Below are 111,251 nucleotides of genomic sequence, written 5' to 3' on the forward strand. Positions count from 1 at the left end.
CAGACCGCGTACTCGCTCGCGATCGCCTTCGAGCTCCTGCCGGATGCGGAGGCGGTCGACCGCGCCGGCGAGCGGCTGAGCGCCCTCGTCGCCGGCGCGGGCAACCGGATCGCGACGGGCTTCGTCGGCACCCCGATCGTGAGCGACGCGCTGACCTCGTCGGGCCATCTCGATCGCGCGTACGACCTGCTCCTGGAGGACGAGTGCCCGTCGTGGCTGTACGCGGTGGAGCAGGGGGCGACGACGATCTGGGAACGCTGGGACAGCATGCTGCCGGACGGCACCGTGAACCCTGGGCAGATGACCTCGTTCAACCACTACGCGCTCGGCGCGGTCGCCGACTGGCTGCACCGGGTCGTCGCCGGCATCGCGCCGGCCGCGCCCGGGTATCGCTCGATCCTGTTCCGGCCGAGGCCGGGCGGTGGCCTGACTCACGCCTCGGCGGTGCACCTGACGCCCTACGGTCGAGCGTCGATCACCTGGACCATCGTCGCCGGCGCCTTGCAGGTCGAGGTCGAGGTGCCGACGGGGACCTCGGCGGTCGTCGACCTCCCGGGTGCCGAGCCGGCTTCGGTGACGAGCGGGACGCATCGCTTCGCGGTCGGCGTCGACGCGCAGCCGTCCACCACCGGCGCGACAGATCCATTCACCGGAATAGAACCAGCGCGCGCGACGCTGTAGCCAGGGTGAAGAAGATCGGGTTCCTGTCCTTCGGACACTGGCAAGACGTTCCGGGCTCCAGCGTGCGCACAGGGCGCGACGCGCTGCTGCAGAGCATCGACCTCGCGGTCGCCGCTGAGGAGGTCGGTGTCGATGGCGCCTACGTGCGCGTGCACCACTTCGCCCGGCAGCTCGCCTCACCGTTCCCGCTGCTCGCGGCGATGGCAGCGAAGACCTCGCGCATCGAGCTCGGCACGGGCGTGATCGACATGCGGTACGAGAACCCGCTGTACATGGCGGAGGAGGCTGCGGCCACCGACCTCATCAGCGACGGGCGACTGCAGCTCGGCGTGAGCCGGGGATCACCCGAGACGGCGCTCCGCGGTTCGGAGTCGTTCGGGTACGCGCCCGGCGAGGACGAGACGGACGCCGACGTCGCCCGCGCGCATACCGAGGTGTTCCGTGCGGCGATCGCCGGTGCCGGGGTCGCCCGGGCGAACCCGCAGATGACCGGGACGAACGGCCTGCTGGCGATCCAGCCGCAGTCGCCGGGGCTCGGCGAGCGCATCTGGTGGGGTGCCGGTTCGCGGTCGACGGCCGTGTGGACGGCGGAGCAGGGCATGAACCTGATGTCGTCGACGCTCCTCACCGAGGACACGGGTGTGCCGTTCGACGAGTTGCAGGCCGAGCAGATCGCGATGTTTCGCGCGGCGTGGGCCGAGGCCGGTCACGAGTGGCAGCCGAGGGTGTCGGTGAGCCGCAGCATCCTGCCGCTCATCGACGATGAGACGCGACGCTACTTCGGGCTGCGTGCGCAGGCCGACTCGAAGGACCAGGTCGGTCACCTCGACGGCGGGCTCGCGCGTTTCGGTCGCAGCTTCATCGGCGAACCCGACGTCATCGCCGCGGAACTCGCGGCCGATGCGGCCGTCCAGGCGGCGGACACCGTCCTCGTCACCGTGCCGAACCAGCTGGGCGTGGAGTTCAACGCCCGCATCCTCGAGGCGATCGTGAAGGACATCAAGCCGGCGCTCGGGTAGTCCAAGGAGGTCGACGGCGAGCTGGAGTGGTACGCTTTTCTGTACCACTCCAGGAGGATCTTCATGTCAGCGATCACCGCGACCGACGCACGCAAGAACCTGTTCGGTCTCATCCAACAGGTGAACGACGACCACGTCCCGGTCGAGGTCGTCTCGAAGCGGGGGAACGCGGTCATCGTCTCGAAGGACGACTACGACGCCATGGTTGAGACGGCGTACCTGCTCCGCAACGCCAAGGGCGCCGAACGCCTCCTCGCCTCGCTCGAACGCGCTCGGAACGGGGAGTTCGAGACCCACAAACTGCTCGACGCGTGACCCGGCAGCTGGCCTTCGACCGCAGCGGCTGGGAGGACTACACCTTCTGGCAGAGCCAAGACCGCAAGACGCTCAAGCGGATCAACCTGCTCATCCAGGACGTCCTCCGGGATCCGTTCGTGGGCATCGGGAAGCCCGAGCCGTTGAAGCACATCCTGTCGGGAGCCTGGTCCCGGCGGATCGACGACGCGAACCGACTCGTGTACCTCGTGACCGACACCCACATCGTCATCCTGCAGGCGCGCGACCACTACTGAGCAGGTGATGACCGCCTAGTCCACGGGTAGTCCGGCGAGCGCCGCGGGCACCTGCCACGCGCCGGACGCATCGCGTTCGAGCGGGAGCTCCGCGATGACGGCCGGGCCTGTGGTGGGCAGTGGGGCGAGGACGCGCGGTGTCGGTTCCCAGGTGACCTCGGCTCCTGCAGCCTGCAGTTCCTCGGCATCCAGCACGATGAGCAGCAGTGGGAGCTGGAGCGAACCGTAGACACGGTCGAGCACCTCGGGCAGACCGTCGGCGGTCGTCGCGTGGACGAACCCGGCATCCACGAAGGGCACCGCCCTCGTCGACACCTCGTACTCGCCGAACGGCCTGCTGGCCTCCCAGTCGTCGACGATCGCCACGTGCAGGATCTTCGTCATCTCCACCCTTTCGCTTGAATGAGACGCTACCGTATCATTAGAACATGGACACGAGACGAGGGCGCCCGACGGCTGCCGAACGGGACCGCCGCCGCGAAGCGATCCTCGACGTGGCCATCGCACGCTTCACGGCTTACGGGTACGGCGGGACGACGATCGAGGCGATCGCCGCCGACGCCGGCGTGACGAAGCGCACGATCTACAGCTGGTTCGGCGATCTCGCCGGCGTGCTGTCGGCGGCCGTCGAGCGCCAACACGCCTACCTCCTCGCGGTCGACGCCCCTGGGTCCGACGCCGAGTCCCTCGAGGACGCGGCCACCCGGTTGGTCCTGGCGCTCCACTCGGACGTCTCGGTCGCGCTGCACCGCCTCGTGATCGCGGAGTCACCACGCTTCCCCGAGGTCGCCGCCCGGTTCTACGCCGCGGGCCCGGCTCGCTCGATCGCCTTCCTGGGCGCACAGCTCGGGCCTGCCAGCCCCGCCGGGCAGCCCGGCCCACGAGCCGAGCAGCTCTACACCCTGCTGCTCGGCGAGCCCCATCGGCGGCGACTGCTCGGGCTGACCCCGGCTCCGACACCGGAGGCAGCCAGGGCCCACGCGCGCGCCTGCCTGGCACTCGTCGACGGCGCCTAGCGCTGAACGACCCCGACGTCCTGCCCGTCGTCACCTACCGCGCCGGCGTCGTCTACTCCGCGAGCTACGCGGACTTCCTGCCCTCCGTGAAGGCCCTGCAGGAGTAGTCGTCCCGGCCGGGCCTCAGCGGTCGAGCGTCACCATGTCGCTCACGCCGGCCGTCGCATCGGCCGCAAGCGAGCCGTCGCGGGCGAAGTCGGCCCACATCTGACGCAGGAACCGGCCGCGACGGTCGACCTCCGACCAGCTCGACGTGCCGATGAGCGCCGCCCGACTCCAGGCCCGCTCGGTGCCGAGCAGGAGCGGCAGATCCGTCACGTGCGAAGCGCCGTAGGGACTGCCCGGCGGTGCCCAGCTGAGCTCGTACCGGGTCGCCCGACCGCCGGACGCCCGATGCCGTTCGACGAACACCTTCGAATCGCGGGTGTAGGTCAGGTGCGTCGTCGCTCCGACGAGCGCCCGTCGGATCGGGACGCCGACGAGCGGCATCGCGGTCAGGCGCGCGAACACCGGGATGAGTGGCACGTAGAGGCGGGTCTCCTCGGTCGTCGAACCGATGAGCACGTCGATGTGCGAGGCGGCCTCCCGCCAAGCCGCGTCGCGATCGGCCTCCGCCGGGAGCGGCGCGTGCCCGTACTGGGTGCCGAACGCCATGCCACCACGAAGGCCGAAGCGCCGCGCGGCGCGCTCCACCCGCTCCTCCAGGGCCATCAGCTCGACGACCGGCGTCTCGCGGTCGGGCGCCCCGGCCGCCCGCATCATGGCGCTCGCCATCTTCGCCCGCCCGCTGCTGATGCCGAGCGGCGCGCTCTGCAGGATCACCCGGCGGAACAGCCCGACGGTGCCGTCACTGATCATCAGGTGGGCGATGGCGTCGGCACCCGCCGACTGCCCGAACAGGGTGACCATGCCGGGATCGCCGCCGAACGCCGCGATGTGCTCGTGGATCCAGCGGAGCGCGAGCACGAGGTCGAGGAGACCGAGGTTGGCCGGCAACGTCTCGCCGTCGCCGAGGAAGCCGAGGATGCCCAGCCGATAGGTGACGGACACGACGACGACCCGCTGCTCGAGGACGAGCGCGCTCGGGTCGTACACGTCGAGGTCGCCGGCGCCCGTGACGTACGCACCGCCGTGGATCCAGACCATCACCGGCAGTGCCTCGCCGGGCTGCACGTCGGCGGGCATCGTGATCGAGAGCGCCTGACAGTCCTCGGAGTCGACCATCCCTTCGCCTGCACCCTCGAGGACGGCCTCGAGCACCCGCGACGGCCGCTGCGGTGATGCGGGCGCACGACGGAGGGCGCGGTACTGGACAGCGCCACCGTCGGCGTCGGTCGGCAGCCCCGTCGGAACCGGCACCTCGAAGCGACCCGCACGGGCGTAGGGGATGCCGAGCGCGCGCACCACGGGGCCGTCGACCCGCGCGAGGATCGTGCCGAGGGAGGTCTCGAAGCTGCGTGCATCCGCCGGCGGCGTCGGGGTTGCGGAGGCCTCCGCACCTGGCGCGTCGGAGGTCGGGCTCGCATGCAACTCGGTCATCTGCCCACGCTATCCCCGACCAGCCTGTGCACAACTCCTGCTCGACGGGCTCACACCGAAGACGCGGCAACCCGAGCCGGGCCGAGTTGCCGGCCGACGGCGGGTCGAGCAGGAGTTGTGGACGATGGGCCTGCCTACGGGATGCGGATGTAGACCGGGTCGCCCCAGATGGTCAGGCGGTGCTGGACGTACCGACCCCAGTCGGGCGAGTCGTACATGCCACCATTGCCGTCGTAGATCGCGATGTGCCCCTCGGGCCAGTAGAGCAGGTCGCCGGCCACGGCCTCGGACGCCGAGATCTGCACGCCGGACGCCGCCTGCGCACCCGCCCCACGCGGGAGGGAGACGCCGAAGGCCGCGAACACGTACTGGACGTAGCCGTCGCACGCGAAGCTGTCCGACGGGTCGTTGCCGTTGCCGTAGGGCACGACGCCGACGAACTGCGCCGCGTAGTTGAGGATCGCCTCGCCGGAGCGGGCGACGTTCGGTGCGGGGAAGGTACGACCCGACGATGCGGAGGCGGACGAGGACGCGGAGGCCGAGGCGCTCTCGGCGGCTGCGGCCTGCGCGGCTGCTGCAGCGGCGGCCGCTGCGGAGGCGTCGAGCTCCTCCTGGCTGGTCGCACCGTAGCCGTCGCGCGTGAACGGCGCGGCCGTGGCGGTCGAGGGCACCGAGTAGGACACGGACTGCATCGTCGCGGCGGACGGGATCGCGCCACCGGTCGCGGCGTCGACGTCGACTCCGGCCGCGGCGGCAGGCATCGAGACCGAGACGAACAAGCCGGTGGCGAGGGTCATGACGCCGAGCGTGGCGAACGGCTTCGCGCGCTTCGCGAACGAGCCCTTGCCGCGTTTGGCGGACGGGCGCTTCACGGGCACGAGGTCGATGTGGCGTCGCTCGTCCTCGGCGGACGCCGTCCACCGGTCGTCCTCGAGTCGGGCGGCCCGGCGCGCGGCGCGAGGGCTCAGGGCGACGTGACGGCCGCCCCCGCCGCGGGACGGCCGAGGCGTCGTCGACGCCGAGGCGGTCGGCGCGGCGCCGGAAGTCTGCGCGAGGGTGGTGGCCGGGGTGACCACGTGCAGTCGTTCGACGGCGCGCGCGGGCGTGGTGCTGGTCATGGGTGGGGTACCGTCCTGGGTCTCGTGCGCGTCGGGGGCGCGCTCGGTTCATGCTCGGTGGGTGTCGCTGGGCCGGGGAAGCCCCCTCCCTCGATGACCGCGGTCGACCGGTTGCCCGGTCCGAGGGAGACGAAACGGCCACCCTACGTGGGCTTCCCTGAGAGGAACCTCCGCTTGGGACGCCCTGTGGACGGGCGATGAACGACGGAGCGCGAGGCGTCACCGCCCTCGCAGCACCCGCCGGATCAGTCGGCCTGGACGCCGACCGTCGACTGCCGGACGACGAGCTCCGGCTGGAACACGACCTGCTCCGGCACGCCACCGACTCCGGCTGCGGCCTCACGGAGCAGCAGTTCGACGGCGGTGTGCCCCATGAGCGCACTCGGCTGGCGGATCGACGACAGCGGCACGACCGCAGCCGAGGCGAAGTCGATGTCGTCGTATCCGATGAGCGCGATGTCCTCCGGCACCCGCACGGAGCCGAGCATGCTGAACGCCTGCAGGACACCCATGGCGAGGAGGTCGTTCGCCGCGAACACCGCGTCCGGCCACGCGTCACGAGGACGTCCCGTGATCGCCTCGCCGGCGGCGCGCCCCTGCAACACCGTGAGCGACGTGGTCTCCAGCGTTTCGAGCTGCACGTCGACACCACCCGCCACGGCCGTCTCGACCGCCTGGGTCGCGCCGGCGAGTCTGTCGCGGACCTGCCGCAGCGTGGACGGGCCACCGACGACGGCGATGCGACGACGGCCGAGCGAGACGAGGTGCTCGACCGCGAGCCGGCCGCCGGCCACGTCGTCCACGGCGACCGAGGAGAAGCTGGCGTCGTCGGTCTGCCGGTCGACGAGCACCGTGGGTGTGCCGCGGTCGCGGAGTCGGGCGAGGCGGTCGAGGTCGTCGCCGAGCGGGGTGATGAGGACGCCGGCGACGCGCTGCTCCTCGAAGAGGTCGAGGTAGGCGCGCTCGCGGTCGAGGCTCTCGTCGCTGTTGCCGAGCAGGACCGACAGGCCTTCGGTGTCGGCGCGGTCCTCGGCACCGCGGGCGACGTCGGTGAAGAACGGGTTGCCGACGTCGAGCACGACGAGGCCGATGCTGCGGCTCCGGCCGGCGCGGAGCTGTCTGGCCGCGTCGTTCCGCACGAAGCCGAGCTCGTCGATGGCCGCGTGCACGCGTTCGACGGTGACGGGCGACACCTTTTCGGGGCGGTTCAGGACGTTGGAGACGGTTCCGACCGAGACGCCGGCCCTCGCCGCGACGTCCTTCACGCTCGCACTCACGGTTCCCCTTCGCCGGTCGGTCCCGCCAGGTGACGCCGGTCGGGCTGGCTCATTGTTGCACGCAGCGACTGCGCACGCCCGCCCAGCCCGCTGCCGACGCCCACCCCTGTCCCTTCCTCAGGGGTTCCTCGGCGCGGCGCGGCCACCGGAGGCCGACGCGCCGACCGACTCCTGAGAACGGGAAGTGCTCACACCGGATCGGTCGGCAGGACCGGGGCGACGGGCAGGGTGACGACGACCTCCAGACCGTGACCGGGACGGTTCAGCAGCTGGATCGCTCCCCCGGCGTTGCGGGCGATGGCGGCGACGATCGCCAGCCCGAGTCCCGATCCGTGCCCGAAGGACCGCGTCGCGTCCGAACGGCTGAACCGCTCGAGTGCCCGTGGTTCGAAGGCCGGATCGAGTCCGCCCGCGGTGTCCGACACCCGCAGGGTGAGCAGGCCGTCGGCGTCGTCGAGCACGACCGACACCTGACGCGCACCCTGCTCGCGGTCGGCGAAGGCCTGCAGGGCGTTCCCCAGCAGGTTGTCGACGAGGCGGCCGAAGTCGTCGGCGCGGACGGCGTACGTGGCCGCGGCATCCGCTCCACGGTCCGCGAGCACACTCACCACCTCGACCTCCACCCCGGCGAGGGCCTCGTCCGAGGCGACGCGGAACCTGGCCCGCTCGACCGCCTCGAGCGCCTCGGCGTCGAGGGCGGCCGCCGTCGACCGCCCGACCGGCGCATCGGCCTCGATGCGCGAGAGTTCGAGCAGGGAGGTGACGAGCGCCGACAGCCTGGTGGCGCTGCGCTCGGCACCCTCGATGTCGGCGAGCAGCTGCTCCCGCGAGGAGTCCTCGAGTCGCGCGAGCTCCAGCTGCGTCCGGAGGATCGCGAGTGGCGTCCGGAGTTCGTGGCTCGCGTCGGAGACGAGTTGTCGCTCGCGGTCGGCGGACGCCCGCAGCCGCTCGATGAGGTCGTTGAGGGTGATCGCGAGCTGCGCGATCTCGTCGTCCGCCCGACCCACCGGGAGCAACTCCGCGGTCGAGCGACCGCTCAGGCGCTGCGCACTCACCCGAAGCCGCGTGACCGGGCGGAGCGACACCGTCGTCAGGATCCAACCCCCGGCCGCGACGCCGAGGACGAGCAGCGCGAACGATCCGACCAACAGGAGCCGCATCTGGACCAGCACGGTGGTCTCCTCGGCCTCGTCCCGCCCGGCGATGACGTACCAGGTGTCGCCGCCGACGGTCACGGGCTGCGACAGCAGGACATACGTGGCCCGGCCCGCGTCGACGATGGTGACCTCGCGGGTCGCCGCGAGCGCGGGGAGCTGCCCCGCCAAGGTCGTCGGGAGGCTGAAGACGGGGATCGAGCCGTCGGGGGCGATCACCGCGATCCGGGTACCGAGGCCAGGGCCCTGCAACGGGTCGTCGGGCCTCGCCTGCAGCGCGAACACGTATTGGGCGCCGTCGCTGCGGAGCGCCTGGACGGTGCCGTCGCGGACGATGCGTTCCAACTGGGCGTTGATCGCGAGGCCCGCGAAGAGCGACACGACGACCGCGATGAGGAGGCTGCCGCCCGCGATCCGGGTGCGGATGCCGTGGTGCCGTCCGCGTCCGCCCCGCCCGCGTCCGCCGGGCCCTCCCGTCATCGGCTCACCGTTCCGCGGCGACGACGGAGAACCCCACGCCTCGCGTCGTCACGATGCGGACACCCGCCTCGGCCAGCTCGAGCTTGCGCCGGAGCCGGCTGATGTACTGGTCGACGACGTTCGGGTCGATGTTGTCGAAGGTCTCCCAGACCTCGCGCAGCATGGCCGCACGGGACACCACGACGCCAGGCTCGCTCGCCAGGACGCGCAGGACGTCGAACTCGGTCCCGCTGAGCGGCACGTCGCGTTCCCCCACGCGTGCCCGATGGCGGTGCAGGTCGAGCGTCAGGCCGCCGACGTCCAAGCGCGGCTGCGCGGTGAGGGCGTCGCGTCGCCGGACGGCCCGGATGCGGGCGGCGAGCTCGGCGAACGCGAACGGTTTGATCATGTAGTCGTCGGCTCCCGCGTCGAGGCCGCGGACCCGGTCGTCGACGGCGTCGCGGGCGGTCAGCAGGATGACGGCGAGCGTCGGGTCGAGGTCCTTGAGCTCGCGGCAGACGGTGAAGCCGGAGCGCCCCGGGAGCATGACGTCGACGACGGCGACCTGGTACCCCGTCTCCCCACCCGCCGCCGGGTTCGCGACCGCCTGCTTGGCCAGGGCCAGCGCGCTCGGACCGTCGAACGCGGTCGTCACCTCGTGTCCGTCGGAACCGAGGCCGCGGGAGAGGAGGGCCGCCATCTCGCGTTCGTCGTCGACCACGAGGATCCGCACGGTCGTCCTCCTTCGCCATCGAGCATCCACAGCCTAGGCGAGACGGCCCTGGCACCGTTTCTGAAGGTCCTGTCAGGAACGGCCGGTTCGTCTTGCCGCCCGCGAGAAGCCAGCCGTACAGTGCAGTGCTCCCGACCATGAATCGATTCACGACGCTGGCCGGAACGAACCCCTCACCGTGGAGGAACGGACCCTCAATGACGATCGACCCGCCAGCGCACCCCGCGCGCTCAGCGCAGCCCGCGCTCTCCCTCATCGGAGCCGCCAAGACCTTCGGACCCGTCGTCGCGCTCGCCGACGGTACCGTCCAGGTCGAAGCCGGAGAGATCCACGCCCTCGTCGGCGAGAACGGCGCGGGCAAGTCCACGCTCGTGAAGATCCTCGCCGGCCTCTACACGCCGGACGCCGGAGACTTCACCCTCGCCGGCAAGCCGGTCGCCTTCCGCGGCGTCGCCGACAGCAAGGCCGCCGGGGTCTCCGTCATCTACCAGGAGCCGACCCTCTTCCCCGACCTCACCGTCGCGGAGAACATCTTCATCGGCCGCCAGCCGAAGAACAGCCTCGGCCTCATCAGCACCAGCGCCATGCGGAAGGCCGCCAAGGCCCTCTTCGACCGCCTCGGCGTCCAGATCGACCCCGACCGCGTGGCCGAGGGCCTGTCGATCGCCGACCAGCAGATCATCGAGATCGCGAAGGCCATCTCCCTCGACGCCAAGGTCCTCATCATGGACGAGCCCACCGCGGCCCTCTCGGGTGTCGAGGTCGACCGCCTCTTCCAGGTCGCCCGCTCCCTGCGCGACGCAGGCGCCGGCATCCTGTTCATCTCCCACCGCTTCGAGGAGGTCTTCGCGCTGTGCGACCGCATCACGGTCATGCGCGACGGCCGCTACATCGCCACGCACGTCACGGCCGAGACGACCGTCGACGCGATCGTCCGCCAGATGGTCGGACGGGACATCGCCACCCTCTTCCCCAAGCAGGACGCGGAGATCGGCGACGCGGTCCTCACCGTCGAGCACTTGTCTCGGGCCGGCGTCTTCTCCGACATCTCCTTCACCGTGCGGTCGGGCGAGATCGTCGCTCTGGCCGGACTCGTCGGCGCCGGACGCACCGAGGTCGCCCGCGCGGTCTTCGGCATCGACCCGTACGACTCCGGCCGCGTCACGCTCGGCGGGGCACCGGTCAAGGCCGGAGACCCGCAGGCCGCGATCACGGCGGGGATGGGCTTCGTCCCGGAGGACCGCCGCAAGCAGGGCCTCGTCATGGACCTCTCCGTCGCCCGCAATGCGACCCTCACCCTCCGCCACCGGCTCGCCCGCTTCGGCCTCATCTCCGGGCGCCGCGAACGACTGGCCGCCGAGGAGTGGTCGACCCGGCTCCAGGTGAAGACGGGCTCGCAGGAGTACGCGGTCTCCACCCTCTCCGGCGGCAACCAGCAGAAGGTTGTGCTCGCGAAGTGGCTCGCCACCGAGCCCAGCTTCCTCATCGTCGACGAACCGACCCGCGGCATCGACGTCGGCACGAAGAGCGAGGTCCACCGCCTCATCTCCGAACTCGCGGGCCGCGGCATCGCGATCCTCATGATCTCCTCCGAACTGCCCGAGGTCCTCGGCATGGCCGACCGCGTGCTCGTCATGCACGAGGGCCGGATCACCGCCGAGCTCACCCGCGAAGAAGCGACCCCGGAGACCGTGATGCACGCGGCGACCGGATCCCTGGAAGGCGCACGATGACGAACACCACCACCACCAAGCCGGGCGGCGGCACGGGACCCGGCGGCACCCCCGTCACGGTCGCGACCGAACGCACGACGAACCCCATCGCGTCGATCGTGCGGCTCCGGGAGCTGCCGGTGACGGTCGCCCTCGTCGTCCTCGTGCTCGTCACGTACCTCGCGAACCCGCTGTTCCTCTCGGCGCAGGGGGTGAAGGACCTCCTCCTCAACGCGACGATCATGATCATCCTCGCCGTGGGCCAGGCGCTCGTCATCATCACCCGCAACGTCGACCTCTCCGTCGGATCGATCCTCGGACTGGTCGCCTTCGCGACCGGCACCATGTTCGCGACGATGCCGCAGCTGCCGATCATCGCCGTGTTCCTCATCGCGATGCTCCTCGGTGCGGTCCTCGGCGCGATCAACGGTGCGCTCGTCACGATCGCCAAGGTGCCGGCGCTCGTCATCACGCTCGGCACGCTGTACATCTACCGTGGCCTCAACAACGCCTGGGCCGGCGGCACGCAGTACTTCGCCGACGACCGGCCGGACGCCTTCGGCAACCTCTCCGTCGACACGGTCCTCGGGTTCCCCGTCATCACCCTCATCGCGATCCTGGTCGTCGTGGTCGTCGCCGTGTTCATGGCCGGCGCCCGCTCGGGACGCGACCTGTACGCGATCGGGTCCGACCCCGACGCCGCGAAGCTCTTCGGCATCCCCGTCGGCCGCCGGGTGTTCCTCGCCTTCCTCGCCAACGGGGTGCTCGCCGGGCTCGCCGGGGTGCTCTACGCCTCCCGCTTCAATTCGGTCGGTGCGACCACGGGGTCCGGTATGGAACTCGACGTCGTGGCCGCAGCGGTGGTCGGCGGCGTCGCCATCTTCGGCGGCAGCGGCTCGGTCGCCGGAGCCGCGATCGGCGCGATCCTCCTCACCACGATCACCAGCGCCCTGACCGCTCTGCGCGTCGACAAGTTCTGGCAGCAGGCGATCGTTGGCGTCCTCATCCTGGCCGCGATCATCATCGATCGTGTCGCCAGCCTCCGTACGGCCAAGAAACTGCGAATGAGCGAGGCACGCGATGTCTGATCTGAAGACCCCGGCACCGGCGAAGGCGCCGTTCACGAAGGGTTCCGGCCCGCTCGGCACCGACACCACCGGCGTGCTCGTCGCCGAGCCGAAGGGTCGCACGGGGCTCTCCCGCATCCTGCTCGGTCGCGACGCGATCATGATCTACGCCCTGCTCGTGGTCGTGATCGGGGCGTGCCTCCTCATCCCGCGCTTCGCCTCGCCCGTCACCGTCGGCTTCCTCCTCCTCGACGTCATCCCGATCCTCCTCATCGCCATGCCGATGACGCTCGTGATCATCACCGGCGAGATCGACCTGTCCGTCGCCAGCACCGCCGGCCTCACCAGCGCCGTCATCGGCGTGCTGTGGGCCGGCGGCGGGATGGACATCGGCGTGGTCCTCCTCGTCGGCCTGCTCGTCGGCGTCGTCGCCGGGGCGTTCAACGGCTTCCTCATCGCGGTGGTCGGGCTCCCCTCGCTGGCCGTGACCATCGGTACCCTCGCCCTGTTCCGCGGGCTCGCGCTCGTCGTCATCGGCGACAACGCCGTCGCGAACTTCCCCGCGGAACTCACCGCGTTCTTCACCTCGAAGATCGGCTCCACCGGCATCCCGGTCGTGATGGTCGGCGTACTCGTCGTCGTCCTCGTCTTCGGCGTGGTCCTGCACCTCACGCCGTTCGGCCGCGGCCTCTACGCCCTCGGCTTCAGCTCGGAGGCGGCGAGCTTCGTCGGCATCAAGGTGGCCCGCTCGAAGTTCTGGCTGTACGTCGCGACCGGTGGTGTCTCGGCCCTCGCCGGGATCTTCTGGACGCTGCGCTACTCCAGCGCTAGGAGCGACAACGCCTCCGGCCTCGAACTCGCCGTCATCGCGGCGGTCCTCCTCGGCGGCGTCTCCATCTTCGGCGGCAAGGGATCGATCCCCGGGGTCGTCGCCGGCGTCCTCCTCATCGGGACGATCAACTACGCGCTCCGACTCGGTCGCGTCTCCGACGTCGTGCTCATCATCGTCACCGGCACCCTGCTGATCGCCTCGGTGGTCGGCCCCAGTATCTTCGAATCCGTCAAGCAGTGGAACCACCACCGACGAATCCGACGCAGCCTGCCCCAGCGCTGATCCCCGATCAGCGCGCACCCGGGCGATCCCACGCCACAGCACCAGGCGTATCCTGAAAGGAACAGACAATGCAGTCGATTCGAAACCATGCGACAGGCCGTCCGGCCCGTCGAGCAGCGGCCCTCATCGCCGCAGCAGCATCACTCGCCCTCATCGCGACGGGGTGCGCCACAGGCGACTCCGCCGGCTCCGGTGGTGGCGCAGGCGGAGCCGAGAGCATCACGTTCATCCCGAAGCAGCTCAACAACCCGTATACGGACGTCGTGCTCGGCGGCGGTGAGGACGGCGCGAAGGCGGCCGGCTTTTCGGCCACCGAGGTCGTCGGCCCGCTCGAGGCGAGCGCGTCCAGCCAGGTGTCCTTCATCAACGCGGAGACCCAGGCCGGCACGAACGTCATCGTCATCGCGGCGAACGACCCCGACGCCGTCTGCCCCGCCCTCAAGGAGGCTCGCGAGGGCGGCGCGAAGATCGTCGCGTTCGACTCCGACACCAGCAAGGACTGCCGCGACGTCTTCATCTCGCAGGTCGTCGCCAAGGACGTCGCGCTGATCCAGACGAAGCTCATCGCTGAGCAGATCGGCGGATCCGGCGAGATCGCGATCCTCTCGGCCACCGCGAACGCGACGAACCAGAACGAGTGGATCGCCTTCATGGAGGAGGAGCTCAAGTCGAACCCCGAGTACAAGGACATCAAGCTCGTCGCCAAGGTCTACGGCGACGACGACGACACGAAGTCCTTTCAGGAGGCCCAGGGGCTGCTGCAGGCGCACCCGAACCTGAAGGGCATCATCTCGCCCACGACGGTCGGCATCGCCGCGACCGCCCGCTACCTCTCCACCTCGGAGTACAAGGGCAAGGTCGCACTGACGGGCCTCGGTCTGCCGAACGAGATGCGTCCGTTCGTGAAGGACGGCACCGTCACCGCGTTCGCGCTGTGGGACCCGGCACAGCTCGGCTACGTCGCCGCGTACGCCGGCAAGGCACTCGCTGAGGGCACCATCACGGGCAAGGAGGGCGACACCTTCGAAGCCGGCGACCTGGGCGAGCGCGAGGTCGGCGCCGACGGCACCGTCATCGTCGGGCCGCCGACCACCTTCACCGCGGACAACATCGACGACTACGACTTCTAGGAGTCACCCGCGTCGACGCACCACCACACGAACCACCACCACTGCCCTAACTCAGGAGCGGCTGGGCGTGTCGCCTCACCGGGGCCCGCGCCACCGCCGACACGCCGACTGCGTCCTGAGTTAGGGCAGTGGGTCGTTCGGGCAATGGGTCGTCAGCGCGGCTGGTCGTCGGCGGGAGGATCGGATCGCTGCATCTCGAGTTCGAGCTTGCGGATGCGCTCGGCGTCCTCGGCCGCCTGGATCTCGCGTTCGAGGGCGGCGAGCTGCTCCTCCGTGCTGCTGACGGCGCGGTCGGGCTGCGACGGCGACGGCGTCGTGGGCATGGAGGACGACCGGCCGGGGCCCCACGAACCGGACGTCCGCGGCTGCTTCCGACCCCGGCGTTCGGGCAGCTTGATGCGACTGTTCGACCAGTCCTTGCCGAGGAGGAACCACAGGCCGACGCCGATGAGGGGGATGAAGACGATGAGCAGGACCCAGACGATCTTGGGCAGGTTGCGGACGACGGGTTCCGGCTGGCCGACCACGTCGATGAGCGCGACGATCGTGAGGACGATGAGCAACAACGACAACACGAACATGCGTCAATCCTAGGCAGGCTGTCGGTGCGTTCGGCCAGGATGGGACGATGAAGACCATCCCCCTGCCCCAGACCGACCTGACCGCATCCAGCATCGTCCTCGGCCTCATGCGCATCGAACCCCTCGACGACGAGGCCATCCGCACCCTCTTCCACACCGCACGCGACGCCGGCGTGACCGTCTTCGACCACGCCGACATCTACGGCTCGGAGCGCCACGGCTGCGAGCGCCGGTTCGGCGACGCCGTCACCCTCACCGCCGCCGAGCGCGAGCAAGTGGTCATCCAGTCGAAGGTCGGCATCCGCCCGGGCTTCTTCGACTTCTCCGAGGAGCACATCCTCCGCACGGTCGACGAGTCGCTGGCCGCGCTCAAGACCGACTACCTCGACCTCCTGCTCCTTCACCGGCCCGACACCCTCGTCGAGCCCGAGGAGGTCGCGTCCGCGTTCGACACCCTGCAGGCGTCGGGCAAGGTCCGGAACTTCGGTGTCTCGAACCACACGCCGGCGCAGGTCGAGCTCCTCAAGGCCTCGGTCGAGCAGCCGCTCATCGCGAACCAGGTGCAGCTGAGCATCACGCACGCGCCGATCATCGCGTCGGGTATCGCCACGAACATGGCGGGCCTCGACCAGTCGATCGACCGCGACAACGGCATCCTCGACTACAGCCGCCTCACCGGCATGACCCTGCAGGCGTGGTCGCCGTTCCAGGCCGGCTTCTTCACCGGTGTCTTCCTCGGCGACCGCGAGCACTACGCGGAGCTCAACGACGTTCTCGACGAGCTGGCGGCGACGCACGACGTCACGCCGACGGGGATCGCCACGGCGTGGATCACCCGCCACCCTGCGAACATCCAGGTGGTGCTCGGCACCACGAAGCCGTCGCGCGTGGAGGAGGCGGCAGCGGGTTCCGACGTGACGCTGTCGCGCCAGGAGTGGTACCGCCTGTTCACCGCGGCCGGTCACACCCTGCCGTAGGCCCTCGCGGTTCGCGGGTCGCCATCGGCGGGCCGCACCGTCCACAACTCAGGACCGACCCCGCGTGTCGCGTCCGCCGGACCGGCTGTCGCGTCGACACGCCGCGGCCGTCCTGAGTTGTGGACGGGTACGCTCGTGGAGGGAACCGGGAGGACGGACATGGCGAAGCACGACATCGGGTTCGCCGCCGTCGCCAGACTCGCCGGGGTGTCGAACGCGACCGTCTCGAACACGCTCAACCGCCCCGAGATCGTCGCCCCGGCCACGCGTGAACGGGTGCTCGCGGCGATCGCCGAACTCGACTTCGTGCCCAACCGCGCTGCGGCGACGCTCCGGCAGGGCACGAACCGGCTCATCGGCCTCGTGATCCCCGACATCGTGAACCCCTTCTACTCGGCGATCACCCGCGGCGTGACCGAGGCGGCCGCCGAGCGCGGGTACACGGTCGCCCTCTGCGTCAGCCACGACGACCCGGACCTCGAGCTGCAGCACTTCGAGATGCTCGCCGAGCACCGGGCGGCCGGCGCCTTGGTCGCTCCGTTGACGGCCGACGCCTCGCGCCTCGCCCAGCTGCGTCGGGTCGGCAGCCGCCTCGTGCTCATGGACCGCACCGCGCCCGAGGGTACCGGGTGCTCCGTGGCCATCGACGACGTGCGCGGCGGTGAGCTGGCGGTGGCGCATCTGTTGGCGACGACCGGCGGACGAGGACCGATCGTGCTCGTGAACGGTGACCGCGCGATCCCCCAGTGCGAGGACCGACGCGAGGGAGCGCGGAACGCCTTCATCGCGGCGGGGATCGATCCCGACGAGCTGGTGGAGGTCACGGCCCGGGAGATGACGGTGGATGCGGGTCGCGAGGCCGGCCGAGACATCGCGGCACGCACACCGGACGCCGCCGGGGTCTTCTGCACGAACGACCAGCTCGCCCTCGGGGTCATCCGCGGGCTGAACGACGGCGGTCGCGACGTACCGGGCGACGTATCGGTGGTCGGCTACGGCGACCTGCCGCTCGCGGCCGACGGCCGGGTGCCGCTCACCACGGTCGAGCAGCCGAAGGACGAGCTCGGACGCGTCGCCGTGGAGATCCTGCTGGCCGAACTCGGCACCGATCGCTCCTCGCACACGCATGTGGCGCGCACCCTCGAACCGCGCATCGTCGTGCGCGAATCCGCGCCGGCGACCTCGCGCGACTCGATCCCCGCTTCCTGATCCTCGACGCGGCAAGGTGGTTGCCGCTACAGTCGGATCACGGATTGAATCGATTAAACGGCACCGCCGCCGGACGAACAGGATCACCGATGACCCACACCCCCGCCGCACACCCACTCCTCGCCCCGAAGGCACGCCGCAAGCCGCGCGTCGGTCTCGTCGCCGGCGGACTCGGGACGTACTGGCCACAGTTCCCCGACCTCCTCCCCCAGCTGCAGGCGTCGGCCCGCGTCGTCTCCGAGCGCTTCCAAGGCATGGACGCCGAGGTCGTCGACGTCGGGTTCATCTCCGACGCCCAGGAGGGCGAGGTCGCCGCCGAGCGCCTCCGCCAGGGCGACTGCGACCTCATCGTCCTCTTCCTCGCCACCTACCTGACCTCGTCGATGGTCCTCCCCATCGCCCAGCGCACCGGCACCCCGGTGCTCGTCATCGACCTGCAGCCGACCGAGCGGATGGACCACGCGAGCTTCGACACCGGCGCCTGGCTGGCCTACTGCGGGCAGTGCCCGGTGCCGGAGGTCGGCAACGTCTTCCGCCGGGCGGGCATCCCCTTCCGTTCGGTCTCGGGGTGGCTGCATCAGGAGTCGGCCTGGGAGCGCATCGGCGGATGGATCCAGGCGGCCCATGTCCGCGCCGCCCTCCGGCATGCGCGCCACGGCCTCATGGGTCACGTCTATCCCGGCATGCTCGACGTCTCCACGGACCTCACCCTGCTCCCCACCACCTTCGGATCACACGTGGAGGTGCTCGAGTTCGACGACCTCCGCGTCCTCGTCGACGAGGTCACCGACGCCCAGGTGGCCGACCGCATGGCCCTCGCCCGTGAGGTCTTCACGCTCGACGACACCGTGGTGGAGGACGACTTCGCGTGGGGCGCCAAGGTGTCGGTGGGCCTCGACCGCCTCGTCGAGGAGTTCGCGCTCGACAGTCTCGCCTACTACCACCGCGGTCGCGACGGCGAGCAGCACGAGCGACTGGGTGCCGGCATGATCCTCGGCGCCTCGTTGCTCACCGCTCGCGGCGTCCCGACGACCGGCGAGTACGAGCTGCGGACGACGGTCGCGCAGCTGGCGACCCAGGTCGTGGGGGCCGGTGGTTCGTTCTGCGAGATCCAGGCGCTGGATTTCATCGACGGGGTCGTCGAGATGGGCCATGACGGACCGGCGCACCTCGCCGTCAGCTCCCGCGACCCGTCGCTGCGCGGCCTCGGGGTGTACCACGGCAAGCGCGGCTGGGGCGTGAGCGTCGAGTTCGACGTGCGCCACGGTCCGGTGACCCTCCTGGGGCTCGGCCAGGATCGCGACGGTTCGCTGGCGTTCGTCGCATCGGAGGGGACGGTCGTGCCAGGCCCGCTCCTCGCGATCGGCAACACGACGAGCCGCGTCGACTTCGGTCGGGACCCCGGCGTCTGGGTCGACGAGTGGAGCGCGACCGGCATCGGCCACCACTGGTCGCTGTCGCTCGGGCATCGGGCGGCCGACTACCGCGCGGCGGCCAGTCTCCTCGGGATCGACTTCCGCCAGGTGTGACGCGACGCCGGTCCCTGAGCCGACGCCGGTCCCTGAGCCGATCCCGGTCCCTGAGCCGCCGCCGGTCCCTGAGCCTGTCGAGGGCTCACGCACCGACCACCTCAGAGCACCGCGCGCAGCCGCTCCACCGCGGGCTCCACGACCGCGATCGGCGCCGGCCGCTGGAGCCCGTCGAGCGCGACCGACAGTCGGCGGGCCGCGCGATCGACGTCCCCGCCACCCGCACCAAGCTCACGGATCGGCGCGAGCAGCGCCGCCCGTCGCAACCACGGCTCGTCCTGCATCCACCGGTCGAGCACGGTCTCCGCCTTGGCCCGCGCCGTCCCGTCGAGGTGGTCGAGCAGAGGGCCGATGACGTCGGTCGCGAGCGGATCGGCCAGCTCGGCGTGACGACCGCTGCGCACGAAGCCCTCGATGCGCGTGAGATCCGTGTGCTTGAGGACGGCGACGCTCGCCTGCAGGAGGACGACCGTCGCGAGCCGACGCTCGAAGACCGGCACCGACCAGAGCTCGGATGCGAGGGCCGTCAGCTCGTCGTGCTCCATCCCGCGGAACTTCCGGAGGGCGTCCCGCACGGTGCCTCGGACCGCTCCGACGGACGATCCATAGGACTCGAGCCCACCGCCGAGCCGCTCGACGACGTCTGCTGCACGATAGCCGTCGCCCTCGTACCGGAGCGCGGCGTCGATGAACTCCCCGGCAGCACCCATCCCACCATTCTCCCTCCTGGTGCCGGGTACGGTTGGGCGATGACCATCGTGATCGTGGGACTCGGACAGCTCGGCTCGGACGTCGCCGGGAGACTCGTGGCCCGCGGTGAGGACGTGGTCGGCGTGAAGCGCACGGCCCCGACGACCCCGACCCCGGTCGTCGAGAACGCCCCGGGGCGCTTCACCCTCCAGCTCTGCGACCTCACCACCATGAGCCCCGAGCTCCCGACGGACACGGCCGCGATCGTGGTCGCCCTCGCTCCGCACCAGCGGTCCGTCGAGGCCTACGACGGCCTCTACCGCGACGGGGTCGCGCATCTGCTGGCCGCCGTCGCCGAGCTCCCCGGCATCCCACCGCGGATCCTCTTCGTCTCGTCGACCGCCGTCTGGGGCGAGGACGGCGGCGAGCGCATCGACGACACCACGCCCGCCGTCCCGACGACCGGGACCGCACGGGCCCTGGTCGCCGCCGAGGAGGCCGTCAGCGCCGCCGTGCCGGAGGCGAGTCTCATCCGGTTCGGCGGTCTCTACGGGCCGACGTCGACGATGTTCGTCGACCAGGTCCGCGACGGGCGCGTGACCAGGCCGTCCGGATGGACCAACCGCATCCATCGCGACGACGCCGCGGCCGTGATCCTGCACCTGCTCGATCTGCCGGCGACCGCCCTGCCTCCGGTGGTGGCGGGCATCGACGAGGAGCCGGTCCTCCTGTCGACGGCGGCAGACTTCATCGCCGAGCGCCTCGGCGTCGCCCCACCGGTCCTCGACGACGCCGGTCGTACGCCTGAGGAGTCGCGTCGTGGCAAGCGCATCGTCGCCGACGCGCTCCGCGACAGCGGGTTCTCCTACCGCTACCCCACCTACCGCGAGGGCTACGCGGCGCAGCTCCCCTGATCGACTCCGGTCACGCCGGTCACACCGGCTTCGACACCTCCGCCATGGCGCGAAGACCGGACGGCACGAGCACGGCGACCGCCAGGACGACGAAGGTGAGCACGCCCGCCACCACGAGGAGCAGCTCCACCGAGACCACGTCGGCGAGCGGTCCGAAGACGATCATCCCGAGCGGCATCGACACCGCCATGACGATGCCGACGAAGCCGAACACGCGGCCCTGACGCTCCGGTTCGACGCGTTCCTGCAGCAGCGTCATGGAGGTCGTCGAGAAGAACGGCACCGCGAGGCCGAGCAGGAGCATGAAGCCGAAGAACACCCAGAGGTTCGTCGACAGCCCCAGGCCGATCGAGAGCACCCCGAACACGACCGACGACCCGACGAGCAGCAGCACCCGGTTCTTCGTGCCACCCCAGATCGCGATGATCGCGCCCCCGGCGACCATGCCGACGCTGAACGCGAGTTCGTTCACGGTGAGCATCCACACCTCGTCGCCGAACGTCCGCGCGATCATGAGCGGCGTCAGGTAGGACGGGGCGACGATCAGCAGGAACACGATCGCGAAGAGGATCAGCAGCCACCGCACGAACCCGTGACGCCACACGTATCGGACGCCCTCGGTGAGGTCGGCGAAGTAGCCGGGACGTTCGCCGCTCCGGACGAGCGTCCGCACCGGGACGAGGAGCAGCAGGCCGATCCCGATGGCCGCTGTGACGACGTCGACGAAGAAGATCGCGACGAGCGATGCGCTCGCGTACAGCGCGCCGGCGGCCGCGGGGGCGACGAGCATCATCGCCGACTGGATGGAACCGTTGATGCCGTTGACGCGCATGAGCTTGTCGGTCGGCGTGATCTGCGGGATGAGCGCGGACACGGCCGGCATCTGGATGCCGGCGCCGACCGAACGGATCGCGAGCGTGAGGAAGATGAGCCAGAGGTCGGCGGCGCCGGTGATGAGGAAGATCGCGAGAGCGAGCGTCGTGATCGCGATGGAGCCGTCGGCGACGATGATCAGCAGCTTGCGGTTCATCCGGTCGGCCCAGACGCCGCCGAAGATGGACACGACGGCCTGCGGCAGGAATCCGGCGACCGCAGCGAACGCCAGCACCACCCCGGACTTCGTCTCGAGGGTGAGGTGCCACATGATCGCGTACTGCACGAGCATCGAGCCGAACAACGAGACCGTCTGGCCGGAGAGGAAGACGGCGACGTCACGACGCCAGTGCGGGTGGTCGGTCGCGTCGAAGGCGCCGACCGCGGGATCGTCGGTCGACGCGGTCGGATCCGGCGCCGCCGGACCCGCGGTCGTCGGCCAGTCCGCCTGCCCATCGTCGGGAGTCATGTGGACACCGTATACATCCACGGTCCGTCTGTCCAGACCTCGTCCGGATGGGCGCTCCACGGCGATCCGCCGAGCACCGCGCCGATTGACCGCTCGGAGGGACGCCGATAGCCTGGGGCGATCGTCTCTGAATCGATTCATGGCGATTCCTCGTGAACCGAAAGGCCAGCCTCGATGACGAGCACCGAGCCCCTGCACCGCGTGTGCTTCCAACTGCAGGTCAAGCCGGAACGGCTCGCCGAGTACCGCGAGCGTCATGCCGCCGTCTGGCCCGAGATGCTGCGAGCCCTGGCCGGCACCGGCTGGCGGAACTACTCGCTGTTCGTCCGAGACGACGGGCTGCTCATCGGGTACTTCGAGACGCCCTCGCTCAAGGCGGCCCAGGCTGGCATGGCCGAGACCGAGGTGAACGCCCGCTGGCAGGCCGAGATGGGCGAGTTCTTCGTCGACCTCGACCTTCCGCCCGACCAGGGCTTCCTGCAGCTGACCGAGGTCTTCCACCTCGAGGACCAACTCGCCGCCCTGCCGGAGTAGCGTTAATGAAACGATTCACATAGGCTGCAACCGGCGCCGCCAGCGCACACCGACCACCGGAACACCCACAGAGAAGTGATCATGACCCGTTTCGACACCATCACCCCCCTGCTCGAGAAGCAGGCCATCGAGCTCCCCTCCTGGGCGTTCGGCAACTCCGGCACGCGCTTCAAGGTGTTCACGACGCCCGGCACCCCGCGCACGCCAGAGGAGAAGATCGCCGACGCCGCGAAGGTGCACGAGTTCACCGCCCTCGCGCCGAAGGTCGCCCTGCACATCCCGTGGGACCTCGTCGACGACTTCGGCGCCCTGCGCACGTACGCCGAGGACCACGGCGTCGCCCTCGGCACCATCAACTCGAACACCTTCCAGGACGAGGACTACAAGTTCGGCAGCCTGACGCACAGCGACCCGAAGATCCGCCAGAAGGCCATCGACCACCACTTCGCCTGCATCGACGTCATGCACGCGACGGGGTCGCAGGACCTCAAGATCTGGCTCGCGGACGGCAGCAACTACCCGGGCCAGCAGGACATCCGCGGCCGACAGGACCGCCTCGCCGACTCGCTGCAGCAGATCTACGCGCGACTCGGTGACGAGCAGCGCCTCGTGCTCGAGTACAAGTTCTTCGAGCCGGCGTTCTACCACACCGACGTCCCCGACTGGGGAACGTCCTACGCCCAGGTCGTCGAGCTGGGTGACCAGGCGCTCGTCTGCCTCGACACCGGACACCACGCGCCCGGTACGAACATCGAGTTCATCGTCGCGCAGCTGCTCCGCCTCGGGAAGCTCGGCTCCTTCGACTTCAACTCCCGGTTCTACGCCGACGACGACCTCATCGTCGGCGCGGCCGACCCGTTCCAGCTGTTCCGCATCCTCTACGAGGTCGTGCGCGGCGGCGGTCTGGACGAGGATTCCCCCGTGGCGTTCATGCTCGACCAGTGCCACAACGTCGAGGACAAGATCCCCGGCCAGATCCGCTCGGTGCTGAACGTGCAGGAGATGACGGCCCGCGCGCTGCTCGTCGACCGCGACGCCCTGACCACGGCGCAGGAGGCCGGCGACGTCCTCGGTGCGAACGGGATCCTCATGGACGCGTTCTACACCGACGTCCGCGGCCCGCTCGCCGCGTGGCGCGAGAGCCGCGGGCTGCCGGCGGACCCGTTCGCCGCCTATCTCGCCTCGGGCTACCAGCAGCGGATCGCGGAGGAGCGCGTCGGCGGGACGCAGGCCGGCTGGGGCGCGTAGGCGCCCTTCGACAGGCTCAGGGACCAACTTCCGGTCACTGAAGAGCATCGGTCACTGAGCTTGTCGAAGTGCCCACGAAAGAACTCCGCCCTTCGACAGGCTCAGGGACCGGGGTTCCGCGACCGAGCCGAACCTGGTCACTGAGCCGAACCCGGTCACTGAGCTTGTCGAAGTGCCCACGAAGGAGCCCCGCCCTTCGACAGGCTCAGGGACCGGGCAGCCCTTCGACAAGCTCAGGGACCGACAGGCCCGGGACCGGGATCCGGTCACCGAGCCTGTCGAGGTGCCACTACTTCGCGAGGAAGGCGAGCAGCTGCTCGTTGACCTCGCGGTAGTGCGTCCACAGCATGCCGTGCGGCGCACCCTCGATCTCGACGTACTCGGCCGACGGCAGCGCCTTCGCGAACACGCGGCCGGTCGAGTCGATCGGGAGGACGCGGTCGCCCGTGCCGTGCACGATCAGCGAGGGCACATCGATCTTCGCGACGTCGGCGCGGAAGTCCGTCAGCCAGGTGGGCTGCGCGGCGAGCGAGGCGAACGGCGAGGCGTTGTACGCGAGCTGGGTGTTCGCCCGCAGCGCCTCCTCGCTCAGACGGGAGCCGAGGTTCTCGTCGGTGTTGAAGAAGTTCTCGAAGAAGCTCGTGAAGAACGCGTAGCGGTCGTCGGTCGCAGCCGCGAGGAGCCCGTCGAACACGTCCTGCGGAACGCCGGTCGGGTTGTCGTCGGTCTGCAGGAGGTAGGGCTCGAGCGAGCCGAGGAACACGGCCTTGGCGATGCGCTCGGAGCCGTAGGTGCCGAGGTAGCGGCCGACCTCGCCGGTGCCCATCGAGAAGCCGACGAGGACGGCGTCCTGCAGCTCGAGTCCGTCGACGACGGCCTTGAGGTCGGCCGCGAAGGTGTCGTAGTCGTAGCCGACGGTGGGCCTCGAGGACTTGCCGAAGCCGCGACGGTCGTAGGTGATGACGCGGTAGCCGGCGTCGAGGAGCGCGGCGGTCTGCTTCTCCCACGAGGAGCCGTCGAGCGGATAGCCGTGGATGAGGACGACCGGCTGACCGGTGCCGTGGTCTTCGACGTAGAGCTCCACAGAGGTGCTGTTCTCGGTTCCGACGGTGATGAACGACATGGTTCGATTCCTTTCGTCTCGGCGCCCGAGCTGATCGCCCGGTCCCGCGCCCCGAATGAGAACGCTCGTTCTCTTCGATGGACACCAGCATAGGGAACGATCGTTCTCAATGCAAGTACACTGAGGGGATGACGACCGAACAGCCGACGACCGCGGCCCGCCCGACCGCCGCCGCCGCGCCCGCGCTCGTCCGCGACACCATCGTCGACGCGGCCGACCGCCTCTACTACGCCAAGGGCATCCAGGCAGTGGGAATGGACGAGTTGCGCGCCGCGGCCGGCGTCTCCCTCAAGCGTCTGTACGCCGAGTTCCCGAGCAAGGAGGACATCGTCCTCGCCGTGATGGACCACCGGCACCGCCTGTGGACCACGGGCGTGAGCGCCCTCGTCGACGATGCCGACACCCCGCGCGACCGCATCCTCGCCGTCTACGACTACCTGGCCGGCTGGTTCAGCGAGGACTCGTTCCGCGGCTGCGGCTTCATCAACACCTTCGGCGAACTCGGCGGTGTCTCGCCGGCCATCGCGACGATCACCCGCGAGCACAAGGCCTCCTTCCAGGCCTACGTGGCCGACCTCGTCGCCGAAGCCGGCGCGCCCCCATCACTCGCGCCCCAACTCGCGATCCTCGCTGAGGGAGCCCAGACCACGGCGGCGATCACCGGCTCACCCGAGGCGGCCCTCCACGCCCGTCGTGCGGCCGAGACGTTGATCGACGCCTCCACCTGACGCACGCTGTGACATCCTGTTGAGACGGACAGGAACGGACACGTCCGACACCGGCGGACAGGGGACGGCATGGCAACGACGGGCACGCTCGGCGCCGAGGAACGACGATCCCGACTGACGGCGATCCTGGAGCGCGACGGCAGCATCCGGCTCGACGATGCGGCCGCCGAGCTCGACGTCTCATCGATGACCGTCCGACGCGACCTCGCCGACCTCGAACAGGCCGGTATCGTCCGCCGCGTCCGAGGCGGTGCCATCCCGACCCTGCGACCACGCACCTTCACCGAGCGTTCCGCGACGGGCGTCCGGGAGAAGGGCGTCATCGTCGAGAAACTGCGAGCCCTGCTCCCGACCGACGGCGCAATCGCGATCGACGCATCGAGCACCGCCGGCGGCATCAGCCGATTGCTCGGCGATTCAAGCCTCACGGTCGCGACGAACTCCTACCCGAACTTCCTCCTGGCCACTGCGAACCGCGACATCTCCGCGATCCTCGTCGGCGGACAAGCCGAGTCGCGAACCGACAGCTTCATCGGACCGATCGCCTGCCAGGCGGCGTCCTCCCTCCTGTATCGGCGCTTCTTCCTCTCGGCCGCGGCAGTCGATCCCGTGATCGGCAGCTCGGAGGTCACCCTCGAGGAGGCCCAGGTGAAGCAGGCGTTCGCTCGCTCCTCGGACGAGACGATCCTCGTCGCCGCCTCCGCCAAGCTCGACCAGCGGGCGATGGCGACCGGCTTCGCACTGGCCGACGTCGACCTGCTCGTCACGGAACTCGACCCGGCGGACGCGCGCCTCGACGCCTACCGCGACGCCGTCGACCTGGCGTAGCCCCTCGAAAGCCGCGGGGAGCGGGTCCGCGGCGCGGGACCGCAGGCGGGTCGCGTGCCCTCGGCCCCTCACTCAGAAGGCAGGCGGCGTGCCGCACGCAACACGCCGCCGGCGAGCGCAGACACGCCGGAGCGCTCCTGAGTGAGGGACACCGCACTCGATCGACGCTTGTGACTGTTGTCACTTCGTGTAACACTTAACACGAATGAACATTGGGCACGGACGTGCCCCGACGAAGGAGTGCGAATGTCCGTGAACCCAGCAGCTGCAGAGCTCATCGCCCGCAGCAACCGCCTCGGCAGCGACCCGAAGAACACGAACTACGCGGGCGGCAACACCTCCGCCAAGGGCACCGAGATCGACCCCGTCACGGGCGAGCCGGTCGAACTGCTCTGGGTGAAGGGCTCCGGCGGCGACCTCGGCACACTGAAGCCCGAGGGCCTCGCCGTCCTCCGCCTCGACCGCATGCGCGCCCTCCAGGACGTCTACCCCGGCCTCCACCGCGAGGACGAGATGGTCGCGGCGTTCGACTACACGCTCCACGGCAAGGGCGGCGCGGCCCCCTCGATCGACACCGCCATGCACGGCCTCGTCGATGCGGCCCACGTCGACCACCTCCACCCCGATTCGGGCATCGCCATCGCGACTGCCGCCGACGGCCCAGAGCTCACCGCGACGATCTTCGGCGACAGGGTCGTCTGGGTCCCGTGGCGTCGCCCCGGCTTCCAGCTCGGTCTCGACATCGCGGCCATCAAGGCCGAACACCCGGAGGCGATCGGCACGATCCTCGGCGGGCACGGCATCACCGCGTGGGGCGACACCTCCGACGAGGCCGAGGCCAACTCGCTCTGGATCATCGACACCGCGGCCGCCTACATCGAGGCGAACTCGCGTCCCGAGCCCTTCGGTCCGGCACTCGACGGCTACGCCGCCCTCCCCGAAGCCGAGCGCCGCGCGAAGGCCGCAGCCCTCGCCCCCACCATCCGCGGGCTGGCCTCCACCGACCGGCCCGTCGTCGGGCACTTCACCGACAGCCCCGAGGTCCTCGACTTCCTCGCTGCAGCGGAGCACCCCCGCCTCACCGCGCTCGGCACGAGCTGCCCCGACCACTTCCTCCGCACCAAGGTGAAGCCGCTCACCGTCGACCTGCCGACCACGGCGAGCGTCGAGGAGGTCGTCGAGCGACTCGGCGTCCTCCACGCGGCGTACCGCGAGGACTACCAGGCCTACTACGACCGCCACGCGACCGCCGACAGCCCCGCCATCCGTGGTGCCGATCCGCTCATCGTCCTCGTCCCCGGTGTCGGCATGTTCAGCTTCGGCAAGGACAAGCAGACCGCACGCGTCGCCGGTGAGTTCTACGTCAACGCCATCAACGTGATGCGCGGCGCCGAGGGCCTGTCCACGTACGCCCCCATCGACGAGGCCGAGAAGTTCGCGATCGAGTACTGGGCACTCGAGGAGGCGAAGCTGCAGCGGATGCCGAAGCCGAAGCCGCTCGCCACCCGCATCGCCCTCGTCACCGGAGCCGCGTCGGGCATCGGCAAGGCCATCGCGACCCGCCTCGTCGCCGAGGGCGCGGTCGTCGCCATCGCCGACCTCTCCCTCGAGAAGGCGCAGGCGGCCGCTGCGGAGCTCGGCACCACCGACGTCGCGATCGGGATCGCCGCCGACGTCTCGAACGAAGCAGCAGTCCAGGCCGCGATCGAGGAGACGGTCCTCGCCTTCGGCGGGCTCGACCTCGTCGTCAACAACGCCGGCCTCTCGCTCTCGAAGTCGCTGCTCGAGACCACCGAGGCCGATTGGGACCTCCAGCACAACGTCATGGCGAAGGGCTCGTTCCTCGTCTCGAAGGCGGCGGCGCGCGTGCTCATCGACCAGAAGCTCGGCGGCGACATCGTCTACATCTCGTCGAAGAACTCCGTCTTCGCCGGACCGAACAACATCGCGTACTCCGCGACGAAGGCCGACCAGGCGCACCAGGTCCGGCTGCTCGCCGCCGAGCTCGGTGAATACGGGGTGAAGGTGAACGGCATCAACCCCGACGGCGTCGTCCGCGGCTCCGGCATCTTCGCCTCCGGCTGGGGCGCGAACCGCGCGAAGACGTACGGCATCGACGAGCAGGACCTCGGCAAGTTCTACGCGCAGCGCACCATCCTCAAGCGCGAGGTCGTCCCGGAGAACGTGGCCAACGCGGTCTTCGCGATCTGCACGAGCGACTTCAGCCACACGACCGGCCTGCACATCCCCGTCGACGCGGGCGTCGCTGCGGCCTTCCTGCGATGAGCGCCACGGCGACGGGTGCGGCGAGCGCCGTCGGCTCGAGCGGCACGGTCGCGGCGGTCGACCTCGGAGCGACGAGCGGCCGGGTCATGCTCGGTCACGTCGGTCCGGGCGAGCTCCGCCTCGTGCCCGTCGCCCGGTTCCCCAACACGCCGGTCCGCACGCCGGACGGCCTCCACTGGAACATCCTCGAGCTCTACCGCTCGGTGGTCGCCGGGCTGTCCGGGGCGGCGAGGCAGGAACCGCACCTGGCGAGCATCGGCATCGACTCGTGGGCGGTGGACTACGGCCTCCTGCGGCAGGGGCGGTTGCTCGGCGCACCGTTCCACTACCGCGACGAGCGGACGGCGGCCGGGGTCGAGGCGGTGCACGCGCGCGTCCCGTTCGCCGAGCTCTACCGGGGCAACGGGCTCCAGTTCCTCCCGTTCAACACCGTCTACCAGCTGGCGACGGAGCATGACGCCGGCATGCTCGACGTCGCCGACACGGCCCTGCTCGTCCCGGACCTCATCGCGCACTGGTTGACCGGAGCGCGCGTCGCCGAGGCGACCAACGCGTCGACGACGGGACTCGTCCGCGCCGGTGGATCGACCGGTTGGGACACGGAGCTGCTCACCCGACTCGGCATCCCTGCCGCGATCCTGCCGCCCATCGTCCAGCCGGGCGATCGCATCGGGATCCTGCTTCCCGGCGTCGCCGCCGAGGTCGGCCTGTCGTCCTCGACGCCCGTCACGGCGATCGGCTCGCACGACACGGCGTCGGCGGTCGTCGCCGTGCCGATGACGAGCCAGGACGCCGCGTACATCTCGTGCGGTACCTGGGGGCTCGTCGGCGTGGAGCTCGAGCGCCCGGTACTCACGGAGGCGAGCCGGGCCGCGAACTTCACGAACGAGGGCGGGGTCGACGGCCGCACCCGCTTCCTGCACAACGTGATGGGGCTCTGGCTCCTGAGCGAGTCGGTGCGCACCTGGGAGCGGGGCGGCGAGACCATCGACCTCCCCGGGCTCATCGCCCAGGCAGCCGCCGTCGACACTGCGGTCTCCGTGTTCGATGCGAACGACCCGCGCTTCCTCGCGCCCGGCGACATGCCGGCCCGCATCGCGGAGGCCCTCATCGAGCGCGGCTCGCCGGTGCCGCGGTCGCGCGCCGAGTTCGTCCGGTGCATCGTCGAGAGTCTGGCGCAGGCGTTCGCCGATGCGGTCCACACGGCATCCGAGCTGTCTGGCGTCCTGGTGCGCACGATCCACGTCGTCGGCGGCGGCTCGCAGAACGCCCTGCTGTGCCAGCTGACGGCCGACCGAGCCGGCATCCCGGTCGTCGCCGGCCCGGTCGAGGCCACCGCCCTCGGGAACGTGCTCGTGCAGGCGCGTGCCGTCGGGATCATCGACGGTGACCTCGAGACCCTGCGTGCCCTCGTCGCGCGGAGCTTCGAACCGACCCGCTACGAGCCGCGCAAGTCTTCGGGCCACGGCGCGGTCACCCGGTAGCGTCGCAGCATGACTGCTTCTCCACTCATCGTCAGCCTGCCCTCCGACCTCCGCGAGGAGGTGCTGTCGCAGGGTCCGGCCCCCGAGGGGGTCGAGTTCGTCGAGTGGGATCTGCGGACCGAGCCGCCGGTGGAACACATCGACCTCGTGGTGCCCGTGTACCTGGGTTCGAACAAGCCGCTCGCGAACGTGGCCGCCGTGACGCCACAGCTCGTGCAGGTGCAGTCGATCGGCTACGACGGCCTGGAGGACCTCCTCCCCGAGGGCGTCGTGCTGGCGAACGCGGCGACCGTGCATGAGGCGTCGACGGCGGAGCTCACGGTGGCCCTCATCCTCGCCTCGCAGCGGGGCCTGCCCGACTTCGTGCGCGCCGAGCGCACGGGCGAGTGGTTGCAGAGCCAGCGTCCGAGCCTCGCGGACCGTCGGGTCCTCCTGATCGGGTACGGCGGTGTCGGCGCTGCCATCGAGGCGAGGCTCCTGCCGTTCGAGGTCGAGGTGACCCGCGTCGCATCCACGGCTCGCGAGGACGAGCGCGGCACCATCCACGGCATCGACGAGCTGCCGGCGCTCCTGCCCGAGGCCGAGATCGTCATCGTCGTCGTCCCGCTCACCGATGGCACCCGCGGCCTGGTGGACGACGCGTTCCTCTCGGCGCTCCCCGACGACGCCCTCGTGGTGAACGTCGCCAGAGGACCGGTGGCCGGCACCGAGGCACTGGTCCGCCACGCGAGCAGCGGCCGGATCCGCCTCGCCCTCGACGTCACCGATCCCGAGCCGCTGCCGGTGGACCACCCGCTGTGGTCGCTGCCGAACGTGCTCGTCTCGCCCCACATCGGCGGTGCGACGAGCGCGATGCTCCCCCGCATGGCGCGCCTGCTCCGTCGGCAGATCGAACACCTCCAGGCAGGCGAAGTACCCGAGAACATCGTCCTCCGCACCTGACCCGGTCCAGCGGCGGGATCCGGATCGGGAAAGTTGCCGTGAGGGCTCGCCTTGAATCGGTTCAAGAGGTAGGTTTGTGGTCTGACCACACCGAGGTGACGAAGGAGGACCGATGAGCGCAGCAGCACCCGCACCGACGACGGAGGCCGCATCGGGGCCGGCTGCTCCGGCGGCACCGGCGTCCACGCCCCCGCGTCCCGAGCCCCGCGCGTGGGAGGTCGTCCTCGCCCGCATCGAGTCGGACCTCCTCAGCGGCGTCCTGAAGCCCGGCGACCGCCTGCCCGGCGAGCGCCAGCTCGCGATCGACCTCGGTGTCGGCCGGTCGAGCGTCCGAGAGGCGATCCGCGTCCTCGAGGTCCTCGGCCTCATCCGCACGCACACCGGTTCCGGCCCGACCGCCGGGGCGATCATCGTCGCCACGCCCTCCGGCGGCATGGCGACGCTCATGCGGTTGCAGGTGGCCGCGCAGGGGTTCGCCGTGCAGGACGTCGTGGACACCCGACTCGTCATCGAGACGGCCGTCGTCCACAGTCTCGCCACGCGCGCGAGCGAGCGCGGCGCCGACCTCAAGCACCCCGAGTCGCTCCTCGACGCGATGGACCAGCCGATGCTGACCGAGGCCGAGTTCCTCGCCCTCGACGCCCAGTTCCATTTGTCACTGGCCGAGGCCGAGGGCAACCAGGTCCTCGTCGCCACGATGTCCGGTCTCCGCGACTCGATCGAACGCTACGTCCTCGCCGGCGTGCCGCAGCTGTCGTCCTGGTCCGCGACCGCCGACCGGCTCCGGGCCGAGCACCGCGGGATCGTCGAGGCGATCCGATCCGCCGATCCCGACCTCGCACGCCAGTCCGTGCGCTCCCACATCACCGGCTACTACGACGCCCTGAACCCCGCACCCTCCCGTGAGAAGGAAGAACAGACCCATGGTTGAACGCCGCATCCCCAAGCCCCACGACCTGCTGCCCCTCATGCAGTTCAAGAAACCCGAGTTCAACGCGCGTCGCCGCCGCCTCGCTGCGGCGACGACCATCAGCGACCTCCGCACGATCGCGAAGAAGGTCACGCCGACGGCGCCGTTCGACTACACCGACGGCGCGGCCGAGGGCGAGATCTCGCTGGCCCGCGCCCGTCAGGCCTTCCAGGACATCGAGTTCCACCCGGCCGTCCTCAAGAACGTGGCGAACGTCGACACCGGCTGGGACGTCCTCGGTGAGCGCGTCGCGTTCCCGTTCGGCATCGCCCCGACGGGCTTCACCCGCATGATGCAGACGGAGGGCGAGCGTGCCGGTGCTTCGGCGGCTGCGGCAGCCGGCATCCCGTTCACCCTCTCCACCATGGGCACGACGTCGATCGAGGACGTCAAGGCGGCGGCTCCCGGCGGACGCAACTGGTTCCAGCTCTACATGTGGAGCGAGCGGGAGCGGTCGATGGCCCTCGTCGACCGCGCAGCCGCGGCCGGGTACGACACCCTCGTGGTGACGGTCGACACCCCGGTGGGTGGCGCGCGCCTGCGCGACGTCCGCAACGGCATGACGATCCCGCCGTCGCTGACCCCGAAGACCATCGTCGACGCCCTGCCCCGGCCGGCCTGGTGGATCAACTTCCTCACGACGGAGCCGCTGGCGTTCGCGAGCCTCGACCGCTGGTCCGGCACGGTGGCCGCCCTCATCGACACGATGTTCGACCCGACCGTCGGGCCCGATGAGGTCAAGTACATCCGCGAGCAGTGGAAGGGCAAGCTGATCGTCAAGGGCGTCCAGTCGGTCGCCGACGCGAAGCTCGCCGTCGACCTCGGTGCCGACGCCGTGCAGCTGTCGAACCACGGCGGTCGTCAGCTCGACCGCGCACCGATCCCGTTCCACCTGCTGCCGAGCGTCGTCCGCGAGGTGGGGAAGGACGCCGAGGTGCACCTCGACACGGGCATCATGAACGGTGCCGACATCGTCGCCTCCGTCGCCCTCGGCGCCCGCTTCACCTTCATCGGCCGTGCGTACCTGTACGGACTCATGGCGGGTGGACGCGAGGGTGTGGACCGCGCGATCCAGATCCTCTCGGGCGAGATCGTGCGCACGATGAAGCTCCTGGGCGTCGCCTCCCTCGAGGAGCTGCAGCCGCACCACGTGACCCAGCTCTCGCGGTTCACCACGCTGCAGCCGCTGCCGGAGCAGTCGACGCTGAGCACGCCTCGGCCGGCCGCACCCAAGGCGGCCCCGGCGCCGCGCAAGGCACCGGCCCGCAAGCCGGCGTCCGCAGCGAAGGCCTAGCACGAGCGACACGAGGAAGCCCCGGACCACGTCGGTCCGGGGCTTCCTCGTTCCGGCGGAGAACGGGCGTCCGCCACGGTGGCATGCGCATCATCGAGGTGGCGCCCTCCTGCGGCGCTGGTCACGACGCGGGTTGTCCCCGATGCTGCATGGCGTGCGCTGGTCCACGATGGGAGCATCCCTCGGTCCGAGCCGCCCGCGTCCAGCCGGGCCCGACTCCCGGAAGGAGCGCTGTGGCCCACCTCCTCGTCATCGGCGGCAGCGGACGCACCGGTCGACTCGTCATCACGGAGGCACTGCGCACCGGCCACTCGGTGACCGCCCTCGTCCGCGACCCAACGCGGGTCGTCCCGGGCGATCGACTGACGATCACCCAGGGATCACCGTTGCGGATCGACGACGTCGAGGCGGCCATGCGCGGCACCCAGGCGGTCGTGGTCGCGCTCACCAATCTCGGCACCTCCGACTGGCCGTGGGCTCGCCAGGTGAGCCCGCCGGACCTCATCACGAGCGCCGTCGACACGGTCACCTCCGCCATGCGCTCGCACGGCCTCCGGCGCATCGTGCTGCTCTCCGCCCTCGGCACCGCGGAATCACGGCGGAACGTGCCATCCCCGTTGCGATGGACGACCCGGTTCCTGCGACTCGGCACCGTCTATGCCGACCACGAGCGCGCCGACGCCTCACTGCGGAGCTCGACCCTCGACTGGACGATCGTGCGCCCGACGGTGCTGTCCGCGAGTGATCGGCGCCGTCCGGTCGTGACCTCGCCCGCCGGCCGTTGGCCGAGCTCCGTGCGGATCAGCCGCTCCGATGTCGCGGGTTACCTCGTCGATGCGGTCGACGACGAGACGCTCATCCGCTCGGCGCCCGTGATCTCCTCGGGCCCGACCCGCGCCTGACGCGCCGGCTCAGGAACCGGCTGTGGCGCGCGTTGCTTCGGGGTGTCGCCCGATGACGCGATCGGTGGCCTCGCAGATCCCCCACCAGGTCACTCGCAGCATCGCTTCGACCACGATGCCCCCCGTCATCTTCGAAGCACCCAGCGTGCGCTCGGTGAAGGTGATGGGCACTTCGACGATCCGGAGCCCGGCACGGTTCGCGTGCCACAGCATGTCGACCTGGAACCCGTAGCCGTGGGAGTGGACCTCGTCCAGTTGGAGCTTGCGCAGCGCATCCGCGCTGAACACGCGGTAACCGCCGGTCACGTCACGTGCGGGAAGTCTGAGCGCGAAGCGGGCGTAGCCGCTGCCCACCCGCGAGATGGCCTCGCGGTGCTTGGGCCAGTTGACGACCGATCCGCCCGGGACCCAGCGCGATCCGAGGACGACGTCGGCGTCTTCGGCGGCCGCGAGGAGCGACGGCAGCTGCTCCGGGGCATGCGAACCGTCGGCGTCCATCTCGACCACGCTGCCGAACCCGCGCCCGAGCGCCCAGGCGAAGCCTGCCTTGTAGGCGGCCCCGAGGCCTTCCTTGCCCGTCCGGTGGAGCACGTGCACCGCGGCGTCGGCGGCGGCGAGGCGATCGGCGATGTCGCCGGTGCCGTCGGGTGAGTTGTCGTCGACGACGAGGATCTGGACGTCGGGGGTGGCGACGCGGACGCGCGCGACGATCCGTTCCAGGTTCTCGCGTTCGTTGTAGGTGGGGATGATGACCACCGTGGAATCCATGTGCCGTCCTCGTGTCTGCTCAGTCAGCGTAGCGCGCTGGACAGGACGGTATCGGCGGTACGGAGTGGGCGCCGGAACGCTCAGCCAACCATCGGCGAACGTGCGGCTGAGCGTCAGTTCCGGCTGGCGAAATGCGCCGGCACGAAGAGCGCGAGCGCGATCATGAGGATGCCGCCGAGGAACCACACCGTCTGGAAGGCCTCGTTGCGGAACGCCTCACCGAACGACCACATGCCGCCCGCGAAGAGCGCGAGGGCGATGACGACCCAGAATCCGGTCGCGTCCCCCAGGGTGCTCGTCCGTCCCGACTTGTCTCGTTCGTGGTCACGTCGTTCTGCGGCGTCCATGGGTGCCCTCCGTCGGCGGTCGATCGTTCACAGCAGGTATACGCGGTGCCGCGCGTGACCCGCAACCCCTCGACAGCCGGGCCCAGTCCCTGCCTCCGTCAGGGCCGGAGCCGAGGTCGCCCCCGGCCCGGTCCCTGAGCCTGTGGAAGGGCCTAGCCGCGGAGCTCGAGGGTGCAGCACTTCACGCCGCCGCCACCGAGCAGGAGTTCGGACAGGTCCACACCGATCGGGTTGTAGCCGCGCTCCCGCAGTTGGCGCTCGAACCCGACGGCGCGAGCGGCGATGACCACCTCGCGACCGTTCGAGATGGAGTTGAGGCCGAGGACGGCCGCGTCCTCCGTGCTGACGTGGATCGCGTCGGGGTACCGCTCCTCGAGGATGCGGTTGCTCGCCTCGTCGAAGGCGGTCGGCAGGTAGGCGATGTTCGCGGGCGAACCGTCGGCGGGGGTCACCGGGTCGAGCACGGCGATCGCGGTGTCGAGGTGGTAGAAACTCGGGTTCACGAGGTTCAGCGTGACGACCTCACGGTCGAAGATGCGTCGCACCTCGTCGTGGCTGCGCGGGTCGGTGCGGAATCCGGTCCCCGCGAGGATCGTGTCGCCGACGAGCATGATGTCGCCCTCGCCCTCGTTCACGAACTCGGGTCGCTCGACGCGGAACCCGTTGGCCTCGAACCAGTCCATGTAGGCGGGGCCCTCGGGGATGCGCTCGTCGTAGGTGAACTTCGCGCCGTAGGCGACACCGTCGAGGGTGAACCCACCGTTCGCCGCGAACACCATGTCGGGCAGGCCGTCGATGGGGTCGATGAGGTCGATCGTGTGCCCGAGGTCGAGGTACGCCTGGTGCAGCTGCTCCCACTGCGAGACGGCGAGCGAGGTGTCGGTGGGGTCGTCCGGGTTCATCCACGGGTTGATGCGGTAGCTGACCGTGAAACGGTCGGGGCGGCACATGAGGTACCGGCGGCGGGCCGCGATCCGATCCGTGGTCGCGGGTCCCTGCGGGGCGGGGGTGGGGTGGTTGAGCGTCGACGACACGTCGGCCTCCAGATGTGAGCGAGGAACGGCGGACGATGTCCAGGGGCCCGGAGGCACGCCACGTTCATCATGGCACGCTGATCACAGCGTTTTCGCGGACTTTGGCGCAGGATTGCTGCGAAATGGCAGATTCTCACGCAATGATTGCGCTTACACTGAATCCATGGACAACCTGGACCGCGGCATCATCGACCTGCTCCGGCAGAACTCACGCGCCGGCTACGGCGACATCGGCGCGGTCGTCGGACTGTCGGCCTCCGCGGTGAAGCGACGCGTCGACCGCCTGGTGGCCGACGGTGTGATCCAGTCGTTCACGATCCAGGTCGACCCCACGGTGGACGGCATGCAGACAGAAGCCTACGTCGAACTCTTCTGCCGCGGCACGGTCTCGCCCAACGAACTCCTGCGGATCCTGTCGGGCGTGCCGGAGGTCGTCGACGCCGGCACCGTGACCGGCAGCGCCGACGCGATCGTCCACATGCGCGCCCGGAACATCCCGGCCCTCGAGGACGCCCTGGAGCGGGTCCGGATCGCCCCGAACGTCGACCACACCCGCAGCGCGATCGTCCTCACCCGCCTCATCCACCGGCACGTCGACTGATGCGGTTCCGGATCGAACCGACGTCCGGGGTCGCCGTGTTCGAGCAGCTGCGGACGCAGGTGATCGACGGAGTGCGCGACGGCTCGACGCCGACCGGGGCGAAGCTCCCGACGGTGCGCGGGCTGGCCGACGAGCTGGGCATCGCCCCCAACACGGTCGCGAAGGCCTACCGGCTCCTGGAGGCCGACGGGATCATCGAGACCCGCGGCCGCGCTGGGACGTTCGTGTCGGCGCACGGCGACGCGATCGAGCAGCAGGCGCAGCGCGCGGCGGCCGCGTACGCGGACCGGATCCGAGCGCTCGGCGTGCCGGCCGACGAAGCGTTGGAACTCGTCGCCGCGGCCCTCCGGAGCTGAGGCCCCGGTCATCGAGCCACACCCCGGTCGTTGAGCCACCCACCGGTCATTGAGCTTGTCGAAATGCCCTTCGACAAGCTCAGGGACCGAATCCGCGCTCAGGGACCGGATCCCCGGTCGGTGAGTCTCCCACCGGTCATTGAGCCTGTCGAAATGCGCCCTTCGACAAGCTCAGGGACCAGATCCAAGCTCAGGGACCGGAGGTTCGCTCTGGGACCAGATCCGCGCTCAGGGACCGAGGAGCCGCTCAGATGACGCCGTGGGACCAGGGGTCGGGCGTGCCGAACCGGTGCGCGGTGATCGAGATCGCCTGCTCGTGCAGGAACGGCAGCAACTCCACCCGTCCCGCCTGGGTGACCGGGCCCGCCCAGATCGCGATGTCCGGGTCGCCGCCGAGTGCCTCCGCGAGTCGCTTCGCCAACGGTTCGGGCTCCGAGACCTCCGAACCGGGTTCGGCTTCGGCCACGGTCTCCGGGCGCGGCCCGACGATCCGCACCCGCGTCGCGAACGGGGCCTCCTGGCCGAGTTCACCGGTGTCGATCGAGCCACGGGCGGCCATGCGGGTGAGCCACTGGTCGTCGGTCTCCAGCGAGACCGGGATGTTCAGCTCGGACAACCAGTCGCGGACCTCACGCGGCAAGCGCCCGCCGAGACTCACCGTGAACCGCGACCGTGACCGCACCGCGGCGATGAGCACCCGGAGCGCGTCACCCAGGTCAGCACCCGCCGCCACCCGGACGGAGACGGCGACCGGCCGGTACCGGAGGAGGTTCCGCTCCACGCCGAGCTGCGACACGTCCGTGACCTCGCCGAACTCGTTCCCCCACGCCACGGCGTCGCTCAGCGCCGAGCGCCGCAGGACGTCGAAGGCTTCGTAGGTGAGGGACGGCTGCGCGGCCTCGATGAGCTTGACGATGCGGGTGTCGAGGCCGCGGAGATGCAGGCTCTGGCTCGCGGAACCGGGATCGGGCTGCCAGTCGCCGAGCCCGAACAGGGCGTTCGGTCCGCCGGGCTTCGCGCCGGTGCCGACGGAGGAACGTTTCCAGCCGCCGAACGGCTGCCGCTGGACGATCGCGCCCGTGATCCCGCGGTTGACGTAGAGGTTGCCCGCCTCGACCGTGTCGAGCCACTCGTCGAGGTCCGCGGGATCGAAGGTGTGCAGTCCGGCCGTCAGTCCGTACGGCGTCGCGTTCTGCATGGTGACCGCCTCAGCGAGGGTCGCCGCACGCATGACGCCGAGGACCGGACCGAAGTACTCGGTCAGGTGGAAGGGCGAACCGGGCTGGACCCCCGTGCGCACCCCCGGCGACCACAGACGCTCGCTCGGTGCACCGAAGTTCACCGAGGAGTCGTCCAAGAGTTTCGGTTCCACGAGCCATTTCTCGCCGAGCCGCAGCTCCGTGAGCCCAGAGAGCAGCTTCTCCCCCGCCGGCTCGACGATCGGCCCCATCTGCGTGCGCGCGTCGGACGGCCATCCGACGCGGAGCGAACGGACGGCGTCCTCCAGTTGCCGGAGGAAGCGCTCGGAACGACCGACGGACCCGACGAGGATCACGAGGGACGCGGCGGAGCACTTCTGACCCGCGTGCCCGAACGCGCTCTTCACGATGTCGGCGACCGCGAGGTCGAGGTCGGCGCTCGGCGTGACGATGACGGCGTTCTTGCCGCTCGTCTCGGCCAGGAGCGGGAGGTCGGCCCGCCAGCTGCGGAACAGCCGGGCGGTCTCGTACGCACCGGTGAGGATGACGCGGTCGACGGCCGGGTGCGAGACGAGTCGGCGACCCAGCTCCCCCTCTTCCACGTCGGCGAGGACGAGTAGGTCGCGCGGGACGCCGGCGTCCCAGAGCGCCTCGACGACCACCGCTGCGCATCGTTTGGCCTGCGGGGCCGGCTTGATGATGACCCCGCTGCCGGACGCGAGCGCCGCGAGGACACCGCCGGCCGGGATGGCGACGGGGAAGTTCCAGGGCGGCGTCACGACGGTGAGGCGGGAGGGGACGAAGCGTGCGCCGCGTACCCGTTCGAGGTCCGGCGCCGTGCTCGCGTAGTAGTGGGCGAAGTCGACCGCCTCGCTCACCTCCGGGTCGGCCTCGGCGATCGTCTTGCCCGTCTCGCTGGCCATGACCTCGATGAGGTCGGCTCGACGGGAGGCGAGCACACGGCCGGCAGCGTGCAGGACGGCCGCTCGCTCGGCGGCCGGACGGGCACCCCATCGTGTTCCGGCGGCCTGCACCATCGTGATCGTGCGCTCGAGGACGCGTTCGTCGGTGAGGGCGGCCGCGGCGACGGCGGAGTTCCCCAGGGTCGACGACGGCACCCGGGAGAGGATTGCCGCGCCCCAGGCACGGTTCGCCGCGAGGGACGGGTCGGTGTCGGCCGTGTTCTCGAAGCCGGGTGCGCCGTCCACGATGCCGCCGCGCTCCGAGCGGGAGAAGACCGCGGTCTCGACGTAGCTCGACGACTCGGTACGGAACCGGTCCTCGCGGTCCGATCCGCGATCCAGACCGAGCACCTGCTGCGTCAGGCCGGCGTCCGAGTCCTGGGCAGGGTCTCGGAACCGTTCGTCGGCCTCGCTGTCGTCGCGGACGGGCTCGACGGCCTCCTGGGAACGGTCCTGCGTCCGGTTGGGGGTCGGCACGAGTCCGGGGGTCTCCTGCAGCACTTCGACCGAGGCAAGGAAGCGCCGCCGCTCCCGCGCGAACAGGGTCGGCTTCTCGGCGAGGTCGAACACCGCCGACATGAAGTTCTCCTCGCTCGCGTTCTCCTCCAGCCGCCGGACGAGGTACGAGATCGCGACGTCGAACTCCTTCGGGTTCACGACGGGCGTGTAGAGGAGCACCGTGCCCACGTCGCGTTTGATGGCCTCGACCTGGCCGGTGGCCATGCCGAGGAGCATCTCGAAGTCGACCCGGTCGCGCACGCCGCGGTCGCCCGCCAACAGCCAGGCGTAGGCGATGTCGAACAGGTTGTGCCCGGCGACGCCGACCCTCACGACGTCGGTGCGCGCGGGGGTGAGGGCCCAGTCGAGGACGCGCTTGTAGTTGGTGTCGGTCTCCCGCTTGGAGGCGGTCGTCGCGAGGGGCCACCCGTGGATCGCCGCATCGACGCGTTCCATCGCGAGGTTCGCGCCCTTCACCAGGCGGACCTTGATGGCCGCTCCGCCCGCGGCCACGCGCTGCTTCGACCAGGCGGTGAGCTGCATCATGGCTTCGAGAGCGTCCGGCAGGTACGCCTGGATGACGATGCCTGCCTCGAACCGCAGCAACTGCGGGTGGTCGAGGATGCGGGTGAAGACCGCGATGGTCAGGTCGAGGTCGCGGTACTCCTCCATGTCGAGGTTGATGAAGGTGCCGGTCGTCAGGCCCTCTTCGTACAACGGGACCAGGCGGCGGACGATGCGGTCGACGACCTGCTCGAACGACCACATGGAGAGTTGGCTCGCGATGGACGACACCTTGATCGACACGTAGTCGACGTCGGGCCGCTGCAGGAGCTCGCGGGTGCCGGCGAGTCGCTTGGCGGCCTCGCCCTCGCCGAGGACGGCTTCACCCAGGAGGTTCAGGTTGAGTCGAGAGCCGTCGGCCCGCAGCTTCGCGATGGCCGCACCGAGCTCACGAGGACGACTGTCGACGATGAGGTGGCCGACCATGCCGCGCAGCACCCGACGGGAAGCCGGGACGACGACCCATGGCAGGACCGGCCCGACGAGGCCGCCGGTACGGATGGCGGCCTGCTCGTACCAGGGGAGGAAGCTCGGCGTCCGGGAGGCGAGAGCTGCGAGGGCGTTGCCTGCAACGAAACCGTCCTCCGGTCGCATGACCCCGTCGACGAAGCCGACGGTGAACTCCAGCCCATTGGGATCGCGCAGCACGCCGGCGAGCCGAGCCGCCGCCGGATCCACGGGCTCCTTCGCCCCCTCGTCCACCCACTTCGCGGCGAGGGCGACCGCACGATCCGCGAGGCCGACCGTCTCGGTGGGATCCTCGTACGCTTCGTTCGCCATGCCGCTCAGCCTATTCGCGGATCCGGCGTTCCCTTCCGAGGCTCGCGAGGGGTCGTGCGCGTGTGGCACGCCCGCTCCCGGTCCCGCGCCCAGGTCGGTCCCCGCGGCTGTCGAGGAGGCGACCCGTGTCGTTCAGTGTCGGCGGTGGTCCTGGACCGTGATCTTCGGCCCTCGGCGCGGCTTGTGGATGCCGCTCCGGCCGATGAGTCGGAGCACCCGTTGCCGTTGGCCGTTCCACGGTGCGAGGAGTTCGAGCATGCCATCGTCATCGACGGGCGCACCGGCGAGCGCTTGACCGACGGACGCCGCCAGGTGGTAGTCGCCGACGCTGACGGCGTCGGGGTCGCCGTGCGCACGGAGGGTGACCTCCGCGGCCGTCCACACCCCGATGCCGGGGAGGCTGCGCAGCCGCCGGGAGGCGTCGTCCGGATGCTCGTCGACCGTCCGCTCGATCGCGCTCGCGAGTCGGGACGATCGCACCACCGTCTCGGATCGCTGCGGCCCGACCCCTGCCTCGTGCCACTCCCAGCTCGGGATCATGCGCCAGGTGTCCGCCGCCGGGGCGACGATCATGCCCTCGGGCGCCGGGCCGGGTGCTGGTTCGCCGTGGCGCCGCACGAGCTGTCGCCACGCCCGCCAGGCTTCCATCGCCGTGACCTTCTGCTCCATGATCGACGGCACGAGCATCTCGAACACGAGCCGGTTGCGGCTGAGGCGCATGCCCGGGTTGCGTCGGAGTACTTCCGTCAGCAGCGGGCTGCGGCTGACGTCGAGCCCGCTCCAGTCGTCGTCGCGACCGAGGAGCTCCGGCACGCCGTCGATCATCCACTCGGCACCGGGTCCCCAGGCCGTCGCCTCGACCTCGCCGTCGCGCACCGTCGACACGTACAGGGTCGCCCCACCCTGGGGTGTGCGCGCCGTCAACCAGACACCGCCGGGGGTCTTCCGGTAGCAGGGGCCGTCGCCACCGCGGGAGATCAGGCGCAGCGTCGCGTGGACGTCGAGTGGCCCGGTCGGCCGGTACACCGTCCGCACGCTCGTCGACGTCGTCGCCCCCTCGCTCGGCACGCCGGCCAGCGGCGGCGCCGAGGGTCGAGGGGCCTGCTGGATGGATGGTGCGACTGCTGACATGCCGCTCACCCTACGTGGTGACCACCGACATCCGAGCGCACCGCACGACGACGCCCGGGTGGCGGACGCGGACCGGATGGAACCGGTGCCGCGTCGCCACCCGGGCGTGAGTGGTCGATGGCTAGTGGCTACTGCCGTGGAGGATGAAGTCGTACGCGAACTGATCGACGACCGTCCCGTTCACCGCCTGCTTGACGTGCCCGCCCGCGTACCGCCCGGGCTTGTAGTCGGTCGGCCACAAGATGCTCCACGTCCCGTCGGGACGGACGACGTCGGAACCGAGGTCGGTGCCCCAAGCGCCCACGATCGAGACGGTCGAGCCGGGCGTCGCCGTGCCGGTGAACTCCGGCCGGGTGCCCGAGACGGTCTCGCCGATCTTCGGCGAGGTCACCACGAGCGGCTTGGCGATCGTGAAGTCGTACGTGACGCTCCCCGCCTGGACGCCCTCGACGTACTGCTTGACCGTGCCGCCGACATAGCGGGCGGGCAGGAGTGACTGATCCCAGATGATCGACCAGACGCCGGAGCTGTCGACGTGCTCGACCGAGCCGGCGACGCGTCCCCATTGGGTGCGGATCTCGACGCGCGCACCGGGCTGGGCGGTACCGGTGAACACGGGGACGGGACCGAGCAGTGCACCGCCGACCTTCGGCGAGGTCACGACGAGCGGCGCGGCCCCTGCCTCAGGGCGCATGACGAAGTCGTAGGGCACGCGGGACTGCTCGACGCCCGAGATCTCCTGCACGACGCGACCGCCACGGTAGGTGCCGGGGGTGATCGACTTGTTCCACTCGACGCTCCAGGTGCCCTCCTTCGTGACGCGGCCGCTGCCGAGCTCGGAGTTCCAGGAGCCGATGACCCGCACCGTGGCGCCGGGCTCGCCTCGCCCGGTGAAGACCGGGACCGGCGTGGTGATGACGGCGCCGATGGCGGGCGATTCGAGGGTCACGTCGACCACCGGGCCCGGCTCCGGCGCGGGTTCGCGGTAGGAGAAGCGCACCGGTGCCGTGGTGCGCTGCTCCTCGAACAGCTGGGTCGCCGTGGCGGTGTACGCGCGTTCCTCCAGCGTGCGAAGCGACTGCTGCTCCCAGGTGCCCGAGCTGCCGACGGCCGTGTCCACGAGAGTGACACCGTCGCGGTCGTCCACGACGGTGACGGACGCGCCGGGCTCTCCGCGACCGGAGAAGACCGGGCGGTTGACCTCGACCGTGCTGTCCAGCGCCGGTGACTCCACCGTGATCGCGCGGACCGCGGCGTAGGTGAGCGACCAGGGCACCGTCGTGTCGTCGGCCATTTGCCGGACGGTGCCGGCGTGCGCACCGGCGGCCAGTGCCGCCGACACCGGAGCGGTCCACGACCCCTGCGGGTTCACGACGCCGGAGGCGATGACCCCGCCACCCTCCTCGACGACTTCGATGGCCGAACCGGGATGGCCCGTGCCGGTGAACGTGGGCTGGGGGATTCGGACGGTGGAGCCGGCAGCCGGTGCCGTGAGCACGAGCGGCTCGATGTCCGGCTCGGGCGCCGAGCCGTCCGGCAGGATGACCGCTCCTTCCGAGGGGAGGCCGATGCCGCCGACGGCCAGCATGCCGGCGAACTGACGAAGGAACCCGCCCTGTCCGCCGCTCGACACGAGGCCGGAGCCGGTCAGCTCAGCCGTCTCGATGTCCTGCCACGCCCACTCCTGGGCGAGCGAACCGTTGCAGCTCGCCGGGTAGACGTATTTGTACCGCTGGAGGGGATTGGGCTCGAGGCAGCGCTCCCACCCGTTCACGAGACCCCGGATCGGGCCGACGCCGTCGAGGTCGGGGAAGGTCCATTCGGTGGCTGCGGCGAGTGCTTCGCCGACCGAGGTGTGGACCGAGGCGGGCGTCGGGTTCGAGGTGTTCCCGGACGAACCCACGGCGAAGTACGCGCCGACACCGCCGGCACGCATCTGCCCGACGAACCGACCGGAGATCGACGCGGTGACACTGCTGTCGGGTGTGTCGACGTCGACCGTGGTCGCTGAGGCCGGGGCACCCACCAGGCCGGCGGCGAGGACACCGACGAGCCCGATGGCGGATAAGGAGGTGAGGCGTTTCATAGGCGGGAGTGGACCTTTCACGGATCTGTGCATCGGCAGGAGTGCCGTCGATGCACGCAAGAGCGTTCAGCTGAACTCCGCGAGCCTACAGATATACCAGTTGGCCAGGTGTGGGGTATCTCGAATCTGTGGAGAACTCATCACCCCAAGCACGCAGCAACCGCCGACCCTTTGCGTCTAGGATCGGCGGCTGCGGCGTCGTCCGGCTATTCTGCCGCGACGAGATTGTCCTGCCCGTTGTCGGTGACGGCCGGGGCGGCAGGCGTGACGACCTTGTTGCCGTTGGCACCCTCACTGAAGGTGACATTCGCCACGTCGGCCACGGTGACGAGCGAGATGGAGCTGTTGAACGTGAGGTTCGAGACGGCGCCGGTGACGGTGACCATGCTGTTGGAGCCCTCGACGACGACGTTCTCGCAGTCGCCCTCGAGCGTGACGTTGGAACTGTCCTCGACGATGGTCGCGGTGCCGTCGACGCAGGTGCCGTCGATCTCGGGGACCACGTAGTCGGAACCGGCTTCGGCGGATGCGGTGCTGTCGGCGGGAGCGCTCGATTCGGTGGCCGTGCAGCCGGCGAGGCCGAGCGCGATGAACGCGGCAGCGGCGAGGATGGGGAGCTTCTTCATGAGTGGTTGTCCTTTCGGGAGGTTCGGGACCCTGCCTGCCGGCCGGGGGTACCGGCCGACAGACAGGGGGTGCTGCAGGGGTGGTGCTGGGGTGGTACTACGGACTACTTCGTGAGGATGAAGTCGTAGGTGAACGAGCCGATGACCTTGCCGTTCACGGACTCCGTGACGGTGCCACCGGAGTAGCGGGCGGGCTTGTAGTCGCTCGGCCAGGTGATCGTCCACTCACCGTGCTCGTTCGCCGTCGTGTGGCCCAGGTCGGTGCCCCATGCGCCGCGGATCTGGATCTCAGCCTCCGGGATCGCGGTGCCGGTGAACACCGGGCGGGTGCCCGAGATCGTCTCGCCGATCTTCGGCGAGTTCACGACGAGCTGGGACGCGACGATGGTGAAGTCGTAGATGAACTTCCCGCGCTCCTCACCGTTCACGAACTGCTTCACCGTGCCGCCCGAGTAGCGGGCAGGCAACACGGTCTTGTTCCAGGTGATGCTCCACTGACCGTTCGAGGCGACGCTCTCGACACTGCCGAGGATTGCACCCGACGCTCCACGGATCTCGACCTTCGCACCGGGCTGTGCCGAACCGGTGAACACCGGAGTGGTCTCATGGGTCGTCTCGCCGACCTTCGGCGACGTCACCAGGAGCGGCGCGACGTTCGTGTTGCCGATCGTGAAGTCATAGACGAACTTGCCACGCTCCACACCGTTCACGAACTGCTTCACCGTGCCACCCGAGTAGCGACCAGGCACCACCGTCTTGTTCCAGGTGATACTCCACTGACCGCTGGAGGCGACGCTCTCGACACTGCCGAGGAGACTCCCCGAGGCGCCACGGATCTCCACCTTCGCGCCCGGCTGGGCCGTCCCGGTGAACACCGGGGTGGTCTCCTCGATCGTCGCACCGACCTTCGGCGCCGTCACCACCAGCGGCGCCACCTCTGCGGACTCGACCGTGAAGTCGTAGACGAACTTGCCACGCTCCACACCGTTCACGAACTGCTTCACCGTGCCACCCGAGTAGCGACCAGGCACCACCGTCTTGTTCCAGGTGATGCTCCACTGACCGTTGGAGGCGACGCTGTCGACGCTGCCGAGAAGGTCACCCCAGCCGCCACGGATTTCCACCCGTGCGCCCGGCTGGGCGGTCCCGGTGAACACCGGCGTGGTCTCCTCGATCGTGTCGCCGACCTTCGGCGAGGTCACGACCAGCGGCGCGACCTCAGTGGCCTTGACAGTGAAGTCGTAGGGCACGCTCGTGTAGGGCTTGGCACCGACGTACTGACGCACCGATCCACCCGAGTACCGACCAGGAGTGAGCGAGGTGTTCCAGGTGAGCGACCAGGTCCCGTTGGACAGCACCTCGGTCTCGCCGAGCAGCGCCTGGGCGGCGCTGTAGACCTGGATCGTCGCACCAGCCTGACCGGTTCCGGTGAACACCGGGGCGCCCGGCTTCAGCTCCGCACCGATCGCCGGCGACGTCAGGACGACCGGCTCATCGGGGATCGGCACACCCGCCGTGATCGTCGCCGACCACGTCTGGTTGAGGCCGCTGCCCCGCACGACGCCGTCGAACGTACCGATCGCCGCATCGGAAGCAGCCTGCAGGTGCAGGGTGAACGCACGGTTCGCATCGGTGACCGTGCCACTGAAGCCGTTCATGCTCGGCAACCAGGTGAACCCGGCAGGAGCGTTGCCCACCGGCGACAGGCCGTTCGGGACGACGATCTCGACCTGCCCGGACACGCTCTTGTTGAACTCGACGGGCGCATCCACCGTTTCGCCCTGACGCACCGTGACGGAGTCGATCGTCACGGCCGGAGCGACCGGGGCCGCCGTGATGGTCGCGAACCACCACTTGTCGAGGCCGCTGCCCCGCACGACACCATGGAAGGACCCGACCGGCGCATCAGCCGCCGCCTGCAAATGCATCGTGAACGCACGGTTCGCGTTCGAGACCGTGCCACTGAACCCGTTGATGCTCGGCAACCACGTGAAGCCGGCAGGAGCGCTGCCCACTGGCATCAGACCCGCTGGAACGGTGATCTCGACGGATCCGGAGACGGCCTCGTTGAACTTCACCGGGACATCCACCGTCTCGCCCTGCTGCACCGTCACCGTCTCGACGTCGACCGCCGGGTCACCCACAGCAGCCGTGATCGTCGCAGAGACCCGCTTGTTCAGGCCACCGCCGGACACGTACACGTAGTCCTTCCCGACCGGCGCATCCACTGCCGCCCGAAGATGCATCGTGAACGTGAGGTTCGAGCCTGAGACCGTGCCGATGAAGGCGTTCTCCTCCGGCGACCAGGTGAACCCGGCAGGAGCTGCTCCTGCCGGCGACAGACCGTCCGGAAGAAGGATCCGCATCTCTCCGGAGATCGCCTTGTTGAACGCGACCGGGACGTCGACCGTCTTCCCCTGCTCCACGGTGAAGGCGTCGATCGTCACCGAGGGGTCGCCGGGCTCCGGATCGACCGGTCCGGCCGTGATGTTCGCGGTGAAGTCGGCGATCTTCGTGCGGTTCGCACCGTAGGCGATCTGCCCGCCGAGGGCGGTACCGATCGGAGCGTTCTGGTCAGCCGTCAGCGTGAACGTCACCGAGGTCGTGCCGCTCGGGAGCGTGCCGCTCATGCCCCGACTGTTCAGCGTGAACGCAGAGTTGGCGACCGCGGTGATCTTCGTGCCCGCCGGGTGATCGATGTCGATGCGCTGCCCACCCGCAGCATCGTTGAACGTCGCCGTGACCTCGACTGACTGGCCGCGGTTGAGGCTTGGCGTCCCGATGGACGCCGACGGAGGGAGCACAGGAGAGAATTCACTCATGACGAGGTGCTCTTGATAATTCGGCCCATCGGGCGACGCCCCCCAATGGAAGCGTTCTGCTCTGAGATCCAGCAGCTTACCCTGAGGATTGCGGATGATGCCATCGGCATCCACAGTCAAACCGTCTGTCCCGATGTCATCACAGCCGACCAGCCGGACGCTTGCGTATACAGTATCGAAATTCTGCAGGCACTTATCACCGATCTGGATCTTCCCGGAAGTACCGATGGCGGGGATGGCCACGACCGATGCCTGAGCACTTGCCTCCTCAAGACTGAGAGAGGGGCGGGCGTAGAAAGAAGGTGGGTTGTCGGCGTTGGCCCAGTAATACGCGGAGTAGTACGGATTCTGCAGAACGAACTTGCCGGTGAGCTGTGCCGAAGCGGTGTCCGCGACGGCGACCTCGGGCGAGTCGGCGACCGCGGCAGCCGGCCCGGTGAGGACACCGGACGCGGCGATGGCTATCAGCCCGAAGGCCGACAGGGTTTTCTTGAGCTTCATAGGGAGGAAGCTTCCTTTCATGAGCGGGCGCTGCGGCACAGAGCAGCTCGATTTTCGGGTCGAGGAGGAGCGCGCAGCCAGGGAGATGTCCGAGGATCGAACATGTTTGATTGTAACAGATATTTTAGTATGTACAACATGAGTTTGGTATTTTTCAACGGCCACCCGGTCCCTGAGCGGGTCGAAGGGCGCACTTCGACAAGCTCAGTGACCGGGACGGGGCACTCAGTGACCGGGGTAGGGCGGGCCCGTGACCGGGGATGGTCCGATGGGCGGGTCCGGTCCCTGAGCCTGTCGAAGGGCACGCAGAACACCCCGCCGAGTCGGGCTCGGCGGGGTGTGGGTGCTGCGGCTGTCAGCTGACGGGGACGTGCCGCTCGTCGGGACCGACGTACTCGGACAGCGGCCGGATGAGCGCGTTCGACGCCAGCTGCTCGGCGATGTGCGCCGTCCAGCCGACCACGCGGGCCGCGACGAACAGCGGCGTGAACGTCTCCGTGTCGAAGCCGATCAGCTTGTACGCCGGACCGGACGGGTAGTCGAGGTTCGGCTTGATGTTCTTCCGCGCGACCATGTCGGACTCCAACGCCGTGTACAGCTCGAGGACCTCCGGCTTGCCGTAGTGCTCCGCGAGCTTCTCCAACGACGCCAGCATCGTCGGGACTCGCGAGTCCCCGTTCTTGTACACGCGGTGGCCGAAGCCCATGATCTTGCGCTTCTCGGCGAGCGCCGCATCCAACCAGGCGCTCGCGCGGTCCGCCGAGCCGATCTCGTCGAACACGTGCATGACGGCCTCGTTCGCGCCACCGTGCAGCGCCCCCTTGAGGGCCCCGATCCCGCCGACGACCGCCGAGTAGAGGTCGCTGAGGGTCGAGGTGATGACGCGGGCCGTGAACGTCGAGGCGTTGAACGAGTGCTCCGCGTAGAGGATCATCGACACGTCGAACGCGTCCACGACGACGGGGTCGGCTTCCTCGCCGAAGGTCATGAACAGGAAGTTCTCGCTGTACCCGAGGTCGTCGCGCGGCGGCACGAGCTCGAGGCCGTGACGGCGACGCTGGTCGTAGGCGACGATCGCCGGCAGCTTCGCGTAGAGGCTCGCCGCCTTCACGGCGTTCGCCTCGGCCGTGTTGGTCTCGGCGGTCGGGTCGTTCGCACCGATGACACTCACCGCAGTGCGGAGGGCGTCCATCGGGTGCGAAGTGGTGGGAAGGAGGTCGATCGCCGCCTTCACGTTGTCGTCGAGCGCGCGCTGCGACCGCTCCAGCGACGTGAACTCGGCGAGTTCGGCCTCGCTCGGCAGCTCGCCGTTCCACAGCAGGTACGCCACCTGCTCGAAGGTGCAGTGCTCCGCGAGCTCCTGCACCGGATACCCGCGATAGAGGAGGGAGTTCGTCTCCGGGTTCACCTTCGAGACACTCGTCACGTCGACGACGACGCCGGCGAGACCCTTCTTGATGTCGCTGGTCGCTTCGGTCATGCGGTGCTCCTTTGCGGTGGTGCTGCGGTCATGCGTGGGTCGAGCTTGGCAGCAGGGTCGCCCCTCGACAAGCGCGGGGAGCGGAGACCCAGGTGGTGTTCATCGGGGCCGGTCGGCCACCCGGTCCCTGAGCTTGCCTGCGGGCTACCGGTCGACGGTGAAGTTGAACACCGAGGTGTCGAAGCGGTTGTAGCCCTCATAGTCGATGAGTTCGTAGAGGTCGGCGCGGTGCTGCATCTCCCCCAGCTTGCCCGTGAGCGAGCCCTCCTCGTTCAGCGTGTCGAGCGCACGACCCGCCGCACCCATGGCGATGCGCAGGAGGGAGACCGGCCAGATGACGAGGTTCACCCCCACGTCGGCGAGCTGCTGACTCGTGAACAGCTCACTCTTGCCGAACTCGGTCATGTTGGCGAGGATCGGCACGTCGACGGCCGCACGGACGGCGGCGAACTCCTCGAGCGACCGCATGGCCTCCGGGAAGATCGCGTCGGCACCGGCGTCGACGAGTTGCTTGGCCCGGTCGATCGCCGCGTCGAGACCGTCGACCGCCGCGATGTCGGTCCGCGCCATGATGAGCAGGTTCGGGTCGCGACGCGCGTCGACGGCGGCGCGGATGCGACCGAGTGCGGTCGAGGTGTCGACGACCTGCTTGCCGTCGAGGTGCCCGCAACGCTTCGGGTTGACCTGGTCCTCGATGTGGAGGCCGGCGAGCCCGGCGTCCTCGATCTCCTGGACGGTGCGCGCGACGTTCATCGGCTCTCCGAAGCCGGTGTCGGCGTCGACGATGGCCGGCAGCTCGGTCATGCGCGCGATCTGCTTCGCCCGACCGGCGACCTCGGTGAGGGTCGTCAGGCCGATGTCCGGCAGACCGAGGTCGGCCGAGAGGACGGCTCCGGAGATGTAGACGCCGTCGAAGCCCTTCTGCTCGATGAGGCGAGCGGACAGCGGGTTGAACGCTCCGGGAAATCGGAGCAGTTCACCGGTGGCGAGCCGCTCTCGGAAGGCGCGGCGCTTCTCGGCCGGCGTGGTCTGGCTGTACAACATCAGCGATGTCCCGTCTGGTCGTCGGCCGGCATCAGAAGAGACCGGTCGGGTGCGGTGCCGAGGCGAGGACCCCGGAGGACGCTTGGATGCTCAGCTGCTTGACCTCGTCCGCATCGAGCTCGGGCAGGCGTTCGGCGAGCGCGAGGAAGCGGTCGATCTCCTCCGGGTCGAGGACGCCGGCGGCGAGGGTGCGGAACTTCTGCACGTAGTCGGCGCGGGCGAACGGCCGGGCACCGAGCGGGTGGGCGTCGGCGACGGCGATCTCGTCGACGATGGTCGAGCCGTCGGTCAGGGTGATCTCGATGCGGCCGCCGAACGCCTGCTCGGACGGGTCGAGCGAGTGGTACCGGCGCGTCCACTCCGGGTCCTCCGCCGTGGTGATCCGGTGCCACAGCTCCACCGTGTCCTCGCGCTGCGCCCGCTCCGGCCGGTAGGAGTCGACGTGGTGCCACGCACCGTCCTGCAGGGCGACCGCGACGATGTACGGGATCGAGTGGTCGAGCGTCTCGCGCGAGGCCGTCGGGTCGTACTTCTGCGGGTCGTTCGCCCCGGAGCCGATCACGTAGTGCGTGTGGTGGGAGGTGTGAAGGACGATCCGCTCGACCTGTGGTCCCTGCCCTTCGACAAGCTCAGGATCCGCGTGTCGAAGGGCGAAAAGCTCCGGGTGCTCGTGATGCAGCTTCCGGGCGAGGTCGATCCAGGCCTGCGCCTGGTACTCGGCCGAGTGCTCCTTCGTGAAGGAGTCGAGGATCGCCAGCTTCGGCTCCCCCGCGCCGGGCAGCGGGATGTCGTAAGAGGCGTCCGGGCCGTCGAGCAGCCAGGCGACGACGCCGTCCTCACCCTCGTAGATGGGCGACGGGCTGGTCTCGCCGCGCATCGCCCGGTCGACGGCCTCGACCGCGAGCTTGCCGGCGAATGCCGGGGCGTGGGCCTTCCACGTGGAGATCTCGCCCTTGCGGGACTGCCGCGTCGCCGTCGTCGTGTGGAGCGCCTGACCGATGGCCTGGTAGATGGTCGTCTGGTCGAGGCCGAGCATGGTGCCGATGCCGGCCGCGGCGCTCGGGCCGAGGTGCGCGACGTGGTCGATCTTGTGGCGGTGCAGACTGATCGCCTTCGCGAGGTCGATCTGGATCTCGTACCCGGTCGCGATACCCCGCACGAGGTCGGCGCCCGTGCACCCCACGTGCTGGGCGACCGCGACGATGGGCGGGATGTTGTCGCCCGGGTGCGAGTACTCGGCCGCGAGGAAGGTGTCGTGGAAGTCGAGCTCCCGCACGGCGACGCCGTTGGCCCACGCCGCCCACTCCGGTGACACGCGGCGGGCGAGGTCGGGACCGAACACGGTGGCTCCGTCGCCGCCGGTGCTGACGGGGTGGCTGAGGGCCTGTGCTCGTGCCGAGGAGACCGGGCGACGCGTGAGCGAGGCCGCTGCGACCGCCGCGTTGTCGATGACCCGGTTGATGATCATGTCGACGACCTCTGGTGTCACCTCGACCGGATCGGTGGCGACACGGGCGAGCTGCCAGGCGAGCTGCCCTTCGCGCGCGAGGTTCTCCTCGCTGCGGTGGACACGCAGGTGGTGCTGGATCACGGGTGTTCCTCTCAGGTGCTGCGGGCGCCGGCACCTCCTCCCAGCCTACGCCCGACGGCCGCGCCGACAGCGGCAGGAGAACCGGCCGGGAACAGGACGTTTTCCGCACAGACGGCGCTCGGCGTGAGGCGGGCTCCCTCCCGACTGACATACCAGGCGTGCTCTCCACGACTGTTCAGCCGACGCACACCGCGCACCCGGCGGGAGCGGCCAGGCTGGCTCCGGGCTGCGCGAGCGGGCCCCCGTCGCGACAGTCCCGAGGTCGGCGATGCTGCACCCGACACCGCTGAGGAGACGACCATGACCGACCAGAGCGCCGACGTGGTGCGCGCCGACGCCCTCCACTACACGACGATGTTCGCGGAGAAGCCGTTCGAACCGGCATTGCTCCTGTTCTGCGCGAACGGCGCCTACCGGATCCTGTCGCCGGGCGAGGACCACCCGGGGAGCTACGTCGCCGAAGGGCCGCTCGACGCCGATCGGGTTCGGGTGAACTTCATCTCCTGGCCGTCCGAGGATTGGAACCGGAACGTCGCCTTCCACGTCCTCGACTTCGACCGGGCCTCCGGGCGGTTCACGCAACAGCTCCGGCTGCCCGGCGACCCCGAACCCAAGCACCAGGCCGGACGGCACACCGAGGTGACGGCGCTCGGGCACTGGGACGCGGACACGACGTGGGAGTCCGCGGCTCCCCAGCTCGCCTCGGTGTTCGCTTCGCTCGCTACCGGCTGAGCCCGGAGTCGGTGCACACGGGCATCGTCCGGGCCGGACCTGGACGTTCGGGACGCGCCTCAGGCGGCGAGCAGCTGCGGGTCCGCCGGGGGACGGAGCAGGGTGACGGTCGCCTCGGCGAGCGGGGCGTCGGTGAGCGGAGGCTCGAGGAGCGCCGGCGTGGTCGCGGCGTCGAAGCGGTCGGCGATGTCGAACATGAGGGTGTCCAGCCCGGTGCGCAAGGCGTCGGCGATGGTTACGACGACCTCCGACGAGGCGTCCTTCCGGCCGCGTTCGATCTCCGACAGGTACGGCGTCGAGACGGCGGCCGCCAGGGCGACGTCCTGCAGGGTCCGCCCCTGTTCCAGACGGCGCGTGCGCAAGGCGGCGCCGAGGGCTTCGCGGTACAACATGGCGTCCCCTTCCGGCTCGTTGGTCTCACTGTAGGCGCGAGCCGACCGGAGGCGGGGAGCCCACGTTCTGCCGTCAGCGGACACCCCCGCTCCCTGAGCTCCACCCCGATCCCTGAGCTTGTCGAAGGGCCCCGGTCCCTGAGCCCCACCCCGGCCCCTGAGCCCCACCCCGGTCCCTGAGCCTGTCGAAGGGCTACAGGAAGATGTCCGGGTACAGCTCGGACTCGTCGACCCCCGGTGAGTACTTCGTGAAGTCGGTGACGCCCGCCTCAGTGAGCACGTCCTCGACGATGAGCGACCGACCCGTGAGCTCCCGCGCCGGCGAGATGAGCACCTCGTAGGCCGCGTCGGCGTAGATCTCCGGTGTCCGGCTCTTCGCCAACAGCGCCTCGCCGCCGAGGATGTTGCCGACGGCCGCCGTCTTGATCGTCGTCTTCGGCCAGAGCGTGTTCGCGGCGATGCCGTCCCGCCCGAACTCCGCGGCGATCCCCAGAGTCACCATCGACATGCCGTACTTCGCGAGGGTGTAGCCCGTGTGGGCGCCGAGCCACTTCGGGTCGAGGTTCAGCGGCGGCGAGAGCGAGAGGATGTGCGGGTTCTCCGCGTCACGCAGCATCGGGATGGCCGCGCGGGACAGCATGAAGGTGCCGCGGACGTTGACGTCCTGCATGAGGTCGTAGCGTTTGGCGTCGAGGTCGAGGGTGCGCGCCAGGCTGATCACGCTGGCGTTGTTCACGACGATGTCGATGCCGCCGAACTCGCCCGCCGTCTCGAACACGGCACGGGTGATGTCGTCGTCGTTCCGCACGTCACCGAGGATGGGCAGCGCCCGCCCGCCCGCATCACGGATCGCCTCCGCCGCGGTGTGGATCGTGCCCTCGAGCCGCGGGTCCGGGGTGTCGGTCTTCGCGAGGATGGCCACGTTGGCGCCGTCACGGGCGGCTCGGAGGGCGATCGCGAGGCCGATGCCACGGCTGCCGCCCGACATGAGGATGGTCTTGCCGGCGAGAGTGGTCATGCGGTGGGCTCCTTCGGGGTGGTGGCAGTGGTGGCGCTTGCGCGCCTGGCGGAGGCGGCGGCGAACGCCGAGACGCGGGCCACGGACTCCGGCGTCTCGATCGCGGCACCGATCGTGCGGGCCTCATCGTCGAGTGCGTCCTGGTACGTCCTGCCGACGCTCTCCCGGAGGAGACGCCTGGCCTGTCCGAACGCGGCCGTCGCGCCCGCCAACCAGAACGCCGCCACCTCGCGCGCACGCGCATCGAGCTGGTCGGCCGGGACGACCTCGGTGACGAGCCCCCAGTCGAGCGCCTCCTCGGCACTCAACATCCGCGGGCTGAGCGTGAGTTCGAGGGCCCGGCGCATCCCGACCGCCTCGGGTAGGAGTGTGCTCACCCCGCAGTCGGGCGTGAGGCCGATGTCGGCGTACTTGCTGACGAACTTGGCGCGGTCCGAGGCGACGATCACGTCCGCGACGAGCATGAAGCCCAACCCGCCACCGGCCACGGCGCCCTGCACTGCGGCGACGATCGGCTTCGCGGCCTGCTGCAGCGTCCGGTGCCCCTCGTGGATGATGTCGGCGAGCTCCGTGACGAACGCGCCGGTCGACCCCGGACTGCCGTCGCCCATGCCCGCCATCGCGAGGACGTCGCCGCCCGCGCAGAACGCCGGACCGTTGGCATCGAACAGGACGGCCTCGACGTCGTCCCGCTCGGCGATCTCGATGGCGAGGTCGCGCCACCGCCTGGCCGCGCGGTCGTCGATCGCGTTGAGGCTCTTCGGGCGGTTGAGCGTGAGGTGCGCGAGGCCGCCGCCCACGTCGAAGAGGATCGTGTCGTCACTGGTCACGTGGTGCTCCCTGGTCGGTGATGGATCGATGCGGCGGTCGGTGCGCGGCCGCTCACTTGGGCGCCATCCGGATCGCGCCGTCGAGGCGGATCGTCTCGCCGTTGAGGTAACCGTTCTCGATGATGTGGAGCGCGAGGGCGGCGTACTCGTCGGGCCGGCCGAGGCGGGCCGGATACGGAACCTGCTGCCCGAGCGACGCCTGCGCCGCTTCGGGCAACCCGGCGAGCATGGGCGTCTCCATGATCCCCGGCGCGATCGTCACGACCCGGATCGCGTGGCGCGCCAGCTCGCGGGCGATCGGCAGGGTCATCGAGTGCACCGCACCCTTCGACGCGGCGTAGGCGGGCTGGCCGATCTGGCCGTCGAACGCGGCGACCGAGGCCGTGTTGACGATGACGCCGCGATCACCTCCGCCGTCCGAGGCGTCGCCGTCCGGTTCGTTGTGCTGCATCGCGTCCGCGGTGAGTCGGATGACGTTGAACGTGCCGAGGACGTTGACCCGCAGCACCCGTTCGAAGGCTTCGAGGTCCGCGGGCCCGTCGCGCCCCAGCACCTTCGCCGGTGGGGCGATCCCCGCGCAGTTGACGACGACCCTGAGCGGGCCGCGCGAGGTCGCCGCCTCGACGGCCGCCTGCACCTGCTCGCCGTCGGTCACGTCCGCCGGGACGAAGGTGGCGAACCCACCCAACGCCTCGGCTCGCTCCTCGCCCGCGGAACCGGGCAGGTCGACGAGCACGACGCGCGCGCCCGCTCCGGCCAGGCGGGTCGCGGTCGCGAAGCCGAGTCCTGAGGCGCCGCCGGTGACGATCGCCGAGCTTCCGGTCACATCCATGTCGGTGATCCCTTCCTGCAGTGGTGATCCCGCGACACGTGCGAGGGACGGGGAATGGAACGCACGGCGGTCACAGCCGTTCGATGATCGTCGCGTTGGCCATACCGCCGCCCTCGCACATCGTCTGCAGGCCGTAGCGCCCGCCGGTCGCCTCCAGCTGACCCAGCAGGCTGGCGAGGAGCTTCGTCCCGGACGCACCGAGCGGGTGGCCGAGCGCGATCGCCCCGCCACGGGGGTTGAGCCGCTCGTCGTCCACCCCGAACTCGCGCTGCCACGCGAGCGGTACGGAGGCGAAGGCCTCGTTGACCTCGAACGCGTCGATGTCGTCGACGTCCAGTCCGCTGCGCCCGAGGATGCGACGGGTGGCGGGCAGGATGCCGGTGAGCATCTCGATCGGGTCGCTGCCCACCGCGGCGAAGGAGACGAACCGGGCGCGCGGGGTGAGCCCGAGCTCCGCCGCCCGCACCTCGCTCATGATGAGCGCCGCCGAGGCGCCGTCCGTGAGCGGTGAGGCGTTCCCCGGCGTGATCCGCCAGGCGATCTCGGGGAAGCGGGCAGCCATGCGGTCGTCGTGGAAGACGGCGGGGAGGCCCGCGAGGCCTTCGGTCGTCGTGCCGGCACGGACCGTCTCGTCGGTGGTGACGACCGAGCCGTCCGGGAGGGTGACCGCGACGACCTCGCGGTCGAAGCCGCCGGACGCCCAGGTGGCCGCGGCCCGCTCGTGGGAGCGGGCGGCGAAGGCGTCGAGCTCGTCCCGACTCAGGTTCCAGCGGGCGGCGATGAGTTCGGCCGCGATGCCCTGGCCCACGAGCCCGTCGGGGAACCGGGCGCGGAGTGCTGAGCCGAGCGGGTCGGCCCCCTGCACGTTGGAACCCATGGGGGCACGACTCATCGATTCGACGCCGCAGGCGATCACGACGTCGTTCCCGGCCGCCATGACGCTCTGCGCAGCGAAGGTCGTCGCCTGCTGGCTGGAGCCGCACTGGCGGTCGATCGTCGTGCCGGGGGTCTCCTGCGGGAGCCCTGCGGCGAGCGCCGCGTTCCGTGCGATGTTCTGCCCCTGCTCGCCGGACTGGGTGACGCAGCCGGCGTAGACGTCCTCGACGGCGGTCGGGTCGATGCCGGTCCGCTCCACGAGGGCACGGATCGTGCCGGCGAGGAGGTCCGTCGGGTGCACGGTGTTCAGCGCTCCGCCGGGTTTGCCACGGCCGGACGGGGTCCGGATCGCGTCGACGATCACTGCTGTGCGCATAGCCATCTCCTTCGAGGTCTGCGTCCACCCTAGGCGCGCGACGTGCGGGGGTCACGGGGCTTGTCGACCGCGCACAAGACGAAGGCTGGATCGGGTCGCGTGGCCCTTCGACAAGCTCAGGGACCGGACGGGGGAACTCAGGGACCGGACGGGGGAACTCAGGGACCGGACGGGGGAACTCAGGGACCGGACGGGGAACTCAGGGACCGGACGGGGGAACTCAGGGACCGGACGGGGGAACTCAGGGACCGAGGGGGACTCCGGGACCGGGGTCGCGGCCTGACACGGGAGCGGGTCGCGCACGGGCGATTACGATTGACCGGTGGCCGACCCGAAGATCCTCCTGTACTACGCGTTCGCGCCCCTCGCGGACCCGGAGGCGATCCGCCTGTGGCAGCGCGACCTCTGCGAGTCGCTCGGTCTCCGCGGCCGCATCCTCATCTCGAAGGACGGCATCAACGGCACGGTCGGCGGCGAGCTCGACGCCTGCAAGCGGTACGTCCGGAAGACGACGGAGCACCCAGCGTTCCGCGGCCTGGACGTCAAGTGGAGCGACGGTTCCGGCTTCGACGAGGACGACACCGTCCGCACGTCCAAGCACCGACCGGCGCCGTGGCGGCGGATCAGCGACTTCCCGAAGCTCAGTGTGAAGGTACGCGAGGAGATCGTGTCCTTCGGCGCCCCCGGCGAACTGCGGGTCGACGAACACGGCGTCACCGGTGGAGGGGTGCACCTCCAGCCCACCGAACTGCACGAGCTCGTGGCCGAACGTGGTGACGACGTCGTCTTCTTCGACGGCCGCAACGCGTTCGAGGCGGAGATCGGCCGGTTCGCGGGCGCGGTCGTCCCGGACGTCGCGACCACCCGGGACTTCGTCGCGGAGCTGGACAGTGGCAAGTACGACCACCTCAAGGACAAGCCCGTCGTCACCTACTGCACGGGCGGCATCCGTTGCGAGGTGTTGTCAGGGCTCATGCGCTCGCGTGGCTTCGGCGAGGTCTACCAACTCGACGGCGGCATCGTCCGGTACGGCGAGCAGTTCGGCGACGACGGCCTCTGGGAGGGATCGCTGTACGTGTTCGACAAGCGCGGTTCGCTGGACTTCAGCGACCACGCCGCTGTCATCGGGCACTGCGTCGTCTGCGACACGGCGACGAAGCACCTGCAGAACTGCGCCGACCCGTCGTGCAAGACGCAACTCGTGGTCTGCGAAACCCACGCGGACGACCCGAGCGGTGGCCCGCGGTGCATCGTCCACGCCGACACAGCGCCGGCCGCGATCACCTGAGCGAGCGCCCATGACCTCCCACTTCATCCTCCGTACGGAGCTCGACGGCACGATGGAGCAGGCGTTCGAGCTCGCGCGTTCCATCGACGCGCACCTCGGCTCGATGCAGCACACCAGTGAGCGGGCGATCGGCGGGGTGACCTCCGGCCGCATCGGCCTGGGCGAGACGGTCACCTGGCGTGCGCGGCACTTCGGTGTCCCGTGGACGATGACCAGCCGGATCACCGAGTTCGAGGAGTTCGACCGCTTCACCGACGAGCAGGTGCGCGGCCCGTTCCGCAGCTTCCGGCATGTCCACCTCTTCGAACCGCTCGAACGCCCGATGGGGACGGCGCGCACCATCATGCTCGACGACATCACCTTCTCGGCGCCCTTCGGCCCCCTGGGCGTCGTCGCGGAACACCTCGCCCTCACCAGGCATCTGCGGCGGCTCATCCAGGCGCGGAACCGGTGGCTGGCGGACGCCCTTCGACACGCTCAGTGACCGGAGGGGGTGGCTGAGCGACCGACCGCGACAGGCTCCGGTCCCTGAGCCTGTCGAAGGGCGGGCGATACCTCGACATCGAGACAACCCGAGCTCCGACGGGCTCGACTCCGACCGCGCACATCCGCCCCTGCCAAGATGGTCCCATGGGTGTTCGCACGAAGTCGAAACTGGCCATCATCGGGGCGGGGAGCGTCGGTTCGTCCCTCGCGTACGCCTCGCTCATCCGCGGCAGCGCCCGCCGGGTGGCGCTCTACGACATCGACGGCGAGCGGGCCTCCGCCGAGGTCCTCGACCTCGCCCACGGAACGCAGTTCACCGGGTCGAGCAGCATCACCGGTGGTGACGACATCTCCGTCGTCGCCGACGCAGACGTGGTCGTCATCACGGCCGGCGCCAAACAGGAACCGGGCCAGACCCGCCTCGACCTGGCGGGGACGAACATCCGCATCCTCGAACAGCTGCTCCCGAAGCTCGTCGAGCAGGCACCCGACGCGATCTACATGCTCGTCACGAACCCCTGCGACGTCCTCACCGTCGCCGCCCAGCAGATCACCGGTCTGCCCCGGGAGCGGGTCTTCTCCTCCGGGACGGTCCTCGACACCTCCCGCCTGCGCTGGCTACTGGCCGAGCGGGCCGGAGTCGCGACCTCCGCCGTGCACGCCCTCATCGTCGGCGAGCACGGCGACAGCGAACTCCCCCTGTGGTCGCAGGCGACCATCGGCCCCGTGCCGATCCTCGACTGGGAGCTGCCCGACGGCTCCCGGTTCACCGAGCAGCAGCTCGACGAGATCGCCGTCGACGTCCGAACCGCCGCCTACCGGGTCATCGAGGGCAAGGGGGCGACGAACTACGCGATCGGCCTCTCGGGGGCGCGCATCGTCGAAGCCATCCTCGGCGACGAGCACGCGATCCTGCCGGTGAGCACCGTGCTCGACGGGTACCACGGGGTGAGCGGCGTGGCACTGTCGGTGCCGAGCATCGTCGACCGCTCCGGGGTGCGCTCGGTCGTCGAGGTCACCATGTCGCCGCGTGAGGAGCAGCAGTTCGCCGACTCGGCTGCGGCCGTCCGAGCATCGCTCGACTCCCTCGGGCTCTAGCAGGCCGGTCTCATCTCCCCCGAGCGGCCGATGCGCAACCGGGGTCGCCCCGATAGCGTTGACGGACGAGGCGCGGATCCGGCCGCGCCCGTGGGGAGGCACCGGATGACCGCTGGCGTGACGATCGAGTTCGACGGACTCTCGAAATCCTTCGGGGCGGTGCAGGCGGTCGACGACCTGACGTTCCACGTGGAACCGGGGAAGGTCACCGGCTTCCTCGGGCCGAACGGCGCCGGGAAGACCACGACCCTGCGCATGCTGCTCGGACTCGTCCAGCCCAGCTCGGGGACCGCGACCTTCGGGGGCGTGCCGTACGCGAAGCTCCCCGTACCCGCGGCTACGGTCGGCGCGGCCCTCGAGGCGGCGAGCTTCGTCCCCGGGCGCACCGCCCGCAACCACCTGCGCGTGCATGCTTCGGCAGCACGCCTGCCGTCGGACCGCGTCGACGCGGTGCTCGCGCAGGTCGGACTGCTCGACGTGGCCGACCGCCGCGTCGCCGGGTACTCCCTCGGCATGCGGCAACGCCTCGGTCTCGCGACCGCCCTCCTCGGCGACCCCGGGGTGCTGGTCCTCGACGAGCCCATCAACGGCCTCGACCCCGAGGGCATCAAGTGGATCCGCGGGTTCTTGACCGCCCTCGCGGCGGAGGGCCGGACGGTCCTCATCAGCTCCCACCTGCTCAGCGAGGTGCAGCAGTCGGTCGACGAGGTCGTCATCATCGCCAAGGGGCGCCTCGCGCACGTCGGCACCCTCGCGAGCCTCGATGCCGCCGACACCCTCCGGGTCGTCGTGAACTCGCCCGAGCACGAGCGCCTCGCCACAGCACTGACCGCCGCCGGTTACACCTTCGACCAGGCCCGCTCGGGGCTCATCGTGCACGATGTCGAATCCATCGACATCGGCCGCGTCGCCCTCGCCGCAGGTATCCCGCTCAGTGCACTGTCGCGGCATCGATCAGGGCTCGAGGATTCGTTCCTCGCCCTCGTCAGCGGCGGGGAGGACCACGCATGAACTCGCTCCTGGCGGCTGTCCGCTCCGAATTCCTCAAGGTCTTCACCACCCGCGTGTGGTGGGGGCTCGCGCTCATCCTGTTCGTGTACGTCGGTTTCGCCGCGGCCGGGGCGGCGCTCCTGTTCGCCAACATCCCGGGTGCCGCGGAGTCCAGCGGTGGCGGCGCGCAGGCGACCAGCGAGATGCTCACGCAACCGAGCCTCATCTACGGGTTCGCGACGAGCATCGGGTACGTGTTCCCGGTGCTGCTCGGAGCGCTCGCGACCACCGGTGAGTTCCGGCACCAGAGCCTCACGCCGACGTTCCTCGCCAACCCGAACCGCGGCCACGTGCTCGTCGGCAAGGTCCTGGCGCTCACCGGCGTGGGCGCACTCTACGGCGTGATCGCGCTCGTGGCGTCGGTCGGTCTCGGAGGTGGGGCTCTGGCGATCAGCGGTATCGACCCGCTGTTGACCGACCCGGACACCTGGGCGCTCATCGGCCGGGCGGTCCTCGCCATGGCCCTGTGGGGTGCGATCGGCGTCGGCCTCGGTGCCGTCCTGCCGAGCCAGGTCGGCGCGATCATCGTCGTGCTCGCGTTCACCCAGTTCGTGGAGCCGCTCCTGCGTCTCGCGGCGTCGTTCTCCGAGGTCACCGCGTCGATCGGCCGGTTCCTCCCCGGTGCCGCGACCGACGCCCTGGTCGGGCCGAGCTTCTACTCGATGATGTCCGCGCAGCAGGACGCGCTGACCTGGTGGCAGGGCGGGCTCGTGCTCCTCGGGATCGGTGTCGTCGTCGCCCTCATCGGCTACGCCACCACCTGGCGACGCGACGTCACGTAGCCCAGGTGGACGCGTAGGCTCGGACGACAGCCAAACACCGGCGCCAGCGTCGGAGACGGGAGCACCATGGGCCGCGCATACGTCATCGAGCAGGTCGAGCAGGAGGGCGGGAAGCCCACGCGGACCGTCGAGCTCCGCGATCTCGACGACGCCGAACTCCCCGACGAGTCGGTCACCGTGGACGTCGAGTTCTCCAGCATCAACTACAAGGACGCCCTGGTCCTGACCGGCAAGCCGGGCGTCGTTCGGGAGTTCCCGATGGTCGCGGGCATCGACCTCGTCGGTGTCGTCGCGGAATCGTCCGACCCGGACTGGAACGCGGGCGACCGCGTCGCGCTCTTCGGCGACGGCCTCAGCGAGACCCGCTTCGGCGGGCTCTCCGAGCGCGCTCGGGTCCGCCCCGACGCACTCGTCCGGGTGCCAGACCACGTCTCGAGCGCACAGGCCGCCGCGATCGGCACGGCCGGCTTCACCGCATCCCTCTGCGTCCTCGCCCTCGAGCACGGCGGTTTCGCCTCGGGCGCTGTCCGGCCTGGCGGCCTCCCCGTCCTCGTGACCGGTGCCGGCGGCGGTGTCGGCGGGATCGCCATCGCCCTGTTGGCGGCAGCCGGGTTCGAGGTCGCCGCGGCCACCGGCCGCGTCGACGAACTCGGCGACGCCCTGCGGGAACTCGGGGCCTCCTCGATCGTCGATCGGGCGGAGCTCTCCGAGGCGGGCCGTCCGTTGGGCAGTCAGCGCTGGGCCGGCGCGGTGGACTCCGTCGGCGGGCAGACGCTCGCGACGGTCCTGTCACAGCTCGAGTACGGCGGGACGGTGGCCTCGTGCGGTCTGGCCGGTGGTTCGGACCTCCCGACGACCGTCATGCCGTTCATCCTGCGCGGGGTCACCCTCGCGGGCGTGAACTCCGTCGAGGCACCACGGGCCGCGCGGGAGGCCGCCTGGGAGCACGTCACCTCGGCGCTCGACCTCGACATCCTCGATCGCCTCACCGAGACGGTCTCCCTCGCCGACGCAGTCGATGCCGCCGAGCGGGTCCTCTCGGGCTCGGTCCACGGCCGCATCGTCGTCGACGTCCGCGCCTGATCGACGAGCCCGCCTATTCCTCACTCAGGAGAACTGCGGCGCGGCGCGTGCCCACCGGGCCGACACACCCGCGACCTCCTCAGACAGCGCGTCGGACGAGGCGCTGGGAACGCGACAGCGGCCGGTGCCCGAAGGCGACCGACCGCTGTCGACTGAAGCTGCTGAGACTCAGTAGCCGGCGCCCGACATGACCGAGCCGAGGGTGACGGCGTAGAGGATCGAGCCGATGATGCCGAGCACGAGGAGGATGGCGCCGATGATGACACCGATCTTCGCGAGCTGGTTCGGGTAACCGGCGGCCTTGGACTGGTTCTTCGCGACGAGGCTGATGATCAGGCCGACGAGCGGCACGACGATCGCGAGGATGAGGCCGACGAGGCCGAGGGTCTTGCCCGGGTAGTCGGCGGGCAGTGCCGCGCCCTGCTGCTGGCCGGGGTTGTACTGGGGTGCGTTGGTCATGATGGTTCCTCTCGAGGATGGTTGATGCGCCAGGGGCGCGAGCCAACAGTAGTGGTTGAGGTGCCCGACAGGGGATGGGGACAACTCCCCAATCCGACGGGCGTCGCGGAACTAGGGGCAGGTGATGGTGGTGGAGCCGCTGGTGTGCGTGCCCGAGCCGAGCTCGCCACACACCTCGGATACGGCCGATGCACCGACCGCGACCAGGGCGATCGTGATGATGATGCCGAGCACGATGAACACGATCGAGAGGATGAGGCCGACCTTCGCCAGGGTGTTCTTGACCCCGGCGTTCTTCGACTGCATGAGGGCGACGATGCTCAGGATGAGACCGATCGGCGGCGCGAGGAACGCGAGGATGAGGCCGACGATGCCGAGGGTCTTGCCCGCGGTCGCGTCACCGGACGAAGCCGAGCCGCCGGAGTAGGCCGGGGCCGAGCCGTACTGATCCTTCGGCGGCTGCGGGGCCTGCGGGGCCTGCGGGGGCTGGCCGGGGTATTCACCGGGAGGAGGAGTCGACATGGGCTGTGGTCCTTTCGAACAGGCGGTCTTCGGAGGTTCGAGCGGCCCCAGGATACCGGTCAGATGCCGTTTTGTGCCCTGTTCGAGGGAATTGGTCGCGAACGACCCTGATCAGGGTCACGTTGTGGGTGCGTCGGCTTCGAGGGCACGGCCAGGACCGGGCCGCCCACGAGGCCTCCCGAGGCTCGCCTAGTGCAGGTCGAGCGCGGCGATGAGTTCGGCACTCCGACGGGTCGTGATGATCAGCCGCGAGTACTCGGTGTCTTCCAGATCGATGACGACCGACGGCTTCGTGCCCTTGATGACGAGGAAGTCCTTACCGCCGTGGAACTTCCACTGCCCGATCGCGAGCGTCAGCGGGATCGCCGTGCCGGGGGCGCGGATGCCGCGGACCCAGATCCACGGATCGTCCGTGATGGTGGCGGAACGGATGCTCGACCGTGGCACGACGACGTTGCTCCGACGCAGCGAGAGTGCTTTGTCGTACGCGGACAGTTCGATCTCCAGTCGGTCGGGGTGCAGACGCAAGGAGGCCATGCCTCTAGTCTGCCAAGCCCCACCGACGTTCGCGTTGCCGGAAGTTCACAAAGCGGTAACGCATGGCCTGTCGAGCGAGGATGACGGCCCGCGAGCGCCCGCCCGCGTCAGCGGATGGCCGCCGCGGCCGCGCGTGCGGCAGCGGGGAGCGCGTCGACGATACGGCTGATCGCCTCGTCGTCGTGGGCCGCGGAGACGAACCAGGCCTCGTAGACGCTCGGCGGCAGGGACACCCCGGCGTCGAGCATCCGGTGGAAGAACGCCGGGTACCGGAAGGCGTCCTGGCGGAGGACGTCCGCGTAGTCGGTCGGAGCCGTCTCGCTGAACGCGAAGGAGAACAGGTTCCCCGCATGCTGGACGGTGTGTGCGACACCAGCCTCCGTGAGGGCGTTCGACGTGGCCTCCGAGACGATCGCGGCCGCGGTGTCCACCCGGCGGTAGACCTCCTGGTCGGCCAGGCGCAGCGTCTCGATGCCGGCGGCGAGGGCGACCGGGTTCCCCGAGAGGGTGCCCGCCTGGTAGACCGGGCCGAGTGGCGCGAGCAGGTCCATGAGCTCCGCCCGCCCACCGAGCGCCGCGAGCGGCATGCCGCCGCCGATGACCTTGCCGAAGGTGAAGAGGTCGGGCTGGTACACGCCGACCGGGATGCTGATGGCGCCGGTGGGGTTCGCGACCGCGTGGTTGCCGGCCTCCCAGTCCTCGGCACCCGGGGTCGGCACCGTCCCGGGCGCGACCGCGGCGAGGCCACGGTTGTCGAGTCCCCACCAGCCGGCGGAGGAGACGCGGAAGCCGGTGAGCACCTCGTCGATGATGACGAGCGCTCCATGCTCGTGGGCGAGCTTGACGACCGCGGCGTTGAACCCGGGTGCGGGCGGGACGACGCCCATGTTGGCGGAGGCGGCCTCCATGATGATCGCGGCGATGTCGGCCCCGCGCTCCGCGAAGACCGTCTGGAGCGCCGCGCGATCGTTGTACGGGACGACGATCGTCTGTGCGGCGGTCTCGGCGGTGACCCCGGCGGACCCCGGCAGGGCGAGCGTCGCGACGCCCGAACCGGCCTCGGCGAGCAGTCCGTCGGAGTGTCCGTGGTAGTGCCCGGCGAACTTGACGATGAGGCTGCGACCCGTCGCGCCGCGTGCGAGACGGATCGCCGTCATCGTCGCCTCGGTGCCGGTGGAGACCATGCGCAGCTTCTCGATCGGCGCGACACCGGAGGCCTGGACGCGCTCCTTGACGAGCTCCGCGAGTTCCGTCTCGGCCGGGGTCGACGCCCCGAACGACAGACCTCGGGCGGCGGCGGCCTGGACGGCCTCGACGACCTGCGGGTGCGCGTGACCGAGCAGTGCCGGACCCCACGCACTGACGAGGTCGACGTACTCGACGCCCTCGGAGTCGGTGATGTACGGGCCCGTGGCCGAGACCATGAAGCGCGGCGTGCCACCGACCGAGCGGAAGGCGCGGACGGGCGAGTTCACGCCGCCGGGGATGGAGCGCTGGGCTCTCGCGAATGCTGCGTCGTTCATCGGGTTCCTCCCACGCGCAGGCCGCGCGACTCGTCCAGCCAGGCGGCGAGCTCGACGGCCCAGTACGTCAGCACGGCCTCGGCACCGGCGCGCTTGATCGACAACACCGACTCCTCGATCGCCCGACGGCGGTCGATCCAGCCCTGCCGGGCGGCGGCCTCGATCATGGCGTACTCGCCGGACACCTGGTACGCCCACACCGGGATCGACACGGTGTCGGACACGTCCGCCAGCACGTCGAGGAAGCTCCCGGCCGGCTTCACCATGACGATGTCGGCACCCTCGGCCTCATCGATGAGTGCCTCTCGGAGCCCTTCACGACGGTTGGCGGGGTCGAGCTGGTACGTGCGGCGGTCGCCCTGGAGCTGCGAGTCGACGGCTTCGCGGAAGGGGCCGTAGAGGGCCGAGGCGAACTTGGCGGAGTACGCGAGGATGATCGTCTCGTCGAATCCGGCGGCGTCGAGCGTCTCGCGGACCGCGGCGACCTGGCCGTCCATCATGCCGGACAGGCCGAGCAGCGCCGAACCGGCTTCTGCCTGCGCGAGCGCCATGTCGCGGTAGCGGTCGAGTGTCCGGTCGTTGTCGACGCGTCCGCGGGCGTCGAGGACCCCGCAGTGGCCGTGGTCGGTGAACTCGTCGAGGCAGAGGTCGGTCTGGACCACCAGGGCGTCGCCCACCTCGGTGACCAGCGCACGCGTCGCGACGTTGAGGATGCCGTCCGGGTCGGTCGCGCCGGAGCCGATCGCGTCGCGCTCCGCCGGCACACCGAAGAGCATGACCCCGCCGATGCCGGCCTCGGCCGCCTCGACCGCCGCACGCTTGGCGCTGTCGATCGTGTGCTGCCGGACGCCCGGCATCGAGGTGATCTCGACGGACTCCGAGATGCCCTCACGGACGAACATGGGCAGCACGAGCTCCGCCGGATCGAGCCGGGTCTCGCTCACGAGGCGACGGATGGCCGGCTGTTGCCGGAGACGACGGGGACGGGTCTCGGGGATGCTCACCCGTCAAGCCTACGCGTCACCACCGACGCACCCTCCCGGTTCGCGCAGGGCGTGATGCCGGTCACGGCGCGACGTCGGCCAGGGCGTGACGCCGGTCAGGCCCTGCCGCCGTCGGCGCCGTCCTCGCGGTTCCGACGGAGCGCAACAGACACGATCGCCTCGATGAGCGAGTCGACCGTCTGCTGCTCGGCGACGACGTCGACCCGGAGGCCGTAGCCACGCGCGTCGCGAGCCGTGCGTGGTCCGATCGCGGCGATGACGGTGCTGTCGGGGATCTCCGGGAACTGCGACCGGACCTGCTCGGCGACACTGCCCGAGGTCACGAGGATGGCACGCACGCGCCCGCTCGCGACGTCGGCCACGATCTTCTCCGCGACCGGCACACCCACCGTGCGGTAGGCGACGACCGACTGCACGTCGTGTCCGGCCGCGATGAGGCCCTCGGTGAGCAGCGGCTTCGCGATGGCCGAACGCAGCGTGAGGATGCGCTTCGGGTGCGGTTCGAGGACGGTGAGGTCCTGCACCATGCCCTTGGCCGAGTTGTCCTTCGCGGGGACGAGGTCGACGCTGTAACCGACCGCGGTGAGCGCCGCAGCCGTGGTCTCACCGACGGCGGCGACGCGGGTCGTCTCGGGGATCCGGATCCGCTGCGAGGACAGGACGTCGACCGTGGTCGCGCTCGTCACCGTCAGCCAGTCGAACTCGCCGGCCTCGAGTGCCGCGAGCGCGGTCGCGAGGGTCTCAGGGTCGTCCGTGCTGGCGAAGTTGATCATCGGGGCGACGACCGGGGTGCCACCCTTGCCGCGGACCGTCCCGGCGACCGAGTCGCCCCAGGGGCCGCCGCGCGGCACGAGCACGCGCCACCCGCCGAGCGGTTTGGTGGCGGTGGGCACGGTGTCCGGCTTCGTCCAGTCCTTCACGCGGTGCCTCCCAGCGGGGCCAGGTCGGCTGCGCCGGCCTCGATGAGTTCGTCGGCGAGCGAGACGCCGAGCGCGTCCGCCGCCTGCAGCAGCTCCCGACCATGGCCCTCGCCCGAGAAGCCCTCGGAGCGGCTCTCCCGATGGATCATCCGGGTGCCGTCGAGCGAGTAGACCGCGGCCTGCAGCACGAGGACCTCGTCGTCGAGCCAGGCGGCCGCACCGACCGGAGCCGAGCAGCCCGCTTCGAGGCGTCGGAGCACCGCGCGCTCGGCGGTGGCCTGCCAGCGGCTCGGAGCGTGGTCGAGCAGTGCGATCGATCCGGCGATGGAGGACTCCTCGTCGGCGAGGCACTCGACCGCGAGCGCACCCTGCCCGGGTGCGGTGGGCCAGGTGTCGAGGTCGAAGAGACCGGTGACGGCGTCGAGTCGGCCCAGGCGGGTGAGCCCGGCGGCGGCCAGGACGACCGCGTCGAGGTCGTCCTCGATGCGTCGCAGACGGGTGTCGATGTTGCCGCGGATGTCGACGACGTCGAGGTCGGGACGGACGCGCTTCAGCTGGGCGATGCGGCGGGGGGAACCGGTGCCGATGCGGGCACCCTGCGGCAGATCGTCGAGCGAACGGTCGCCGGAGGCGCACAGGGCGTCGCGCGGGTCCTCGCGCATCGGCATCGCAGCGATCGTGAACTCCTCGGCCTGCGCCGTCGGGAGGTCCTTCAGCGAGTGCACGACGAGGTCGCACGCCCCGTCGAGCAACGCGTCGCGGAGGGCGTTGACGAACACGCCGGTGCCGCCGATGGTCGCGAGCGACTCACGGCTGGTGTCACCCTGCGTGGTGATGGTGACGATCTCCACCTCTTCGCCCGTGGCTGCCGTGAGGGCGTCCGCCACATGACCGGTCTGCGCCAACGCGAGAGCGCTGCCGCGGGTTCCGATACGAAGGGTCATGGGGCGATCCCCGAGAACGCCGGCTTGAAGCCCAGGCGGGCGTTCTCGCAGCACCCGGGGCGGCAGACGTCGTACCACGGACCGAGGTCGGTCATGTGCGGGCGCTCCTCGACCGGGGTCCCGTCGCGACGCTCCAGGACGAGGTCGATGAGCCCCTTCACATAGGCGGCGGACGTACCCGGGGTCGGCACGCGGACGGCTGCGAGGTCGTGCTCACCGGCGGTCTCGATGGCCTCGTTGTCGAGGTCCCACATGACCTCCATGTGGTCGCTCACGAATCCGAGCGGGACGATGACGATGGCCTTGCGACCCGCGGCGGGGAGCTCGGCGATCGCGTCGTTGATGTCGGGCTCGAGCCACGGCATGCTCGGCGGGCCGGAGCGGGACTGGTAGACGAGCTGCCACGGCACGGAGATACCACTGCCGACCGCGCCACCGAGGACACCGTTCTCACGCAGCTGGTCGATCGCGTTGGCCATGACGACCTCCGCCACCGCGAGGTGCTGGGCCTCGTAGGCACCGTGATCGCCGAAGTTCCGGAAGTCGGGGCCGGAGCGCGCCGCGTCGCCGGTCGGGATCGAGTGGGTCGCGAAGAGCACCTCGATCTGGGTCTCGGCGACGAGCTCGGGCTGCTCACGCAGGTAGTCCGCGATCGCGTCGCGGACACCGTCGATGAACGGCGTCACGAAGCCCGGGTGGTCGAAGAACTGACGCACCTTGTCGATCTGGATCTCGCCCTGCAGGTTCGTCTCGTCGACCGCCATCGCGAAGTCCTCGCGGTACTGGCGGCAGCTGGAGTACGACGAGTAGGCACTCGTGGCGACGGCGATGAGCTTGGTGAAGCCACGCTCGTGTGCCTCCGTCAGCGCGTCACGGAGGTAGGGGTCCCAGTTGCGGTTGCCCCAGAGCACGGGCAGGTCGATCCCGCGCGAGGCGAGTTCGAGTTCCATCGCGGCCTTGAGCGCGCGGTTCTGGTCGTTGATCGGGCTCACCCCGCCGAAGTGGCGGTAGTGGTGGGCGACCTCCTCGAGACGTTCCTCGGGGATGCCACGACCACGGGTGACGTTGCGCAGGAAGGGGATGACGTCGTCCTGGCCTTCCGGCCCACCGAATCCGGCGAGGAGGATGGCGTCGTACTTCGTCGGCTCGGAGACGTGCTCGGGGCCGGCCGCCGCGGCGTCGGTCGCTCCGCGGACGATGCGCTCCGGAGCGTCCGCCCCTGAGCTGCCCAGGTTCATCGCGGCCATCAGCGAACCACCTCCAGTGCCTCGGCAGGCGTGATGCGGCGTCCCGTGAAGAAGGGCACCTCTTCACGCACGTGGCGACGTGCCTCGGTGTTGCGGAGGTCGCGCATGAGGTCGACGAGCTCGACCACGTCGTCGGCCTCGAGCGGCAGGAGCCACTCGTAGTCGCCAAGGGCGAAGGAGGCCACCGTGTTGGCGAGCACGCCGGTGAAGGCGGCGCCCTGACGGCCGTGCTCCGCGAGCATCTTGCGACGCTCCTCCTCGGGCAGCAGATACCACTCGTAGCTGCGGACGAAGGGGTACAGGCAGAGCCACCCCTTCGGCTCGATGCCACGGAGGAACCCGGGGACGTGCTGGCGGTTGAACTCCGCGTCCCGGTGGACGCCCATGGCGTTCCACGTGGGGGCGAGCGAGGCGAGGATGGCGGTGCGGCGCAGCTCGCGGAGACCCGCCTGCAGGCCCTCGGCGGTGTCGCCGTGGAGCCACAGCATGAGGTCGGCGTCGGCGCGGAGACCGGAGACGTCGTAGATGCCGCGCAGCGTCACCCCCTGGGCTTCGATGAGCGCGATGGATGCTTCGAGTTCGGAGACATGCTCTTCGCCGAGCGGCAGCGCATTCGCCGGCTCGCGGCGCAGGACAGCCCAAAGGGTGAATCCTGAGGGGCCAGTCGGGGTGGCTGAGTCGGTCGGGTGGTGCGATGCCTCGGCAGAGGCCGGGTGAGTCATAGTCCTATCCTCACCCAGTTCGGTCGAATGGGCAAAAGTGGCAGGTCACGATTGACACTGAGGTTGCCCTCACAGTCGATACAGTCGGCTGATGACCAGCTTGCACGCCCCCGTCGAGTACCACGTCGCCCCGCTGTCCGAGATGGATCCGGTGACGCTCTACCAGGTGCTCAAGATCCGCGTCGACGTCTTCGTCGTGGAGCAGACGGCCCTCTTCGCCGACCTCGACGGACGGGACCTCGAGGACGGCACCCTCATCGCGTGGGCTCAGGAGGACACGGAGGTGCTCGCCACGATCCGCATCCTCACGGAGGCGGAGCACTCGGAGATCGGGCGGGTCGCCACCGCGTTCACTGCACGCGGCCGGGGTCTCGCCGCGGAACTCATCCGTCGTGCGGTCGCCGAACACGGACACCGCGAACTCCACATGGGCGCGCAGAAGCGACTCGCCGACTGGTACGGACGGTTCGGGTTCGTGATCACCGGCCCGGACTACGTCGAGGACGACATCGTGCACGTGCCGATGACCCGCGCGGCGACCCCTCGCTCGTCCTGAGGCTCGGCGAGCGACAGGAACGCGCTAGCGGGCGATCGCGCGGACGATGCCCCACACGGCCAGGCCGGCTGCACCGGCGAGACCGGCAACGCCGGCGTAGAAGACGGCGGGACGCTCGACCTTGACGGTCGCGACCCGGACGATGGCACGACGCTTGGCGCGATGCATCTGCTTCGGGACGTTGAGCTTGTCCTCGATGGCGTTCAGCGTTGCGACGAGCTCGGCGCGAGCCTGCTCGGGCGAGGGCGTGGCCCCCGGGAACTGGTCAACGGTCATACTCGCCGAGCCCCTTCACTGCCTTGATGTCTTCCTTCACGTTGTCCATCGGGCTCGGGTCCTCGTTGATCTTCTTGAAGTACCGCAACGCGATGAGCACGAGGACGGCGGCGACCAGCACGAACAGGACGAACACGCAGAGCGCGGCGAGCCACGACGGCATGACGAGCGCGAGCGCGAGGATCAGGACCGCGACGAGCACCCCGATCGCGAAGAAGAGGAACACGGCCGCGCCGGCGACGAACGCCGCGCCGATGCCCGCGTACTTGCCCTTGTGGGCGAGCTGCGTCTTGACGTTCGCGATCTCGGCCTTGACCAGGTTCGAGACGACACCGGGCAGCTGACCGACGAGGGTCAGCAGGGACTCGTCACGCTTGTCGTACCGGGGTTCCGACCGGTTCCGGTCACTCATGAAGCCCATCGTCGGCGCTACTCGCCGCTCTTGGGCTTCGGAGCCGCGGGCTTCCGTGCTGCAGGCTTCGATGCCGTCGACGTGGAGGTGCCGGAGGCCGTGCGCGCGTCGGAGACGGTGTCGGCCACGTCCTGGACGGTGTCCTCGGTCTTCGAGATCGCGCGGTCGAGCTTCTGGCCGGGCGTGGAGCCCTGCTGGCTGACGACCTTGGCGACGGCGCTGACGCCGCTCCACAGGGCTGCGGGGACCTCGCTGATGCGGGCCTTGGCGAAGTCCTCGACCTTGCCGCGCTGTGCGCGCACCGGCTTCGCGTTCCACAGCTTGACCCACTGCGTCTTGATCTGCTCGTAGCGTTCGCGTCCGGCGCGGGTCCCGAGCACGTAGCCCGTGAGCCCACCGACGACGAACATGACCTTGCCCTTCATGGCGCCTCCGTCTGTTCGAGTGGTGCTGGGTTGCTGCATCCAACGGGACCAGCGTAGTCGGGTGTCAGTCCGGCGCCACCATCGGGTCGGGGGTTGACAGGAAAAGATGCCGGGTCGGGCATATGGCCGCCGCCGGTCGTCTACCGCTGCAGTGCCTGGTGACGGAGACGCGCGGCCGCCTCGTGGGCGTCCGGGACGACCGAGGCCAGTCCGGTGCCGGACAACCAGGCGCCGGTGACCGCGAGATCCGGGACCTCAGCGACGGCCTCGCGGATCGCGTTCGACCGTTCGCGCTGCCCGCGCGCCGCGGTCGGCTGCGTCCCCGTCCAGGAGATGCGGTGGAAGCCGCGGACGGTGTCCGGGTCGAGCGGGACACCGAGCATGGCCGACGCATCGGCGAGCGCGACCGAGAGCAACTCGTCGTCAGAGAGTTCGCTGGTCGCGTCGGCCTCCCCCTGACGACCGAACGACAAGCGGATCACGTGTCGGTGCTCCCCCTGTTCCCTCGCACGTCCGGCGAGCCAGGCCCACTTGGCGGTCGAATGCGTGAGCGCCTTCGCGTGGAGGGTCGAGCCCGGCGCGACGAGCAGCCCCGAGCCACGGGGCGCCGCGTCCAAGGCCGGCTCGTCGAGCACGATCGTCACGAGCTCGATCGGGGCGGGGAGCAGTGGGTCGCCCGCGTCGTCGCCGGCCGCCGGCAGCTCGCGCAGGGACGGACCGACGTCGGCGAGCAGGGCACGGGCGGACTGTTCGGGCGCCGCGATGAGGATGAGGTCCGCTTCGAGGACCCGCCCGTCAGTCAGCGCGACGTACCAAGGGGCAGGCCTGGCTCCGGGGTCTGCTGCACGTTCGCTCATGCGAGGGAGTCCGGCGTCGCCGAGCCCGACGCCTGGACCGTCGACGTCGATGTCGAACGGGTGCCGGGAGATCGCCGTGACAGCGACGCCCGTGATGAGCGTGGACGCCCACCGTTCGAGTTCGGCGACGAGCCCGTCGACGAGCACGGTCATGCCGCCGTCGAGACCGCCGACCGCTGCGCCTGCGGGAGCGTTCTCCCGGAGCGCCGCGACCGCGAGCGAGAGTGCGCCCGTGCGCGTCAGGGCCTGGTTCAGCCCGGGAGCCGCGCGGTCCACGTCGAGGTCGTCGGGAGCGGCGGAGTAGACGCCCGAGGTGACGGGGGCGACGAGGAGGTCGTGGACGGCGGTCCCCATCCGCTTCCTGACCAGCGCGCCGAGGTTGTGCTCGGAACCGATCGTGAGCGGCGGACGGATGCGGTCCAGGTACGCGCGCAGCGCGCCCTTCCAACCGATGACCCGGCGGACGTCGTCCGCCAGGGGGTTCGTCGGGATCCCGAGGAGACCGGCCTTGGGAAGTGGCACGCTCCGCTGGGCCTGACCAGGCTTCGCGACGTGGAGCCAGGCGCCGGCCCGGTTGGGTCGGACGACGTGGTCGGTCAGGCCGAGCTGCTCGATGAGTTCGGCGACCGAGCCGCCACGGGTCGCGAAACTCTCGGCCCCGACGTCGACCCGGAGACCGGCGACGTCTGCGGCCGCGAGCGCTCCCCCGAACGCCTCCTGCGCCTCGACGACCGTCACCGCGATCCCAACCCTGGCGCAGTCGACCGCGCCGACGAGGCCTGCCGCGCCACCGCCGATGACGACGAGACGCTTCGGTTCGAGGCTCATGCCGGCTGCCAATCGTGGGCGAGGGCGACGATGCGCGTCAGGACGTCCGGGTCGGTCTCGGGCGGGACGCCGTGGCCGAGGTTGAGGACGTGGGACGGTGCCGCCGTGCCGCGCTGCAGGATGTCGAGCACGTGCGCCTCGAGCACCGGCCAGGGGGCGGCGAGGAGCGCGGGGTCGATGTTGCCCTGCACGGGGACCGTCCCGCCGAGGCGGCGGATGCCCTCGTCGAGCGCGAGCCGGTAGTCGATCCCGACGACGTCGGCGCCGACCCGGTGCATGGCTCCGAGCAGCTCGCCCGTGCCGACACCGAAGTGCACCTTCGGCACCGGGAGATCGGCGACGTGGGCGAGGGCCGCTCGGGAGGCCGGAGCGACGTACCGCTCGTAGTCGTCGAGCGACAGGGCGCCGGCCCAGGAGTCGAACAGCTGCGCCGCTGATGCACCGGCGAGGATCTGTGCCCGGAGGAAACGGCCCGTGACGTCGGCGCACCAGGCCATGAGCCGAGCCCAGGACTCGGGGTCGGCGTGCATGAGGGTACGGGCGGCGAGGTGGTCCTTCGACGGGCCGCCCTCGACCAGGTAGGCGGCGAGGGTGAACGGTGCGCCGGCGAACCCGATGAGCGGCGTGGCGCCGTCGCCGATGCCGGCGAGCCCCGCCACCGTGCGTGCGACGCCGGCTCGGATGGGTTCCAGGGTGTCGTCGAGGACTGCCGGGTCGAGGGCGACGAGCGCGTCGACCTCGGCGGCCGTGCGCACCGAGGAGCCCATGACCGGACCGCGACCCGGCACGATCTCCACCGCGACCCCGGCCTGCTTCAGCGGCACCACGATGTCGCTGAAGAAGATGGCCGCGTCCGTGCCGTGGCGACGGATCGGCTGCAGGGTGATCTCACTCGCCATCTCGGGGTCGAGGCAGGCGTCGAGCATGGCCGTACCGATCCGGAGCTCGCGGTACTCGGGCAGCGACCGACCGGCCTGCCGCATGAACCAGACGGGCGTCCGCTCGGGACGGGTGCCGCGGTACGCGGTGATGAGGGGCGACGCCTCGGTGGTGCCGGTGACCAGGGGATGTTCGGGTGGAAGACTCACCCCTCCATCCTCCCATCTCCCTCCTGCACGAGTGCGGCGAGCCGGCCGCTCGGTGAGGGTCACCTGGGTGGCTTCCCGGAGAGGCCGACGTGCCCGCTCGGGTACACTCGACGGGTGCTCATGTGTGTGACGGCGAGCCATAAGAACGCCACCTTCGACCTCCTCGAACGACTCTCAGTCGGCGCGGAGGGCGTTGCCGCGCGCCTGGTCGCCCACCACGAATGCGTCTCCGGGGCCGTCGTCGTGGCCACCTGCAACCGCTTCGAGGCCTACATCGACCTCGACGAGCCCGTCACCGCAGCCGCCTCCGTCGCCTTCGAGGCCGCAGCGGAGGCCGTCAGCGAGACCACCGGCATCCCCGCCGAGCAGCTGCGCGAGGTGTTCGACCTCAGCGTCGGGACCGCGGCCGCCGAGCACCTCTTCGCCGTGTCGGCCGGGCTCGAGTCCGTCGTCGTCGGCGAGGGCGAGATCGCCGGGCAGGTCAGGCGTTCGCTCGAGTCCGCTCGGGCCGGCGGCACCACCAGCTCCGAACTCGAGCGCCTGTTCCAGCGCGCCTCGCAGACCTCCCGCGGCATCAAGAACCGCACGCCGCTCGGCCGTGCCGGCCGCTCGATCGTGCGACTCGCCCTCGACCTCGCGGAGAGCCGGATCGACGATTGGGCCACGCAGCGCGTCCTCCTCGTGGGCACCGGCGCCTACGCGGGAGCGAGCCTCGCGGCCCTCCGCGACCGCGGCGTCACCGACGTCCTCGTGCACTCGCCCTCCGGCCGTGCCGAGAAGTTCGCTCGCTCGCACGAGATCGGCTGGATCGGCCAGGACGAGCTCGCGCGCACCACCGGCGAGGTCGACATCATCGTCACCTGCACCACCGCCGAGGGCCACGTCGTCGACGCCTCGCTGCTCCGCGCCGGTCGCGCAGCGGTCGCAGCCGACCACCGCGCCCGCGCCGGTGCCGCGCAGGACGCACCCGTCCTCTCCCTGGTGCCTGGTGCCGCCACGCCGGCCGCCGAGCTCGAGCCCACCGGGGTCTCGGAGCTCGTCCACGACGTCATCACGGAAGCCGCGGCGGAGTGCCCCGTGCCGCACGCCTCGGCCCAGCTCGTCATCGACCTCGGGCTGCCGCGCAACGTCGACCCCGACGTCGCCACGGTCGCCGGTGTCGTCCTCCTCGACCTCGAGACCATCCGGATCCACGCGCCGCTCGAAGAGCTGCAGGCCACCGAGGTCGCTCGCTCCATCGTCAGCCGTGCAGCCCAGAAGTTCGCCGCGGTGGGCGAGGAACGTAGCCTCGAGCCCGCGGTCGTCGCCCTGCGCAGCCACGTGCACGCCCTGGTCGAAGCCGAGGTCGCACGCGCGACGGCACGCGGCGACGACGACGGCTCGACCGCCCGCGCCCTGCGCCACCTGGCCGGAGTCCTCCTGCACGAACCGACCGTCCGGGCGCGCAACCTCGCCCGCAACGGCGATCAGGCCGCGTACACCGCGGCGCTCCAGACGCTGTTCGGCATCGAGGTTCCGCAGGCTCCCGCGGCCGTCGTGCCGGTCACCGACACCGACTCGGCCGCCTCCGCCTCCTAGGCTCCGACGGGTTCCGCCCTTCGACAAGCTCAGGGACCAGCCGGCTTCGGTCCCCGCCAGCCGCAGTGCTTCGGTCCCTGAGCCTGTCGAAGGGCGCGAACCGCAAGAACGACGAACGGGCACCGGCGCGATGCCGATGCCCGTCGTGATCCGCCTGCCGAGCAGGCCGTGGATCAGTAGCTGTCGTAGTCGTAGGTGGCCGCCGTGCCCATGATGCCGGCGAAGATGAGGATGTAGAAGATGATGACGATGACGCCGGCGAGGACCGACACACCGCTCACGATCGTGCCGGCGAGCGCGAGGCCGCGGCCCTGCTCACCGGTGCGCTTGATCTGACCCAGGGCGATGATGCCGAGGACGAGACCGACGACGCCGAACCCGACGAAGGGCGCGATGAGCGAGATGATCGCCATGACGTTCGTCTTCTGGCCGGCCGGCTGCGCGTAGCCGTACGGAGCCTGCGGCTGACCGTAGGGCGCTGCGGGCTGGCCGTAGGGGTTCTGCTGCTGACCGTACGGAGCCTGCGGCTGGCCGTAGGGGTTCTGCTGCTGCTCTCCGTAGGGCGACTGCTGCTGACCGTACTTCGGCTGCTCGCCGTACTGCTGGGTCTGCTGCTCGCCGTAGGGCGAGGGCTGACCGTATTGCGGCGCCTGCTCCCCGTACTGCGGAGCCGGCGGAACCTGCGACTCGCCGTAGGGCGGCTGCTGGGGAGCCTGGCCCTGACCGTACGGGTCGTTCGGCTGGCCGGAGTTCGGATCGGTCATGTGGGTGCACCTCGCGCATAGGGGTTCGACGAACGGACTCATGCTTGCAGCGCACCGTCGCCTTGTCAACACAGCGTAACCCGCGTTCCCGCTCGAGGACTGGGCTCGCGCCACCCCGACCGAGCACGGCGACCATGCCGTCCGATGGCAAGATGGACGAGGGGGTGCGGATGGACGAGGAATCGGTGGCGGATGCCGACGATGTCGCGCTCGCAGAGGCCCCACCCGTCGCGGAACGTCCTGGGGCACTGAGCATCGCCGGGATCGTCGCCGTCGACTGGATCCATTCGGTCGCGTGGCACACCAGGGCCTTCTTCAGCGGCCGCATCCCGCGGGAGTACGGCCGCGGCGACACCGCTCGCCCGGTCGTGGTCCTGATCCCGGGCGTCTACGAGACCTGGGCCTTCCTCAAGCCGGTCGCCGACCACCTGAACGCCGCCGGGTACCGCATCCGCATCGCGCGCGGCCTCGGCTACAACCGCAAGCCGATCCGCGACACCGCGGCCCGCTTCGCCCGTGCGCTCGGCAGACTGCCGAAGCCGAACGCGGGCTGCGTCATCGTCGCACACAGCAAAGGGGGCCTCGTCGGGAAGGAACTCCTGCTCACCGATCGCGAAGGTCTCGGGCTGCTCGGGGTCGTCGCGATCTGCTCACCCTTCTCCGGGTCGGTGCTCGCCAAGTACGTCGTGGACCCGAGCCTCCGCGCGTTCCTGCCGACCGACGAGACCATCGTCGCCCTCGGCGCACCCCACGACGTGAACGCCGACATCGTCTCGATCTACAGCACCTTCGACCCCCACGTCCCGTCGAGCAGCGTGCTGCCCGGGGCGACGAATGTGCTCCTGCCCGTCCCCGGCCACTTCGTCATCCTCAGCGCGAGGGAGCTCCGGGAGGCGGTGGAGCTGGCGGTCGACGGGTTCGCCGAACCGCGAGACGCGCACCACGACCGGAACGGATCGACGACCCGATGAGCGATCTGACCAGAGGCGGGGGCGGACCGCTCGCCGACATCCTCGTGTCCGCCGTCGCGATCGTCCGCGACCGACGGGTGCTCATGGTCACGGCCCGGGGGCGCGACGTCCTCTACATGCCGGGCGGGAAGATCGACGCGGGCGAGACGCCTGCCGAGGCCGCGGTGCGCGAAGCCCGCGAGGAGATCGCGGTCGAGCTCGACCCGGCCGGCGTGACGCCGCTGTTCACCGTCCTCACGCAGGCCCACGGTGAACCGGACGGCCGGCTCGTCCGGATGCACGTCTTCGCGGCGGAGACGGACGCGGTTCCACAGCCCTCGGCCGAGGTGAGCGCCGTGCACTGGGTGGGGACGGAGTCGCTCGACCGCTGCCCGCCCGCGGGACGCGAAGTGCTCGAGCGACTGGCGGCCTCGGGGTACATCGACTGAGGCCCTTCGACAAGCTCAGGGACCGGGGTTGGGCTCAGGGACCGGGGGTGGTGACCTCAGGGACCGGGGGTGAGGCTCGGGGACCGGGCCCTTCGACAGGCTCAGGGACCGGGGGGGGAGTGAGCTCAGGGACCGGGGGTGAGGCTCAGGGACCGGGTGAGGTCAGTGCACGTATTCGAGGAGGTCCTGGCCGAGGGTGCGGACGGCGTCCACGACGCCGAGTCGCGTTCCGAGCTCGGTGTCGTCGTAGCTCGTGCACACCGCGTAGCTCACGGCGCCGTTCGGGCCACGGAGGATGCCCGCCTCGGCGCGCACACCCACGCCGGAACCGGTCTTGTTGAAGAGCTGGATGCCGTGGTCGGGTTCGCGATGGGCCAGCGGGTCGAGGCCGAACCCCGAGGCGACGAGAGAGAGGTCGGTGTTGAGCGACAACCACGCCAGCACGCGACGGCTCGTGGTCGCGTCGACGATCTCACCCGTCGCGAGGGCCTGGAACAGCCAGGCGAGCTCGCGGGCGGACCCGACGGAGAGCTGGGGTGCGTTGTCGGGGCCCCGGTGATCGCGCACGATGTCGAGCAGCGCCGTCCGCTTGAGCCCGATCTCCTCGGCACGGTGTCGGACGGCCTCCAGGCCGATGTGACGCAGGAGGACGTTCGTAGCGAGGTTGTCGCTCGTGGCACCCACGAGCGCCGCCAGGTCGGCGACGGGCAGGGACGGTGCCTGCAGGTGCTGCCAGATCCCGGAGTCGGCGACCGCGTCGAGCGGTTCGCGGTCGAGGATGGTGAGCCCGCTGAAGTCGGTGTCGCCGAGCCGTGCTGCGACCTCGATGAGGAGGAGGACTTTGCCGATCGAGGCGGTGGGGACGACCACGTGGTCGTCGGCCGACATGAGCATCTCGCCGGTCGTGATGTCGTTGATCCGGAGGCTGACCTGCGCGCCCGAGGCGGCGAGCTCGCCGAGGGCACTGAACCCTCGGGTGAACGGTTCGATCGGTGCTGCGGCCCGGTGGCGCCCTCGACGCGCATCGCGTGATCGGCGACGCTCGGACACTTGCACTCGTGAAGCCACGGCTGACCGAACTCCTCTGCTCCAGATGGTGATCCCGACGATGATGCGGGGTGTGGACCTGCCCCGGTCAGCCCACTCGACTGCCGTCCGGGGACCCGCTCAGCGGGCTTCCGGATGTGCCGTCCACGGTATCGTAAGCGTCCTTCGGGCTGGCTGCGAATCCGTGCTCAGGAACCGTCCCCCGGGCGCGTCGACCCGACGACTGTCGCTTCAGGCGAGGCGGAATCGGCCGTTCCGACCGCCCGGCAGCGGCCACCGGATCCGCGCGGATCAGCTGCGGGCGCGAGCCGGGAACTGGGTCGCGAACTTGCCGCCGCTGACGTCGATCAACGCTCCGGTGAGGTAGCCCGCCTGGTCGCTCGCGAGGAAGCGGACGACGTTCGCCACATCCTCCGGCTCCTCCCACCGGCGCAGCGACAGGGTGTCGAGCAAGGCGTCCTGCCGATCGGCGGGCAGCTCGGCGAAGCCGTTCATCGCGGTCGGCACCATGCCTGGCGCGTAGGCGTTCACCGTGATCCCCCACGGGCCGAGTTCGCTGGCGAGGACCTTCGTCAGCTGCACCACCGCCGACTTCGATGCCGCGTACGCCGCGCTGCCGACACTCGGGATGATCGCCGCGAAGCTCGCCGCGTTGATGATCCGGCCCGACCCCTGTCCCTTCAGATAGGGGATGACGGCCTTCGACATTCTGAAGACCCCGCCGACGTTCACGTCGAAGCACGCCGTCCAGGCGTCGTCGCTCGTCTCCTCGAGCAACGCCTCGACGTTGACGCCGGCGTTGTTGACGAGGACGTCGATCCCGCCGAGGCGCGCGGCGGCCTCCGCGACCGCCTCCGTCACCGAGGTCTCGGACCGGACGTTGCACGGGATCGCGGCGAACGCGTCACCCCACGTCTCGAGGAGGTCGTCGAGCGGGGCGACGTCGAGGTCGAGGACCGCGACGCGCGCACCCTCGGCGAGGAACGCTTCCGCGAGCGCCCGGCCGATCCCTCGCGCTCCCCCGGTCACGATGACCCGGCGGTCCGTCAGATCCAGCAACATCGATGTCTCCGTCCAGTCGTCGCATGGCGGACCGCAGCGCCGTCCATGCCAGGCGATTAAAACATACGAATGGCATACCGTACCTACACTGGAGCCATGACGGATCGAGTGCTGTGGGTGACCGGCGGCGGAAGCGGGATGGGACGGGCGGTCGCGCTGGCCGCGGCCCGCTCCGGGCGCAGGGTGGCGGTGACCGGCCGCCGGCCGGAGGCGCTCGACGAGACGGTGGCGGAGATCACGGCGGCTGGCGGCACGGCCGTGGCCGCAGCAGCCGACGCGACCGACCCCGCAGCACTCGCCCTGGCCCACGAGCGCATCGTCGCCGCATGCGGGACGGTCGACGACCTGGTGACGGCTGCGGGATCGAACGCGCCGCGGCGGCGCTGGGACGACCAGTCGATGGCCGAGTTCGCGACGATCGTCGACACGAACCTCACCTCGGTGGCCCGCGCGATCGACCTCGCACTGCCGGGGATCCGTGCGGCACAGGGCCGGGTCGTCGTCATCTCCTCCTTCGCCGGGTGGCGCTTCTCCACCAAGGGTGGCGTCGCCTACAGCGCGAGTAAGACCGCGCTGTCCTCCCTCTGCGCCACGCTGAACGAGGAGGAAGGAGTCAACGGCGTCGGTGCGACGCACCTCTGCCCCGGCGACGTCGACACCCCCTTCCTCTCGATGCGACCTCAGGTGCCGGACGCCGCAGCCCGGGAGACGATGCTGACCCCGGAGGACATCGCCCGCGCGGTCGCCTTCGTCCTCGACGGCCCCGCCCACGTCCGGATCGACGAGTTGGTCATCTCCCCCACCCGCCCGACCGTCGCGCGATGACCGTCGCCGGCTCACCGGGCGCTTCGGCGTTCGAGCGCACGCTCGACCGCATCGGCTCCGACATCGTCGAAGGACGACTCCCGCCCGGCGCCGTGTGCACGGTCGAGGAGCTGACCGTGCGGACCGGGCACTCGCGCTCCGTCGTCCGTGAGGCGACCCGAGTCCTCGGCGGGCTCGGCCTTCTCGAAGGGAAGGCCCACGTCGGCCACACGGTGCAGCCGTCGGAGCGATGGGACTGGCTGCAGCCACGCGTGCTCCGCTGGTCACTCGCGAGCGGACGGCGCGACGCGACCCTGCTGGCGATCCGTGAACTCCGCGCCGCCACCGAGCCCGAGTGCGCCCGCCTGGCGGCGCATCGACGCCGTGACACGGACGCGCTCGAACTGCGCGCGATCGGCGACGCGCTCCTCGATGCTGCGGCGGTCCAAGACGTCGAAGCCTTCCTCGACGCCGACCTCCGATTGCACCGACTGCTGCGCCAGGCTGCCGCGAACCCGCTCCTCGACCGCGTCGGGGGCGCCATCGACGCAGCTCTCCTGGACCGGGTCGACCGACTTGCGGCCGGTGCTATCGACCTCGACGACGCGGCGTTGCACCGGGACCTCGCGGTCGCCGTCGAGCGACGCGACGGTGATGCGGCCGCTGCGGCGATGCGCGCGATCATCGTCCGCACCGCCTGAGCGCCCCTCCGGAACGCCGCTCGTGCGGCACCGCGCACCCCGTCCGCACACGGTTCTCGCAGCTTCGCGAAACACGCACGTCACGCAGGTAACGACAGTGTTGCAGTGCTGGAAAATATTTGCAAGCTCCCTGTACTTATTGAATACTGTTTCCACACCCACTGAAAACAGCAGGGATCGACCCCACGGTCATCACGGATCCCGGGCCAACGACGGCTCGGACTCCCGATCCCAGAATCGAGGAGCAGCACCATGCGCAAGCGCACCCTTCCGCTGGCCGTCCTCGCCACCGCGGCACTCGGCCTCACCGCCTGTGCCGGTGGCGGATCCGGCTCAGGCGACGTCTCGGCCGACGGCCAGACGCTCACCGTCTGGATCATGCAGGGCACCAACCCCGACTCCGAGGCCTTCTTCAAGGAGGTCGGCTCGGCCTTCAAGAAGGAGACCGGCGCCACCCTGAAGGTCGAATACGTGCAGTGGGCCGACGCCCACGACCGCTTCGTCACCTCCATCGCCGGCAACACCACTCCGGACGTCGCCGAGACCGGCACCACCTGGACGGCCGAGTTCGCCGACGCCGGCGCGCTCGCCCCCATCGGCGACTACGTTGACAAGGCCGGCCTGAAGGACGACCTCGTCAAGGGCCTCGCCGACTCCGGCACCTACGACGGCGAGCTCTACGGCATGCCCTGGTACGCCGGCGTCCGTTCGATCGTCTACCGCACCGACGTCTTCGAGGAGCTCGGCCTCAAGGCGCCGACCACCTGGCAGGAGATCATCGACGCCGGAACCGCGATCAAGGCCGCGAAGCCCGACATGATCCCGTTCCCCGTCCCCGGTGACGCCGAGTTCACGGCCTACCCGTGGGTCTGGGGCGCCGGCGGCGAGGTCTCCGAGCTCGACGGCGACACCTGGAAGTCCCAGCTCGCGAGCGACGACTCGCGCAAGGGCATCCAGTTCTGGACCGACCTGGCGACGAAGTACGACCTCTCCTCCTCAGGTGCGACCACCTGGAAGGAGACCGACGTCCTCGACAACTTCGTGCAGGACAAGGTCGCCATGGCGATCATGGGCTCATGGACCCCGGCCACCATCGTGCAGAAGAACCCGGAGCTGGAAGGCAAGTTCGCCGCCATCCCGATCCCGGGTGAGGACGGTGGCATGTCGCCCTCCGTGCTCGGTGGCTCGCACCTCAGCATGTTCAACACCTCGAAGAACAAGGACCTCGCGTTCCAGTTCATCGAGATGATGACGACCGGCAAGTACGCCTCCGAGTGGGCCGAGCAGACCGGGTACTTCCCCGGCCAGACCTCGCTGCTCAGCGACGCGACCGAGAGCGACGACCCGCTGGTGAAGCCCTTCGCCGAGCAGTTCGTCGACGGCGGCGCTTCCCTCCCCGTGACCCCGAAGTTCGGTGCGGTGCAGGCGAAGAAGACCACCAACGCGATGATCCAGGCCATCCTCTCCGGGAGCAAGTCGGTCGACCAGGCGACGACCGACGCCGCCACCGAGATGGACGACATCATGAACGGCAAGTAGCCGATCGTGTCGACCCTCACCCCGCCCCCGGTCACCCGCGAAGCCCCCGCTTCGCGGGTGGCCGGGGGCCCCTCCCCCAAGCGGCTGCGGCTCCTCATGCGCACCCGCCCCTGGCTGCTGCTCACGCCGGCGCTCCTCATCCTCGCCGTCCTCCTGCTCTGGCCGCTCATCCGGGTCGTGCTGTTCTCCCTGCAGGACTACGGCCTCCGCGAGATCGTCTCCGGCGACACCAACTTCAACGGCGGCGCGAACTACGCCGAGGTCTTCGCGGACCCGACGCTCTGGACCGTCGTCCTCCCGAACACCGTCTTCTTCGCGGCGGCCGCCGTCATCGGCACGGTCGTCCTCGGCACCCTCGTCGCCCTCCTCATGGCGAACCTCGGCTCCTTCTGGCGCACCATCGTCGGCAGCGCCATCATGGTCGCCTGGGCGATGCCCGCCGTCACCGGCACCTACGTGTGGGTCTGGATCTTCGACGCCGACCGAGGCATCGTCAACCAGACGCTCATGGGCGCTGGGCTCATGGACGAGCCCTTCAACTGGTTCACCAACCAGTTCACGTTCTACGGCATCGCGCTGCTGAACGTCATCCACCACGGGTTCCCGTTCGTGGCCATCACCGTCCTGGCCGGTCTGCTCGGCGTCTCCAAGGAGATGCTGGAGGCCGCCGAGATGGACGGGGCCGGCGCGTTCCGCCGCTTCTTCCAGATCACCTTCCCGTCGCTGCGCCAGGTGTTCTCGGTCGTGATCATCCTGTCGACGATCTGGGACTTCAAGGTGTTCGCGCAGATCTACCTCATGCCGGGTGGTTCCGGCTCGAACCGTGAGGTGCTGAACCTCGGCGTGTGGTCCTACGTGGAGTCCTTCGGGCAGAACCGGTACGGCTTCGGCTCGGCCATCGCGGTGCTGCTGACCCTCGTGCTGCTCGGCATCACGATCGTCTACATCCGCGCCCTCATGAAGGAGGACGAACTGTGACAACCCACGCCCCCGCCCCCACCAACGACCTTCGACAGGCTCAGGGCCCGGGCACCGACGGATCCGCCAAGCCGCAGGTCCCCATGCACCGGAAGGCGAGCGGTCGGAAGATCCGCTCCAACACGGTCAAGGCGGTCCTCGTCACCCTGCTCCTCGTGTTCACGCTCTTCCCGGCGTACTGGATGCTCTCGAGCGCCTTCGATGCGCAGGCGTCGAGCGGTGGCCAGTCCTTCTTCCCGAAGGAACTGTCGCTGACGAACTTCGAGTCGGTCCTGACCGACGGCGGGTTCGCGGTCTTCCTCCGCAACTCCGCGATCGTCGCCGGTGCGACGGTGCTCATCTCCGCTGCCGTCGCGCTCCTCGCCTCGGTCGCGGTCGCCCGATTCCGGTTCAAGTTCCGCACCGCGGTGCTGCTCATGATCCTCGTCGTGCAGATGGTGCCGCTCGAGGCGCTCGTGATCCCGCTGTTCGTGCAGATCCGCGACCTGCAGCTGCTCAACACGCTGCTCGGGCTCATCATCGTCTACGTGGCGCTCGCGCTGCCGTTCGGCATCTGGATGCTCCGCGGCTTCGTCGCGGCGGTCCCGGTGGAGCTCGAAGAGGCCGCGTTCCTCGACGGCGCCAGCTGGTGGCGCATGTTCCGCTCGATCATGCTCCCGCTCGTGGCCCCCGGCCTCGTCGCGACGAGCGTGTTCAGCTTCATCACGGCCTGGAACGAGTTCATCTTCGCGATGACCCTGCTCGGCGGTTCGACGGAGAACTACACGGTCGCCATCGGCCTCAAGCAGTTCTTCGGGCTGAACTCCAACGACTGGGGCTCGGTCATGGCGGCGTCGACGATCATCACGATCCCGGTCATGATCTTCTTCATCCTCGTGCAGCGACGCCTCTCCGGCGGCCTCGTCTCCGGAGCGGTGAAGGGATGACCGACCCCGACGTCGCCCGGCTGGTCCGTGGCGTCCTCTGGCCGGGGTTTCTCGGCCGGACCGCCCCGGACTGGCTGCTGCGCGAGCTCGACGGTGGTCTTGCCGGCGTCGTCTACTTCGGCCAGAACCTCTCGGCCGATCCGGCGCAGGTCGAGGCGCTCTCGGCGACGCTCCGTGCGCACCGACCGGAGATCCTCATCGGTGTCGACGAGGAGGGTGGCAACGTCTCCCGTCTCGAGGCCCTGACCGGGTCCACGCTGCCGGGGCACGCCCAGCTCGGTGCGCTCGACGAGGTCGAGACCACCCGAGCCGTCGGCTCCGAACTCGCGCGCCGACTCCGCTCGGCCGGGGCGAACGTCGACCTCGGCCCCGTCGCCGATGTGAACACCAACCCGGCGAACCCCGTCATCGGCGTACGTTCGTTCGGCACCACCGCGGCGCTCGTGTCCCGCCACGTCGCCGCCATGGTCGAGGGGCTGCAGTCGGGTGGGGTCGCCGCCTGCGTGAAGCACTACCCCGGCCACGGCGACACCGCGAGCGACTCGCACCTCGACCTCCCCCGCATCGATCTCGACCTGGCGGAGCTCGAGGCCGAGCACCTGCCGCCGTTCGACGCTGCCGTCGCGGCCGGGGTCGCGAGCGTCATGACCGCCCACATCGTCGTCCCCGCCTTCGGTGACGCACCGGCGACCCTCAACCCGATCCCGCTCCGCCGACTTCGCGAGAGCGGCTTCGACGGCGTGATCATCTCCGACGCACTCGACATGGCCGCGATCCGCTCCACCACCGGTTCCGGACGCGGGGCGGTCCTCGCGCTCGAGGCCGGCGTGGACCTGCTCTGCATCGGCAACCCCTCGAACCTCGGACCGAAACAGGGAGCCACCACCGACGAGGACGACTACCTCGAGGTGTTCGAGGCGGTCTGCGCGGCGATCACCGACGGGGTTCTCGACCGGGCGGTCGTCGAGCGCGCAGCCGCCCGCGTCGCGCGGCTCGCCGCGACGGTCGCCCCTTCGACAGGCTCAGGGACCGGCGACTCGGTCCCTGAGTACTCCTCGGTCCCTGAGCTTGTCGAAGGGTGCTTCGCCGACGCCATCCGCCGGGTCGTGCGGGTCCGCGGTGACGTCACCGTCGACGCCTCGGCGATCACGCTCGTCGACCTCCGCGACCGACCGACCTTCGCCGTCGCCTCGGCGCACGACCCCTTCGCCGAGTCGCTCGCCGAACGGTTCGAGGTGACGCGGCTCGAGGCCGGCCCGAGTCTCCGGACTCCGGATCCCCTTACGGAGGCACCTTCCTCCGACGAGCTGTCCCTGCTCCTCGAGACGATCCCCGCGGAGCACGGCGTCGCCCTCCTGGCGGACCGCCTCGACGACGACACCCCGCAGCGGCTCGCCGTGGAGCGTGTCGCGACGATCCGACCCGACGCCGTCGTCGTGAGCGTCGGCCTGCCACTCGCCGAGGACCTCCGGCTCCCACTCCCCGTCATCGACTGTCTCGCAGCGTCACGCGCCTCGGCCGACCGGGTCACGGAGCTCCTCGCCTCGGGGACCACCGCCGCACCATCGCACCACCAGCACCACCGGAACGGATCATGACCCACCTCGCACATCCCGTCCTCGCCATCGATCTCGGGAAGACGTCCTGCCGTGCCCGCATCACCGGCGGTTCCGCCGAGGAGCCGACCGTCCTCGCCGAGGCCCACGGCCACGGCGCGCCCGGCCTCGCCGACCACGAGGGTGCCGAGCTCTCGGCTCGGGCGGTCATGGACACGGTCTCGCAGCTGCCGGCCGCTCTTCTGGCGGAGGTCCGGCACGTCGGCATCGGCGCTGCAGGGGTCGAAGCCGCCCCGCACCAGGTCGCCGCGTTCACCGCGGAGCTCCGCCTGGCGCTCGGTGCCACGATCGCCGTCGTGAACGACGCCCTCGCGGCCCACGCCGGCGCCTTCGCGGGTGGTCCGGGCACGGTGCTCATCGCCGGGACCGGTGCCGTCGTGTTCGACGTCGACGCGGCGGGTGCCGTCAAGCAGATCGACGGCTGGGGACCCTGGCTCGGCGACGAGGGCAGCGGCCGATGGATCGGGCAGGAGGGCCTCGAGGCGTGCATGCGCGCGTTCGACGGTCGCGGCCCGGCGACCGCGCTCCTCGCAGACGCCGAGGCACTCGCCGGCACGATCCCGGCGCTTCCGCTCTGGGTCTCCAGCACCGGGGCGCCGGCCCGCCAACTCGGCACCTTCGCCCCGACGGTCATCGCCCGGGCCGAGGAGGGCGACCAGGTCGCCGCCGACATCGTCGACGCCGCCTGTGCACATCTCGCGGCGAGCGCCGCCGCTGCCGGTAGCGGTGCCGTGTGCGTCGTCGGCGGCATCGCCTCACAGCCCTACTTCGCCGCCCACCTCGCGACGGCCATGCGCGAGGTCGGCGTCGACCTCGTCAGACCTCGGGGCGACGCCCTGGACGGTGCCAGGCTCGTGGCCCTCGACACGGCGATCTCCTACGCCGGAAGGGTCGTGCGCGACGATGTCCACGCCGTCTGAGGGCTCCTCGTCAGGCCGACCACCGGTCCCTGAGCCTGTCGAAGGGCGGGGACCGATCACCACAGTGCAGGCCTCCGGACGCGACTCCCTCCGCGCCGAGCTCGCGACGATGTCCACCGAGCAGGTGGGCGAACGCGTCCCCGACCTCGACGCCCTCACCACGCGTGAGCTCGTCGCGGCCATGAACGAGGAGGACCGGTCCGTCCCGGAGGCCGTCGCCGCCGTGGCACCCGAGATCGCCGCAGCCGTCGACGCGATCGTCGACCGGCTCCGTCGCGGTGGCCGACTCATCTCCCTGGGTGCCGGCACGGCGGGACGCCTGGGCATCCTCGATGCGAGTGAGGCCCCGCCCACCTTCGGCACCGATCCCGGGCTCATCGTCGGACTCATCGCGGGTGGCCCCGGCGCCATCCAGCAGGCGGTGGAGAACGCGGAGGACCGTGACGACCTCGGGCGAGCGGATCTGGCGTCGCTGTCGATCACCGCGGACGACGCCGTCGTGGGTGTCTCCGCGTCCGGCCGGACGCCCTACGTCCTCGGCGCCCTCGAGTACGCGCGCTCGGTCGGCGCGATCACCATCGGCCTGTCGTGCAACGCGGGCTCCCCGCTCGGGCGTGACGCCGACATCGGCATCGAGGCGGTCGTCGGGCCGGAGCTCCTCACGGGTTCCACGCGGTTGAAGGCGGGGACGGCGCAGAAGCTCGTGCTCAACATGCTGTCGACGATCTCGATGGTGCGTCTCGGGAAGACGTACCGGAACCTCATGGTCGACCTTCGTGCGACGAACGAGAAGCTGCGGGCGCGCGCGGAACGGACGGTCATGCTGGCCACCGAGGTCGACGCCGCCACGGCCGCTGCGACGCTCGCATCCGTCGACGGCTGGGTGAAGGCCGCTATCCTCGTCCTCGTGACCGGCATCGCCGCAGATGAAGCAGTCGCCCGCCTCCGCAGCGGCGACGGGTCCCTCAGCGCGGCCATCGCAGCCCACGCCACGACGGGGGCCGCCTCGGATGTCCACTGACGCGCTGCTGGTGCTCCGCCAGGCGATCCCTCGCCTGAGTGCCGCCGAGACGCGCGTCGCCGAGACGATCATCGGCACCCCGTCGCTCGTCGTCGAGTTGACCATCACGGAGCTCGCGAAGGCGTGCGGCACCTCGCAGGCGACCGTCGCCCGGTTCTGCCAAACGATCGGGTACACCGGGTACCGGGAGTTCCGGGTGGCGGTTGCGACGTCGACGAGCCGCGAGCAGGCGGAGCGTGACCGGTTCGAGGTCGACGACGCCGACATCGACCCGGACGACTCGGTCGAGACGGTCGTCGCGAAGGTCGCGTACCAGGAGGTGCAGGCGATCGAGTTGACCGCCCGTTCGCTCGACCGCGACGCCCTGGACGCGGTCGTGGACGCGCTGCTCATTGCGCCGCGCATCGACATCATCGGCTTCGGCTCCTCGAACCTCACCGCGCAGGACCTCCACCAGAAGCTGTACCGGATCGGCATGCCGGCCAACACCTTCGTCGACGCCCACCTGGCGTTGCCGTCGGCCGCCCTCCTCGGGCCGGGCGGGGTCGCCATCGGCATCTCGCACTCGGGGCTGACGGTCGAGACCGAGCAGGCGATGCAGCTCGCCCGTGCCGCCGGGGCGACGACGGTGTGCATCACGAACTTCCCCGACTCCCCCATCGCGAGCCGCTGCGACCTCGTCCTCGTGACGCAGGCCAGGGAGAGCCGCTACCGTTCCGGGGCGATGTCCTCGCGCATCGCGCAACTCGCGCTCGTCGACCTGCTGTTCATCCGTGTCGCCCAGCGTCGCTACGACGTCGCAGCGGAGTCGCTCCGCGTCACCTACGAGTCCATCCAGGACCACCGCATCGACACCTGAGCGTGGCTGTCGAGCACGTCAACCGCTGAGCTCGAGCGGCTGCAGGAGCTCATCCGTCGCCGCGACCCTCTCGGGTGACGCTTCGCCGGAGCGACCGAGCCGCTTAGACTCCCGCGCATGGGCTACGTCGGAAGCGATCTCTGGGAGCTGCGGCAGCTGGTCGGGCACCGGCTCCTCGCACTCCCGGGTGCCCAGGTGCTCGTCCTCGACGACGACGGCAACGCTCTCTTCCAGCGCAGGGTGGACACCGGGCTGTGGGAGATCCCGGCTGGCAGCTGCGAACCGGGGAGTGGGTTCGCGGCGACGGCGGTCACGGAGCTCGCCGAGGAGACCGGCCTGCGGGTGGACGAGGGCGACCTCGAGCCGTTCGCCTGCCTCTCAGCCACCGAGCATCACGTCCTCGACTACCCGAACGGCGACCGCGTCCATGCGTTCGCGATGTGCTTCGTCGCGCGCAGCTGGACAGGTTCACTGCGCGCCGAGGTGGGCGAGGTCCTCGAGTTCCGGTGGGCTCCACTCACCGACCCGCCGGCTCCGATGCACGGTCCGACCGTGGAGGTCCTACGACTGTTCGCCGCGTACACGGCGTCGGGAGCGTTCCAGACGGGCTGACCTCGTCCCGCTGCCAGTGCGCCCAGCCCAGCGCGAGCGTCCCGCGCACGTTCGCAGCGCTACGCCTTGCTACCGGTCAACGCGATCGTGCCACCGAGGCCGATCAGCATCACGCCACCGCCCGCGGTCAGCTTCGAGAGACGCTTCGGGCTCCTCGCGAACCAGGCCCGCGCCGTCCCCGCCGTGAGCGCCCAGACGCTGTCGCTCACGAGCGCGATCGCGAAGAAGACAAGTCCGAGGATGGCCATCTGCACCGGGATCGCCCCGTGGTCGTAGGCGACGAACTGGGGGAGGACGGCGACGAAGAACACGATCGTCTTCGGGTTCGTCACACCCACGAGGAAGCCCTCGCCCAGAAGCCGCCCAGAGGACGGACGCGCCTTCGTCGTCTCCGGGGTGCGCGCGTGGTCGTTGCGATGACGGATCGCCTGCACACCGAGGAACACGAGGTATGCGGCTCCGACGAGCTTGATGACGGTGAACACGACGACCGACTCGGCGACGATCGACCCGACGCCGAGGGAGACGAGCGCCACCGCCGGCAGCATCCCGAGGGCGTTGCCGACCACGCTGAGGACACCCGCCTTCCGTCCGAGCGCGAGTGAGCGTCCGATGACGAAGAGGATGCTCGGCCCGGGGATGACGATCAGCGCGAGCGACGCCAGGGCGAACGCCCACAGGTTGGTCGGGGGAAGCATGGGGACTCCGATGATCGGCTCGGGTGATGAGTCGAATGTAGACGAGCGACGACCGCTCGCGCGCGCTCAGCTCAGCCGGATACGCTGGCGGACGGGGCGAGCCGACCGCTCGACCGACGAGGGGATGCCGGATGCTGACTGATGCGCTCACCATCGTGCTGGCGATCGTCTCCGCGCTCCTCCTCGGATTCGCCGCCCGTCGCGTGCTCGATGCCCCGGTCGGCTGGCCGCGCAGCATCGTCGTCGGCCTGGTCGTGTTCGTCACCGGTCCCCCGTTCGCCAGCTGGCTCGTCCAACAGACCGGCCTCCTCCAGGACGGCCAGGCCGACGATGCCCGCGCCGCGTTCGCCGCGATCGCTGTCGCCCTCCTCGCGATCGGCTGGATCTTCGCCCTCGGTCTCGGTGTCCTCGTCGCCATCGAGGTGATCATCCCCACCCGCCCGTTGATGAACCCGATCGACGTGGTCCGCTCGGCGATCCGGCGCCGTCGTCGCACCCGCCGCTACCTGCAGATCCTCACGATCGCCTCCCGCCACGGTGCCGGCTGGCTCGTGCACGGCCGATCCCGGGTGCAGCTGGAACTCACCACGAGCGAGCAGCGCGCCAACGCGATCATCGCGACGATCAACGACTCCGGCGTCACCTTCGTGAAGCTCGGGCAGGTGCTGTCGACACGCCGTGACCTCGTGCCGGAGCCGTACCTCAGCGCGCTCGCCTCCCTGCAGTCGGAGGCGACGACGCTGCCGTGGCACGAGGTCGAGGTCGTCATCGAGACCGAACTCGGGGCGCCGATCGACACGGTGTTCGCGTCCATCGACTCCGAACCGCTCGCCGCCGCCTCCGTCGCGCAGGTGCACACCGCCGAGCTCCTCGACGGCACGCCCGTGGTCGTGAAGGTCCAGCGTCCCGCCGCTCGGGTGCAGGTCGAGGCCGACGCCGACATCGTCGTCCGCCTGGCCGAGCGCGCCGAGACCCACACGAAGTTCGGGCAGAACCTCCGCCTCGCCTCCGTCGCCCGAGCGTTCACCTCGACGCTGCTCGAGGAGCTCGACTACCGGATCGAAGCCCGCAACGTGGAGATGATCCGCAGCACCCTCAAGCGACGCGACGAGCACGACGAGGGTGTCCGGATCACCGTCCCGCGCGTCTACCCGGCGGCGTCGGGCGCCCGGCTGCTCACCATGGACCTCGTCGACGGGCTCCCCCTCAGCCGCGCCCGCGAGCGCATCGCGACCATCCCGTTGGAGGAACGGCAGGCGCTCGCAACGGGCCTCATGGAGGTCGTGCTCGAACAGATCCTCGTGCACGGCGTCTTCCATGCCGACCTGCACCCGGGGAACGTCATCCTCCGTGAGGACGGCTCGCTCGGCCTCATCGACTTCGGCGCCGTCGGTGTCATCGAGCGCAGCCAACGTCAGCGGCTCACCGCGGTGATGCTCGCCACCGTCAGCGAGGACGACATCGCCGCGACCGACGCGCTCCTCCTCATCGTGGACCTGCCGGAGGACGCCGACCTCGACGCCCTCCGCCACGACGTGGGCATCGTCATCACCACCGAACGACACCGCCCTGGCGGCGACGGTTCGATCTTCAGCCGCCTTCTGGACGTCATCCGCCAGCACCACATCGCCCTGCCCGGTGACCTCGCGGCCGCGTTCCGCAGCTTCGCGACGCTCGAAGGCTGCCTCAAGGCCCTGGATCCGGACTTCGACATGTTCGAGCAGGCGCTGCCCATGGTGCCGCGACTGCTCCGGCGTGCCCGGTCGATCCGTCAGACGGCGGTGACGCTGCAAGCCCAGGCAGCGGTGTCGGCCGCGTTGGCCCGCAACCTGCCGCGCCGACTCGACGCGCTGCTCTCCGGGCTCGAGCAGGGCACGGTCGGGGTGACCTTGAAGGGCCTCGCCGATGAACCCGCGAAGGGACTCGTCCAAGGGGTGACGGCGGAGATCGTCGGCACCCTGATCTCGATCGCCGCCATGGTGATCGCCGTGGTCCTCGTCGTGACGGGTGCTGGCCCGACCCTGCCGGGGGGACTCCGGGTCTTCGACCTGATCGCCGCGTTCATCGGCTTCCTCGGCTTCCTCGGGCTGCTGCGCGTCCTGCGGCAGACGGTCATCCGCCGAGGCCAGTGACCGACGCAGTCGTCACGCAGACCCTGGTGTTCACCCTGCACCGCTAGCGTGATCGGGTGAGCGCTCCCGGACTGCAGCGACGACTCGGCACCAGCGCCGCCGTGTTCATCGGCCTCGGTTCGATGATGGGCGCCGGCGTGTTCTCGGTGTTCCAGCCGGCCGCCCAGGTGGCGGGTGCAGGCCTGCTCGTCGGGCTCCTGATCGCCGCGGTCGTCGCCTGCTGCAACGCGATGTCGTCGGCGCAACTCGCTGCCCAACTGCCGTCCGCCGGAGGCAGCTACGTCTACGGTCGCGAGCTCATCGGCCCCTGGTGGGGGTTCGCCGCCGGGTGGAGCTTCGTCGTCGGGAAGACCGCGAGCGCTGCGGCGATGGCCGCCGCCTTCGCTGCCTACGCCGCGCCCGTCGAGTGGAGTCGGCCGGTCGCGGCGGTCGCGGTCGCCCTGGTGGTCGTGACCAACTGCCTGGGCGTGACCCGCACGGCGACGGCGACCCGGGTGATCGTCGTGGGCGTCCTGCTCGTGCTCGCCGTGGTCGTCACCTCCGGTGCGTTCGGGCCGGCTGCGGGCGTGACCGGTTCCGCGTCGCTCGTGTTCGATGCCGGGCCGCTCGCCGTGCTGCAGTCCGCCGGCCTGCTGTTCTTCGCCTTCGCCGGGTACGCGCGCATCGCGACCCTCGGCGAGGAGGTCCGTGATCCGGCCCGGACGATCCCGCGGGCGATCGGGATCGCGTTCGCGGTGGCGGTGGTGGTCTACGCAGGGGTCGCCGTGGTGGCGTTGCTCACCCTCGGTGCCGACGGCTTGGCCCAGGCGTCACGGCCGCTGGCGGCCGTGGTGGAGGCGAACGGGTGGCCGTGGGCGTCGACGCTCGTGCGGGTCGGGGCGGCGGCCGCCTGTCTGAGTGCGTTGCTCGCCGTGTTCGCCGGCGTGGGTCGGACCGCGTTCGCGATGGCGAGGACCGGCGACCTCCCGCGGTGGCTCGACGCCGTGCACCCGCGCTTCGCGACACCATACCGGGCGGAACTGCTCGCGGGCGCCGTCGTCGTCGTGCTCGTGCTGCTCGTCGACCTCCGGAGCGCGATCGGCTTCTCCTCGTTCGGCGTCCTGTTGTACTACGTGGTCGCGAATGTGGCGGCGCTGCGGCAGACGAGCGCACACCGACGGTATCCGCGGGCGGTCAGCGTGGTGGGTGCAGCCGGGTGCTTGCTGCTGATGGGCACCCTGCCCCCGACGTCAGTGGCCGTCGGGAGCGCGGTGGTGTTGCTCGGGTTCGCGGGGCGGGCGATCGTGGCACCTCGACGGGCTCGGTGACCGGAACCCCGGCCCGTGACGTCCCGGTCCCTGAGCCTGTCGAAGGGCGGCCCGCTACAGCTGAGCGGACAGGCGGAAGATGTTCTCGACCGCGAGCTCGGCGGCGATCGCGTCGCCGGCTTCGACCGCCTGGCGCAGCTCCGGGTAGCCCTGCTCCTTCGCGGCCCAGTCGGTCGTCTCCTCCGTGCGGGTCGCGGACGACCGGTAGGTGAGGCCGTCGATGATGTCCTTCGTCGCGGCGACGAGGGTGGCGTTCGGGCACGCGGTGATGAAGGCGTCGAAGAGTTCCCAACTGAGGCGCCCGTGCTCGGCCATGTCGCGCTGCTCGACGACGACGATCACCTGGTTGATCGAGCGGACGAGGGCCTTCTTCTGCGTCGCGCCGAGGCCGGGAACGGTGACGCGGACGATGCCGCCGAGCATCGCGCCGAGGGTCTGCATGACCTCGGTGCGCTGGGCTGGGTCGGGCAGGGCGACGCGGGTGTAGCGCTGCGCGGCCATCTCGATGAGACCGACGCGGGCGAGGTCGTTGAGGGCTTCGCGGATGGGCGTGCGGGAGATGCCGAGCCAGGACTGCAGCTCGCCGTCGTTGAGGTGCTCACCGGGCTCCAGCGTGCCGTCGAAGATGGCGGTGCGGATGCGCTCGACCGCGACCTCGCGCAGGGACCGACGCTCGACGGGCGGGTTGGCTGAGGGCACGGGCATGCTGGGTCTCCTTCGTCGGCGAATGCTACGGCATCAGCGTACCGAATATCAGCGGAACCGGACCCCGTCAGTCGGTGCGATCCAAGCTCGCTGCCGCGCGAATCAGGATTGATCCAGAAAAAATGACTACGTAACCTCGACAGCCGACACGCTTCGCCCTAGCGTGGATCCCAAGACGGGTCCGGTTGCGACGGGACCCCTCACGGACCACCACGAAGGAGTGACATGTCCCATCAGAACCCCCACGACCAGATCGAACTCGATTCCAGACAACAGCGCCGAAGGGCGGTGATCGGCAGCTCCGTCGGAACCGTCATCGAGTGGTACGACTTCACGCTCTACGGCCTAGCGACGGCGCTCGTGTTCGCCCCGCTGTTCTTCCCCGGCGGGGGTGAGCTGGCCGGCGTGCTCGGCGCCTTCGCCACCTTCGCCGTCGGCTTCGGAGCACGCCCCGTCGGCGGCCTGATCTTCGCCCACTTCGGCGACCGCGTCGGCCGGAAGACCACCCTGCTCGTCACGCTGCTCATGATGGGCACGGCCACGACGCTCATCGGCCTGCTGCCGACGGCGGAGACCATCGGCGCCTGGGCGCCCATCATCCTCATCATTCTGCGCATCTTCCAGGGCGCCGGCGCCGGTGCCGAGTTCGCCGGGGCGATGACCATGGCCAGCGAGTCCTCGGATGTGAAGAACCGGGCGTTCACCGCAGGGTTCCCCGGCGCAGCGGTGTATGTCGGGATGGCGCTCGCCACCGGGGCGTTCGCGCTCCTCACCATGCTCCCGGTCGAGCAGTTCCAGGCCTGGGGATGGCGCATCCCGTTCATCGCGAGCGTCGTCATCGTCGGGTTCGCCCTGTACTTCCGCCTCCGTGTGAAGGAGACTGCGGCGTTCGAAGCGGTCGAGCGCGACGGGGAGATCCGTCGGGCTCCGCTCGTCCAGGCCGTGCGCGGACACTGGCGGGTGCTGCTCTCCGGAATGGCGATCTTCGTCTTCGCCCTGCCGTGGACGTACGTCGTCGGTACGTTCTCGGTCTCCTACGTCACCGGCACGCTCACGGTCGCACCGACCGTCGCCCTCACCGGCCTCATCATCGCGCAGCTCATCACCGTGCCCGCCGTCCTGCTCTTCGGCAAGCTCGCCGACCGCATCGGCCGGAAGCCGGTCCTCATCGCGACGGCGATCTTCGGGATCGTCTACGCGTTCCCGATGTTCCTCCTGTTCCAGACGGAGAGTTCCGTGCTGGTCGGCATCGCCCTCATCCTCGGCCTCGCCATCGTGCAAGGCGCGACGATCGGGGTCTCGGCGGCGATGCTCGCCGAGCTCTTCCCGACCTCCATGCGGTGGAGCGGTATCGCGATCTCGCGGGAGATCCCAGTCGCGATCGTCGGCGGAACGGCGCCACTGGTCGCGACGGCCCTCGTCGCGGCGAGCGGCGGCGCCCCCTGGCTCGTCGCGATCTACCTCATCGTCCTCAGCGTGATCGGGTTGATCGGCATCATCGCCCTCCCGGAGACGCTGCACCGCGAGATCCCCTCGGCGGACGCGACGACGGGCACGCGGACGAAGACCGCGACCGAGGCCTGAGATCCGTCGGGTGGGTGGCGCGAGCCGTCCACCCGGCGGTGGCTCGCCCAGCCGTGTCCTCAGGGGATCAGCAACATCTTGATCGCCGGGGAGCGACGCCCGACCAGGTCGTCGAAGGCAGCGACGGCGTCATCGAGCGGCCGTCGGTCGAACAGGAGGCCGAGCGACGCCGCGTCCGTCGGCAGCAGCCCCTCGGCGAGGAGCCGCAGGGCCGCTTCGAAGTCGGTCCGTGAGTACATGTGGGATCCGAGGATCGTCCGCTCCTGGCGCTGCAGCAGCATCCCGTCGAACGACAGCTCCGGTGCGGCCACCCCGACGAGCACCAAGGAACCGCCCGCGGCGACCAGGCCGAGCAACCGTTCCGGCAGGGCGCCGCCGACGCAGTCGAAGACGACGTCGAACTCGGCTGCGGCCGGGCCGTCGTCCGGCAGTGCGTCGACGACCGGGATCCCGAAGTGGGTGACGATCTCCTGCCGCGAGGTGACGGGTTCGACGAGGGTGACCGAGCGTGCGCCATCGGCGCGGATGCACAGCGCGACGAGGAGCCCGATCGGCCCTCCACCGACGACGAGCACCTCGGCGTCTGCCACGTCGACGCGCGAGACGGCGTGCCTGGCGACGGCGAGCGGTTCGACGATCGGGGCGATCGAGGCCGGGACGTCCTCCGGCACGATCACGAGCGACGCCGCCGGGACGGTCACCTCGTCGGCCGCTCCCCCGTCGACCTGCCCGCCGATCAGTCGCATGTCGGCACACAGTCGCGCATGGCCGCGTCGACACTGGCGGCAGACGCCGCAGCCGAGCTGCGGGAGGACCGCGACGCGCCGACCGAGCAGCTCGTCCGCGCCGTCACCGACGGCCGACACCATGCCGACGATCTCATGGCCCGGGACGATCGGCGGCCGGATGACCGGATGGCGGCCCGCGAACATGGTGGCGTCCGATCCGCACAGCCCGCAGCTCTCGACCCGGACGACAGCCTCGCCCGCGCCGGGTTCGACCGGCGCGACCGTCTCGACGACGACGCGCGTGGCGTCCACGATCCGCACCCGCCTCCGGAGGCGCGTCGGCAGCGGGGACTCAGGCAAAGGTGATCTCCGGCTTGCGGAGCGCATCGGCCGCCTGCTGCTCCGCGAGCACCCTGGACCGGTCGGCCTCCTCCCACAGCGGAATCGTGCGGTCACGCGGCGCCCGGTCGGACACGCGCTCGACGACGGTCGCGATGCCCTCGGCGTCGAGGCCGTAGTAGCGGTACAGGTGCGTCGGGGGACCGAAGATCGCGAAGTCGTGCAACCCGTGTCGGTACGCGGGCACGCCGACGTCGAGGTCCGCGAGCGCGGTGAGGACGCTGGTGCCCAGACCGCCGTCGACCACGTGGTCCTCGACGACGACGACCGCGTCGTGCTGCGCGGCGAGGTCAGCGACCGCCTGGGCCGGGAACGGCCGGATCGTGTGGAGGTCGACGACGGTGACGTCCAGACGGCCGTCCGCGCGGAGGGCGTCCGCCGCGTCGCGTGCCGCGTGGACCGTGATCCCGCTGGCGACGACGAGGATGTCGGAACCGCGCCGGACGACGGTCGGCTCCCCGAACACCACCTCGGACGTCGTCTCGTAGACGTCCGGACCGCTCGCGCCGCGCCCCAGCCGGAAGTAGACCGGTCCTGGCAGGTCGACCGTGCCACGGATGAGCGCCTCGGTCGCCACGAGGTCGGCCGGCGAGACGACCGTGAGGTTCGGGATCGAACGGAGTGCCCCGATGTCCTCGATCGCATGGTGGGAGGAGCCGAAGTACCCCATCGAGATGCCCGTGTGGGTGCCGATGGTCCGGACCGGGAGGTTGGTGTATGCGTGGTCGTTCCGGATCACGTCGAGACTCTGCATGCTCGCGAACGCCGAGAACGTCGACATGTAGGGGACCGCGCCACAGGAGGCGAGTCCGGCGGCGATACCGAGCAGGTTGCGCTCGGCGATTCCCGCCTGGATGAAGCGGTCGGGGTGCCTGGCGGGGAAGTCGGCGAGGAACGTCGACCAGGTGAGGTCGGCACTGCCCGCCATGATGCGCGGGTCCTCGTCGGCGAGGTCGGCGAGGATCGACCCGATGGAGCGCGTCGGGTATCCGGCGCGTCCTTCGTGATCGTAGGAGCTCGGGTCGGTGAGGACCGTGGTTCGTCTCTCGAGCGGCATGTCAGTGGCCTTCCTCGGTCGCGATCGGACGCGGAGCGGCGTGATCGTCGGTGGGCTCCTCGACACGGGTGCCGAGCTGTTCCAGCGCGGTGGCGAGGTCCGAACCGCCGAGGTACCCGATGTGCCATTCGGCCATGCCCTCGATCGCCGGGATGCCCTTGCCCGCGACGGTGTCGGCGACGAGGACGGTCGGCGCGCCGCCGGCCGCGTGCCGCGCCTCGAAGCGGGCGAGGGCCGCGTCGATCGCGTCGGCGTCGTGCCCGTCGATGCGCTCGACCGCCCAGCCGAAAGCAGCCCACTTGTCGCCGATGGGCTCGTAGTCGAGCACCTCCCGGGTGGTCCCGTCGACGCAGACCGTGTTGACGTCGACGATGGCGAGGAGCCCCGACAGCCGGTTGGCGCCCGCGTAGCCTGCGGCCTCCCAGATCTGGCCCTCGTTCAACTCGCCGTCACCGACGATCGCGACCGTGCGGGCGCCGTCACCGCGGAGCCGTGCGTGCACCGCCATGCCGACCGCGATCGACAGCCCGTGCCCGAGCGCGCCGGAGGAGAAGTCGATCCCGGCGACCTTCTTCATGTCGGGGTGATCGCCGTAGGCAGTGCCGAGTCGCGTGTACGTGCGCAGCTCCTCGGCCGGGAAGAAGCCGAGGTCGGCCAGGACGGCGTAGAGCGCGGAGCAGGCGTGTCCCTTGCTCAGCACCAGTCGGTCACGGTCGAGCCGGTCGGCGTCGGCCGGGTCCACGCGCAGGAAGCCCGAGTAGAGGGCTGCGAGCAGGTCGGCGCAGGACAGACTCGGGCCGTAGTGGCCACTGCCCGCGATCTCCGCCTCGAGGAGGACGGTCCGCCGGATGTGCGCGGCGAACGCCTCACGCGACCGCGTCGGGCTCGCCCCTCTGGGCGGTCTGGTCGGTGTGTCGATGCTCACGGTGGTCCTCTCTACCTGCCGGTCCAGCGGGGTTCGCGCTTCTCGACGAAGGCGCGCACGCCCTCCTCGGCGTCTGCGGAATGCAACAGTTCGGCGTCTATGGATGCGATGCGGTCCCAGTCGTCCGCCTCGCGCGCGGAGCCGTCGTGGTCGACACCGAGGAGCGAGCGCTTGCTGGCGCGTACGGACAACGGGGAGTTCCGGTTGATCAGGGCGGCGAGTTCCAGGGCCGCATCCAGGGCCTCGCCGTCGGCGACGACCCGGTTGACGAGGCCGAGGTCGAGCGCCCGGTCCGCGCTGATGGGCGCGGCCGTGTACAGGAGCTCGGCGGCGAGTTTCGGCGGGATCTGCCGGCCGATGCGGAAGGCACCTCCGGCCGCCGCCATCTTGCCGACACGGGCCTCGGGGAAGCCGAAGACGGCCGAGGAGGCGGCGATCGCGAGGTCGCAGTGGAGCACGATCTCGAAGCCGCCGCCGAGGGCGAGGCCGTTGACCGCAGCGATGACAGGTTTGCCGAGGTCGTGCCGCACGAATCCGGCGAAGCCGAGGTGCTCGCGTTTGGGGTCGTGGACGTCCTCACCCCGGAAGACGGCCTTGAGGTCGGCGCCAGCGCTGAATGCCCGGTCGCCGGCACCGGTGAGGACGATCGTCCAGACCTCCGGGTCCTCGTCGGCACGGGCCATCGCGTCAGCCAGCCCCGCGGCCACCCGCGCGTCGACGGCGTTCCGCACCTCGGGTCGGTTGATCGTGATGACGGCCGTCCGACCGTCGATCCTGGACAGGACGACCGGTTCGGTCGACGGCGAGCCGGTGGTCGGTTCAGCCACGGAGCACCCCCTTGGTGAGCAGCGATTCGACCTCGTCGGGCCGCATCGACCCGAACTCCTCCGCGATGCTCCTGGTGTCCGCGCCGAGGAGCGGAGGGGCGTCGAACCGGTCCGTCGTCTGCGACGAGAACGCGATCGGTGGCCCGACGAGGGTGATCTCGCCGGCGAGCGGGTGCTGCACGGTCCGGAACATGCCGTTGTGCACCACCTGTGGGTCCTTCGGGACGTCCGCGAAGTCGTTGACGGGTGCACACCAGACGTCGTGGGTGAGCAGTTCGTCGAGGAGGTCGTCGCGCGTCCATTCGGCGGTCTTGGCGTCGAGGAGTCCCTTGATGCGCTCCCGGCCGGTCATGACGTTCTTCGACTCCTCCTCGAGGAGCTCAGGGATGTCGAGCACCTCCGCCAGCAGCTTCACGGGGTTCATCGCGATCGCGATCCAGCCGTCCAGCGTGGGGTAGACGCCGTAGGGGGCGCCGGTGAACGCGTTGCCGGCTCCCTCACCCGGCCTCGTCGGCGGTTCCGCGCTGGCCAGGGTGGCCACGAACTCCTGCGTCTGGACGGCGATGATGCTGTTGAGGAGCGAGACGTCGACCCGTTGGCCGAGCCCGGTGCGCGAGCGCTCCACGACGGCGGCGAGGGCGCCGTAGACGATGTGGAGGCTGGCCGAGACGTCGGCGATGCTGATGCCGACGGGGACGGGCGGGTCGTCGATGTTCCCCTGCAGGTTCGGCAGTCCGGCGACCGACTGGGCGAGGAGGTCCTGGCCCGGTCGTTTCGCATACGGTCCGTCGACGCCGAAACCACTGGACGCCACGTAGACCAGGCCGGGGTTGTCGACCTTCGACGCCTCGTAGCCGATGCCGAGGCGGTCCATGACACCCGGCCGGAAGTTCTCGACGACGATGTCGGCCTGCGCGATGATCCGGCGGGCGAGCTCCAGGCCTTCCGGCGACTTCAGGTCGATCGCGATCGACTCCTTGTTGCGGTTGAACGCCAGGTAGCTGATCGACTCCCCACCCGGGTAGGCGTTGAGCATCGCGTAGGAGCGGGTCCAGTCGCCGCCGAGCGGTTCGATCTTGATCACGCGGGCACCGAGGTCGGCCATCGCCTGGGTGGCGAACGGCCCCTGGAGCAGTTGCGAGAAGTCGGCGATGACGAGGCCGTCGAGGGGCCCGCTCACTGTGCTGGTCCGAGGGTGCGCATCGTGTCTCCATTGCTGCATCGAAATGGTGGTCCTGAAATGGTTACGTATTCATGACGCCCTGTCAAGCCGCGCCGACCGCCACGCCGCGACTCGTCCGACCGTGGGGCCGTGAAGCACGCACAGCGCCCGTCCGTCGGCCCTGCGCTGGCCGACGGACGAGCTCGTCGCCTACGATGAACACCGGGCGCGAGGGAGCACAGACATGCCGAAAGGGTCTCGTGGAGTCACGAGCATCGACGTCGCGAAGGCTGCTGGCGTGTCGCAGACGACCGTGTCGCGGGTGCTCAACGGCCACCCGAGCGTGTCGCCCAAGATGCACGCGCAGGTGCAGGACGCGATCGCGCGACTCGGCTACCGGCCCAACCTCAGCGCGCGAAGCCTCGTCACGAGTCGCACGCAGACGGTCGGCGTCGTCCTCGGCGACCCGACGAACAGCTACTACGCGGAGCTCCTGCAGACCGTCAGCGAGGAGTTGCGTCGGGCCGGCTACCGCACCCTCATGCTCAGCGACCGCCTCGGCGGCGTCGAGGACCTGGCGACGATCCTGTGGGAGAGCGACGTCGACGGCGTCATCGTGACGACCACGCTCCTGTCGCCTGAGGACGAGGCCAGGCTCGTGTCCCTCGACGTGCCCGCCGTCACGATGGGGCCGGACGCCCTGCCGGACGCCGACTCGATCTCACCCGACAACCTCGCCGGCGGACGCATCGCGGCAGCCCACCTCCTCGACCTCGGGCACGAGCGCATCGGCGTGATCGCGGGCCCGCTGGACGCCGCCTCGGTGCGCGACCGCCACGCAGGCTTCCTCGCCGAGCTCGACACGCGAGGCATCGAACTCGACGCATCGCTCCTCGACGTCGGCGGCCTGGAGTACGACCGCGCCTACACGGCCGCGACGAGCATGCTCCGACGCGAGGACGCCCCGACAGCCGTGTTCTGCCACAACGACCTGCTCGCTTTCGCCTCACTGAACGCGGCTGCGGCGCTCGGTTTGTCCGTGCCCGACGACGTCTCCGTGCTCGGGTTCGACGACGTCCGGATGGCCGCCTGGGAGTCGTTCCGACTCACGACGATCCGGCAGCCGATCCGGGAGATGGCGGTCGGCGCGGTCGAGTCCCTGCTCGCACGGTTCCGGCAGCCGGAGCAGGACGTCTCACACATCACCCTGCCGTGCCTGCTGGTCGAACGCGCGACCACGGGCGCCCCGCGATCGCCTTCGAACTGAGTCGCCGGGACGCACGTGGACCTGCCGCGGGGTCAGTCCTTCGGGATGAGGGGGATGATGTCGCGGCTCGGCGGCACGACCTCGCCGCTCTTGCTGCCGCCGATGACCTTGCCCTCCCGTCGGTCGTAGACGAGGTCGAACTCCGTCTCATCGGTCCGTACCCACGCGCCGATCCAACCCGTGGCCGTCTCGCCGGGCGGCGTCGCCTGCAGCTGCGTGTAGCCCGCGGCCGACATCGGCGCCTTCAGCTCCTCGGGGGTTCCGAGGCCGAGCGTCACGGCGTCGAGGTTGACCGCGCGGGTGGTGACGGAGACGCGATACGGGAAGACGCTGCCACCGTACTCGTCGCCGGCCTCGAGGCGGACCTGGACGAGGAGCGGCCGCAGCCCGGAGTTGGTGCCCTCCGGCGCTGGGAAGTCGTCCACGATCGCGAGGGCGGTCACGGTGGTGCCGTCGACCTCGTCGGTGAGCGTGCGCTCCTGGAGCGGGGTGCTCGGCGGCTGCGACTCGGACGGCGTGGCCGCAGCCGAGGCAGGCCGATCCTCTGCCGAGGGAGCACCGGCGGAGCAGCCTCCGAGGGCGAGGGCGGTGACCGCGAGAGCCGCAGCCAGGGTCGTTCGACGAGAACTGATGTGCATGACTCAATGCTGTCAGACGAATGTCGCGAGATGATCGGGGCAGCCCCCGATCACCCCCAGGAGCACGCCGCTTCGGACTGGCGGCACGAGTGCCTCCGCCGGCCGGACCTCACACGGCACCGCCGAAGTACACCTCGACCTCGCGCACGGCACCGTCGACCACACGGGTCGTCTCCACGTTCCGGAAGGTCGTGCCGTCGACGGCGTACTCGTACCGGTGGAAGACGATGCCGTCGGTCTCGACGACCTGCAGCGTGACACTCGGGGCGTCGAAGTGGTCGGCGCTCGGGAAGCAGCGCTCGAACCAGGCGACCCGGTCGAGATGATCGTCCTGTGGACTCGTGAAGACGAAGTCCGCGTGGATGAGCGCCTCGGCTGCGGCTCGATCCTGCTCGTGGAACGCCCGCATGAGCGCGAGAACCGTGTCGATTGCGATGAACGCATGCGGCGAGTGTACGCCCGGGCACAGCACCAGCCGAGGGGCGTTCCCGTCCGCCGAATCCGTCACCGGATGACTCCGGTTCCTGAGCGTGCCGAAAGGCATTCCCGGTCCCTGAGCCTGCCGGAGCGCACTCCCGGTTCCCGAGCCTGTCGAGGGGCGCCCTCCGTCCCTGAGCCTGTCGAAGGGGACCCCGGTGAACGGCTTTGCCGGGGTCCGACTCCGACCTCAGGACGCTCCCGGCCGCCGCATCCACCACAGAACCCCGGTCCCTGAGCTTGTCGAAGGGCACTCCCGCTCCCTGTTCCCGTCTCGAAGCGTGACCCCGGTCCCTGAGCTTGTCGAAGGGCGTACGGACGCCCCCATCGCGCTCGAGACCCGACCCCTCGGTCCCTGAGCTTGTCGAAGGGCACACGCGGCAGACCACACCTGTCGCATAAAAAACCAGATCAGCAGGAAGTTCTGCCGATGTTCCAGTGTCAGTGGTCCGTGTTTGGATGGAACCATGACCAGCACCGCACCGAACCCCCTCGCCGCCGCCGCGGCCGGGTTCGATGCCGTGTGGCACGGCGCGCTCGACGCGATCCGTGCCGGCTCGAATGTTGCGGAGCAGCTGGAGAGCATGAACGGTGAGGCTCTGTTCCGGGTCCTCGACGAACTCGGGGCCGTGCAGCACGCGGTCGAGGTCCTCGCGGCGCGGGTCACCGGGGCGATCGCGCTCCGGCCGTCGCCGACGGGCCGCGACGGCAGCCTCGTCCGCGCCTCGGGCTATGCCAACCCTGGTGTGATGGTGTCCGAGCGGTGGCGGGTGGCGCGCGCCCGCGGTTCGGTCCTCGCTGAGGTCGGCGCCGCGATCACGCAACCGCGCGGGCTCCTCGGTGAGCTGGAGGCGTGCCCGTTCCCCGCGATCGCCTCCGCCCTCGAGGCGACACCAGGCGCCGACGCTTCCTCCGTCTCGGCCGATACGGACAGCGCCGGTCCCGCTCCGGCCGAGGCTGCTGGCACGGCACCCGCTCCGCTCAGTGTCGACGGCGCCGCCGTCATCGTCCGCGAACTCCGCAACGCGGGCCGCATCTGCGCCACCGCCGAACTCCAGGCGGCGTCAGTCATCGCCATCGAGCACGCCGCCAACGCACCCCTGCAGGACGTCGTCCGCATCGCGAAACTCGTCCGCACCCGCCTCGACCAGGACGGCCGAGAACCACGCGACGAACTCCTCCGCCGAGCTGAACGCGCCACCCTCACGGAACTCCCCTCCGGCATGACCCTCCTCCGCGCCGAACTCGCCCCCGAAAGCGCCGCCTTCGTCCGCGCCGGACTCGACGCCCTCATCGGCGCCGGACTGCGCCGACCGTCCTTCGTGGACGCCGACACCGCCACCGACACTGCCGACGATCAGCCCGAGGGGTCCGGGGCCGTCATGCCGGACGGCCTGTCGGTGATCCCCACCGACCGGCGCCGCGCCATCGCCCTCACCGAGATCTTCCGCCACACCGCCGGCTGCAGTGGCGCCGCGACCGAGCTCGCACCCGTTTCCGTCGTCATCCGCGTCGACCACGACACCCTCGAAACCGGTACCGGCACAGCCACCATCGACGGCATCGAAGAACCCATCGGACCAGGCGCCCTCCGCCGCCTCGCCGCCGACGCGAAACTCATCCCCATGGTCCTCGGCGGACCCTCACACGTCCTCGACCTCGGCACCGGCACCCGCCTGTTCTCCCGCGCCCAGAAACTCGCCCTCGCCCAACGCGACGGCGGCTGCGCCTGGACCGGCTGCACCCACCCACCCTCCTTCACCGAAGCCCACCACCTCACCTGGTGGTCAGCAGGCGGCCCCACCGACCTCGACAACGGCATCCTCCTCTGCCCCTTCCACCACCACCGCATCCACGACGACCACTGGACCATCGACGTCCGCGACGGCATCCCCTGGTTCATCCCACCCGGCACCATCGACCGACACCGAACCCCCATCCGCGGCGGACGCATCCGCCTCGCCGCCTGACACAAGGCCCCCGTCTGCCCACAAGCGCCCACGCTGCCCTTCGACAAGCTCAGGGACCGAAAGGGGGTCGGTGCCGTCCTGGGGACCGGTACCGCTCTGCGAAACCGGACCACCCGGTCCCTGAGCCTGTCGAAGGGCACACGGAGGACATCCCGCCCTTCGACAAGCTCAGGGACCAGGGGTGCACTCAAGGATCAGCGCTGCACTCAAGGATCAGCGCGGCGCTCAGGGACCAGTGGTGACCATCGTCAGCCCCTCAGCGGTCGACGCCCACCTCGGCGGTCGACACACGCACCACGAGTCGCGGCACGGAACGCACCGTGCCGACGTGATCGGCCTCGGTCAACACCGCCAACAGCGTCGACATGATCGTGCGGCCAAGCTCGGGGAAGTCCTGCCGCATCGTCGTCAACGGGGGCGCGAAGTGCTCCGCCTCAGGGATGTCGTCGAACCCGACGACACTCACGTCGTCCGGCACCCGGAGCCCGCGCTCGGACAGCGCGTGGATCACACCGAGCGCCATCTGGTCGTTCGCCGCGAACACCGCCGTGAACGACGACCCCGCACCGGACGGACCGTCGCCGGCGCCCCGAGTCGCGACGAGCTCCCGCCCCAACCGGAACCCGCTCGCCGGCGTCCAGTCCCCGACGAGCGGCTCGCGCGCGACGAGACCGTGTTGCGACAGCGCGTCCCGCCACCCGCGCACCCGCTCGAGGGCATCCACCGAATCCGCCGGTCCGGCGAGATGCGCGATCCGCCGGTGCCCGAGCCCGACGAGATGGTCGACCAGGATCCGTGCCCCCTGGTACTGGTCGATGGAGACACTGTGGAACCCGTCGTGGCGACTCGATTCGACCGCGACGAGCGGCACCCCCAGGTCGATGCCACGCACCGCGTCGAGGGCTTCGCGATGTGCGGCGATGAGCACGATGGCTTCCACGTTCTGGCGCAACAACAACTCGACCGCCTGCCGCAGCGACGCCGGATCCGACTCGAGCATGCTCGCCATGCTCACCGCATACCGGGCGTCCCGTGCGGCCTCATTGAAGCCGAGCGCCGTACTCGACGGCCCGTAGTCCGGCCCGCCGGTCGTGATGAGCCCGATCGTCCGCGACCGCCGGGTGACGAGGGAACGCGCCGCCTGCGACGGCGTGTACCGCAGCTGCGCGATCGCCTGCTCGACCCGCAGCCGTGTCGCCGGACGAACGTTCGGGAGGTCGTTGAGCACGCGCGACACCGTCTGATGTGAGACACCGGCGAGCCGCGCGACGTCGAAGATGGTCGCGACCCGTGCCTTCTCGTCGTCGTTACCCACCAGTGCTGCCGGCTCCCACCTGACGACGTCCGTCCGCCGCTCTCTCAGAGCAGCGTATCCGGCGATCCCGGGCGTGATCGCGCGATCAGCGCCGTCCACAGCGGTTCAGCGGCTCGGCGGTCCGGCGGTCCGGCGATCCGGCGATGCAGTGGACCGGCGACAGCGGCCGCCCCGCATGGGCAGGGCTCCCCATCGCCCAGGGACGGAGCCGACGGTAGCGTGAACGACGTCGCGGACGGCCGCGGCGCCACCCGAACCCGGCATCGCCCCCTCAGGAGGAGCTCACATGATCATCTGGACCCGCTGGGGCATCGTCGTCTTCCTCATCTTCGGCCTCTCCGTCGGCGCCGGATTCCTCATCAAAGCGATCACGGTGCCGAACCTCGACGACAGCGCACCGCAGACCGGCGTCTTCGTCGGCATCGGGTTCCTCCTCGGCGCCGTCGCATGCTGGGCCTTCGGGAAGTACGCGCTGGCCAAGCTGGACGCCCCGCGCCCGGTCGTCGTGTGGCAGCAGCTCGCGCAGCCGTACGTCAACGAGCACGGCCTGACGGTGAAGCAGGAAGCCGTCCCGGTGCTCCACCCGCAGACCGGCGAACAGCTCTACAGCCGGCCGAGCTCGACCCTGTTCTTCATCCCGGTGCGCTTCTGGGCGTTCATCATCGCGGCGATCGGCGTGGTCGCGATCGTCGTGGGGTTCCTCTCCAGCTGAGCGGTCCGCGGGTCAGCCCTGGCGGCCCTTCCAGCGCGGGTTCAGCTTGTTGATCACGAAGACCCGCCCGCGCCGTCGGACGATCTGTGAACCCGGCTTGTCCTTCAACGACTTGAGCGATGCGCGGACCTTCATGGTGGCCTCCCGTGGTGGTGATGCGTGCTAACTTGTTGAGAACGATTCTCAACAAAGCCACCGTAGCACCACTGTTCAGGAGAGCCAGCCGTGACCCGCACCAGCGCCCCGTTGTTGACCGTGACCCTCGTCCTCGGCACCTGCCCACCCGAGCGCCGCACCGTCGCCCGCCAGATCGCCGGCTCCTCGTCCGCACTCGTCTCGATCGAACGGTCCGATCTCGGCGAGAGCGCCCACGCCGAGATCGACGACGCGATCGACGCGATCGTGCGACACCCGCTCGCCCCGCGACATCTCGTCCTCGACTGCGGGAGCACGGTCCGTCCTGTGGACGCGGTCTCCGCGGTCCTCGGGCATCGGGACGAGGCGTTCCTCGACGCGGTGGTGACGGTCGTCGACGCCGCACACCTCCTGCGCGACCTGCACGACGACGAGTACGTGACCCACGAGGACGACGACGGCGACACCGTGTACACCGCCCGGTCGATGATCACCGTCGAGCACATCGAGTACGCCGACACCATCGCCCTCGCCGGACGGCGCGGCGTCACCCATGCACAGCTCGCCGTCCTGCTCGCCCTGCTCAGCCACCTGAACCCGACGGCACTGACGCGCTTGGTCGAACCGGTCGCGACCCGTCCTCGAGCGACGCCCGGGGTCGCGGCGGGGGCGAGCACCCGTCAGCCGCTCGCGCGCTACCGCGACTCGCCCTTCGACCTCGAGCGTTTCACCACCTCACCCGGATGGATCGCGATGCTGAACGGCGAGCACCGTCCGTGGGTCGACCACGAGCGTGTGACCACCCTCCGGTTCGACAGCCCTCGACCGATCCACCCGGAGCGCCTGCTCGCCTGCTTCGACGGACCCGTCGAGGCGGGCGACCTCGGACAGGTGATCCGCACCGCCGGCTTCCTCGCCCTCGCGACCCGAGCGTCGCGCGTCGGGGTCTTCCAGCACGTCGGTTCGATGATCGACCTGGAGCCGACCTCGTTCGAGACGAGCGATCCGGGGGCCCCGCTCGGTCAGGAGCTCGTCATCACCGGTATCGACCTCGACGAGGCCTCGATCACCGCCGCCCTGCACGGCTGCACGCTCACGGACGAGGAGCTCCTCGCCGGTCCGGCGGCCTGGGCGCGCTACCCCGACGCCTTCACGCCATGGAGTTCGACGCACGAGCATTGAGCCGAGGCACCCCGGCACTCACGGGCGGCCGATCCGCGCGCTCTCCCACTCCTCACGGACGAACCGCACGAACTGCTCGACGGCCGGCGACACGGCACGCACGCGGCTGGTCGCGACGCCGATCACCCGGACCGCCTCGTCGTCGAGCGGGACGAGCACGACACCCTCGATGTTCGTCGAGTCGGGGAGCACGGCGATGCCGACCCCGGACCGCACGAGCCCGCGGAGCGTCGACAGCTCCGAGACCTCCATCGACACCCGTGGCACGATCCCGTGGCGGGCGAAGTACGCGTCCGCGATCTGCCGCAGACCGGAGTCGGTGGTCATCGCGAGGAACTCCGTCTGCTCGAGATCACCGGCGGCGAGCGACGTCCGTTCCGCGAGCGGATGCCCGGCCGGCACCCCGAGCGCGAGCCGCTCGGAGGTGAGCGGACGCCATTCGATCTCCGGATCGCGCGGTTCCGGGCTGAGGAAGGCGAC

At 70.2% G+C, this 111,251-nt stretch carries 108 protein-coding genes (2 of these 108 only partly in view); 53 read left to right on the forward strand and 55 right to left on the reverse strand.

What is annotated here, in order from left to right:
• The 4 genes from ITJ57_RS17915 to ITJ57_RS17930 form a co-directional block, all read left to right on the forward strand.
• On the forward strand, positions 1-681 hold the end of the coding sequence (locus ITJ57_RS17915) for a glycoside hydrolase family 78 protein (RefSeq protein ID WP_194671338.1). Its footprint begins 2,013 nt before the window's first position; the window shows 681 of its 2,694 coding nt (coding positions 2,014-2,694); the start codon falls outside the window, past its left edge; it ends in the stop codon at positions 679-681.
• A gap of 5 nt (positions 682-686) precedes the next feature.
• A complete protein-coding gene (locus ITJ57_RS17920; RefSeq protein ID WP_194671339.1) occupies positions 687-1,700 on the forward strand; it encodes an LLM class flavin-dependent oxidoreductase in 1,014 nt (337 codons plus the stop codon).
• A gap of 63 nt (positions 1,701-1,763) precedes the next feature.
• Positions 1,764-2,015, forward strand: coding sequence for a type II toxin-antitoxin system Phd/YefM family antitoxin (locus tag ITJ57_RS17925; RefSeq protein ID WP_194671340.1), 252 nt, complete (start codon positions 1,764-1,766; stop codon positions 2,013-2,015).
• On the forward strand, positions 2,012-2,272 hold the full coding sequence (locus ITJ57_RS17930; protein WP_194671341.1) for a Txe/YoeB family addiction module toxin: 261 nt from the start codon (positions 2,012-2,014) through the stop codon (positions 2,270-2,272). Before ITJ57_RS17925 ends, ITJ57_RS17930 begins: the two co-directional genes overlap by 4 nt.
• 15 nt (positions 2,273-2,287) lie before the next feature.
• Here the strand turns inward: ITJ57_RS17930 and ITJ57_RS17935 are convergent, their stop codons facing one another.
• On the reverse strand, positions 2,288-2,656 hold the full coding sequence (locus ITJ57_RS17935) for a DUF952 domain-containing protein (protein WP_194671342.1): 369 nt from the start codon (positions 2,654-2,656) through the stop codon (positions 2,288-2,290).
• Positions 2,657-2,700: 44 nt separating this feature from the next.
• On the opposite strand from ITJ57_RS17935, the gene ITJ57_RS17940 reads away from it, so the two are divergent.
• Positions 2,701-3,288 carry a TetR/AcrR family transcriptional regulator gene (locus tag ITJ57_RS17940; protein ID WP_194671343.1) on the forward strand — a complete coding sequence of 196 codons (588 nt, stop codon included), beginning with the start codon at positions 2,701-2,703 and terminating at the stop codon, positions 3,286-3,288.
• Between the two features lie 123 nt (positions 3,289-3,411).
• On the opposite strand, the gene ITJ57_RS17945 is transcribed toward ITJ57_RS17940, so the two are convergent.
• From ITJ57_RS17945 to ITJ57_RS19900, 5 genes are all read right to left on the reverse strand, one after another.
• Positions 3,412-4,827: a carboxylesterase family protein gene (locus ITJ57_RS17945; protein ID WP_194671344.1), complete on the reverse strand. Its 1,416-nt coding sequence runs from the start codon at positions 4,825-4,827 to the stop codon at positions 3,412-3,414.
• Positions 4,828-4,961: 134 nt separating this feature from the next.
• Positions 4,962-5,945, reverse strand: coding sequence for a C40 family peptidase (locus ITJ57_RS17950; protein ID WP_194671345.1), 984 nt, complete (start codon positions 5,943-5,945; stop codon positions 4,962-4,964).
• A 245-nt stretch (positions 5,946-6,190) separates the two neighbouring features.
• Entirely contained in the window at positions 6,191-7,222 is a 1,032-nt protein-coding gene (locus ITJ57_RS17955; protein ID WP_194671346.1) for a LacI family DNA-binding transcriptional regulator, read from the reverse strand.
• A gap of 188 nt (positions 7,223-7,410) precedes the next feature.
• Positions 7,411-8,856 carry a HAMP domain-containing sensor histidine kinase gene (locus tag ITJ57_RS17960; RefSeq protein ID WP_194671347.1) on the reverse strand — a complete coding sequence of 482 codons (1,446 nt, stop codon included), beginning with the start codon at positions 8,854-8,856 and terminating at the stop codon, positions 7,411-7,413.
• 4 nt (positions 8,857-8,860) lie between these two features.
• Entirely contained in the window at positions 8,861-9,568 is a 708-nt protein-coding gene (locus ITJ57_RS19900) for a response regulator transcription factor (protein ID WP_194671348.1), read from the reverse strand.
• A 197-nt stretch (positions 9,569-9,765) separates the two neighbouring features.
• Here ITJ57_RS19900 and ITJ57_RS17970 point away from each other — a divergent pair, with 197 nt between their 5' ends.
• The 4 genes from ITJ57_RS17970 (at position 9,766) to rhaS (ending at position 14,591) form a co-directional block, all read left to right on the forward strand.
• Positions 9,766-11,301 (forward strand): sugar ABC transporter ATP-binding protein, encoded by a 1,536-nt coding sequence (locus ITJ57_RS17970; protein ID WP_194671349.1) that lies wholly within the window; start codon positions 9,766-9,768, stop codon positions 11,299-11,301.
• A complete protein-coding gene (locus ITJ57_RS17975) occupies positions 11,298-12,368 on the forward strand; it encodes an ABC transporter permease (protein WP_194671350.1) in 1,071 nt (356 codons plus the stop codon). Before ITJ57_RS17970 ends, ITJ57_RS17975 begins: the two co-directional genes overlap by 4 nt.
• Entirely contained in the window at positions 12,361-13,461 is a 1,101-nt protein-coding gene (locus tag ITJ57_RS17980) for an ABC transporter permease (RefSeq protein ID WP_194671351.1), read from the forward strand. Before ITJ57_RS17975 ends, ITJ57_RS17980 begins: the two co-directional genes overlap by 8 nt.
• 68 nt (positions 13,462-13,529) lie before the next feature.
• A complete protein-coding gene (gene rhaS / locus ITJ57_RS17985) occupies positions 13,530-14,591 on the forward strand; it encodes a rhamnose ABC transporter substrate-binding protein (protein WP_194671352.1) in 1,062 nt (353 codons plus the stop codon).
• A 152-nt stretch (positions 14,592-14,743) separates the two neighbouring features.
• Here the strand turns inward: rhaS and ITJ57_RS17990 are convergent, their stop codons facing one another.
• Positions 14,744-15,172, reverse strand: a complete 429-nt coding sequence (locus ITJ57_RS17990; protein WP_194671353.1) for a PLD nuclease N-terminal domain-containing protein — start codon at positions 15,170-15,172, stop codon at positions 14,744-14,746.
• 47 nt (positions 15,173-15,219) lie between these two features.
• On the opposite strand from ITJ57_RS17990, the gene ITJ57_RS17995 reads away from it, so the two are divergent.
• The 3 genes from ITJ57_RS17995 to ITJ57_RS18005 all read left to right on the forward strand — a co-directional run bounded on the left by ITJ57_RS17995 (position 15,220) and on the right by ITJ57_RS18005 (position 18,887).
• Positions 15,220-16,149: an aldo/keto reductase family oxidoreductase gene (locus ITJ57_RS17995; protein ID WP_194671354.1), complete on the forward strand. Its 930-nt coding sequence runs from the start codon at positions 15,220-15,222 to the stop codon at positions 16,147-16,149.
• Between the two features lie 159 nt (positions 16,150-16,308).
• Positions 16,309-17,358, forward strand: a complete 1,050-nt coding sequence (locus ITJ57_RS18000; protein ID WP_194671355.1) for a LacI family DNA-binding transcriptional regulator — start codon at positions 16,309-16,311, stop codon at positions 17,356-17,358.
• An 89-nt stretch (positions 17,359-17,447) separates the two neighbouring features.
• On the forward strand, positions 17,448-18,887 hold the full coding sequence (locus tag ITJ57_RS18005) for an L-fucose/L-arabinose isomerase family protein (RefSeq protein ID WP_194671356.1): 1,440 nt from the start codon (positions 17,448-17,450) through the stop codon (positions 18,885-18,887).
• A gap of 101 nt (positions 18,888-18,988) precedes the next feature.
• On the opposite strand, the gene ITJ57_RS18010 is transcribed toward ITJ57_RS18005, so the two are convergent.
• Complete coding sequence (locus tag ITJ57_RS18010) at positions 18,989-19,597, reverse strand: DNA alkylation repair protein (RefSeq protein WP_194671357.1); 609 nt, start codon at positions 19,595-19,597, stop codon at positions 18,989-18,991.
• A 39-nt stretch (positions 19,598-19,636) separates the two neighbouring features.
• Here ITJ57_RS18010 and ITJ57_RS18015 point away from each other — a divergent pair, with 39 nt between their 5' ends.
• Positions 19,637-20,491 carry an NAD-dependent epimerase/dehydratase family protein gene (locus ITJ57_RS18015; protein ID WP_194671358.1) on the forward strand — a complete coding sequence of 285 codons (855 nt, stop codon included), beginning with the start codon at positions 19,637-19,639 and terminating at the stop codon, positions 20,489-20,491.
• A 19-nt stretch (positions 20,492-20,510) separates the two neighbouring features.
• Here the strand turns inward: ITJ57_RS18015 and ITJ57_RS18020 are convergent, their stop codons facing one another.
• Entirely contained in the window at positions 20,511-21,833 is a 1,323-nt protein-coding gene (locus ITJ57_RS18020; protein WP_194671359.1) for an MFS transporter, read from the reverse strand.
• A gap of 174 nt (positions 21,834-22,007) precedes the next feature.
• On the opposite strand from ITJ57_RS18020, the gene ITJ57_RS18025 reads away from it, so the two are divergent.
• Together ITJ57_RS18025 and rhaI are read left to right on the forward strand one after the other, a co-directional pair.
• A complete protein-coding gene (locus tag ITJ57_RS18025; RefSeq protein ID WP_228507334.1) occupies positions 22,008-22,367 on the forward strand; it encodes an L-rhamnose mutarotase in 360 nt (119 codons plus the stop codon).
• Positions 22,368-22,448: 81 nt separating this feature from the next.
• Entirely contained in the window at positions 22,449-23,615 is a 1,167-nt protein-coding gene (gene rhaI, locus ITJ57_RS18030; protein WP_194671360.1) for an L-rhamnose isomerase, read from the forward strand.
• Between the two features lie 289 nt (positions 23,616-23,904).
• Here the strand turns inward: rhaI and ITJ57_RS18035 are convergent, their stop codons facing one another.
• Positions 23,905-24,738, reverse strand: a complete 834-nt coding sequence (locus ITJ57_RS18035; protein WP_194671361.1) for an alpha/beta fold hydrolase — start codon at positions 24,736-24,738, stop codon at positions 23,905-23,907.
• A gap of 128 nt (positions 24,739-24,866) precedes the next feature.
• Between ITJ57_RS18035 and ITJ57_RS18040 the strand changes: the two genes are divergently transcribed.
• From ITJ57_RS18040 to ITJ57_RS18075, 8 genes are all read left to right on the forward strand, one after another.
• On the forward strand, positions 24,867-25,466 hold the full coding sequence (locus ITJ57_RS18040) for a TetR/AcrR family transcriptional regulator (protein ID WP_194671362.1): 600 nt from the start codon (positions 24,867-24,869) through the stop codon (positions 25,464-25,466).
• A gap of 69 nt (positions 25,467-25,535) precedes the next feature.
• Positions 25,536-26,294: a DeoR/GlpR family DNA-binding transcription regulator gene (locus ITJ57_RS18045; RefSeq protein ID WP_194671363.1), complete on the forward strand. Its 759-nt coding sequence runs from the start codon at positions 25,536-25,538 to the stop codon at positions 26,292-26,294.
• Positions 26,295-26,540: 246 nt separating this feature from the next.
• Complete coding sequence (locus tag ITJ57_RS18050) at positions 26,541-28,580, forward strand: bifunctional aldolase/short-chain dehydrogenase (protein WP_194671364.1); 2,040 nt, start codon at positions 26,541-26,543, stop codon at positions 28,578-28,580.
• On the forward strand, positions 28,577-30,064 hold the full coding sequence (locus tag ITJ57_RS18055) for a rhamnulokinase family protein (RefSeq protein ID WP_194671365.1): 1,488 nt from the start codon (positions 28,577-28,579) through the stop codon (positions 30,062-30,064). Before ITJ57_RS18050 ends, ITJ57_RS18055 begins: the two co-directional genes overlap by 4 nt.
• 9 nt (positions 30,065-30,073) lie before the next feature.
• Positions 30,074-31,006 (forward strand): 2-hydroxyacid dehydrogenase, encoded by a 933-nt coding sequence (locus tag ITJ57_RS18060; RefSeq protein WP_194671366.1) that lies wholly within the window; start codon positions 30,074-30,076, stop codon positions 31,004-31,006.
• A gap of 112 nt (positions 31,007-31,118) precedes the next feature.
• Positions 31,119-31,937: a FadR/GntR family transcriptional regulator gene (locus ITJ57_RS18065; RefSeq protein WP_194671367.1), complete on the forward strand. Its 819-nt coding sequence runs from the start codon at positions 31,119-31,121 to the stop codon at positions 31,935-31,937.
• Positions 31,930-33,270, forward strand: a complete 1,341-nt coding sequence (locus tag ITJ57_RS18070) for an alpha-hydroxy acid oxidase (RefSeq protein ID WP_194671368.1) — start codon at positions 31,930-31,932, stop codon at positions 33,268-33,270. Before ITJ57_RS18065 ends, ITJ57_RS18070 begins: the two co-directional genes overlap by 8 nt.
• Before the next feature lie 233 nt (positions 33,271-33,503).
• Entirely contained in the window at positions 33,504-34,172 is a 669-nt protein-coding gene (locus ITJ57_RS18075; protein WP_194671369.1) for an NAD(P)-binding oxidoreductase, read from the forward strand.
• Positions 34,173-34,181: 9 nt separating this feature from the next.
• Here ITJ57_RS18075 and ITJ57_RS18080 read toward each other — a convergent pair whose 3' ends face one another.
• The 3 genes from ITJ57_RS18080 to ddaH form a co-directional block, all read right to left on the reverse strand.
• A complete protein-coding gene (locus ITJ57_RS18080) occupies positions 34,182-34,940 on the reverse strand; it encodes a polyprenol monophosphomannose synthase (RefSeq protein WP_194671370.1) in 759 nt (252 codons plus the stop codon).
• A gap of 113 nt (positions 34,941-35,053) precedes the next feature.
• A complete protein-coding gene (locus tag ITJ57_RS18085) occupies positions 35,054-35,287 on the reverse strand; it encodes a hypothetical protein (protein ID WP_056782217.1) in 234 nt (77 codons plus the stop codon).
• Between the two features lie 152 nt (positions 35,288-35,439).
• A complete protein-coding gene (gene ddaH, locus ITJ57_RS18090) occupies positions 35,440-36,321 on the reverse strand; it encodes a dimethylargininase (protein ID WP_370582490.1) in 882 nt (293 codons plus the stop codon).
• Between the two features lie 163 nt (positions 36,322-36,484).
• Here ddaH and ITJ57_RS18095 point away from each other — a divergent pair, with 163 nt between their 5' ends.
• Both ITJ57_RS18095 and ITJ57_RS18100 read left to right on the forward strand, forming a co-directional pair.
• Positions 36,485-36,922 carry an Lrp/AsnC family transcriptional regulator gene (locus ITJ57_RS18095; RefSeq protein WP_056010729.1) on the forward strand — a complete coding sequence of 146 codons (438 nt, stop codon included), beginning with the start codon at positions 36,485-36,487 and terminating at the stop codon, positions 36,920-36,922.
• Positions 36,922-37,278, forward strand: a complete 357-nt coding sequence (locus tag ITJ57_RS18100; protein WP_194671371.1) for a GntR family transcriptional regulator — start codon at positions 36,922-36,924, stop codon at positions 37,276-37,278. The genes ITJ57_RS18095 and ITJ57_RS18100 overlap by 1 nt, the downstream gene beginning before the upstream one ends.
• A gap of 247 nt (positions 37,279-37,525) precedes the next feature.
• Here the strand turns inward: ITJ57_RS18100 and ITJ57_RS18105 are convergent, their stop codons facing one another.
• The 8 genes from ITJ57_RS18105 to ITJ57_RS18140 all read right to left on the reverse strand — a co-directional run bounded on the left by ITJ57_RS18105 (position 37,526) and on the right by ITJ57_RS18140 (position 52,562).
• Positions 37,526-41,281, reverse strand: coding sequence for a bifunctional proline dehydrogenase/L-glutamate gamma-semialdehyde dehydrogenase (locus tag ITJ57_RS18105; RefSeq protein WP_194671372.1), 3,756 nt, complete (start codon positions 41,279-41,281; stop codon positions 37,526-37,528).
• A 132-nt stretch (positions 41,282-41,413) separates the two neighbouring features.
• Positions 41,414-42,412, reverse strand: coding sequence for a DNA-3-methyladenine glycosylase (locus tag ITJ57_RS18110; protein ID WP_228507338.1), 999 nt, complete (start codon positions 42,410-42,412; stop codon positions 41,414-41,416).
• Positions 42,413-42,533: 121 nt separating this feature from the next.
• On the reverse strand, positions 42,534-44,498 hold the full coding sequence (locus ITJ57_RS18115; protein ID WP_194671373.1) for an Ig-like domain-containing protein: 1,965 nt from the start codon (positions 44,496-44,498) through the stop codon (positions 42,534-42,536).
• 206 nt (positions 44,499-44,704) lie between these two features.
• Positions 44,705-45,124, reverse strand: coding sequence for a hypothetical protein (locus ITJ57_RS18120; RefSeq protein WP_194671374.1), 420 nt, complete (start codon positions 45,122-45,124; stop codon positions 44,705-44,707).
• A 104-nt stretch (positions 45,125-45,228) separates the two neighbouring features.
• Entirely contained in the window at positions 45,229-47,946 is a 2,718-nt protein-coding gene (locus tag ITJ57_RS18125; RefSeq protein WP_194671375.1) for a hypothetical protein, read from the reverse strand.
• A gap of 856 nt (positions 47,947-48,802) precedes the next feature.
• Positions 48,803-49,927, reverse strand: coding sequence for a bifunctional 2-methylcitrate synthase/citrate synthase (locus tag ITJ57_RS18130; RefSeq protein ID WP_194671376.1), 1,125 nt, complete (start codon positions 49,925-49,927; stop codon positions 48,803-48,805).
• Between the two features lie 144 nt (positions 49,928-50,071).
• Positions 50,072-50,971: a methylisocitrate lyase gene (prpB, locus tag ITJ57_RS18135; RefSeq protein ID WP_056010708.1), complete on the reverse strand. Its 900-nt coding sequence runs from the start codon at positions 50,969-50,971 to the stop codon at positions 50,072-50,074.
• 31 nt (positions 50,972-51,002) lie between these two features.
• Complete coding sequence (locus ITJ57_RS18140) at positions 51,003-52,562, reverse strand: MmgE/PrpD family protein (protein WP_194671377.1); 1,560 nt, start codon at positions 52,560-52,562, stop codon at positions 51,003-51,005.
• Between the two features lie 300 nt (positions 52,563-52,862).
• Between ITJ57_RS18140 and ITJ57_RS18145 the strand changes: the two genes are divergently transcribed.
• Entirely contained in the window at positions 52,863-53,294 is a 432-nt protein-coding gene (locus tag ITJ57_RS18145; protein ID WP_194671378.1) for a hypothetical protein, read from the forward strand.
• A gap of 59 nt (positions 53,295-53,353) precedes the next feature.
• Here the strand turns inward: ITJ57_RS18145 and ITJ57_RS18150 are convergent, their stop codons facing one another.
• From ITJ57_RS18150 to ITJ57_RS18170, 5 genes are all read right to left on the reverse strand, one after another.
• Positions 53,354-53,686, reverse strand: coding sequence for a helix-turn-helix domain-containing protein (locus ITJ57_RS18150; protein ID WP_194671379.1), 333 nt, complete (start codon positions 53,684-53,686; stop codon positions 53,354-53,356).
• Positions 53,687-53,879: 193 nt separating this feature from the next.
• Positions 53,880-54,704 carry an NAD(P)-dependent oxidoreductase gene (locus ITJ57_RS18155; RefSeq protein ID WP_194671380.1) on the reverse strand — a complete coding sequence of 275 codons (825 nt, stop codon included), beginning with the start codon at positions 54,702-54,704 and terminating at the stop codon, positions 53,880-53,882.
• Complete coding sequence (locus tag ITJ57_RS18160) at positions 54,701-55,534, reverse strand: enoyl-CoA hydratase/isomerase family protein (protein ID WP_194671381.1); 834 nt, start codon at positions 55,532-55,534, stop codon at positions 54,701-54,703. Before ITJ57_RS18160 ends, ITJ57_RS18155 begins: the two co-directional genes overlap by 4 nt.
• A gap of 52 nt (positions 55,535-55,586) precedes the next feature.
• Positions 55,587-56,366 (reverse strand): SDR family NAD(P)-dependent oxidoreductase, encoded by a 780-nt coding sequence (locus ITJ57_RS18165; RefSeq protein WP_194671382.1) that lies wholly within the window; start codon positions 56,364-56,366, stop codon positions 55,587-55,589.
• 70 nt (positions 56,367-56,436) lie between these two features.
• On the reverse strand, positions 56,437-57,618 hold the full coding sequence (locus tag ITJ57_RS18170; protein ID WP_194671383.1) for a thiolase family protein: 1,182 nt from the start codon (positions 57,616-57,618) through the stop codon (positions 56,437-56,439).
• A gap of 322 nt (positions 57,619-57,940) precedes the next feature.
• Here ITJ57_RS18170 and ITJ57_RS18175 point away from each other — a divergent pair, with 322 nt between their 5' ends.
• From ITJ57_RS18175 to ITJ57_RS18200, 6 genes are all read left to right on the forward strand, one after another.
• Positions 57,941-58,906: a rhodanese-related sulfurtransferase gene (locus ITJ57_RS18175; protein ID WP_194671384.1), complete on the forward strand. Its 966-nt coding sequence runs from the start codon at positions 57,941-57,943 to the stop codon at positions 58,904-58,906.
• A 10-nt stretch (positions 58,907-58,916) separates the two neighbouring features.
• Positions 58,917-59,390, forward strand: coding sequence for an SRPBCC family protein (locus ITJ57_RS18180; protein ID WP_194671385.1), 474 nt, complete (start codon positions 58,917-58,919; stop codon positions 59,388-59,390).
• A 146-nt stretch (positions 59,391-59,536) separates the two neighbouring features.
• Positions 59,537-60,490, forward strand: a complete 954-nt coding sequence (locus tag ITJ57_RS18185) for an L-lactate dehydrogenase (RefSeq protein WP_194671386.1) — start codon at positions 59,537-59,539, stop codon at positions 60,488-60,490.
• Between the two features lie 105 nt (positions 60,491-60,595).
• Positions 60,596-61,501: an ATP-binding cassette domain-containing protein gene (locus ITJ57_RS18190; RefSeq protein ID WP_194671387.1), complete on the forward strand. Its 906-nt coding sequence runs from the start codon at positions 60,596-60,598 to the stop codon at positions 61,499-61,501.
• Positions 61,498-62,322, forward strand: a complete 825-nt coding sequence (locus ITJ57_RS18195; RefSeq protein ID WP_194671388.1) for an ABC transporter permease subunit — start codon at positions 61,498-61,500, stop codon at positions 62,320-62,322. Before ITJ57_RS18190 ends, ITJ57_RS18195 begins: the two co-directional genes overlap by 4 nt.
• Before the next feature lie 66 nt (positions 62,323-62,388).
• Positions 62,389-63,405, forward strand: a complete 1,017-nt coding sequence (locus ITJ57_RS18200) for an acryloyl-CoA reductase (protein ID WP_194671389.1) — start codon at positions 62,389-62,391, stop codon at positions 63,403-63,405.
• A 168-nt stretch (positions 63,406-63,573) separates the two neighbouring features.
• Here the strand turns inward: ITJ57_RS18200 and ITJ57_RS18205 are convergent, their stop codons facing one another.
• The 9 genes from ITJ57_RS18205 to hemQ form a co-directional block, all read right to left on the reverse strand.
• Positions 63,574-63,864, reverse strand: a complete 291-nt coding sequence (locus ITJ57_RS18205; RefSeq protein WP_194671390.1) for a hypothetical protein — start codon at positions 63,862-63,864, stop codon at positions 63,574-63,576.
• Positions 63,865-63,975: 111 nt separating this feature from the next.
• Positions 63,976-64,386 carry a DUF4190 domain-containing protein gene (locus ITJ57_RS18210; RefSeq protein WP_194671391.1) on the reverse strand — a complete coding sequence of 137 codons (411 nt, stop codon included), beginning with the start codon at positions 64,384-64,386 and terminating at the stop codon, positions 63,976-63,978.
• A 189-nt stretch (positions 64,387-64,575) separates the two neighbouring features.
• Entirely contained in the window at positions 64,576-64,923 is a 348-nt protein-coding gene (locus tag ITJ57_RS18215) for a hypothetical protein (RefSeq protein ID WP_056010669.1), read from the reverse strand.
• 107 nt (positions 64,924-65,030) lie between these two features.
• A complete protein-coding gene (locus ITJ57_RS18220) occupies positions 65,031-66,446 on the reverse strand; it encodes a glutamate-1-semialdehyde 2,1-aminomutase (RefSeq protein WP_194671392.1) in 1,416 nt (471 codons plus the stop codon).
• On the reverse strand, positions 66,443-67,450 hold the full coding sequence (gene hemB, locus ITJ57_RS18225; RefSeq protein WP_194671393.1) for a porphobilinogen synthase: 1,008 nt from the start codon (positions 67,448-67,450) through the stop codon (positions 66,443-66,445). The genes ITJ57_RS18220 and hemB overlap by 4 nt, the downstream gene beginning before the upstream one ends.
• A gap of 95 nt (positions 67,451-67,545) precedes the next feature.
• A complete protein-coding gene (locus ITJ57_RS18230) occupies positions 67,546-68,370 on the reverse strand; it encodes a uroporphyrinogen-III synthase (RefSeq protein ID WP_194671394.1) in 825 nt (274 codons plus the stop codon).
• On the reverse strand, positions 68,367-69,314 hold the full coding sequence (gene hemC / locus ITJ57_RS18235; protein ID WP_194671395.1) for a hydroxymethylbilane synthase: 948 nt from the start codon (positions 69,312-69,314) through the stop codon (positions 68,367-68,369). Before hemC ends, ITJ57_RS18230 begins: the two co-directional genes overlap by 4 nt.
• Positions 69,311-70,561 (reverse strand): ferrochelatase, encoded by a 1,251-nt coding sequence (locus ITJ57_RS18240; protein WP_056782248.1) that lies wholly within the window; start codon positions 70,559-70,561, stop codon positions 69,311-69,313. The genes hemC and ITJ57_RS18240 overlap by 4 nt, the downstream gene beginning before the upstream one ends.
• The gene (hemQ, locus tag ITJ57_RS18245) at positions 70,561-71,283 is read right to left on the reverse strand and encodes a hydrogen peroxide-dependent heme synthase (RefSeq protein ID WP_194671396.1); all 723 of its coding nucleotides are present in this window, start codon (positions 71,281-71,283) and stop codon (positions 70,561-70,563) included. The genes ITJ57_RS18240 and hemQ overlap by 1 nt, the downstream gene beginning before the upstream one ends.
• Before the next feature lie 91 nt (positions 71,284-71,374).
• Here hemQ and ITJ57_RS18250 point away from each other — a divergent pair, with 91 nt between their 5' ends.
• A complete protein-coding gene (locus tag ITJ57_RS18250; protein ID WP_194671397.1) occupies positions 71,375-71,839 on the forward strand; it encodes a GNAT family N-acetyltransferase in 465 nt (154 codons plus the stop codon).
• Positions 71,840-71,863: 24 nt separating this feature from the next.
• On the opposite strand, the gene ITJ57_RS18255 is transcribed toward ITJ57_RS18250, so the two are convergent.
• From ITJ57_RS18255 to hemE, 5 genes are all read right to left on the reverse strand, one after another.
• Complete coding sequence (locus ITJ57_RS18255) at positions 71,864-72,115, reverse strand: DUF3618 domain-containing protein (protein WP_056010652.1); 252 nt, start codon at positions 72,113-72,115, stop codon at positions 71,864-71,866.
• Positions 72,105-72,527, reverse strand: a complete 423-nt coding sequence (locus ITJ57_RS18260) for a phage holin family protein (protein ID WP_162235765.1) — start codon at positions 72,525-72,527, stop codon at positions 72,105-72,107. Before ITJ57_RS18260 ends, ITJ57_RS18255 begins: the two co-directional genes overlap by 11 nt.
• 17 nt (positions 72,528-72,544) lie before the next feature.
• Positions 72,545-72,952, reverse strand: a complete 408-nt coding sequence (locus ITJ57_RS18265; protein WP_056010646.1) for a hypothetical protein — start codon at positions 72,950-72,952, stop codon at positions 72,545-72,547.
• A gap of 140 nt (positions 72,953-73,092) precedes the next feature.
• Complete coding sequence (locus ITJ57_RS18270) at positions 73,093-74,637, reverse strand: NAD(P)/FAD-dependent oxidoreductase (protein WP_194671398.1); 1,545 nt, start codon at positions 74,635-74,637, stop codon at positions 73,093-73,095.
• Positions 74,634-75,725: a uroporphyrinogen decarboxylase gene (gene hemE / locus ITJ57_RS18275; protein WP_370582493.1), complete on the reverse strand. Its 1,092-nt coding sequence runs from the start codon at positions 75,723-75,725 to the stop codon at positions 74,634-74,636. Before hemE ends, ITJ57_RS18270 begins: the two co-directional genes overlap by 4 nt.
• Positions 75,726-75,839: 114 nt before the next feature.
• On the opposite strand from hemE, the gene ITJ57_RS18280 reads away from it, so the two are divergent.
• Entirely contained in the window at positions 75,840-77,303 is a 1,464-nt protein-coding gene (locus ITJ57_RS18280; protein ID WP_194671400.1) for a glutamyl-tRNA reductase, read from the forward strand.
• A 173-nt stretch (positions 77,304-77,476) separates the two neighbouring features.
• Here ITJ57_RS18280 and ITJ57_RS18285 read toward each other — a convergent pair whose 3' ends face one another.
• Positions 77,477-78,067 carry a DUF4190 domain-containing protein gene (locus ITJ57_RS18285; RefSeq protein ID WP_194671401.1) on the reverse strand — a complete coding sequence of 197 codons (591 nt, stop codon included), beginning with the start codon at positions 78,065-78,067 and terminating at the stop codon, positions 77,477-77,479.
• 170 nt (positions 78,068-78,237) lie between these two features.
• Between ITJ57_RS18285 and ITJ57_RS18290 the strand changes: the two genes are divergently transcribed.
• The gene (locus ITJ57_RS18290; RefSeq protein WP_194671402.1) at positions 78,238-79,038 is read left to right on the forward strand and encodes a triacylglycerol lipase; all 801 of its coding nucleotides are present in this window, start codon (positions 78,238-78,240) and stop codon (positions 79,036-79,038) included.
• The gene (locus ITJ57_RS18295) at positions 79,035-79,466 is read left to right on the forward strand and encodes an NUDIX domain-containing protein (protein ID WP_194671403.1); all 432 of its coding nucleotides are present in this window, start codon (positions 79,035-79,037) and stop codon (positions 79,464-79,466) included. Before ITJ57_RS18290 ends, ITJ57_RS18295 begins: the two co-directional genes overlap by 4 nt.
• Positions 79,467-79,628: 162 nt before the next feature.
• Here ITJ57_RS18295 and ITJ57_RS18300 read toward each other — a convergent pair whose 3' ends face one another.
• Positions 79,629-80,534 carry a serine hydrolase gene (locus ITJ57_RS18300; protein ID WP_194671404.1) on the reverse strand — a complete coding sequence of 302 codons (906 nt, stop codon included), beginning with the start codon at positions 80,532-80,534 and terminating at the stop codon, positions 79,629-79,631.
• Positions 80,535-80,804: 270 nt separating this feature from the next.
• The gene (locus ITJ57_RS18305; RefSeq protein ID WP_194671405.1) at positions 80,805-81,575 is read right to left on the reverse strand and encodes an SDR family NAD(P)-dependent oxidoreductase; all 771 of its coding nucleotides are present in this window, start codon (positions 81,573-81,575) and stop codon (positions 80,805-80,807) included.
• A 96-nt stretch (positions 81,576-81,671) separates the two neighbouring features.
• Here ITJ57_RS18305 and ITJ57_RS18310 point away from each other — a divergent pair, with 96 nt between their 5' ends.
• From ITJ57_RS18310 to ITJ57_RS18355, 10 genes are all read left to right on the forward strand, one after another.
• The gene (locus ITJ57_RS18310) at positions 81,672-82,400 is read left to right on the forward strand and encodes an SDR family oxidoreductase (protein WP_194671406.1); all 729 of its coding nucleotides are present in this window, start codon (positions 81,672-81,674) and stop codon (positions 82,398-82,400) included.
• Positions 82,397-83,080: a FadR/GntR family transcriptional regulator gene (locus ITJ57_RS18315; protein ID WP_194671407.1), complete on the forward strand. Its 684-nt coding sequence runs from the start codon at positions 82,397-82,399 to the stop codon at positions 83,078-83,080. The genes ITJ57_RS18310 and ITJ57_RS18315 overlap by 4 nt, the downstream gene beginning before the upstream one ends.
• A 252-nt stretch (positions 83,081-83,332) precedes the next feature.
• Positions 83,333-84,619: a sugar ABC transporter substrate-binding protein gene (locus tag ITJ57_RS18320; protein WP_056010615.1), complete on the forward strand. Its 1,287-nt coding sequence runs from the start codon at positions 83,333-83,335 to the stop codon at positions 84,617-84,619.
• A gap of 6 nt (positions 84,620-84,625) precedes the next feature.
• The gene (locus tag ITJ57_RS18325; protein WP_370582494.1) at positions 84,626-85,597 is read left to right on the forward strand and encodes a carbohydrate ABC transporter permease; all 972 of its coding nucleotides are present in this window, start codon (positions 84,626-84,628) and stop codon (positions 85,595-85,597) included.
• 83 nt (positions 85,598-85,680) lie between these two features.
• Positions 85,681-86,523, forward strand: a complete 843-nt coding sequence (locus tag ITJ57_RS18330) for a carbohydrate ABC transporter permease (protein WP_056011910.1) — start codon at positions 85,681-85,683, stop codon at positions 86,521-86,523.
• A complete protein-coding gene (locus ITJ57_RS18335; RefSeq protein ID WP_194671408.1) occupies positions 86,520-88,121 on the forward strand; it encodes a glycoside hydrolase family 3 protein in 1,602 nt (533 codons plus the stop codon). The genes ITJ57_RS18330 and ITJ57_RS18335 overlap by 4 nt, the downstream gene beginning before the upstream one ends.
• Positions 88,118-89,059 carry an N-acetylglucosamine kinase gene (locus tag ITJ57_RS18340; protein WP_194671409.1) on the forward strand — a complete coding sequence of 314 codons (942 nt, stop codon included), beginning with the start codon at positions 88,118-88,120 and terminating at the stop codon, positions 89,057-89,059. Before ITJ57_RS18335 ends, ITJ57_RS18340 begins: the two co-directional genes overlap by 4 nt.
• A gap of 64 nt (positions 89,060-89,123) precedes the next feature.
• A complete protein-coding gene (gene murQ, locus ITJ57_RS18345) occupies positions 89,124-90,080 on the forward strand; it encodes an N-acetylmuramic acid 6-phosphate etherase (RefSeq protein ID WP_370582495.1) in 957 nt (318 codons plus the stop codon).
• Entirely contained in the window at positions 90,070-90,939 is an 870-nt protein-coding gene (locus ITJ57_RS18350; protein WP_056782271.1) for a MurR/RpiR family transcriptional regulator, read from the forward strand. Before murQ ends, ITJ57_RS18350 begins: the two co-directional genes overlap by 11 nt.
• Before the next feature lie 117 nt (positions 90,940-91,056).
• Entirely contained in the window at positions 91,057-91,551 is a 495-nt protein-coding gene (locus ITJ57_RS18355) for an NUDIX domain-containing protein (RefSeq protein ID WP_194671411.1), read from the forward strand.
• Positions 91,552-91,610: 59 nt separating this feature from the next.
• Here the strand turns inward: ITJ57_RS18355 and ITJ57_RS18360 are convergent, their stop codons facing one another.
• A complete protein-coding gene (locus ITJ57_RS18360) occupies positions 91,611-92,249 on the reverse strand; it encodes a LysE family translocator (protein ID WP_194671412.1) in 639 nt (212 codons plus the stop codon).
• A gap of 131 nt (positions 92,250-92,380) precedes the next feature.
• On the opposite strand from ITJ57_RS18360, the gene ITJ57_RS18365 reads away from it, so the two are divergent.
• Both ITJ57_RS18365 and ITJ57_RS18370 read left to right on the forward strand, forming a co-directional pair.
• Positions 92,381-94,381, forward strand: a complete 2,001-nt coding sequence (locus ITJ57_RS18365) for an AarF/ABC1/UbiB kinase family protein (protein WP_194671413.1) — start codon at positions 92,381-92,383, stop codon at positions 94,379-94,381.
• A 56-nt stretch (positions 94,382-94,437) separates the two neighbouring features.
• Positions 94,438-95,688, forward strand: a complete 1,251-nt coding sequence (locus ITJ57_RS18370; RefSeq protein ID WP_194671414.1) for an amino acid permease — start codon at positions 94,438-94,440, stop codon at positions 95,686-95,688.
• Between the two features lie 54 nt (positions 95,689-95,742).
• Here the strand turns inward: ITJ57_RS18370 and ITJ57_RS18375 are convergent, their stop codons facing one another.
• Entirely contained in the window at positions 95,743-96,393 is a 651-nt protein-coding gene (locus ITJ57_RS18375) for a GntR family transcriptional regulator (protein WP_194671415.1), read from the reverse strand.
• A 225-nt stretch (positions 96,394-96,618) separates the two neighbouring features.
• Here ITJ57_RS18375 and ITJ57_RS18380 point away from each other — a divergent pair, with 225 nt between their 5' ends.
• Positions 96,619-97,977, forward strand: coding sequence for an MFS transporter (locus tag ITJ57_RS18380; protein WP_194671416.1), 1,359 nt, complete (start codon positions 96,619-96,621; stop codon positions 97,975-97,977).
• 59 nt (positions 97,978-98,036) lie between these two features.
• Here ITJ57_RS18380 and ITJ57_RS18385 read toward each other — a convergent pair whose 3' ends face one another.
• Genes ITJ57_RS18385 through ITJ57_RS18405 form a run of 5 tightly spaced genes read right to left on the reverse strand, consistent with a single transcriptional unit; the run spans position 98,037 to position 103,093 of the window.
• Positions 98,037-99,017, reverse strand: coding sequence for an alcohol dehydrogenase catalytic domain-containing protein (locus ITJ57_RS18385; RefSeq protein ID WP_194671417.1), 981 nt, complete (start codon positions 99,015-99,017; stop codon positions 98,037-98,039).
• A gap of 40 nt (positions 99,018-99,057) precedes the next feature.
• Positions 99,058-100,161: a transketolase family protein gene (locus tag ITJ57_RS18390; RefSeq protein WP_194671418.1), complete on the reverse strand. Its 1,104-nt coding sequence runs from the start codon at positions 100,159-100,161 to the stop codon at positions 99,058-99,060.
• 1 nt (position 100,162) lies between these two features.
• Positions 100,163-101,086, reverse strand: coding sequence for a transketolase (locus tag ITJ57_RS18395; protein WP_194671419.1), 924 nt, complete (start codon positions 101,084-101,086; stop codon positions 100,163-100,165).
• Positions 101,087-101,097: 11 nt separating this feature from the next.
• Positions 101,098-101,913: an enoyl-CoA hydratase-related protein gene (locus tag ITJ57_RS18400; RefSeq protein WP_194671420.1), complete on the reverse strand. Its 816-nt coding sequence runs from the start codon at positions 101,911-101,913 to the stop codon at positions 101,098-101,100.
• Complete coding sequence (locus ITJ57_RS18405) at positions 101,906-103,093, reverse strand: CaiB/BaiF CoA-transferase family protein (protein ID WP_194671421.1); 1,188 nt, start codon at positions 103,091-103,093, stop codon at positions 101,906-101,908. Before ITJ57_RS18405 ends, ITJ57_RS18400 begins: the two co-directional genes overlap by 8 nt.
• Before the next feature lie 226 nt (positions 103,094-103,319).
• Between ITJ57_RS18405 and ITJ57_RS18410 the strand changes: the two genes are divergently transcribed.
• On the forward strand, positions 103,320-104,342 hold the full coding sequence (locus ITJ57_RS18410) for a LacI family DNA-binding transcriptional regulator (RefSeq protein WP_194671422.1): 1,023 nt from the start codon (positions 103,320-103,322) through the stop codon (positions 104,340-104,342).
• 32 nt (positions 104,343-104,374) lie between these two features.
• On the opposite strand, the gene ITJ57_RS18415 is transcribed toward ITJ57_RS18410, so the two are convergent.
• On the reverse strand, positions 104,375-104,980 hold the full coding sequence (locus tag ITJ57_RS18415) for a hypothetical protein (RefSeq protein WP_194671423.1): 606 nt from the start codon (positions 104,978-104,980) through the stop codon (positions 104,375-104,377).
• Between the two features lie 109 nt (positions 104,981-105,089).
• Positions 105,090-105,488, reverse strand: coding sequence for a nuclear transport factor 2 family protein (locus tag ITJ57_RS18420; protein ID WP_370582497.1), 399 nt, complete (start codon positions 105,486-105,488; stop codon positions 105,090-105,092).
• Between the two features lie 436 nt (positions 105,489-105,924).
• On the opposite strand from ITJ57_RS18420, the gene ITJ57_RS18425 reads away from it, so the two are divergent.
• Positions 105,925-107,427: an HNH endonuclease signature motif containing protein gene (locus ITJ57_RS18425; RefSeq protein ID WP_194671424.1), complete on the forward strand. Its 1,503-nt coding sequence runs from the start codon at positions 105,925-105,927 to the stop codon at positions 107,425-107,427.
• Positions 107,428-107,683: 256 nt separating this feature from the next.
• On the opposite strand, the gene ITJ57_RS18430 is transcribed toward ITJ57_RS18425, so the two are convergent.
• Entirely contained in the window at positions 107,684-108,742 is a 1,059-nt protein-coding gene (locus tag ITJ57_RS18430) for a LacI family DNA-binding transcriptional regulator (protein ID WP_194671425.1), read from the reverse strand.
• 286 nt (positions 108,743-109,028) lie between these two features.
• Between ITJ57_RS18430 and ITJ57_RS18435 the strand changes: the two genes are divergently transcribed.
• Positions 109,029-109,454 (forward strand): hypothetical protein, encoded by a 426-nt coding sequence (locus ITJ57_RS18435; protein ID WP_194671426.1) that lies wholly within the window; start codon positions 109,029-109,031, stop codon positions 109,452-109,454.
• A gap of 12 nt (positions 109,455-109,466) precedes the next feature.
• Here the strand turns inward: ITJ57_RS18435 and ykgO are convergent, their stop codons facing one another.
• Positions 109,467-109,589, reverse strand: a complete 123-nt coding sequence (ykgO, locus tag ITJ57_RS18440) for a type B 50S ribosomal protein L36 (RefSeq protein WP_056010578.1) — start codon at positions 109,587-109,589, stop codon at positions 109,467-109,469.
• A gap of 90 nt (positions 109,590-109,679) precedes the next feature.
• Between ykgO and ITJ57_RS19905 the strand changes: the two genes are divergently transcribed.
• Positions 109,680-110,771, forward strand: coding sequence for a GTP-binding protein (locus ITJ57_RS19905; RefSeq protein ID WP_194671427.1), 1,092 nt, complete (start codon positions 109,680-109,682; stop codon positions 110,769-110,771).
• A gap of 18 nt (positions 110,772-110,789) precedes the next feature.
• On the opposite strand, the gene ITJ57_RS18450 is transcribed toward ITJ57_RS19905, so the two are convergent.
• On the reverse strand, positions 110,790-111,251 hold the 3' portion of the coding sequence (locus ITJ57_RS18450) for a LysR family transcriptional regulator (protein ID WP_194671428.1). The gene runs 426 nt beyond the window's last position; 462 of the gene's 888 nt are visible here — the last part of the coding sequence; the start codon falls outside the window, past its right edge — the gene reads right to left on this strand; it ends in the stop codon at positions 110,790-110,792.

The organism is Plantibacter sp. VKM Ac-2880, assembly GCF_015351235.1.
Classification (GTDB): domain Bacteria; phylum Actinomycetota; class Actinomycetes; order Actinomycetales; family Microbacteriaceae; genus Plantibacter.

Excerpts from the sequence above, each read along its gene's own strand:
- ITJ57_RS17925 (WP_194671340.1), top strand. The coding sequence starts at position 1,764 with ATGTCAGCGATCACCGCGACCGACGCACGCAAGAACCTGTTCGGTCTC.
- ITJ57_RS17935 (WP_194671342.1), bottom strand. The coding sequence starts at position 2,656 with ATGACGAAGATCCTGCACGTGGCGATCGTCGACGACTGGGAGGCCAGC.
- ITJ57_RS17940 (WP_194671343.1), top strand. The coding sequence starts at position 2,701 with ATGGACACGAGACGAGGGCGCCCGACGGCTGCCGAACGGGACCGCCGC.
- ITJ57_RS17945 (WP_194671344.1), bottom strand. The coding sequence starts at position 4,827 with ATGACCGAGTTGCATGCGAGCCCGACCTCCGACGCGCCAGGTGCGGAG.
- ITJ57_RS17950 (WP_194671345.1), bottom strand. The coding sequence starts at position 5,945 with ATGACCAGCACCACGCCCGCGCGCGCCGTCGAACGACTGCACGTGGTC.
- ITJ57_RS17960 (WP_194671347.1), bottom strand. The coding sequence starts at position 8,856 with ATGACGGGAGGGCCCGGCGGACGCGGGCGGGGCGGACGCGGACGGCAC.
- ITJ57_RS17970 (WP_194671349.1), top strand. The coding sequence starts at position 9,766 with ATGACGATCGACCCGCCAGCGCACCCCGCGCGCTCAGCGCAGCCCGCG.
- ITJ57_RS17975 (WP_194671350.1), top strand. The coding sequence starts at position 11,298 with ATGACGAACACCACCACCACCAAGCCGGGCGGCGGCACGGGACCCGGC.
- ITJ57_RS17980 (WP_194671351.1), top strand. The coding sequence starts at position 12,361 with ATGTCTGATCTGAAGACCCCGGCACCGGCGAAGGCGCCGTTCACGAAG.
- rhaS (WP_194671352.1), top strand. The coding sequence starts at position 13,530 with ATGCAGTCGATTCGAAACCATGCGACAGGCCGTCCGGCCCGTCGAGCA.
- ITJ57_RS17990 (WP_194671353.1), bottom strand. The coding sequence starts at position 15,172 with ATGTTCGTGTTGTCGTTGTTGCTCATCGTCCTCACGATCGTCGCGCTC.
- ITJ57_RS17995 (WP_194671354.1), top strand. The coding sequence starts at position 15,220 with ATGAAGACCATCCCCCTGCCCCAGACCGACCTGACCGCATCCAGCATC.
- ITJ57_RS18000 (WP_194671355.1), top strand. The coding sequence starts at position 16,309 with ATGGCGAAGCACGACATCGGGTTCGCCGCCGTCGCCAGACTCGCCGGG.
- ITJ57_RS18005 (WP_194671356.1), top strand. The coding sequence starts at position 17,448 with ATGACCCACACCCCCGCCGCACACCCACTCCTCGCCCCGAAGGCACGC.
- ITJ57_RS18010 (WP_194671357.1), bottom strand. The coding sequence starts at position 19,597 with ATGGGTGCTGCCGGGGAGTTCATCGACGCCGCGCTCCGGTACGAGGGC.
- ITJ57_RS18015 (WP_194671358.1), top strand. The coding sequence starts at position 19,637 with ATGACCATCGTGATCGTGGGACTCGGACAGCTCGGCTCGGACGTCGCC.
- ITJ57_RS18020 (WP_194671359.1), bottom strand. The coding sequence starts at position 21,833 with ATGACTCCCGACGATGGGCAGGCGGACTGGCCGACGACCGCGGGTCCG.
- ITJ57_RS18025 (WP_228507334.1), top strand. The coding sequence starts at position 22,008 with ATGACGAGCACCGAGCCCCTGCACCGCGTGTGCTTCCAACTGCAGGTC.
- rhaI (WP_194671360.1), top strand. The coding sequence starts at position 22,449 with ATGACCCGTTTCGACACCATCACCCCCCTGCTCGAGAAGCAGGCCATC.
- ITJ57_RS18035 (WP_194671361.1), bottom strand. The coding sequence starts at position 24,738 with ATGTCGTTCATCACCGTCGGAACCGAGAACAGCACCTCTGTGGAGCTC.
- ITJ57_RS18040 (WP_194671362.1), top strand. The coding sequence starts at position 24,867 with ATGACGACCGAACAGCCGACGACCGCGGCCCGCCCGACCGCCGCCGCC.
- ITJ57_RS18045 (WP_194671363.1), top strand. The coding sequence starts at position 25,536 with ATGGCAACGACGGGCACGCTCGGCGCCGAGGAACGACGATCCCGACTG.
- ITJ57_RS18050 (WP_194671364.1), top strand. The coding sequence starts at position 26,541 with ATGTCCGTGAACCCAGCAGCTGCAGAGCTCATCGCCCGCAGCAACCGC.
- ITJ57_RS18055 (WP_194671365.1), top strand. The coding sequence starts at position 28,577 with ATGAGCGCCACGGCGACGGGTGCGGCGAGCGCCGTCGGCTCGAGCGGC.
- ITJ57_RS18060 (WP_194671366.1), top strand. The coding sequence starts at position 30,074 with ATGACTGCTTCTCCACTCATCGTCAGCCTGCCCTCCGACCTCCGCGAG.
- ITJ57_RS18065 (WP_194671367.1), top strand. The coding sequence starts at position 31,119 with ATGAGCGCAGCAGCACCCGCACCGACGACGGAGGCCGCATCGGGGCCG.
- ITJ57_RS18070 (WP_194671368.1), top strand. The coding sequence starts at position 31,930 with ATGGTTGAACGCCGCATCCCCAAGCCCCACGACCTGCTGCCCCTCATG.
- ITJ57_RS18080 (WP_194671370.1), bottom strand. The coding sequence starts at position 34,940 with ATGGATTCCACGGTGGTCATCATCCCCACCTACAACGAACGCGAGAAC.
- ITJ57_RS18085 (WP_056782217.1), bottom strand. The coding sequence starts at position 35,287 with ATGGACGCCGCAGAACGACGTGACCACGAACGAGACAAGTCGGGACGG.
- ITJ57_RS18095 (WP_056010729.1), top strand. The coding sequence starts at position 36,485 with ATGGACAACCTGGACCGCGGCATCATCGACCTGCTCCGGCAGAACTCA.
- ITJ57_RS18100 (WP_194671371.1), top strand. The coding sequence starts at position 36,922 with ATGCGGTTCCGGATCGAACCGACGTCCGGGGTCGCCGTGTTCGAGCAG.
- ITJ57_RS18105 (WP_194671372.1), bottom strand. The coding sequence starts at position 41,281 with ATGGCGAACGAAGCGTACGAGGATCCCACCGAGACGGTCGGCCTCGCG.
- ITJ57_RS18110 (WP_228507338.1), bottom strand. The coding sequence starts at position 42,412 with ATGTCAGCAGTCGCACCATCCATCCAGCAGGCCCCTCGACCCTCGGCG.
- ITJ57_RS18115 (WP_194671373.1), bottom strand. The coding sequence starts at position 44,498 with ATGAAACGCCTCACCTCCTTATCCGCCATCGGGCTCGTCGGTGTCCTC.
- ITJ57_RS18120 (WP_194671374.1), bottom strand. The coding sequence starts at position 45,124 with ATGAAGAAGCTCCCCATCCTCGCCGCTGCCGCGTTCATCGCGCTCGGC.
- ITJ57_RS18125 (WP_194671375.1), bottom strand. The coding sequence starts at position 47,946 with ATGAGTGAATTCTCTCCTGTGCTCCCTCCGTCGGCGTCCATCGGGACG.
- ITJ57_RS18130 (WP_194671376.1), bottom strand. The coding sequence starts at position 49,927 with ATGACCGAAGCGACCAGCGACATCAAGAAGGGTCTCGCCGGCGTCGTC.
- prpB (WP_056010708.1), bottom strand. The coding sequence starts at position 50,971 with ATGTTGTACAGCCAGACCACGCCGGCCGAGAAGCGCCGCGCCTTCCGA.
- ITJ57_RS18145 (WP_194671378.1), top strand. The coding sequence starts at position 52,863 with ATGACCGACCAGAGCGCCGACGTGGTGCGCGCCGACGCCCTCCACTAC.
- ITJ57_RS18150 (WP_194671379.1), bottom strand. The coding sequence starts at position 53,686 with ATGTTGTACCGCGAAGCCCTCGGCGCCGCCTTGCGCACGCGCCGTCTG.
- ITJ57_RS18155 (WP_194671380.1), bottom strand. The coding sequence starts at position 54,704 with ATGACCACTCTCGCCGGCAAGACCATCCTCATGTCGGGCGGCAGCCGT.
- ITJ57_RS18165 (WP_194671382.1), bottom strand. The coding sequence starts at position 56,366 with ATGGATGTGACCGGAAGCTCGGCGATCGTCACCGGCGGCGCCTCAGGA.
- ITJ57_RS18170 (WP_194671383.1), bottom strand. The coding sequence starts at position 57,618 with ATGCGCACAGCAGTGATCGTCGACGCGATCCGGACCCCGTCCGGCCGT.
- ITJ57_RS18180 (WP_194671385.1), top strand. The coding sequence starts at position 58,917 with ATGACCTCCCACTTCATCCTCCGTACGGAGCTCGACGGCACGATGGAG.
- ITJ57_RS18185 (WP_194671386.1), top strand. The coding sequence starts at position 59,537 with ATGGGTGTTCGCACGAAGTCGAAACTGGCCATCATCGGGGCGGGGAGC.
- ITJ57_RS18190 (WP_194671387.1), top strand. The coding sequence starts at position 60,596 with ATGACCGCTGGCGTGACGATCGAGTTCGACGGACTCTCGAAATCCTTC.
- ITJ57_RS18195 (WP_194671388.1), top strand. The coding sequence starts at position 61,498 with ATGAACTCGCTCCTGGCGGCTGTCCGCTCCGAATTCCTCAAGGTCTTC.
- ITJ57_RS18200 (WP_194671389.1), top strand. The coding sequence starts at position 62,389 with ATGGGCCGCGCATACGTCATCGAGCAGGTCGAGCAGGAGGGCGGGAAG.
- ITJ57_RS18205 (WP_194671390.1), bottom strand. The coding sequence starts at position 63,864 with ATGACCAACGCACCCCAGTACAACCCCGGCCAGCAGCAGGGCGCGGCA.
- ITJ57_RS18210 (WP_194671391.1), bottom strand. The coding sequence starts at position 64,386 with ATGTCGACTCCTCCTCCCGGTGAATACCCCGGCCAGCCCCCGCAGGCC.
- ITJ57_RS18215 (WP_056010669.1), bottom strand. The coding sequence starts at position 64,923 with ATGGCCTCCTTGCGTCTGCACCCCGACCGACTGGAGATCGAACTGTCC.
- ITJ57_RS18220 (WP_194671392.1), bottom strand. The coding sequence starts at position 66,446 with ATGAACGACGCAGCATTCGCGAGAGCCCAGCGCTCCATCCCCGGCGGC.
- hemC (WP_194671395.1), bottom strand. The coding sequence starts at position 69,314 with ATGACCCTTCGTATCGGAACCCGCGGCAGCGCTCTCGCGTTGGCGCAG.
- ITJ57_RS18240 (WP_056782248.1), bottom strand. The coding sequence starts at position 70,561 with ATGGCCGCGATGAACCTGGGCAGCTCAGGGGCGGACGCTCCGGAGCGC.
- hemQ (WP_194671396.1), bottom strand. The coding sequence starts at position 71,283 with ATGACTCACCCGGCCTCTGCCGAGGCATCGCACCACCCGACCGACTCA.
- ITJ57_RS18250 (WP_194671397.1), top strand. The coding sequence starts at position 71,375 with ATGACCAGCTTGCACGCCCCCGTCGAGTACCACGTCGCCCCGCTGTCC.
- ITJ57_RS18255 (WP_056010652.1), bottom strand. The coding sequence starts at position 72,115 with ATGACCGTTGACCAGTTCCCGGGGGCCACGCCCTCGCCCGAGCAGGCT.
- ITJ57_RS18260 (WP_162235765.1), bottom strand. The coding sequence starts at position 72,527 with ATGAGTGACCGGAACCGGTCGGAACCCCGGTACGACAAGCGTGACGAG.
- ITJ57_RS18265 (WP_056010646.1), bottom strand. The coding sequence starts at position 72,952 with ATGAAGGGCAAGGTCATGTTCGTCGTCGGTGGGCTCACGGGCTACGTG.
- ITJ57_RS18270 (WP_194671398.1), bottom strand. The coding sequence starts at position 74,637 with ATGAGCCTCGAACCGAAGCGTCTCGTCGTCATCGGCGGTGGCGCGGCA.
- ITJ57_RS18285 (WP_194671401.1), bottom strand. The coding sequence starts at position 78,067 with ATGACCGATCCGAACTCCGGCCAGCCGAACGACCCGTACGGTCAGGGC.
- ITJ57_RS18290 (WP_194671402.1), top strand. The coding sequence starts at position 78,238 with ATGGACGAGGAATCGGTGGCGGATGCCGACGATGTCGCGCTCGCAGAG.
- ITJ57_RS18295 (WP_194671403.1), top strand. The coding sequence starts at position 79,035 with ATGAGCGATCTGACCAGAGGCGGGGGCGGACCGCTCGCCGACATCCTC.
- ITJ57_RS18305 (WP_194671405.1), bottom strand. The coding sequence starts at position 81,575 with ATGTTGCTGGATCTGACGGACCGCCGGGTCATCGTGACCGGGGGAGCG.
- ITJ57_RS18310 (WP_194671406.1), top strand. The coding sequence starts at position 81,672 with ATGACGGATCGAGTGCTGTGGGTGACCGGCGGCGGAAGCGGGATGGGA.
- ITJ57_RS18315 (WP_194671407.1), top strand. The coding sequence starts at position 82,397 with ATGACCGTCGCCGGCTCACCGGGCGCTTCGGCGTTCGAGCGCACGCTC.
- ITJ57_RS18320 (WP_056010615.1), top strand. The coding sequence starts at position 83,333 with ATGCGCAAGCGCACCCTTCCGCTGGCCGTCCTCGCCACCGCGGCACTC.
- ITJ57_RS18330 (WP_056011910.1), top strand. The coding sequence starts at position 85,681 with ATGCACCGGAAGGCGAGCGGTCGGAAGATCCGCTCCAACACGGTCAAG.
- ITJ57_RS18335 (WP_194671408.1), top strand. The coding sequence starts at position 86,520 with ATGACCGACCCCGACGTCGCCCGGCTGGTCCGTGGCGTCCTCTGGCCG.
- ITJ57_RS18340 (WP_194671409.1), top strand. The coding sequence starts at position 88,118 with ATGACCCACCTCGCACATCCCGTCCTCGCCATCGATCTCGGGAAGACG.
- ITJ57_RS18350 (WP_056782271.1), top strand. The coding sequence starts at position 90,070 with ATGTCCACTGACGCGCTGCTGGTGCTCCGCCAGGCGATCCCTCGCCTG.
- ITJ57_RS18355 (WP_194671411.1), top strand. The coding sequence starts at position 91,057 with ATGGGCTACGTCGGAAGCGATCTCTGGGAGCTGCGGCAGCTGGTCGGG.
- ITJ57_RS18360 (WP_194671412.1), bottom strand. The coding sequence starts at position 92,249 with ATGCTTCCCCCGACCAACCTGTGGGCGTTCGCCCTGGCGTCGCTCGCG.
- ITJ57_RS18365 (WP_194671413.1), top strand. The coding sequence starts at position 92,381 with ATGCTGACTGATGCGCTCACCATCGTGCTGGCGATCGTCTCCGCGCTC.
- ITJ57_RS18375 (WP_194671415.1), bottom strand. The coding sequence starts at position 96,393 with ATGCCCGTGCCCTCAGCCAACCCGCCCGTCGAGCGTCGGTCCCTGCGC.
- ITJ57_RS18380 (WP_194671416.1), top strand. The coding sequence starts at position 96,619 with ATGTCCCATCAGAACCCCCACGACCAGATCGAACTCGATTCCAGACAA.
- ITJ57_RS18390 (WP_194671418.1), bottom strand. The coding sequence starts at position 100,161 with ATGCCGCTCGAGAGACGAACCACGGTCCTCACCGACCCGAGCTCCTAC.
- ITJ57_RS18410 (WP_194671422.1), top strand. The coding sequence starts at position 103,320 with ATGCCGAAAGGGTCTCGTGGAGTCACGAGCATCGACGTCGCGAAGGCT.
- ITJ57_RS18415 (WP_194671423.1), bottom strand. The coding sequence starts at position 104,980 with ATGCACATCAGTTCTCGTCGAACGACCCTGGCTGCGGCTCTCGCGGTC.
- ITJ57_RS18425 (WP_194671424.1), top strand. The coding sequence starts at position 105,925 with ATGACCAGCACCGCACCGAACCCCCTCGCCGCCGCCGCGGCCGGGTTC.
- ITJ57_RS18435 (WP_194671426.1), top strand. The coding sequence starts at position 109,029 with ATGATCATCTGGACCCGCTGGGGCATCGTCGTCTTCCTCATCTTCGGC.
- ykgO (WP_056010578.1), bottom strand. The coding sequence starts at position 109,589 with ATGAAGGTCCGCGCATCGCTCAAGTCGTTGAAGGACAAGCCGGGTTCA.